The following is an 87,885-nucleotide window of genomic DNA, read 5'->3' on the forward strand; positions in this document are numbered from 1 at the left end:
TTGGCGATCAGGACGGTATCGAAGTTCAACGTGCCGTCCACTTCTCTTCTTCGGCCACCGACATCGCCAGGATTGCCCGGCTGACTCTGTCGAATACGACGTCCAACGATGCCCCGATGTGAGCGCGCAGCAGGTCGCGCGCGTGCTCCAGTCGACCGGCTAGCACGGCCTCGAGGATCGCCAGATGCTCGCTGATGGTCACTTCGATGCGGTTATTGACCATGAAGTCATACATCCGCACATGGCGGATCCGGGCGTTCGCCGACAACAGTGCGTTCACCAGCTCGCGATTACCGGCTGCTTTCAACAGCGTGACGTGAAACTCCTCGTCGACGACCACGAATCCTGGCTCTTGAGCCGGTGGATCGGCGCGCAGCGATTCCCAAAACTGCTGCTGCTCCAGCAGCAAGTGCCGGTCGTGCACCACGTCTGGGTTGTCGATCGCGCGCTGAATGCCCGCCATTTCCAAGGTGAGCCGTACTTCGTAGAGGTCCCGAATCCGAGCGATGTTCGGGCGTACCGGACTGAAGCCGTATTCCTCGCGCTGGATCAGGCCGTCCGCGCAGAGCCGGGCCAGGGCTTCGCGTATGGGCGTGCGTGAGCACCGGAACCTTGCCGCCAGCTTCGGCTCGGTCAGTCGTTCTCCGAACGCCACCTCGCCGTTCATTAGTTCCGGCCGCAGCGCGAGGTAGACGGCGTCAGCCCGGCTGGAGGCGATTCCGTCAGTTGTAGCCAGGGGTGTCGACATGCTGTATACGCTATTAACCAGGCATTTCAGTTAGGTGATCCGCAGTAACGCGTAGGTTAAATCGACCTCACAGCTCTCAGTCATCTGACAGCTCTTGCTAACCGACCCGGCAGGTCAAACGGCGGGGACTTCGCGTTGGGAATGCCAGCTGACCAGTGCGGTCGATGTCAGGTGATGCTGTTGGGGTAGGTCGACCGCTCAGGTGATTCGCAGCTTCAGGGACTTGAGCGCGAACGTCATCGCCGGAAACGCGATCTCTGGGGTATAGCCTGCGGCCAGTTCGAACTCAGGGATGCGTTGTAACCACTCGTCGATGACAACGGTGAGTTCCAATCGCGCCAGATGTGAGCCGAGACAGCGATGCGCTCCACCGCCAAAGCCCCAATGCCGATGCACCTTGCCGTCCATGACCAGATCGTCCGTCGACGTCGCGTCGCTTCCGTCCCGGTTCACGGCGGCCATGCACAACCGCACTGGCGTGCCGGCCGGAAGCGTCATCCCGCCAACGGTGACGACCTGCGTGGTGACCCTGGGCGCGACCGGTGCTGACGGCTCCAGTCGGACGATTTCTTCGACGAACGCCCTGATCTGTTGCGGATTGCCGCGCAGCTGGGCGCGCAACTGAGGCCGGCGAGCCAGTTCGAGCAGCGCGAAGCCGATTGCCGCAGTGACGGTGTCCAGACCGGCCAAGAGCAACAAGTGCGTCATTCCGAGCAGTTCGAGATCGCTGAAGTCTCCGTCGCCGGTGATGATGTCCGACAGCATGTCGGTGGCCGGGTTCTGCCGTCGCTCGCTGATGGCGGCGGCGAGGTAGCCGAACAACTCGCGGGCGGCGAGCAGATCAGGCTCGGAACGGTACGGCTTGTCGGCGGTGATCGCATTTTTCCAAGCGATGATCCGGTCGCGGTCCTCGAGCGGAAGACCATAGAGGTCAAGGAACACCTGAAACGGATACAGAGTCGCCAGCTCGGCCATCACTTCGCACTCTCCGCGGCCGGCGATGTCTTCGATCATGTCCACCGCGTGCCGCCGCAGGACGGGTAGCGATCTACCCAAGGCGTGGGGGCTGAACAATGGGGTGAGGATCTTGCGGTATCGGGTGTGCTCGGGTGGATCAAATGCCAGCGGCACCAAGGGCAGTGGGCTGTTGCGAGGTTGTAGAGCCAGGCGCGCCGAGTAGACCGTGGGACTGCGTAATGCCATGAGCACGTCTTCGCGGCGAGTCAGGTAGTAGGAGCCGTTCATGAAAACCACCGGTCCGGCGTCGCGCAGCGTCTTCCATCCGACAGCGCGGTCGGCGGCCATCGGCAGGCTCGCGTAGTCGAGCCGGGGCAGGTGGAATGTCGCGGTTCGATCCGCGTCGGAGGTGCCCATAGCCCGTTGTCCGCTCCCGTGTTTCGCATTCGCCTGGCGGTCGTCAACATCGTAGACGCCGCCAGCGCGGCAAACTGCCAGGCTGATACCAGTCAGCGTCTTCTAGGATTGTGATGCGTATTCGGCCAGGCGGCCGTGCGCTCACCGGTCCCAGGGGAAGAGGGCGGCCATGCGGATTCGTCTCGAACGAGCGAGGTGCGCGGGTCACGCGCAGTGCTATGCCGTTGACCCGGTGCTGTTTCCGATCGACGGGTCCGGCTACTCCGTCGTGGAAGAACACGCGGTGCGCTCCCAGGACGAAGAGGCGATCCGCGACGGTGTTGCTGCCTGTCCGGAGATGGCACTCATCCTTGAAGAGGATTGAGGGGCTATTCGGGTTGGGCGACCGTCGCCCGGGGGACATCCTGGAGTCGTTCTGCCGCGGCGCGTGCGGGGCGTCGTAGATATCGGCTCCAGGTCATCAGGGCGGCTAGCACGTAAAAGCCGATGAACATCCAGAATGCCGACGTCTCGGTGCCGGTGCTCAGATACGACTGACGCAGCGCCAGGTTGATCCCCACGCCGCCGAAGGCGCCGAAAGTCGCCACGAAACCGATCACGGCTCCGGCGATGGCCTGCGACCAGAGTCGCCGCTGGGCCTCATCGAGGTTCAGCGCGTGACTGCGTGCCTCGAAGATCGAGGGAATCATCTTGTACACCGACCCGTTGCCCAGTCCCGCCAGAATGAACAGCCCGATGAACGTGACGATGTAGGCGCCCATCAGTGCAGAGCTGTGACCACCTTGGCGCTCGGCGGCGAGGCTGATCGCGACCAGTGTGCCGGTGACGACGGACATCGCGACGAATACCGCCAGGGTGACTCGGCTGCCCCCGAGTCGATCCGCGAGTCTGCCGCCGTAGATGCGGGCCAGCGAGCCCAGCGCCGGGCCGATGAAGGCGAACTGGGCGGCATGCAACGACGCCTGGACCGGGCTCTGCCCGCCCGCGGTGAAGTTGGCCTGCAGGACGACGCCGAATGCGAAGGAGAACCCGATCCACGACCCGAAGCTGCCCAGGTACAGCAGGCCCAGCACCCAAGTGTCGGCCTTGGACAGCGCCTCGCGCAGGTGACTTGCCCTGGTGGCGTGGTCGAGGTTGTCCAGGTGGCGTGCGGCCCCCACCCCGACGATGACCAACAGCGCCAGATATAGCGCACAGACGATGTAGGCGGCGTCGTGGCCGGTGGTGGACAGCACCAGCAGGCCGACCAGCTGGATCATCGGCACCCCGAGGTTGCCGGCACCGGCGTTCAGGCCCAGCGCCGAGCCCTTGAGTCGCTGCGGATAGAACCGATTGGTGTTCGTCATAGAAGCGGAGTAGTTGGCCCCGCCGAACCCGGTCAGCCCGGCGCACAGCAGATACGGCCAGAGCGGAAGGCCAGGGTGCGACAACAACACCATCGCTGCCGCGGTGGGAACCACCAGTACTGCGATCGACGCCACCGTCCAGGTCCGGCCACCGAATGTGGCGATGCCCAACGAATAGGGGATCCGCAGCAATGCCGCCACCAGGGTGGCCGTGGCGCCGAGCAAGAACTTGTCGCTCGCGGAGAATCCATAGACCGATTGCGGCATGAACAGCGCGAGCACCGGCCACAGCGTCCACACGCCGAACGCTATGTGGTCGCAGGCGATGATCCAGAGCAGATTGCGTCGCGCGATGATGCGGTTACCGGCTTCCCAGGCCTGGGCGTCCTCTGGGTCCCAACCGGTCAGGTTGCGCCGGGTTCTCGACTCGTCACCCGTGGACACCACGGCTCACCGCCGCTCGGCGGTGACGAGCAGGTATTCCCACCCCATGACACCCTCGTAGAGGTAACGCTGAGCCAGTTCGACGAGCTCGGCGTCCAAGGCGGCCACCAGCGCCGGACGGCCGCCGATGGTCCGGTAGGCGTCGATCGTCGGACCGTAGTGGGCCTTGAAGTAGTCGTGCACCGTTTGGGCCTTGAGGAAGCGTTCCACTCGCAACACGCAGCGCTGGGCGTGGATGACCCTGGCCGCATCGCCGAACAGCAGAGACAGGTAGTCCTCGCGGCCCCACAGCGCTGCCGGCGGTACTCCGGGCACTTGGGTGGGCCGGTAGGGCCTGATTGCGCTGAGCATGCGGCCGAAGAAGCCTTCGGGAGTCCAGCTTGCCAGCGCGATGGTGCCCCCCGGGCGGCATACCCGAAGCAGCTCGGACGCGGCGCGCTGGTGGTCGGGTGCGAACATCACCCCGATCCCAGAGAGCACCGCATCGAACTCTCCGTCGTCGAACGGCAGCGCCTGCGCATCGGCCTCCTGCCATTGCATGGTCACGCCCTCTTCGAACGCGCGCAGCCGGGACCGCTGCAGCAGTTCCGGAGTGAGGTCGCTGGAAACCACGGTGGCGCCCGTCCTGGCAGCTGGAATGGAGATATTGCCGGATCCGGCCGCCACGTCGAGCACGCGATCGCCGGCGCCAATGCCACTGGCGGTGACTAGCGCCGCCCCGATCGGGGCCATCACCTCCTCGGCCATCAGGGCGTAGTTGCCCATCGCCCACATCGATCGGTGAATGGCCGCCAGGGTGTCTGCTGCGGTGGTGGCGGTGGTGCTGTCAACGGTCATCGGGGTCTCCTGCCAACGGGGCAAACTTGGGTTTTCGACGTCGCTGTCATGGGCGATTGGCCGCGTTTTCCCACGCGCCTCGCCTAATCTATTGGTACATGAAATAGTTGCTATACGTAATAGTGTAGTGCTGCTAGAGTGCTGTGTAGCCGCTGTCGGTGTCAGTCATGACCGCTTCAGGCGCGGCGTGCCGAAAAGCGGCGTCCGGGTTCAGTCGGACCCGACTCCCTAAACTGTCCCGGTGCGCATCGTCTTCGCCGGCACCCCGGACACCGCGTTGCCGTCGTTGCAACGACTGATCGATTCACCACGACACGAGGTGGTGGCGGTACTGACCCGACCTGACGCGGCGTCTGGCCGGCGGGGGAGCCCGCAACCGTCGCCGGTGGCCAGCCTGGCCCTTGACCACGGCATCCCGGTGCTGCGGCCGGCCCAGCCCAACGCCCCCGACTCGGTCGCCCAGCTGGCCGAACTGGCACCGGAGTGCTGCCCGGTGGTCGCCTACGGGGCGCTGCTGCGCGACGCGTTGTTGGCGGTGCCGACGCACGGCTGGGTCAACCTGCACTTTTCCCTGCTGCCGGCCTGGCGCGGTGCGGCCCCGGTGCAGGCGGCGATCGCCGCCGGAGACCAGGTGACGGGTGCGACGACGTTTCGCATCGAGCCGGAATTGGACTCCGGGCCGGTCTACGGGGTCGCGACCGAGAACATCCGGGCCGATGACACTGCCGGTGAACTGCTGGCCCGGCTGGCGGTCTCGGGTGCCGAACTGCTGGCGGCGACCCTCGACGGCATCGCTGACGGAGCGCTGCACGCGGTGCCGCAGCCACGCGACGGCATCAGCTACGCATCCAAGATCAGCGTCGACGACGCGCGGGTGCGCTGGGAGCTGCCGGCCGCGGTGATCGAGCGCCGGATCCGCGCCGTCACCCCGAATCCGGGTTCTTGGACCATGATCGGCGACCTGCGCGTCAGGGTCGGTCCCGTCAGCCTTGCCGATGATGGGCCAGAAGGACTGTCACCCGGGGAAATTCATGTCGACCGGCGACACGTGTGCGTCGGTACCGGCTCGGTTCCGGTGCGGCTGGGCCAGATCCAGCCACCGGGAAAGAAGCTCATGGATGCCGCCGACTGGGCGCGCGGCGCTCGGCTCGACTCCGAGATGCGGGCGTCATGACCGGACCCGGGCGCGGCCCGCGTCGGCCGCAGCGTCCCCAGGACGGCCCGCGCAAAACCCGCCGTAAGTCCCTGGACCCGGCTCGCCGCGCCGCATTCGATGTGCTGCAGGCGGTCTCCCAGCGCGATGCCTACGCCAACCTGGCCCTGCCGGCGCTGTTGGCCGAACGCGGAATCACCGGCCGCGACGCCGCTTTCGCCACGGAGCTGACCTATGGCACCTGCCGGGTGCGTGGACTGCTCGACGCCATCATCGGCGCGGCGGCGCAGCGCGAACCCAAGACGATCGACCCCGTCCTGCTGGATCTGCTGCGGCTGGGCAGCTATCAACTGCTGCGTACCCGAGTCGAGCCGCACGCCGCGGTATCGACCACGGTCGATCAGGCGGCCATCGAATTCGACTCCGCACGAGCGGGTTTCGTTAACGGCGTGCTGCGCACCATCAGTACCCGCGACGAGCAATCCTGGACCGCGGAACTGGCACCGAACGCCGACAGCGATCCGATCGGCCACGCCGCGTTCGTCCGTGCCCACCCGCGCTGGATCGCGCAGGCATTCGCCGACGCGCTGGGCGCTGCCGCCGGTGAACTGGATGCGGTGCTGGCCGGTGACGACGAGCGACCCCGGGTGCATCTCGCGGCCCGACCGGGCGCCCTGACCGCGGCCGAGTTGGCTGCCGCGGTGGATGGCGAAGTCGGTCGGTATTCGCCCTACGCCGTCTATCTGCCCGGCGGTGATCCCGGGAAACTCGATGCGGTGCGCGCCGGTCGGGCACTGGTCCAGGACGAGGGCAGCCAGCTGGTGGCCCGCGCCCTGGCCGTGGCTCAGGTCGACGGTGACACCGGCCGGTGGCTGGACCTGTGCGCCGGACCGGGCGGTAAGACCGCGCTGCTGGCCGCCCTCGGCGCCCAGACCGGGGCACGGGTGACCGCGGTCGAGCAGGCCCCACACCGGGCCGCGCTGGTCGCCGAGAACACCCGCGGCCTGGGCGTGGAGGTGCTGACGGCAGACGGCCGCGACTCAGCCTTGGAACCCGGCTTCGATCGGGTGCTGGTCGACGCGCCCTGTACTGGCCTGGGCGCCCTGCGGCGCAGGCCCGAAGCCCGTTGGCGTCGTCAGCCCGCCGACATCCCGGTGCTGGCGAAACTGCAGCGCGAGTTGCTGGCCGCGGCGATCGGACTGACCCGGCCGGGGGGAGTGGTGCTGTACGCGACGTGCTCGCCGCACCTGGCCGAAACGGTCGGAGTGGTGGCCGATGCGCTGCGCCGACATCCGGTGCGTGCGTTGGACACCCGGGAACTGTTCGCGCCGGTCGACGACCTCGGAGCCGGGCCGCACGTCCAGCTGTGGCCGCACCGGCACGGGACCGACGCCATGTTCGCTGCAGCGCTACAAGTAATCTGAGGCCATGTCACAAGCCATGATCGCGCCGTCGATCCTGTCGGCCGATTTTGCCCGCCTCGCCGATGAGGTCGCCGCGGTAAAGGGTGCGGACTGGCTGCACGTCGATGTGATGGACGCCCATTTCGTGCCGAACCTGACCCTGGGCCTGCCGGTGGTGCAGAGCCTGCTGGCGGCCACCGAGATCCCGATGGACTGCCATCTGATGATCGAGGACCCGGGTCGCTGGGCGCCGCCCTATGCCGAAGCCGGTGCATACAACGTCACGTTCCACGCCGAGGCCACCGACAATCCGGTTGCGGTGGCCCGCGACATCCGGGCGGCGGGCGCCAAAGCCGGACTCAGTATCAAGCCCGGCACGCCGCTGGAGCCCTACCTGGAGATCCTGCGGGACTTCGACACCCTGCTGGTGATGTCGGTGGAGCCCGGATTCGGCGGGCAGTCCTTCATCCCGGAGGTGTTGAGCAAGGTGCGCACCGTGCGCAAGCTGGTCGATGCCGGGGAGCTCAGCATCCTGGTGGAAATCGACGGCGGCATCAACGCCGACACCGTCGAACAGGCCGCCGCCGCTGGTGTCGACTGCTTCGTCGCCGGCTCGGCCGTCTACAGCGCCGCGGATCCGGGCGCCGCCGTTGAATCATTGCGCCGTCAGGCTCTGGCGGCGTCACCGCACCTGCGCGCATGAGTACCGAAGGCGACGGCGAGAGAGGGACGAACGAGCAAGGAGTCGAGGCATGAGCGCTGCGTCGGCCGCCGAGCACGCCGTCGACCATGACGCCGCGATGCTGCTGGCGATCGAACAGGCGCAGCGGGTCAAGGGCGACACCTACCCCAATCCGCCGGTGGGCGCGGTCATTCTGGATCGCGATGGCCGGGTGGTCGGCGTCGGCGGAACCCGTCCGGCCGGCGAGGCGCACGCCGAAGTGGTGGCCTTGCGCCGGGCCGGTGAGCTGAGCGCCGGAGGTACGGCAGTCGTCACGCTCGAGCCGTGCAATCACCACGGCAGAACCCCGCCGTGCGTGGATGCGCTGCTGGCCGCCGGAGTGGCGCAGGTGGTCTACGCCGTCGACGACCCCCACCCGGACGCGCAGGGCGGCGCGGCGAGACTGGCCGATGCGGGCGTTCAGGTGATCTCCGGGGTGCAGGCCACGGCCGTGAGCACCGGGCCGCTGCGGGAGTGGCTGCACAAGCAGCGCACCGGTCGGCCACACGTCACCTGGAAATACGCCACCAGCATCGACGGTCGCAGCGCGGCCGCCGACGGTTCCAGCCAGTGGATCACCAGCGAGGCGGCCCGAGCCGACCTGCACCGCCGTCGGGCAGCGGCCGACGCCATCGTGGTCGGCACCGGCACCGTGCTGGTCGACGACCCCACCCTGACCGCCCGGCTGCCCGACGGCACCCTGGCCGACCGGCAGCCACTGCGGGTGGTGGTGGGCCAGCGTGAGATCTCCGCGGACGCGCACGTGCTCAACGACGACTCGCGCACCATGGTGATCCGCACCCACGACCCGGCCGAGGTACTGCGGGCGCTCGCCGACCGCACCGACGTGCTGCTCGAGGGCGGCCCCACGTTGGCCGGGGCATTCCTGCGAGCTGGCGCGATCGATCGCATCCTGGCCTACGTGGCGCCGATCCTGCTGGGCGGACCGGTCACCGCCGTCGACGACGTCGGTGTGCCCAACATTGCCCGGGCATTGCGCTGGCGGTTCGACACCATGGAGCAGATCGGGCCCGATCTGCTGCTGAGCCTGGTGCCGCACTAAAGCGGCCGGCACCGCTCACCGCGAAATGGCGGGCTCCGGCTCGGACACTTCCGGATCTTCGGCGTGCACGTCGTTGCTGCCGATGAACAATCCGAGCACCGCGCCCACCACACAGATGAGGGCGGTGATCGCGAAGATCTCGCCGTACATCATCGCGAAGGCCAGTTTGGAGTTGGCCGCGGTCGAGGCCATCTTCTCGGCCAGGCTGGCGCCGGGCATCTTCGGCAGGCCGGCCAGGATCTGGTTGAACCGGTACAGGCCCCACGCCGACAGGGCGGCCATCCCGATCAGCATGCCGGTCATCCGGGCCACCACCACGCCCGCCGCGGCGATGCCGTGCTCGCGCGGCGGCACCACACGCATGACCGCCGAGGTCAGCGGGCCGATCACCAGGCCCAAACCGAAACCGGCCAGCATCTGGTCGGTGTGTGCCGCCGGAAGGCTCAGGCCGAGTACCTCGTGGTGGTAGGCCATCAGATCGACTGGCCACTTCGAGATCAGCCAGTAGCCCCCGGCGGCGATGAGCAGCCCGACGAACGTCACCAGCCTGTCCCCGGCCATGGTGGCTATCGCGCCGCCCACCACGGCCCCGAACGGCAGTGCGGCCAGGAACCACAGCAGCAGCATCGCCGCCTCATTCTGGGTCTTTCCGAGCACGCCCTGGCCGAACAGTTCGACGTCAACCAGGGTCACCATCAGCGCGGCGCCGGCGCAGAGCGAGGAGCCCAACGCGGCCAGAAACGGGCCAATCCGGGCGCCGGCCGGGTCCAGCAGCTTCGTCGGTGATTTGATCTCCCAGATCACGAACGCCACCAGCGCGATCGCCGCAAACAACAGGTACGCCGCTCCGTGGTTGGGAAGCGCCTGCTTGGCGCTGGGGTCGGGGTTGTACAGGCCGATCGTCAGCAGCCCCAGGATCACCGCCAGCAGCAGCCCGCCGACCACATCGACACGCTCCCGGGGGCCGTCGGTGGACTGCGGCGGGAGACTGAAGTGGATCAAGACCATGGCCAGCACGGTCAGCGGCACGTTGATCCAGAACACGTCTCGCCAGCTGGTCAGTGCCCAGACGATGAAGATGCCGTACAGCGGACCGAGCACACTGCCCAGTTCCTGGGCGCCGGCGATCCAGCCCAACACCGCCGACCGACGGCGCTGTGCCCACAGGTCAGCACCGAGGGCGAACGTCACCGGCAACAGTGCCCCGGCCGCGACGCCCTGGATGGTGCGGCCGACTACCAGCGTCGACAGGTCGGTGGACAGCGCCGTCACCACCGATCCGACGGCGAAGGTGGCCAGGCTGACCTGTAGCAGCAGCTTGCGGCCGAACCGGTCGGACGCCCGGCCCAGCAGTGGCATCGCAGCGATGTAGCCGAGCAGGTAGCAGGTGATGATCGGGGTCAGCTGCTGGATCTTGTTGATCGGGATGCCGACACCCGCCGGTTGCGGAGCCATGATGTCGCGCATGATCGTGACCACGACATAGGTGTCGAGGGCGCCGAGCAGGACGGCGAGGCTACCCGCGCTGATCGCGAGTTTGCGGTTGACCCGCATTACGCTCCCGCCGGCTTCTCAATCGTGACCGGCGCGTTCCAGTTCGACAGGGTCATCTGGATGGCGTTGCCCGCGCTGGGGTTGAGCTGGGCCTGCACCAGCTGATGGTCACCGTCCTCCTGAATCCAGACCGTGGCCGGCGTCGGAGCGGTCGCCTTCAGCTGCGGCGCCAGGGCGTTCACGGCGTCCGCGGGCGCGTTGCCGGTGACCCGGACGGCCTTCTGGCCGTTGATGGTGTCGCGACCGGCGGCCTTCGCGTCGGTCAGGTTGGACAGCATGTTGGCCAAGCCCTTCTCCGGGCTCAGAATCGCGGCAACGTCGTAGATCTTGTCGGCGGCGCCGTAGTTGTCGTAGTCATCACCGGTGATCGCCGCGTAGAGGTCGCCATCGATCACGATGAACTTGGCGTCGACATCCGAGCCCAGCATCATGATGGTCGCGCTGCCCTTGGCCGCGGTGGTCGGCTGGGTGGTCAGGTCACCCTCGAGGGTTTTGACCGGGAGGTTCTTGATCTGGCCGGTCACCGAGAGCGCCAGGTGCGCGCTCTTGAGGTTGGCCGTGGTGGTGGCCGATTCCTTGACCAGCGTCGTCGCGTCCGGCAACGGTCCGCCGGCATCCTTGGAAGAACAGCCGGCGAACAGCGCGGCGGCAGTGGTCGCGGTGGCCAGGGCGATAAGAAGTCTGCGCATGGGGGACATCGTATAGAGGCCGCCGGGCAGCCGCGGTCTAGCCTGGTGCGATGTTCACCGGAATCGTCGAGGAGCTGGGCGAGCTGGTCGGCCGCGAGGACCTGACCGACGCTGCGCGCCTGGTCATCGCGGGCCCCACCGTCACCTCCGACGCCCGCCACGGCGACTCGATCGCCGTCAACGGCGTGTGTCTGACCGTGGTCGATGTGCAGCCTGGCGGCCGCTTCAGCGCCGACGTGATGCGCGAGACGCTGGAGCGCTCCAGCCTGGGATCGCTGCAGGTCGGAAGCCCGGTGAACCTGGAACGTGCGGCCGCGCTGAACAGCCGGCTGGGCGGCCACATCGTGCAGGGCCACGTCGACGGGACGGGGCAGGTCCTGTCCCGCACGCCCGGGCAGCACTGGGAAGTGGTGCGGATCGGGCTGCCGGCGTCGCTGGCGCGCTACGTGGTGGAGAAGGGCTCGATCACCGTGGATGGCACCTCGCTGACGGTTTCCGGACTGGGTGCCGATCCGGACGACTTTTTTGAAGTCTCGTTGATTCCGACCACGCTGGAGCTGACCACCCTGGGCCGGGCGCCGGTGGGCGCGGTGGTCAATCTGGAGGTGGACGTGATTGCCAAGTACGTCGAGCGACTGGTGACCAAGCCCACGGAATGAGTCCACGGGGCGAACCGTGGGTCCGGGGTGGTTCATACTGGACGGGCGGGTTGCGCCGACGGGGCGCTTTCCGACGGCGAAACCAAGGTGGCACAGATGACGAAGTTGGACACCGTCGAGCGGGCGGTTGCCGACATCGCGGCAGGCAAGGCCGTCGTCGTCATCGACGACGAGGACCGCGAGAACGAAGGCGACCTGATCTTCGCCGCCGAGAAGGCCACCCCCGAACTGGTGGCGTTCATGGTCCGCTACACCTCCGGCTATCTGTGTGTGCCGCTGGACGGTGCCATCTGTGACCGGCTGGGCCTGCTGCCGATGTACGCGGTGAACCAGGACAAGCATGGCACCGCCTACACCGTCACCGTTGATGCCAAAAACGATGTCGGAACCGGGATTTCGGCCTCGGACCGGGCCACCACGATGCGTCTGCTGGCCGACCCGACCAGCGCCGCCGACGACTTCACCCGCCCGGGCCACGTGGTGCCGCTGCGCGCCAAGGACGGCGGGGTACTGCGCCGGCCGGGCCACACCGAGGCCGCCGTCGACCTGGCCCGGATGGCGGGCTTGCAGCCCGCCGGCGCGATCTGCGAGATCGGCAGCCAAAAGGACGAGGGCGCCATGGCCCAGACCGAGGAGCTGCGGGTCTTCGCCGATGAGCACGGCCTGGCCCTGATCTCCATCGCCGACATGATCGAATGGCGCCGCAAGCACGAAAAGCACATCGAACGGGTCGCCGAGGCCCGCATCCCGACCCGCCACGGCGAGTTCCGGGCGGTCGGCTACACCAGCATCTACGAGGACGTCGAGCATGTGGCGCTGGTTCGCGGCGAGATCGCCGGGCCGCACAACGACGGCGACGACGTGCTGGTCCGGGTGCACTCGGAGTGCCTGACCGGCGATGTGTTCGGTTCACGGCGCTGCGACTGTGGCCCGCAGCTGGACGCTGCACTGGCGATGGTCGCCCAAGAGGGCCGCGGGGTGGTGCTCTACATGCGTGGGCACGAGGGGCGCGGCATCGGGCTGTTGCACAAACTGCAGGCCTACCAGCTGCAGGACGCCGGCGACGACACCGTCGACGCCAACCTCAAACTGGGCCTGCCGGCCGACGCGCGCGACTACGGAATCGGGGCGCAGATCCTCTCGGACCTCGGAGTTCGTTCGATGCGGCTGCTCACCAACAACCCGGCCAAGCGCGTCGGGCTGGACGGCTACGGCCTGCACATCCTTGAGCGGGTGCCGCTGCCGGTACGGGCCAACTCCGAGAACATCCGCTACCTGCTGACCAAGCGCGACCGGATGGGCCACGAACTGACCGGCTTGGAGGACTTCGACGAGTCCTCGCAACTGCCGGACGAGTTCGGCGGGGCGCTGTAGATGAGTCCAGCCGTAGGAGTGCCGGACATGCCGGCACTCGACGCCTCTGATCTGCGTCTGGCGATCGTGGCCAGCACCTGGCACACCCGTATCTGTGACGCCCTGCTGGCCGGGGCCCGCAAGGTAGCGGCCGACGCAGGCATCACCGAACCGACGGTGGTGCGGGTGCTTGGCGCGATCGAGATCCCGGTGGTGGCACAGGAAGTGGCCCGCAACCATGACGCCGTCGTTGCGCTGGGGGTTGTGATCCGCGGCGCCACACCGCATTTCGACTATGTGTGTGACGCAGTGACCCAGGGCCTGACCCGGGTGTCGCTGGACGCGGCGACCCCGGTGGCCAACGGTGTGCTCACCGTCAACGACGAGGCACAGGCGCTGGACCGCGCCGGATTGCCCGATTCGACCGAGGACAAAGGTGCTCAGGCAGCTGCCGCGGCCCTCAGTACGGCGCTGACGCTGCGCGAGCTTCGCGCCGTACAGTGACGCCCCCGGACCGATCCCCGCGCTGGGATCTTCAAGTACGTCCGCACATGATGCGCTACGGAGTATGGATCGTCGCAATTCTGATCGTGACCATCCATGTGGTGGTGAGCCTGCTGCTGACAATCCGCGCCAGCGGCGTGATCTTTCGGACCTATGACCGAGTGGCGGTTGTGGTGCTGGGTCTTATCGTGGCCGGCGCGCTGCTGCTGTTGACGCGGGCCCGCGTGCGGGTGGGCGAATCCGGGGTGTCGGTCCGCAATGCGCTCGGCGACCGGCTGATTCCGTGGTCTCAGGTCGTCGGTGTGTCGTTCCCGCCGGGCAAGCGCTGGGCCCGGCTGGAGTTGCCCGACGACGAATACATTCCGCTGGTGGCCATCCAGTCCGCCGACAAAGAGCACGCCGTGCAGGCCATGCGGGAGCTGCGCGCCCTGGTCTCGCGCTACCGGCCTGCCCCACCGCCTTCCGGTTAGCCTGGTTACGTGCCAGACCCCGCGACCTATCGTCCGGCGCCCGGGTCCATTCCGGTCGCGCCCGGCGTCTACCGGTTCGTCGACCCGCACGGCCGGGTCATCTACGTGGGCAAGGCGAAAAGCCTGCGGTCACGACTGACGTCGTACTTCGCCGACATCGCCGGCCTGCACCCGCGGACCCGTCAGATGGTGACCACCGCCGCCAAGGTCGAGTGGACGGTCGTCAACACCGAGGTCGAGGCTCTCCAGCTGGAATACAACTGGATCAAGGAGTTCGACCCGCGGTTCAACGTCCGCTACCGCGACGACAAGACCTATCCCGTGCTGGCGGTCACCAGAGGCGAGGAGTATCCGCGGCTGATGGTCTACCGCGGGCCGCGCCGTAAGGGCGTGCGCTACTTCGGGCCCTACTCACACGCCTGGGCGATTCGCGAGACCTTAGATCTGCTGCTGCGGGTCTTTCCGGCTCGCACCTGCTCGGCGGGTGTGTTCAAGCGTCACCAGCAGATCGGCCGGCCCTGCCTGCTCGGCTACATCGGCAAGTGCTCCGCACCGTGCGTCGGTCGGGTCAGCGCGCAGGAACACCGGCGGATCGTGGACGACTTCTGCGACTTCCTGGCCGGTAAGACCGACCGGCTGGTCCGCAGCCTGGAGCAGCAGATGCTGGCCGCCTCCGATGAACTCGACTTCGAACGCGCCGCACGTTTGCGCGACGACGTCGCCGCCCTCAAACGCGCCCTGGAGAAGCAGGCCGTGGTGCTCGGCGACGGGACCGACGCCGACGTGGTGGCCTTCGCCGAGGACGAGCTGGAGGCGGCGGTTCAGGTGTTTCACGTGCGTGGCGGACGGGTGCGCGGGCAGCGCGGGTGGATCGTCGAGAAGCCCGGCGATCCCGGCGATGCCGACAGCTCTCTGGAACAGCTGGTGGAGCAGTTCGTCACCCAGTTCTACGGCGACCAGGCCGAATTGGAAGGCGCGGCCGACGAGCCGATCAACCCGGTGCCGCGCGAGGTGCTGGTGCCCTGCCTGCCGGCCAACTCCGACGAGCTGACCAGCTGGCTCTCTGAGCTGCGGGGTTCGCGGGTCTCGCTGCGGGTTCCCCTGCGCGGCGACAAGCGGACGCTGGCCGAGACGGTCGAGCGCAATGCCAAAGATGCACTGCAGCAACACAAGATGAAACGGGCGGGGGATTTCACGGCCAGATCCGCTGCCCTGCAGAATATTCAGGAGTCGCTGGGTCTGCCCGATGCTCCACTGCGCATCGAGTGCGTTGACATCAGTCACGTCCAGGGCACCGATGTTGTCGGATCGCTGGTGGTGTTCGAGGATGGCTTGCCCCGCAAATCGGACTACCGTCATTTCGCGATTCGGGAGGCCGCCGGCGAGGGGCGCTCCGACGATGTGGCCTCGATCGCCGAAGTGACGCGTCGCCGGTTCCGCCGGCACCTGGACGCCGAAGTTCTTGCCCCTGAAGGAAAATCGCGTAAGTTCGCCTATCCGCCCAACCTCTACGTGGTGGACGGCGGTGCGCCCCAGGTCAATGCCGCGGCCGCGGTGCTGGCCGAGCTGGGGATCACCGACGTCGCGACCATCGGCCTGGCCAAACGACTGGAGGAGGTGTGGGTGCCGTCTGAGCCGGACCCCATCATCCTGCCCCGGCAGAGCGAAGGCCTCTACCTTCTGCAGCGGATTCGGGACGAGGCGCACCGGTTCGCCATCACCTACCACCGAAGTAAACGGTCCAAGCGGATGACGGAGTCGGTGCTCGACGCGGTGCCCGGGCTCGGTGAGCATCGGCGCAAGGTGCTGATCTCCCATTTCGGTTCGGTGGCGCGACTGAAAGGGGCTACCGTCGAAGAGCTCACCTCGATCCCGGGGATCGGCGCGGCGACCGCCGCCGCCGTCCTTGAGGCGCTGGGAGCCGACGGCGCGGCGGGCGCCGCGCAGCAGCAACGGATGTCGGGATGACCACGGAATCACCGAAAGGCGTGCGGGAACGCGATGTCGCCGGCCCCGGCGACGGCGCCGGTATCGACGTGGTCCTGGTGACCGGACTGTCCGGCGCGGGGCGCGGCACCGCGGCGAAGGTCCTGGAGGACCTGGGCTGGTACGTCGCCGACAACCTGCCGCCAGACCTGATCACCCGGATGGTGGATCTGGGGCTGGCAGCGGGCTCCCGGATCACCCAGCTGGCGGTCGTGATGGATGTGCGCTCGGCCGGTTTCACCGGCGACCTGGACTCGGTGCGCACCGAACTGGCCACCCGCGGTATCAACCCACGCGTGCTGTTCATGGAGGCCAGCGACGACGTACTGATCCGGCGCTACGAGCACAACCGCCGCAGTCACCCCCTGCAGGGCCAGCAGACCCTCACCGAGGGGATCGCGGCCGAACGGATCATGCTGGCGCCGGTGCGCGCGGTGGCCGACCTCGTCATCGACACCTCGGTGCTCAGCGTGCGCGAACTGCGGGAGAGCATCGAGGAGATGTTCGGCGGTGACGCCGTCGTCGCCCCCACGTCCATCACGGTCGAGTCCTTCGGCTTCAAGTACGGCCTGCCGATGGACGCCGACATGGTGATGGACGTGCGCTTCCTGCCCAACCCGCATTGGGTCGACGAACTACGCCCGCACACCGGGCAGCATCCGGCGGTGCGCGACTACGTACTGAGCCAACCGGGCGCCGACGAATTCCTGGCCGGCTACCACCGGCTTTTGGCCTTGGTGGTCGGCGGCTATCGGCGCGAGGGAAAGCGGTACATGACGCTGGCCATCGGGTGCACCGGCGGCAAACATCGCAGTGTGGCTATCGCCGAGGCGTTGGCGCGGCTGTTGGATGCCCGCAATGCCGAAGCCGACAACGACGAGCTGTCGGTGCGGGTGCTGCACCGGGATCTGGGCCGCGAATGAGTTGCGCCGGCGACGATGCAGTGGGGGCGCCCCCAGCCGCGCAGCGGCGAGGGGGACGGAGCTTGCGGAGCGATGAGGAGGAGCGGCGCCAGTGAGCGTTGAGCCCGCGAATGGCAACCCGAGCATCGTCGCGCTCGGTGGTGGGCACGGCCTGTACGCGACACTGTCGGCTGCCCGCCGGCTGACCCCGCACGTCACCGCGGTGGTGACCGTTGCCGACGACGGCGGTTCGTCGGGTCGGCTGCGCGGTGAGCTGGACGTGGTACCGCCCGGGGACCTGCGGATGGCACTGGCGGCGCTGGCCTCGGACACCCCGACGGGCCAGCTGTGGGCGACCATCCTGCAGCACCGCTTCGGTGGCAGTGGCGCGCTAGCTGGGCATCCGATCGGCAACCTGCTGCTGGCCGGCCTCAACGAAGTGCTGGCCGACCCGGTCGCCGCACTCGACGAGCTCGGCCGGATGCTGGGCGTCAAGGGGCGGGTCCTGCCGATGTGCCCGATCGCGCTGCAGATCGAAGCCGATGTGTCCGGGCTGGAAGCCGATCCGCGACTGTTCCGGCTGATCCGGGGGCAGGTGGCCATCGCGACCACTCCGGGAAAGGTACGCCGGGTTCGGCTGCTGCCGGGCAACCCGCCGGCCACCCGCCAAGCGGTGGACGCCATCATGTCCGCGGATCTGGTGGTGCTCGGCCCGGGCTCGTGGTTCACCAGTGTGATCCCGCACCTGCTGGTACCGGGTCTGGCCTCGGCGCTGCAGAACACCACCGCCCGCCGTGCGCTGGTGCTCAACCTGGTGGCCGAGCCGGGGGAGACCGCGGGATTCTCCGTGGAGCGTCACCTGCACGTCTTGGCTCAACATGCGCCCGATTTCACCGTGGACCACATCATCATCGACGCCGGCCGGGTGCCCAGCGAACGCGAGCGCGAGCAGCTGCGGCGGGCCGCCACGGTGTTCGCTGCCGAGGTTCGGTTCGTAGACGTGGCCCGACCTGGTACACCTTTACATGACCCAGGAAAGTTGGCGGCAGCGCTGGACGGGGTTCGGAGCATCGACGCATCGACGTTGACCGTTCCGACACCCATCGCGACGCATGCCGAGGGCGGGGGCCGGCAATCCGGCGTGAGTGGACCGAGTGGACTCGGGCCGGGAGGTGACAAGTCGTGGCGATGACGGCCGAAGTGAAGGACGAGCTGAGCCGTCTCGTGGTCAGTTCGGTGAGTGCGCGCCGCGCCGAGGTCGCGGCGCTGCTGCGCTTCGCCGGCGGACTGCACATCGTGGCCGGGCGGGTCGTGGTCGAAGCCGAGGTGGACCTGGGGGTCATCGCGCGGCGGCTGCGCAAGGACATCTTCGACCTGTACGGCTACAACGCGATTGTGCACGTGCTGACCGCCAGCGGGATGCGCAAGACCACCCGTTACGTGTTGCGTGTGACCAAGGACGGTGAAGCGCTGGCTCGTCAGACCGGGCTGTTGGACCTGCGCGGGCGCCCGGTGCGCGGCCTGCCCGCTCAGGTCGTCGGTGGCAGTGTCGGTGACGCCGAAGCTGCTTGGCGGGGAGCGTTTTTGGCGCATGGTTCCCTCACCGAGCCGGGGCGCTCGTCGGCCCTGGAGGTCGGCTGCCCGGGTCCGGAGGCCGCTCTGGCGCTAGTGGGTGCGGCGCGCCGGCTCGGGGTCAGTGCCAAGGCCCGCGAGGTGCGTGGCGCGGACCGGGTGGTGGTGCGCGACGGCGAGGCGATCGGGGCGCTGCTGACCCGAATGGGTGCCCAGGACACCCGGCTGGTCTGGGAGGAGCGCCGGATCCGCCGTGAGGTGCGGGCGACCGCCAACCGCCTGGCCAACTTCGACGACGCCAACCTGCGTCGCTCCGCGCGGGCGGCGGTGGCGGCGGCGGCCCGGGTGGAACGTGCGCTGGCGATCCTCGGCGACACCGTGCCCGACCATCTGGCCTCGGCCGGCAAGCTGCGGGTCGAGCATCGGCAGGCTTCCCTGGAGGAACTGGGCCGGCTGGCTGACCCACCGATGACCAAAGACGCGGTGGCAGGACGTATCCGGCGGCTGCTGTCGATGGCCGACCGCAAGGCCAAGCAGGACGGTATTCCCGACACCGAATCCGCGGTCACCCCGGAGTTGCTCGAAGACGCCTAGCGGAGCCGAAACCACTTCCCGCACCTGCGCTGACCGCTATAACAGAACGGGCACACGGCAGGGAGTGAGGACAGTATGGGGTTCATCAAACCGTCAGTTCCCGACGTCGACCCCGAAGCGTGGCGCGCCACCCCGTGGGCGACGCGGATCCAGGTCTGCAGCAGGCACTGGGCCGAGGAGGGTTTCGGCACCCCGTCGGGGGTCTACTTGATCTACCTGCTCAAGATCGCGGCCTACGCCGTGGGCGCGGCGGCGGTCATCGCACTGACCCCGGGACTGGGGGAGCTCGGCCCTATCGCCGAGTGGTGGACCCAGCCGATCGTTTATCAGAAGCTCGTCGTATTCAGCCTGCTGTTCGAGATCCTGGGCTTGGGCTGCGGTTCTGGCCCGCTGACCGCCCGGTTCTGGCCGCCCATCGGTGGTGTTCTTTACTGGTTGCGGCCCAACACAATCCGACTTCCGCCGTGGCCCGCCAAGGTCCCGTTCACCCGCGGCGATACCCGCACCGTGGTTGACATCGCGCTGTATGCCGCCGTGTTGGGCTCCGGCGTCTGGGCATTGCTGTCACCTGGTCAGGGCGATCCTGAACCGGTGGGTCTGCTTGACCCGATGGTGGTGGCGCCGATGGCCGTCGCACTGGTTCTGCTGGGCCTGCGGGACAAAACCATCTTCCTGGCCGGCCGCGCCGAGCATTACGGCCTGACGCTGCTCGTCTTCTTCTTTCCCTACGTCGACCAGATGGCCGCGTTCAAGCTGATCATCCTCGGGCTGTGGTGGGGTGCGGCAACATCGAAGCTCAACCACCATTTTCCCTATGTGGTAGCGGTGATGACGAGCAACAATGCGCTGCTGCGCTCGAAGATCTTCACCGGCCTCAAGCACCTGATGTATCGCGACCACGTCAACGACCTTCGCCCCACCCGGATACCGCAGCTGATGGCACACGTCGGTGGCACCACAGCCGAATTCGTCGTGCCGGCGCTGCTGGTGCTCGTCGCCGGCGATCACCCGTGGCGGTGGTTCTTGATCGCCTTCATGGTGATCTTTCACCTCAACATCCTGTCCAACCTCCCGATGGGAGTCCCGTTGGAATGGAATGTCTTCTTTCTCTTCTCGCTGTTCTTCCTGTTCGGGCAACACCCCGAAGTCAGCGTCTACGACCTGCGGTCCCCGCTGCTGATGGCAATCCTGTTCGCCGGGCTCATCGTGATCCCGGTCGCCGGCAACATGTTTCCGCAGCAGATCTCGTTCCTGCCGGCTATGCGTTATTACGCCGGCAACTGGGCGGCCAGCTTCTGGTGCTTCCGCGACGGCACCGAGGACATCGTGGAGGCCAACGTGGTCAAGAGCTCGGCACTGGTCATCAATCAGTTGGCGAAGTTCTATGACCAGGCCACCGCCGATCTCGTGGCCGACAAAGTCCCGGGGGCGTTCCGAGCCATGCACCTGCAAGGGCGGGCGCTGAACGGCTTGCTGCCCCGGGCTTTAAATGGGGCGGCCAACGTGGCCGACTACAACATCCGCGACGGCGAGATCATCGCCGGCCCGCTGATCGGATGGAACTTCGGCGAAGGCCACCTGCACAACGAGCAGCTGCTCGCGGCCGTGCAGCGCCGCTGCCACTTCGCCGACGGCGACCTGCGGGTGATCGTGCTCGAAGGCCAACCCATCCACCGGAAAGAGCAGGCCTACCGGATCGTCGACGCCAAATCCGGGCTGATCGAAGCGGGTTACGTAGCGGTGGCCGACCTGCTCAGCCGCCAGCCGTGGCCGCAGCCCGGCGACGAGCTGCCCGTCCGCCGTACCGAGGGTCCTGTGGGCTCGGTCACGCACTAGCGTTGATGGCCGGGACCTGCTTCACCCGGCTTCGCCGCGTTCGCAATCCCGGCTAGGCTGACGGCCGAATACACCAGCAATCTAAGAACACAAGGAGAGACCAGTGACGGTCCGGGTAGGCGTGAACGGCTTCGGCCGTATCGGGCGGAACTTCTTCAGGGCATTGGACGCGCAGAAGGCCCTGGGTAACAACACCGACATCGAGATCGTCGCGGTCAACGACCTGACCGACAACGCCAGCCTGGCGCACCTACTGAAGTTCGACTCGATCCTGGGCCGGCTGCCGCACGACGTCAGCCTCGAAGGCGACGACACCATCGTCGTCGGCAACACCAAGATCAAGGCCCTCGAGGTCAAGGAAGGCCCGGCGGCCCTGCCCTGGGGTGACCTGGGTGTCGACGTCGTCGTCGAATCCACCGGCATCTTCACCAACGCCGCCAAGGCCAAGGGCCACCTGGACGCCGGTGCCAAGAAGGTCATCATCTCCGCGCCGGCCACCGATGAGGACATCACCATCGTGCTGGGCGTCAACGACGACAAGTACGACGGCAGCCAGAACATCATCTCCAACGCCTCGTGCACCACGAACTGCCTCGGCCCGCTGGCGAAGGTGCTCAACGACGAGTTCGGCATCGTCAAGGGCCTGATGACCACCATCCACGCCTACACCCAGGACCAGAACCTGCAGGACGGCCCGCACAGCGACCTGCGTCGCGCCCGCGCCGCGGCGATCAACATCGTGCCCACCGGTACCGGCGCCGCCAAGGCGATCGGCCTGGTGCTGCCCGAGCTGAAGGGCAAGCTGGACGGTTACGCGCTGCGGGTGCCGATCCCCACCGGCTCGGTCACCGACCTGACCGCCGAGTTGAGCAAGTCGGCGTCGGTTGAAGACATCAACGCCGCCATGAAGGCCGCCGCCGAGGGGCCGATGAAGGGCATCCTGAAGTACTACGACGCCCCGATCGTGTCGAGCGACATCGTCACCGACCCGCACTCGTCGCTGTACGACTCCGGGCTGACCAAGGTCATCGACAACCAGGCCAAGGTGGTCTCCTGGTACGACAACGAGTGGGGCTACTCCAACCGCCTGGTCGACCTGATCGCCCTCGTCGGCAAGTCGCTGTAACGCGATCGTGGCCGTCAAGTCAGTCCAAGACCTGATCGCCGAGGGTGTTTCGGGTCGGGGTGTGCTGGTGCGCTCCGACCTGAACGTCCCGCTCGACGATGGAAAGATCACCGACCTGGGCCGGATCACCGCCTCGGTGCCCACCCTGCGCGCGCTCATCGACGCCGGCGCCAAGGTCGTGGTGACCGCCCACCTGGGCCGTCCCAAGGACGGGCCGGACCCCAAGCTGTCGCTGGCGCCGGTCGCGGCCGCGCTCGGCGAGCAGTTGGGCCGGCACGTCCAGCTGGCCGGTGATGTGGTCGGCACCGACGCCCTGGCCCGCGCCGAAGGACTGACCGACGGCGACGTGCTGCTGCTGGAGAACATCCGCTTCGACCCGCGAGAGACCAGCAAGGACGACAACCAGCGGCTGGCCCTGGCCCGGGCGCTGGCCGAGCTGGTCGCCGCGCCGGACGGTTCGCCGGGGGCCTTCGTCTCCGACGGATTCGGTGTGGTGCACCGCAAACAGGCCTCCGTCTACGACATCGCCACGCTGCTCCCGTCGTACGCCGGAACGCTGGTCGCCGCGGAAATCAAGGTGTTGCAGCAGCTGACCGAGTCCACCGAGCGGCCCTACGCCGTAGTGCTGGGCGGGTCGAAGGTCTCGGACAAGCTGGGCGTGATCAAGTCGCTGGCGACCAAGGCCGACAGCATCGTGATCGGCGGCGGCATGTGCTTCACCTTCCTGGCCGCCCAAGGCCTGCAGGTCGGGACCTCGCTGCTGGAAGCCGACATGGTGGACACCTGCCGGCAACTGCTGGATGACTACGCCGATGTGCTGCGGCTGCCGGTGGACATCGTGGTCGCCGACAAGTTCGACGCCGCCGCCACCGGCGAGACCGTCGACGCCGACGCCATTCCGGACGCCAAGATGGGCCTGGACGTCGGCCCGGGTTCGGTGGAGCGGTTCGCCGCCCTGCTGTCCAACGCCAAGACCATCTTCTGGAACGGGCCGATGGGCGTGTTCGAGTTCCCGGCCTTCGAGGCCGGCACCAGGGGAGTGGCCGAAGCGATCGCCGCCGCCACGGCCAAGGGCGCCTTCAGTGTCGTCGGCGGGGGCGACTCCGCTGCCGCGGTACGGGCGCTGGGCCTTCCGGAGGACGGCTTCTCGCACATTTCCACCGGCGGCGGGGCATCGCTGGAATACCTTGAGGGCAAACCACTGCCAGGCCTGCAGGTACTGGAAACCGGAGGAGCGTCATGAGTCGCAAGCCGCTGATCGCCGGCAACTGGAAGATGAACCTCAACCACTTCGAGGCGATCGCACTGGTGCAGAAGGTGGCATTCGCGCTGCCGGACAAGTACTTTGACAAGGTCGATGTCACGGTGCTGCCGCCGTTCACCGACCTGCGCAGCGTGCAGACCCTGGTCGACGGGGACAAGCTTCGGCTGACCTTCGGCGCCCAGGACGTCTCGCAGCACGACGCGGGCGCCTACACCGGCGAGGTCAGCGGTGCGTTCCTGGCCAAGCTGGGTTGCACCTTCGTCGTCGTCGGGCACTCCGAGCGTCGCAGTTACCACGGTGAGGACGACGCACTGGTCGCCGCGAAGGCCGCCGCTGCCCTCAAGCACGGCCTGACCCCGATCATCTGCATCGGCGAAAACCTGGAGATCCGGGAGGCCGGCAGCCACGTCGAGCACTGCCTGGCGCAGTTGCGCGGCTCACTGGCCGGGTTGAGCGCCGAGCAGATCGGTGCGAGCGTCATTGCCTACGAACCGGTGTGGGCCATCGGCACCGGCCGGGTGGCCGGTGCGGCCGACGCGCAGGAGGTCTGCGCGGCCGTGCGCGGCGAGCTGGGCAAGCTTGCCTCGCCCAAGATCGCCGACACCGTCCGGGTGCTCTACGGCGGTTCGGTCAACGCCAAGAACGTCGGCGAACTCATCGGCCAGCCCGATGTGGACGGCGGCCTGGTCGGCGGAGCCTCGCTCGACGGTGAGCAGTTCGCGATGCTGGCGGCGCTGGCCGCCGGCGGGCCCCTTGTCTAGGGGAGCCGTGACGCCTTCGAGCGGCAAGGTAGGGTAACGGCATGATCTTGACGCTGCAGATTCTCTTGGTGATCACCAGCCTGCTGGTGATTTTGCTGGTGCTGCTGCACCGCGCCAAGGGTGGCGGCCTGTCGACCCTGTTCGGTGGCGGTGTGCAGTCCAGCCTGTCCGGATCGACTGTGGTCGAGAAGAACCTGGACCGGTTGACCTACTTCGTCATCGCCATCTGGCTGACCTCCATCATCGCGGTCGGCCTGCTCATCAAGTACTCCTGACGGCGCACTCGGGTCGCGAAATCCTGCTGACGCAGGTCGCCTCCCGCACTTCCTCTGCGTGAATCCGATTTCGCGATCGGCCACGCGTCAGCGCACCACCCGATTCCGCATGGCATTGAACATGCCGCGCACCGCGTTCTCCGTTGCGGCCAGCGGCGACATAGCCGTCTCGCCGACTTCGACCAAGTAGTCGATCCGGTTGACGATGGCCTCCACCGGTTCGATCAGCGTCACCAGGCGCCTGGCCAGGTCATCGAGACTGCCCATGGTCTCCTCGAGATGGTCCAGGCCGGTCCCCAGCCGTTCGACGGTGGCGTTGAGGCCGGCCAGTGAATGGTTGAGCTCGTTCATCGTGTTACCCAGACCCCCGAGGACATCCTCAAGCTGCCCGACCGTCACGTCGGCGTTCAGTGCCGCCTGAGCCAAGGTCTTGAGCCGCTTACGTTCCGTGCCGGTGCCCGAGCTTCTTTCTGCCATAGCGCTCATTATGACGTGGCGGGCAACCGCGAGGCGGCCGCATCGTCCAGCAGCCACACCGTCTGCTCGCGTCCCGTCGCTCCGGCGGCGGGCACCGCGACCGGGTCGGCGCCCCCGACCGCGGCGGCGACCGCTTCGGCCTTGGACTCACCGGCCACCACCAGCCACACTTCGCGGGAACGCTGGATCGCGGGCAGTGTCAGGGTGATTCGGCGCGGGGGAGGCTTGGGCGAGTCGTAGACCGGCAACACCAGCCGGGCGGATTCGGCTACCGCCGGGGTGTCTGGGAACAATGAGTTGACGTGGCCTTCACCACCCATGCCCAGCAGGTGCACATCGAAGTCCGGGGTGCGCTCACCGGGCTCGGCATGATCGGCCAACACCTGCTCGTAGGCCAGCGCGGCGACATCCAGATCATCGCCGAACGCGCCGTCGCTGGCCGCCATCGCATGAATATTGTCGGCCGGGATCCCGACGTGGTCCAGCAGAGCCTCGCGGGCCTGCTTGTCGTTGCGTTCGTCGTCGTCGCTCGGCACGAACCGGTCATCGCCGAAATACACCTGCACGCATCCCCAGTCGATCCGCGCGGCATGCTCGCGGAGCCGGCGCAGCATCCCGATACCGGTACCTCCCCCGGTCAGCACGATCAGTGCCCGCCCCCGGGCGGCGATGGCCGACTCGACGGCGTCGGCCAACCGGTCACCGGCCGCGGCGACCAGCGCATCCGCATCGGGGTAGGTCACAACGGTCACGGGTACTCCACTTCTTCGAGACCGGCCAGCGCCTCGGCGTAGATGGCGTCGGGGTCCAGCCGGCGCAGGTCTTCGGCCAAGCACTCCGCGGTCACCCGGCGGGGCAGCGGCACCAACGCCGGGGGCTTGCCGGTGCGGCTCAAGGTGGCGGTGACCCCGTCCTGGGGGCGGCTGAGCGCCACGGTCTCGCTGTCGCGGGTCAATTCGATCTTCAGTTCGCCGACCGCGCGCCGCACCGGACCGTCGATGCGACTGGCCAGCCAGCCGGCCAGAATGTCCAGGGCAGGCTCGGTCGCCAGCCCGGAGACCACCGCAGCGCGGATCGGCTCAAACGGCGGCTGATCCAGCGCGGAGGCCAGCAACGCCCGCCAGTAGGTGATGCGACTCCACGACAGGTCGGTGTCGCCAGGGGTGTAGCCGCTTCGACGGCTCTTGATGGCGGCCAGCGGATCCGGGCTGTTGGTGGCGTCGGTGATTCGCCGCAGGGCCAGCGTGCCCAGCGGGTCGCGGGCCGGTGCCTCCGGCGCGACGTCGGGCCACCAGGCCACCACCGGGATATCGGGCAGCAGGAACGGCGTCACGGCCGAGTCGGCATGTCCGGCCAGTGGGCCGAACAGGCGCAACACCACCACTTCGCCGGCGCCGGCGTCGCCGAACAGCCGCAGCTGGGCATCCAGACGGGCTTCGGGTGCGTCGCTGTCCTCGGTTACCACCACGATCACCCGGCTCGGATGCTCCTGGCTGGCGATGTTGGCCGCCTCGATGGACTCGTCGAGCAGCACGTCGTTGTCGAGGGCGATGATCAGACTCAGCACCCGGCCGGTTGTTCCGGCACCGACCTGCTCGCGCAGCTCGTTGAGTTTCTTGTTGATTGCGGTGGTGGTGGTGTTCGGCAGCTCGATAATCATGGCCGCCGCCATTCCCGCCCGGTTCGCGCCAGCATCTCGAACGACGACTGCGGCCCCCAGCTGCCGGCCTCATAGGGCTCGGGCTTGCCATGTTCTGCCCAGTTTTCCAACACCGGATCAAGTATCTCCCAAGACAATTCGACCTCGGCGTTGACCGGGAACAGGGACGGCTCGCCCAGCAGCACATCCAGGATCAGGCGTTCGTAGGCCTCCGGCGAATCCTCGGAGAACGCCGATCCGTAGGAGAAGTCCATGTTGACGTCGCGGACCTCCATCAGGTGGCCGGGAACCTTGGACCCGAACCGCAAGGTGATCCCCTCGTCGGGCTGCACTCGGATCACCAGTGCGTTCTTGCCCAATTCGTCGGTCATGGTGGCGTCGAACGGCAGGTGCGGGGCCCGTTTGAACACCAGGGCGATCTCGGTGACCCGCCGCCCCAGCCGCTTACCGGTGCGCAGATAGAACGGCACGCCGGCCCAGCGCCGGGTGTCCACCTCCAGGGTGATCGCCGCGAAGGTCTCGGTGCGCGAATCGTGGGCGAAGCCCTCCTCGTCGAGCAGGCCGACGACGTGTTCACCGCCCTGCCACCCGGCGGCGTACTGGCCGCGGGAGGTGGTCTCATCCAACGGCTCTGCCAGCCGGGTGGCCGAGAGCACCTTGATCTTCTCGGCTTGCAGTTCGGCGGGGGAGAAGTTCACCGGCTCTTCCATCGCGGTGAGGGCGAGCAACTGCAGCAGGTGGTTCTGGATCACGTCCCGGGCTGCGCCGATGCCGTCGTAGTAGCCGGCTCGCCCGCCCAAGCCGATGTCTTCGGCCATGGTGATCTGCACGTGGTCGACGTAGTGGGCGTTCCAGATCGGGTCGAACAGCTGGTTGGCGAAGCGCAGCGCCAGGATGTTCTGGACCGTCTCCTTGCCCAGATAGTGGTCGATCCGGAATACCGACTCCTCGGGAAACACGCTGTTGACCACGCTGTTGAGTTCGACCGCGCTGGCTAGATCGTGACCGAACGGCTTCTCGATCACCACCCGGCTCCACCGGCCATCTCGCGGCCGGGCCAGCCCGGTTGAGTGCAGCTTCTCGCAGACCACCGGGAACGCGCCGGGCGGGATCGACAGGTAGAAGGCGTGATTGCCGCCGGTGCCGCGTTCGGCGTCGAGCTGCTCAAGGGTCTGTGCCAGCCGGGCAAAGGCCTCGTCGTCATCGAACGTGCCTGTCACGAAACGGAATCCGGATGCGAGCCGGTCCCACACCACCTGACGGAACGGGGTTCGGGCGTGCTGCTTGACGGCCTGGTAGACCACGTCGGCGAAATCCTCGTCGGCCCAGTCCCGGCGGGCGAACCCGACCAGCGCGAAGGTGGGCGGCAGCAGCCCGCGGTTGGCCAGGTCGTAGATGGCCGGCATCAGCTTCTTGCGAGCCAGGTCTCCGGTGACTCCGAAGATCACCACACCGCAGGGGCCGGCGATGCGCGGCAGGCGCTTATCCCGTTTGTCCCGCAGCGGATTTCGCCACCCCGCTGAAGTTTTACGCGCTGTCTGGGCGCCGGCCATCAGATCACTTAGCCTCTTCGAGCTGCGTTGCCGTGGCGTCCAGCAGTTCACCCCAGGACGCCTCGAACTTCTCGACGCCCTCATTCTCCAGCACTAAGAACACGTCGGTCAGGTCGATGCCCACCGCGGCGAGGTGGTCGAAGACCTGCTGGGATGCCGACGCGGTTCCGGTGATGGTGTCACCGGTGATGTCACCGTGGTCGGCGACTGCGTCCAGCGTCGGTTCGGGCATGGTGTTGACGGTATGGGCCGCGACCAGCTCGGTGACATACAGGGTGTCCGGGTAGTCCGGGTTCTTGACGCCGGTCGACGCCCACAACGGGCGCTGCACCCGCGCACCGTGGGCCGCCAGCGCGGCGAAGCGCTCGCTGGCGAAAACTTCCTCGTAGGCGGCGTAGGCCAATCGCGCGTTGGCGAGACCGGCCTTGCCGCGCAGCGCCAGGGCCTCGGCCGAGCCGATCTTCTCCAGCCGGGCGTCGATCTCGGTGTCCACCCGGGACACGAAGAACGACGCCACCGAGTGGATCTTGGCCAGGTCGTGTCCGGCGGCCTTGGCGGCTTCCAGGCCGGCCAGGTAGGCGTCCATCACCTCGCGGTGCCGTTCGACGGAGAAGATCAGCGTGACGTTGACCGAAATCCCTTCGGCCAGTACCGCGGTGATGGCCGGCAGACCCGCCTTGGTGGCCGGAATCTTGATGAACAGGTTCGGCCGGTCGACGATCTTCCATAGTTCGACGGCCTGGGCCACCGTCTTGTCGGTGTCATGGGCCAGGCGGGGGTCGACCTCGATCGACACCCGGCCGTCCACGCCATCGGAGGCCTCCCACGCGGCAGCGAGTACATCGCAGGCGTTGCGCACGTCGTCGGTGGTGACGGTGCGGATCACCGCGTCCACGTCGGCGCCGCGAGCGGCCAGCTCGGCCAGCTGCTTGTCGTAGGCGTGCCCCTTCTCCAGCGCCTTCTGGAAGATGGTCGGGTTGGTGGTCACCCCGACCACGCTGCGAGTGGCGACGAGCTCGGCCAGGTTGCCCGACGTGAGCCGGTCGCGAGACAGATCATCGAGCCACACCGACACGCCGGCGGCGCTGAGAGCGGCAAGCTTGGGGTTCTGAGTCATGTTGCGCTCCTTCTCAATCGGTTTCGATTGACGTCAGTTGTCCAGGGTTCTCATCGCCGCGGCGACGACGGCGTCGGCGGTCAGACCGAACTCACGGAACAGCGTTTGGTAGTCGGCGGATTCGCCGTAGTGCTCGATGGACACGATCTCGCCGGTATCGCCGACGATCTTGTGCCAGCACTGCGCGATGCCGGCCTCAACGGCCACCCGAGCCGAGACCGCGGGCGGCAGCACCGCGTCGCGGTAGTCCGCCGGCTGTGATTCGAACCATTCCAGACAGGTCATCGACACCACGCGGGCATTGATGTCCTTGGCCGCCAAGATCTTCTGCGCCTCGACGGCGAGCTGCACCTCGGACCCGGTGGCGATCAGCACCACGTCGGGGTTGCCGGTGGCGGCGGCGTCCAGACCACCCAGCACGTAGCCGCCGCGTGCGACGCCTAGCGCGTCGGTGCCCTCCAGGATCGGCACATTCTGCCGGGTCAGGATCAGCCCGACCGGCCCGCTGCTCGCGCCGCGGGCCAGGACGGTGCGCCAGGCGTAGGCCGTCTCGTTGGCGTCCGCCGGTCGCACCACCGACAGTCGGGGGATGGCACGCAGCGCCGCCAGATGCTCGATCGGCTGGTGCGTCGGGCCGTCTTCGCCGAGCCCGATCGAGTCGTGCGTCCACACGTAGATCGGGTCGATGTCCATCAACGCCGCCAGCCGCACCGCGGGCCGCATGTAGTCGGAGAACTGTAGAAACGTGCCGCCGTAGGCGCGGGTGGGTCCGTGCAGCACGATGCCGGACAGGATCGAGCCCATCGCGTGCTCGCGGATGCCGAAGTGCAAAGTGCGGCCATACGGGTCGGCGGTGTATTCGCCGGTGGAGATCGACGCCGGCCCGAACGACTTGACGCCGTCCATGGTGGTGTTGTTGCTGCCCGCCAGATCGGCTGAACCGCCCCACAATTCGGGAAGCTTCGCACCCACGGCGTTGAGGACTTTGCCGGAAGCAGCGCGAGTGGCAACGGCCTTGGAGCCGGGCTCCCAGTACGGCAGCTCGGCGTCCCAGCCATCGGGCAGTTCGCCGGCGAGCAACCGGTCCAGCAGCGCCTTGCGCTCCGGCTCGCGGGCAGCCCACGACTCGAACTGCGCCTGCCAGTCGGCGTGGGCCGCCTTGCCGCGTGCCACCAGCCCCCGGGTGTGGGTGATCACGTCTTCGCGGACGTCGAACGCCTTGTCCGGGTCGAATCCGAGTGCGGACTTGGTGGCGGCCACCTCGTCGCCGCCGAGCGCCGAACCGTGGATAGCGCCGGTGTTCATCTTGCCCGGGGAGGGGTAGCCGATGATCGTGCGCAGCGAGATGAACGACGGCTTGTCGGTGACGGCCTTCGCCGCCGCGATCGCCTCTTCGATGCCGGTCACGTTCTCGCCGCCCTCGACCTCCTGGACGTGCCAGCCGTAGGCCCGGTAGCGGGCCGCGGTGTCCTCGCAGAGTGCGATCGCGGTGTCGTCCTCGATGGAGATCTTGTTGTGGTCGTAGAACACGATGAGGTTGCCCAGCTGCTGGACGCCGGCCAGCGAGGACGCCTCACTGGTGACGCCCTCCTCGATGTCGCCGTCCGAGGCGATCACGTAGACGAAGTGGTCGAACGGGCTCTCGCCGGGCGCGGTGTCCGGGTCGAACAGGCCGCGCTCGTAGCGGGCGGCCATCGCCATGCCGACCGCCGAGGCCAGGCCCTGGCCGAGTGGTCCGGTGGTGATCTCCACACCCTTGGTGTGGCGGAACTCCGGGTGGCCCGGGGTCTTGGAACCCCAGGTGCGCAGCGCTTCGATATCGGCCAGTTCCAGCCCGAAACCGCCGAGGTAGAGCTGGATGTACAGGGTCAGGCTGGAGTGCCCGCAGGACAGCACGAACCGGTCGCGGCCCAACCAGTGAGTGTCGGACGGGTCGTGGCGCATCACCCGCTGGAACAGCGTGTAGGCCAGTGGGGCCAGGCTCATCGCGGTGCCCGGATGGCCGTTGCCGACCTTCTGCACCGCGTCAGCGGCCAGCACCCGGGCGGTGTCGACTGCGACGGAGTCGATCTCGGCCCAGTCTGCGGGGTGGTGCGGGCGGGTAAGAGCGGAGATCTCTGCAGCAGTGGTCACGAACTTCGGGTCCTCATCTTCGAGATAGGTCTTCACAACAAGCCTGGTTGATTCTCACCCTAATGCGGGCACGCGCAGTGTTGCAGGTCCGGTCGCCGTGTGGATTCGCCGTGAATTGACCCTGCGATTCGGACGACCTGGCCAAGCGGTCTACCATCGTCCGTAGTAGAAGCTGGCGTCGCAGCTGCCATCCTAGGAGTCATCACGTGAGTATTCGCGAGCGCGCTCAGCCGCGCCGAATACGCGCCGTGCGCAACACGTTGTTGGCGTATCTGTCGCTGACCAAGCCCCGGATCATCGAGTTGTTGCTGGTCACGACCATTCCGGCGATGCTGCTGGCCGACCGCGGCACGGTGAATCCGCTGCTGATTTTCAACACGCTGATCGGCGGGATGCTCGCTGCCGCCAGCGCCAACGCGCTGAACTGCGTCGTCGACGCCGACATCGACAAGGTGATGAAGCGCACGGCGCGCCGTCCGCTGGCTCGCGACGCAGTGCCGACCCGCAACGCCCTGGTGTTCAGCCTGGCGCTCGGTGCCGGCTCGTTCATGTGGCTGTGGCGTACCACGAACCTGATGTCGGGCTTGCTGGCCACGGCCACCATCGCGTTTTATGTGCTGGTCTACTCGATGATGCTCAAGCGGCGTACCTCCCAGAACGTGGTGTGGGGCGGGGCGGCCGGCTGCATGCCGGTGGTGATCGGCTGGTCGGCGGTCACCGGCACCATCGGCTGGCCGGCGGTGGTGATGTTTCTGGTGATCTTCTTCTGGACGCCGCCGCACACCTGGGCGCTGGCGATGCGCTACAAGGAGGACTACGCGGCGGCAGGGGTGCCCATGCTGCCGGTGGTCGCCAGTGAGCGCGTCGTCACCCACCGGATCGTCCTCTATACCTGGGCGACGGTGCTGGCGACGTTGGCGCTGGTGCCCGCCGCCGGCTGGCTGTACGCGGCGGTGGCGGTCCTGGCCGGGGCATGGTTCTTGACCATGGCCCACCAGCTCTACGCCGGAGTGCGTCGCGGTGAGCCGGTCAAGCCCCTGCGGCTGTTCCTGCAGTCGAATAATTACCTCGCACTGCTCTTCTGCGCGCTGGCGGTGGACTCGGCCCTCGGCCTGCCCACCCTGTTCTAATACCTACCGCGCCACTCGAAACGGGTGTGCGGGTCCGCTGCGAACGCCGCGCTGATCCGAACCCGCATCCGCTCCGGCATGTCGGGCAGCGCTGTGCGCGGGTACCAGCGCGCGTCGGTGCTCTCGTCGTCGGCAGGGTAGGGCTCGCCCGCCACCCATCGCATCACGAAGACGTGATCGAGGTACTGCGCCCGGTCGCCGTTGACATGGGTGACGGGCGGGGTGACGTGCACCCAGGCCAGCCGCTCGGGCACCGCGGTGACACCGGTCTCCTCGGCGACCTCGCGCACTGCGGCGTCGGCCGGCTCTTCGCCAGGGTCGACGATCCCGGTCACCGGCGCCCAGATGCCGTTGTCGGCGCGCTCGACGAGCAGCACCTCCTCGCCGCGTACCACGACCGCCGTCACGCCGATCAGCCACAGCGGGTCGTGGCCGATATGGGCGCGGAGGTCGACGATGAACTGCGGAGTCGGCATGGAACTATCGTGCCAGTCGGCCACTTATGTTAATGGTTGTGTCATTAGGCCTGCATAAATCACAACATGAGCGCAGGTAACACGAGGGCGGAGCGTCTTGTGCGGGCGCCCCCGCCGGTATTCAATTTGCTGATAATGAAAATCATGTTCAATATGCGTCTGGGGGATCGGCCGTGACCGCTGCGGCGCCGATCTGGCTGGCCTCCCCACCGGAAGTGCATTCAGCGCTGTTGAGTGCCGGAGCGGGGCCAGGCCCACTGCTGGCCTCCGCCGCCGCGTGGTCGGCGCTGAGTACCGAGTACACCGAGGCCGCCGACGAACTCATCGCGGTACTGGGAACCGTCCAGGCCGGGGCGTGGCAAGGGCCCAGCGGCGAGTCCTATGTGGCGGCACACGCCCCGTACCTGGCGTGGCTCAACCAGGCGAGCGCCGACAGTGCGACAACGGCGGTCCAGTGCGAGATGGCCGCCGTGGCCCACGTCAGCGCGCTGGCGGCGATGCCGTCATTGCCGGAACTGGCCGCCAACCACGCCACCCACGGGGTGCTGGTGGCGACCAACTTCTTCGGGATCAACACCATCCCGATCACGCTCAACGAGGCCGACTACGTCCGGATGTGGGTGCAGGCCGCGACGACGATGTCGACCTATCAGGCCGCCAGCGACGCGGCGGTGGCTTCAGTGCCGCAGACGCCGCCGGCACCGCAGATCGTGAAATCAGAGACCGCGCAACCGGCCGACGACGATGACGACGGCGGCGATAACCCGCTGGGTCTGCCGCAGTGGCTGGTCGATGCGCTGGAGAAGCTGGGCATCGGCAATAGTCAGCTGGCCCACGACCCTACCGTCAACACCGCTCTCGACCAGGCTATCGCGCACCTGCTGCAGAACTTCGGCTACAACTGGGACCCGGCCGGCGGCACCCTCAACGGATTCGATTACGACTATTACACGCAGCCGGCCCAATTGAGCTTCTGGGTCGCCCGGGCGCTGGAGTTGTTGGAGGATTTCCAGTACTTCGGCCAGCTGCTGACCCAGAACCCGGTACAGGCCATCCAGTGGTTCATCAGTTGGCAATTGTTCGACTTCCCGACGCACATCCTCGAGGTGGCCCAATTCCTGGCGCAGAGCCCGGCCCTGGTTGCCGCGCTGGCTGTCCCGGCCGTCGCGCCGCTGGGCGCGGTCGGCGGCCTGGCGGGTTTGGCGGGTCTGGCCGCGCTGCCCCAACCGGTCGCCGCGCCGGTGCCGATCGTCCCGGCGCCCGATCTCGTTGCCGCATTCGGCGCCTCAACAACACCGGCTGTCCCGCCGGCGGCGGCGGGCATACCGGAACCCGTTCCGATACCGGGCGGGCCGAGTAGGTACGGCGGGAAGAACGGGGTGGCGACCGCGCTGACCCGCGACAGCGCGCCTGCCGCGGGGCTGACGGTGACGTCCGGCGGTGCATTCGACGACGCGCCGCGGATGCCCTTGCTGCCGGGCAGCTGGCCGGACGAAAAAGGGTAGGAGTTCGGTAACCCGAAACTATAGATTCGCTAGAGTGAAGTCTTATGTTCGGGCCTATGTGGATGGCGTCTCCGCCTGAGGTGCATGCGACGCTGCTCAGTTCCGGCCCCGGTCCCGGCCCACTGCTCGCTGCCGCGGGCGCGTGGTCGTCGCTGAGCGGGGCATATGCCGCAGCGGCACAGGATCTGACCGCACTGCTGGCATCGGTGGCGACCGGACTGTGGCGCGGTGTTGCCGCTGAGCAGTACCAGGCCGCGCATCTGCCACATCTGTCGTGGCTGTATCGGGCCGGCGTTGACAGCGCCCGGATTGCGGCCGCGCACGAACAGACGGCGGCGGCCTATACCGCCGCGCTGGCGGCGATGCCGACGGTGCCGGAGCTGGCCGCCAACCACGCCAGCCATGGGGTGTTGGTGGCGACGAATTTCTTTGGCATCAACACCATTCCCATTGCGCTCAACGAGGCCGACTACTTTCGGATGTGGGTGCAGGCCGCCACCACGATGGCGACCTATGCGGCGGTCTGCGAAACGTCGGCGGCAGCGACCCCCGGTGTCACCGCGACGGTCCCGATCCAGAATTCGGCAGCGGCCTCATCACCGCCGCAATCGTCGGGAAATCCGTTGCAGGGACTGCTCGATTTCCTCGATCCGATCCTGAAAAGCCTGGGCATCCAAGACGGTGTGACCGCGCACGACCCGATGATCTCCAACGCCCTGACCACCGCCGTCTCGCACTTTCTGCAGAACTTCGGGATCAACTGGAATCCCGCCGCCGGCACCCTTAACGGCCAGGTCTACGACTACTACTCCAATGCCGCGCAACCCATCTGGTACCTCGCGCGTTCCCTCGAGCTTTTCGAGGACTTCCTCCATATCACCCAGGATCCGAGCCAGATCATCCCGGCGCTGCAATACCTTGCGGCGCTGGCGCTCTTCGACTGGCCGACCCACATCGCCCAGTTGGCGACGACGATCAGTCAGTCCCCGGCGCTGTTCGTCGCCGTGGCGGGTGCCGTGGTGGCTCCCGCCGGCACTCTGGGCGGCCTCGCCGGTCTGGCCGGACTGGGTCTGCCGCCGCCAGGGGTGGCCGCGGCCCCGGCGCCACCGGTGTTCGTCGCCGACGTGCCGGGCGCCGCGGTCGGTGCGCCGGCGATGGCACCACCGACCAGCCCGCCCGCCGGACCGCCGGCTTCCGCCCCGGCCGGTGCGAGCCCGCCGGCCCCGGCACCCGCGCCACCGGCGGCCGGTCCCAGCGACTCCGCAGACGCGCGGCCAGGCCCGGCCACGATGACGCGGTGATGGATCTGACCGTCGGAGTCTGCCCGGACTGGGGATCGGCACCGGCATCGGAGCACGGCGCCGGGCAGCTGGGACGCGTCGGCGCCGCACGCGTCGACCACTCCCGGCCGCCGGGGCTGACCCGGTTGGCGGCAGCCGAGTTCGCCGACGGTCCGCGGCAGCCGCTGCTGCCGGAGACCTGGGGCGCCCGCTAGGCGTCGAGCACGATCGAGCCCACCGTCTGGCGGCCCTGCAGATCGCGATGGGCTTGGGCCGCGTCGGCCAGCGGATAGTGCCGACTCACCGTCACCGTGATCGTGCCGCTGCCGATCGCCTCGAACAGTTCGCCCGCGCGCCAGGTGAATTCCGGTGCAGTACGGGTGAAGTGAGCCAGGTTGGGACGTGTCAGGTAGACCGAGCCCGCGGCATTGAGCCGCTGCGGATCGACCGGCGGCACCGGACCGCTGGCCGCGCCGAACAGCGCCAAGGTACCCCGAACAGCGAGGCTGGACAGGCTGGCGTCGAACGTCGCCGCTCCCACCCCGTCGTACACCGCGGCCACCCCGCCGTCGGTCAACTCCCGGACCCGGGCGCCGAACGCCGCGGCGTCCTCGGTGGCCGAACCGGGATAGTCGAGCACCTCCACGGCGCCGGCGTGCCGCGACAACTCGGCCTTGGCCGGATTCGACACGGTGGTGATCACCCGGGCGCCCAGCGCGGTGGCCCATTGGGTCAGGATCAGTCCCACCCCGCCGGCGCCGGCGTGCAACAACACGGTGTCGCCGGGCTGCACGGGATACACCGAATTGATCAGGTAATGCGCGGTCAGGCCCTTGAGCAGCGCGGCTGCGGCCACCCCGGCTTCGATGCCGTCGGGGATGGGGGCCGTCAAAGAGGCCGGCGCGGTGCAGTATTGGGCGTAGGCGCCGGTCGCAGCCGCCGTCACCACGCGATCACCCACAGCCAGTGCGGTCACTCCCGCGCCGACCTCGGCAACCGTGCCCGCCGCCTCACTGCCCACCACGAACGGCAGCTCGGCGGGATAGATCCCGGACCGGAAATAGGTGTCGATGTAGTTGACCCCGACGGCCTCGACCCGGATCAGCACCTCACCGGAGGTAGGGGAGGGCTGTGGTCTGTCGACAAGGTTCAAAACTTCGGGGCCGCCGGTCGCGGCCACTTCCACGGCGTACATGGTGACTATCATCTCCGAATGTGAGGTCTGCATGAAGCTGGCCCGGCCCGACATCTTCCATCCGCGCATCGTGCTGGCGGTTGATTCGCGGCGCGGTCACCACGAGGGAGTCGAGGCGGCCGCCCCGACGACGACGCCGGCCTGGTCGCGGCCCTGCGCCACCGAGGGCTACACGCCCGCCGATTGCCCTGGGACGACCCGGAGACGCTGGAAGCGGACCTGGTGATCCTGCGTACCGCCGGCGGCGACCCAGCCCGGCACGCCGAATTCACGAAGTGGACGATGCGGGTGGCCCATCTGCTGAACCCGCCGGAAGCGGTGGCCTGGAACGCCGACCGTCGCTACCTGGCGGACCTGCAGTGCGATGGGGTGCAGACGTTGGCGGGGCGGCCGCCGGCAGAGCTGAGCGCACTGGTGTTTTTCGGCGCCGGCCGATCGCACGCATTCGGCGCCGCAGGCTCCGACCCGGATTTCGAACTGTGGGATGTCGGACGTGCTGCCCTCCGTTCGGCCGCCGAACGCCTGAGCATCCGGATCGAAGAGCTGCTCTACGCGCGCGTCGAGGTAGCCGGAACCGCCGCGGATGCGCGCCTGGTCGGCTTGGATTTGATTGCGCCGCAACTGGGCTTCAGCGAGCTGGACGCCGACGAACGAGACCGGGCGCAGCGCCGCTTCGCCGTCGAGGTCGGGGCCGCGCTAGAGCGACTCGGGCTGGGTCCGCTGGCGCAACGACGCCCATAGCGCCGCAGTCGCGCCGGTGACCAGCACCGCACCCGCCACGTGCAGGGTGACCAGCACAGCCGGCACGCCGGTGAAGTACTGGACCACGCCGATCAGCCCCTGAGCGAAGGTCAGTACGGTCACCACCGCCAGCCGGCGGATCACCGGCTTGGCCGCTTGCACTGCGGCCAGCCCGAAGGCCAGTCCCACCAGCAGGCCGAGGAATCCGATCAGCAGCGACTCGTGCAGGTGGGCGAGCGTGGCGACCTCCACCTTGAGGCGGGCCACCGTGCGGGCCGCGCTCTTGTCGCCGGCGTGCGGGCCGGCGCCGGTCACCAGGGTGCCGGTCACCAGCACCGCGGCCAGCGTGGCGGCACACAGGGCGGTCAACCCGCGCAACGGCCCCGGGACCCGGTAGGTCACCACCGCCGATTCGTCGTCGGTCTGGCCGACTTTCGCGTAGAACTGCACCGCCAGCCACACCATCAGCATGGAGACCAGCAGGTGCACGGCCACGGTCCACCACGCCAGCCCGGTGCGTACCGTGATCCCACCGATCACCGCCTGCAGCACCGTGGAGCCGGGCATCAGCCAGGCGTAGACCAGTACCTCGGTGCGTCGCCGGGCCCGGATGACGGCCAGTACGGCCAGCGCCGCGGTGATCACGACCGCGAAGGTGACCATCCGGTTGCCGAACTCGATGGCCTGATGAATCCGCGGAACTTCCGAGACGGCCACCGGGACGTAGCTGCCCGGGAAGCACTGCGGCCACGTCGGGCAGCCCAATCCGGATGCGGTGACCCGCACGATGGCGCCGGTGACCGAGATGAATCCCTGAGTGAAGACGACCGCGGCGGCCAGCCATCGCTGCGTACGCAGGCCCGGTTCGGGCAGCAGGTCCACCAGGCGCATCAGGAACCGTCCCACGGGCCTGATCGTAGAGGATCGGTAACTACATCCCGTAGTAGGTCAGCTGAACCGGAACCACCGCACCGCACCGACCGCGGCCAACAGGCCCCACACCGTCACCACCGCGAGACCGAACCAGTCGACCGAGACGCTCAGCGCTTGTGCCAGCGCCTCGGTGAGCGCCCCCGACGGGGTCAGCCGGGCGAGCCAGCGGAGTGCGCCGGGCACCAGGTCGGTCTCCACCGTCAGCGCGGAGAACCCGCCGAACACGAACCACATCAGGTTGGCGCCGGCCAGCACGATCTCGGCGCGCAGGCTGCCGCCGAGCAGCAGCCCCAACGCCGCGAAACAGGCGGTACCGAGCGCAATGACCACCGCACCCAGGCCGAGGCCGGTCAGTGTCGGCCGCCAGCCCAGCACCGCGCCGATCGCCCCCAGCAGCACGGACTGCAGCAGAACGACCGTGGCCACCGACAGGGATTTGCCGGCGATGACGCCCCAGACCGGCAGCGCCGTGGCGCCCAGTCGTTTCAGTGCCCCGTAGCGCCGGTCGAACGCCACGGCGATCGCCTGCCCGGTGAACGCGGTGGCGATCACCGCCAGCGACATGATCACCGGCAGCACGGTGGTGGCGCGTTCAGCCTGGCCCTCGCCGAACGGCCCCAGCGGCAGCACCGTCAGCCCAATCAGCAGGGTGATCGGAATGAACATCGTCAACAGCAGCTGCTCGCCGTTGCGCAGCAGCAGGGTCAGCTCCAACCGGTACTGCGCGGCCAGCATCGCCGGCACGCTGGCCGGACGAGGGTCGGGGGTGAAGGTGCCGGGCGCGAAGACCCGCTCGGTAGCGCTCATGCGCGTAGCTCCCGTCCGGTCAGCTCCAAGAACACGTCTTCGAGGCTGCGCTGCTCGACCCGCAGCTGGGTGGCCAGCACATCCAGGCGGGCGCACCACGCGGTCACGGTTGCCAGCACCTGGGGGTCGACCGTTCCTTCGACGAGGTATTCACCGGGCAGCACCTCGCTGGCCCGATAGCCCTCCGGCAACGCCATGATCAGCAACGACAGATCCAGTCGCGGGGGTGCGGTGAACCGCAGCTGCCCCTGAGCGCCGCTGCGGGTCAACTCCGCCGGCGTCCCGGCAGCGACCACCGCGCCGTGGTCGATGATCAGCAATCGGTCGGCCAGCTCTTCGGCCTCACGCAGGTGATGGGTGGTGAGCACCACGGTCACGCCGTCACGGCGCAACGCATCGATCAGCTCCCACACCAGCAGTCGGGCGTGCGCGTCCATGCCGGCGGTCGGCTCGTCGAGGAAGACCAGCTCCGGCCTGCCGACCAGGGCGCAGGCCAACGCGAGCCGCTGCTGCTGCCCGCCGGAGAGCCGGCGGTAGGTGGTGCGCGCCGCATCGGTCAGGCCCAGGGTGTCCAGCAACCACTGCGGATCCAGCGGGTTGGCCGAATAGGACGCCACCAGCTTGAGCATCTCCCCGGCGCGTGCGGCCGGGTAGCCGCCGCCGCCCTGCAGCATCACCCCGATGCGCTCCCGAAGCCGGTCATTGTCGGCGACCGGGTCCAAGCCGAGCACTTCGATGGTTCCGGCGTCCGGGCGGACGAAGCCCTCGCACATCTCGACCGTGGTCGTCTTCCCGGCGCCGTTGGGGCCGAGTAGCGCGAAAACTTCGGCGGTGTGGACGTCGAAATCGAGGCCGGCGACCGCTTCGATCGCAGCAGGACCGGTCCCGTAACGCTTGCGCACCCCGCGCAAGCGCACCGCGACAGCTGAGTTCACGGAGAATCAGCGTAAGCGTCGGTGGCAGCGGCCGGCCGCGGGGTCGGTTCCTCGCTCGGTGCACCGCCCGTCGGGTGGTCTGATTCGGCCGGCAACTCACGCCACGGCAGCCGCCGGTAGGTCAGCAGGAACAACCCCAGCACCACGACGGCGCTGGCCAGGGTGGCGTCCACGATCTGGAACAGGGCGAAACGGTCGCCGTTGGCGGTCGGGCCGAAGATGCCCACCACCAGCGTCACCGCGATCACCGCGATCCGGAAGTTCGGGCGGGTCGCCCAGGCGGCCAGCGGGATGATCGCCCACAGCAGGTACCACGGCTGGACCACCGGAAACAGCAGGACCGTGATGCCCAGCGCCACGCCGAGCCCACCGACCGGATGCAACCGGCCGTTGAACACCACCAGCAGCAGCCACACCACCAGCACCGCGATGATCAGGACACCGATGGCACGGGTCAGCGAGAGCACCGCGGTGGTGTGATCACCCAGACCCAGCAGGATCCCGACCTGGCCGGTGCCCAGGGCGATCAGGGTCGGAGGCGACATCCAGCTGCGCACCACGTTGGCCGTGCCCAGGGTGAAGACCCACCCGAAGCCCAGCCCGCTGGCCCAGCCGATCAAGCCCGTCACCGCTGCCGCCAGCGCGGCCATGCCCGTGCCGGCCAGCAGAAATGCCCGCAGATCGCCGCCCCACCGCCAGCCCAGCGCCATCGCGACAAAACCGAGCGCCAGCAGCGATGGCAGCTTGACCTGCGATGACAGCGTGATCAGCACGGCTCCGGTGAGCAGCTCGGACAGCGGCGCCCAGTCGTGCCGGTTGGGGCGCCGGCTCAGATCAGGCCACAGGGGTTTGGCCGCGGTGATCCCGCGCAACGCAAACTCCGTGCCGGTCAGCATGAGTCCGAGCATCAACGCCTCGTTGTGGATGCCGGCGACCAGATGCATCAGCAGCAGCGGATTGGCGGCGCCGAGCCACAGGGCGCTGACCTCGGCGACCCCGCAGCGCGCCGCCAGGCGCGGCACCGCCCACATGATCAATCCGACCCCGAGCAGCACCACCACCCGGTGACACAGCACCGCGGTGACGATGTTCTCGCCGGTCAACGCCGAGATTCCGCGGCCGATCCACAAGAACAGCGGCCCGTAGGGCGCCGGCGTCTCCCGCCAGAGGCTGGGCACGGACAGGGTGAAAACGTGGTCCAGGCCCAGGGCCGACGCCGGGCCCACCCGATAGGGGTCCAGGCCCAGTCGGGAGATCTGGCTCTGCGCCAGGTAGGAGTAGACGTCCTTGCTGTACATCGGTGGGGCGACCAGCAGCGGCAGCATCCACAGCAGCAGGGTGCGGTCGAGCTGGCTGCGCGACATCCGGCGGTTTCCCACCGGCGACGACGACAGGGCGAACCGCCCCAGCATCAGCCAGGCCAGCGCCATCATCACCGCGCCGGTGGTGGTCATGGTCAGGGCCACCGTGGCCAGCCGTGACGGCAGGTTCAGCAGCCGGACCCCGAAGGTCGGGTCCTGCACGACCGGCCGCGCACCCGCCCCGAGCGCACCGATGGCCATCAGCATGGTGCCGGTGGCGCCGAAGAGGCGAGTGCGCCGCAATGCGACCAGCTCAGCGGCGTTGAGCGGGGAGCCGACGGTGCGCTCGTCGCCGTGCAAGTGCGCGATCGACGTGCTCAGCGAGTGCCGGCGGAGGGCCATCCCCGCAGCCTAACGGCCGCTCTTCGATGCCTGGGGACGCCCGGCGCCGCGCGGGATGTGATCAGCGCAACGGCCGATCTGGGCTGAACTGAGGTAACCCTTTCTAGACCGCGCCCTGGAATTGCGTCACACTGGTGTTGTGAAAATCGAGGCCTCCGAAATGGGGGAGGTGCACGCCGCAACCGAAGTCGCCGGGCAGGGCCCCGGCGGTGCGGTTATGGTGGGCACCCCGCTGGCGGCCGATGTCGCCAGCGGCCACGACACGCGTCACGCGGTGGTACGCCTGCTGATGGAATCCGGATCGATCACCGCCGGGGAGATCGGCGCCCGCTTGGGCTTGTCGGCCGCCGGGGTGCGTCGCCACCTGGATGCCCTGATCGAGATGGGTGACGCCGAGGCGCATGCGGCGGCGTCCTGGCAGCAGGTGGGGCGCGGGCGTCCGGCGAAGCGGTTCCAGCTCACCGAGGCCGGCCGCGGCAAGCTCGGTCACCGCTATGACGACCTCGCGGTGGCCGCTATGCGCCAACTGCGCAAGATCGGCGGAGAAGACGCGGTGGTGGACTTCGCGCGCCAGCGCATCGACGCCATCCTGGCCAAGGTGGCGGCCGTCGCAGCCGGCAGCGGCAGCGACGACGACGGCGACCTGGAGGTCACCGCGCAACGCATCGCCGGCGCGCTGACCGAGGCCGGTTACGCCGCCACCACCGCGCGAGTGGAGGGTGGCGTACCGGGGGTGCAGATCCTGCAGCACCACTGCCCGGTGGCCAACGTCGCCAAGGAGTTCCCGGAGCTGTGCCAGGCCGAACGGCAGGCGATGGCCGAGGTGCTGGGCACCCACGTGCAGCGGTTGGCCACCATCGCCGACGGCGGCTACGTCTGCACCACCCATGTGCCACTGACCAACCGGAGCGCTAAGGCCGTCAAGGCCGGCAAATCCATCGCAGCCGGGACCGTCAAAAAACAGCATTAGCAGCATCGACCGACCTTCGGCGCACACCCTGCGCCGAAGCCATCACGAACACCGAAGGAGCGTCACCATGACACTCACGCCGGAGGCCACCGAAGCAACCGCGGAGCCGACCCAGGAAGAGACGATCGCGTCGCTGGGCCGGTACGAATTCGGGTGGTCCGACAGCGACGCCGCCGGTGCGGCCGCCCAGCGGGGTATCTCCGAGGACGTGGTGCGCGACATCTCGGCGAAGAAGAACGAGCCGGAGTGGATGCTCGAGGCACGCCTGCGGGCCTACCGGACGTTCCTGAAGAAGCCGATGCCCAACTGGGGCTCGGACCTGTCCGGTATCGACTTCGACAACATCAAGTACTTCGTCCGGTCCACCGAGAAGCAGGCCCAGACCTGGGACGACCTGCCCGACGACATCCGCAACACCTACGACCGGCTGGGCATCCCGGAGGCCGAGAAGCAGCGCTACATCGGTGGCGTGGCGGCCCAGTACGAGTCCGAGGTCGTCTACCACAAGATCCGCGAAGACCTTGAGGCGCAAGGGGTTATCTTCCTCGACACCGACACCGCGCTCAAGGAGCACGAGGATCTGTTCCGGGAGCACTTCGCCACGGTGATCCCGGCCGGGGACAACAAGTTCTCCGCGCTCAACACCGCTGTGTGGAGCGGGGGATCGTTCATCTACGTGCCCAAGGGCGTGCAGGTCGACATCCCGCTGCAGGCCTACTTCCGGATCAACACCGAGAATATGGGCCAGTTCGAGCGCACCCTGATCATCGTCGACGAAGACGCCTACGTGCACTACATCGAGGGCTGCACCGCGCCGGTCTACTCGTCGGACTCGCTGCACTCGGCGGTGGTGGAGATCGTCGTCAGGCCGGGTGGTCGCTGCCGCTACACCACCATCCAGAACTGGTCGGTCAACGTCTACAACCTGGTCACCAAGCGGGCCCGGGCCGAGGCCGGCGCCACCATGGAGTGGGTCGACGGCAACATCGGCTCGAAGGTCACCATGAAGTACCCGGCGGTGTGGATGACCGGCGAGCACGCCAAGGGCGAGGTGCTCTCGGTGGCATTCGCCGGCGAAGACCAGCATCAGGACACCGGCGCCAAGATGCTGCACCTGGCGCCCCACACGTCGAGCAACATCGTCTCCAAGTCGGTGGCGCGCGGCGGCGGTCGGTCCTCCTACCGGGGGCTGGTGGAGATCCACAAGGGTGCGCACGGCGCGAAGTCGAGCGTGAAATGCGATGCGCTGCTGGTCGACAGCGTCAGCCGCAGCGACACCTACCCCTACGTCGACATCCGTGAGGACGACGTCACCGTCGGCCACGAGGCCACCGTGTCGAAGGTCAGCGAAAACCAGCTGTTCTACCTGATGAGCCGCGGGCTGACCGAGGACGAGGCAATGGCGATGGTGGTGCGCGGCTTCGTCGAGCCGATCGCCAAGGAACTGCCGATGGAATATGCGCTGGAACTGAACAAGCTGATCCAGCTGCAGATGGAAGGCTCGGTGGGCTAGGTGACTTCGACTGGTGTGACGTCCGCCCCGGCGGCCAACCTGACCGCAGCGGTCGAAGGTGCCACCAAGGGCACCGCATTCACCTCGTTCGACGTCGAGGCATTCGAGGTGCCGCACGGTCGCGATGAGGTGTGGCGGTTCACCCCGCTGCGCCGGCTGCGCGGCCTGCACGACGGCTCCGCGGTCGCCGATGCCTCCGCCGACATCGAAGTCCTCGGCCCGGACGCCGTGCGGACCGAGACGGTGGCGCGCGGCGACGACCGGCTGGGTGCCGCAGGTGCACCCGCGGACCGCATTGCCGCCCAGGCCTTCTCGGCGTTCCGTGAGGCGACGGTGGTCACCGTGCCCAAGGAAGCGATCGTCGAGGAGCCCATCGAGATCACGGTCACCGGCCCAGGTTCCGGAGCGACGGCCTACGGCCACCTTCAGCTGCGCGCTGAGGAACTGTCGCGGGCAACCGTCGTGATCGACGTGCGGGGCAGCGGAACCTACGCCGACAACGTCGAATTCGTGGTCGGCGACGGCGCACACCTGACCGTGGTCTGGATCGCCGACGCCGCCGCGGACTTGGTCCACGTCACCATGCACCACGCGGCGCTGGGCAAGGACGCGGTGCTGCGCCACAGCGCCGTGCAGCTGGGTGGCGAATTGGTACGCCTGACCGGGCGGGTCCGGTTCGACGGCCCGGGTGGCGACGCCGAAATGCTCGGCCTGTACTTCGCCGACGACGGCCAGCACCTGGAATCGCGACTGCTGGTCGACCACGCCCAGCCCAACTGCCGCTCGAACGTGCTCTACAAGGGTGCGCTGCAGGGCGACCCGGATTCGGCGCTGCCGGACGCCCACACCGTCTGGGTCGGCGACGTCCTGATCCGCGCGACCGGTGTCGGCACCGACACCTTCGAGGTGAACCGCAACCTGGTACTTGCCGACGGCGCCCGGGCCGACTCGATTCCCAACCTCGAGATCGAGACCGGGGAGATCGTGCAGGCCGGACATGCCAGCGCGACTGGGCGATTCGACGATCTCCAGTTGTTCTACCTACAGGCGCGCGGCATCCCGGAAGATCAGGCCCGACGCCTGATCGTGCGCGGCTTCTTCGGCGAGATCATCGCCAAGATCCCCGTTCCGGCGGTGCAGGAACGCCTCACCGAGGCCGTCGAGCGTGAACTCGCGGTCACCGAGAACCAATAAACCCGAACGCATCAGCTAAGGACACGAATCAGCAATGAGCACACTGGAAATCAAGGGCCTGCATGTGAGTGTGTCGCCCGGCGGCGCCGGCGACGACAGCACGGCCGACATCCCGATTCTGCACGGGGTCGACCTGACGGTGAACTCCGGTGAGACGCATGCCCTGATGGGCCCGAACGGGTCGGGCAAGTCCACCCTGTCCTACGCGATCGCCGGGCACCCCAAATACATCGTGACGTCCGGCTCGATCACCCTCGACGGCGAAGACGTGCTGGCGATGAGCGTCGACGAGCGTGCGCGCGCGGGCCTGTTTTTGGCCATGCAATACCCCGTCGAGGTGCCGGGTGTGTCGATGTCGAACTTCCTGCGCACCGCGGCGACCGCCGTGCGCGGTGAGGCGCCGAAGCTGCGGGCCTGGATCAAGGAGCAGCGCGCGGCGTTCGCCGACTTGGGTATCGACTCCGCTTTCGCCGAACGCAACGTCAACGAGGGCTTCTCCGGCGGTGAGAAGAAGCGCCACGAGATCCTGCAGCTGAGCCTGCTCAAGCCGAAGATCGCCATCCTCGACGAGACCGACTCCGGCCTGGACGTCGACGCGCTGCGAGTGGTCAGCGAAGGGGTGAATCGCTACCAGCAGGCGGAGAACGGTGGCGTGCTGGTGATCACGCACTACACCCGTATCTTGCGCTACATCCAGCCGCAGTTCGTGCACGTCTTCGCCGGCGGGCGGATCGTCGAGTCGGGCGGGCCGGAGCTCGCCGACGAGCTGGAGGCGAACGGCTACGAGCGCTTCGCTGAGGCAGCGGCCGAGGCGGCGGCGGAGGCGTGACATGACGGTGTCGGTCAGTCGTCCGGCGGTGCCGGACCTCGCCGCGATTCGGGCGGACTTTCCGATCCTGAACCGGGTCATGCGAGGCGGAAGCCGGCTGGCCTACCTGGACTCCGGAGCCACCTCGCAGCGTCCGCTGCCGGTGCTCGAGGCGGAGCGTGAGTTCCTGCTGAACTCCAACGGCGCGGTGCACCGCGGGGCGCACCAGTTGATGGAGGAGGCCACCGACGCCTACGAGGACGGCCGGTCTGCGATCGCGCGCTTCGTCGGCGCGGATCCGGACGAGCTGGTGTTCACCAAGAACGCCACCGAATCGTTGAACCTGGTGTCCTATGTGCTCGGCGACGACCGCTTCGAGGCGGCTGTCGGCCCGGGCGACGTCATCGTCACCACCGAACTGGAACACCACGCCAACCTGATTCCCTGGCAGGAGCTGGCGCGGCGCACCGGTGCGACCCTGCAGTGGTACGAGGTGACGCCCGACGGGCGTATCGACCTGGACTCGCTGGAACTCGGCGAGCGGGTCAAAGTCGTTGCGTTCACTCATCACTCGAACGTGACTGGCGCGTTGGCCCCGGTCGACGAGCTGGTGTCGAGGGCCCGCGCGGTGGGTGCACTCACCGTGCTGGACGCCTGCCAGTCCGTTCCGCACCAGCCGGTCGACTTCCACGCCTTGGGTGTGGATTTCGCGGCGTTCTCCGGGCACAAGATGCTGGGGCCCAACGGGATCGGGGTGCTTTACGGTCGGCGGGAGCTGTTGGCGGCGCTGCCCCCCTTCCTCACCGGTGGGTCGATGATCGAGACGGTCACGATGGCGTCGAGCACCTACGCGCCGGCCCCGCAACGTTTCGAGGCAGGCACGCCGATGACCTCGCAGGTCGTTGGGCTGGCCGCGGCGGCTCGCTATCTCGAGGCGATCGGGATGGACGTGGTGGCCGCTCACGAACGTGAGCTGGTGGCCGCCGCACTGGAGGGGCTCGCCGGCATTCCCGGGGTGCACATCGTTGGGCCGACGACGACGATCGACCGCGGCTCGCCGGTGTCGTTCGTGATCGACGGGGTGCACGCGCACGATGTCGGTCAGGTGCTCGACGACGACGGTGTCGCGGTCCGGGTGGGCCACCACTGCGCAATGCCGTTGCACCGCAAGTTCAATGTGGCTGCCACCGCCCGGGCGTCGTTCGCGGTGTACAACACTCACGAGGAGGTGGAGCGCCTGTTGGCGGGCGTTCGCCGGGCCGTGGAATTCTTCGGGGGAGTGTGAGACGTTGCGTCTTGAGCAGTTCTATCAAGAGGTGATCCTCGATCACTACAAGCATCCGCAGCATCGCGGTCTGCGGGAGCCTTACGGCGCGCAGGTGTACCACGTCAACCCCACCTGCGGTGACGAACTGACTCTGCGGGTGGCGCTGTCGCCCGACGGTACGCAGATCGCCGATGTCTCCTACGACGGGCAGGGTTGCTCGATCTCGCAGGCGGCGACCTCGGTGCTGGCCACCCAGGTGATCGGTTTGACGGTGCAGCAGGCCTTGACGACATTCGATGCATTCCACGAGATGGTGTCCTCGCGGGGCGCCGTGGAAGGCGACGAGGAGGTGCTCGGCGACGGCATCGCCTTCGCCGGGGTAGCCAAGTACCCGGCCCGAGTCAAGTGCGCGCTGCTTGGCTGGATGGCGTTCAAAGATGCGTTAGCGCAAACACTTTCGAAGACAGAAGAACAGACGTTGGCATCCGTCAGTGTCTCAACCCAGGAGATGAACCGATGAGCGAATTGGGGCCGGACGAGCTGCTCGCCGAACTCGAGGAATCGATGCACGACGTCATCGACCCCGAGATCGGCATCAACGTCGTGGACCTGGGCCTGATGTACGACCTGTCCATCCGGCAGGACGAAGACGGCCAGGTCGCGGTCGTCACCATGACGCTCACCTCACCGGCCTGCCCGCTGCAGGACATGATCGTCGAGCAGATCCAGAACGCCACGGTGGGTACCGGTCTGGTCAAGAAGGCCGACGTCAACTGGGTTTGGGAACCCGCCTGGGGACCGGACAAGATCACCGACGAGGGCCGCGAAATGATGCGGGCAGTCGGCTTCACGGTCTGACCGTGCCGGCATCCGAGTTCTGGCTCTGCCGGACCTGCGGTGTCGAACACGAGGCCACGCCGCAGGTGTGTGCGATCTGCGCGGACGACCGGCAATGGGTGCCGTCGGACGGCCAACACTGGGCCACCTTGGACACATTGGTGGTCGAAGGCATGCAGTCCTACTCCTTTGAACTGGAACCCGGGCTGATCGGGATCGGCAGCAATCCGCCGCTCGGTATCGGTCAACTGGGCAAGCTGGTGTGCACCCCCAGCGGCAACATGCTGTGGGATCCCTCGGGATTCGTCGATGACGCCGGGGTGGCCGCGGCGCTCGAACAGGGCCCGGTGCTCGGTGTCGTCGCCAGCCACCCGCACATGTTCGGCGCCCAAGTGGAATGGGGCCGACGACTCGGCGGCGTGCCGGTGTACGTCAACGCCGCCGACATGCAGTGGGTGAAGCGCCCGGACCCGGCGATCCGATACTGGTCCGGCCGACTGGAGCTCGCAGCCGGGTTGACCGTGACTCAAGTCGGTGGCCACTTTCCGGGCAGCTCCGTCGCATGCTGGGACGCCGGTGCCGAGGGCCGGGGTGTGCTGCTGGTGGGCGACACGGTCTTCCCGAACCCCGACCGGCGCACGGTGGCCTTCTTGCGCAGCTATCCGAACCGGATTCCGCTGTCGGCGGCCGTCGCCCAGCGGATGGCCGGCACCTTGGAGCAATTGCGGTTCGACCGCATCTACGGGTTGCACACCAACACCATCGACACCGATGCGGTGGCCGCGATCCGGTTCTCGGCGGACCGTCACGCCGCGTGGGCGCGCGGCGACCACGACGACCTCACCTAGCGCGGGACCGGTCAGGGTTGTCAGGTGTCCCGGCTGGCGGCCCGGGGGACGGGCGCTGCAATACTCGTCGCGTGACTGTGACGGAAAACGAGCGGACACGGTGACGACAAGCAGGCGACGGTTCATGGCCGGGATGGCGGCCGCGGCGGCGGGCACCGCGGTCGGCGGGCTCGCTGCATGTGGATCGCGGGGGCCGGGAGCCGACACCATTTTCCTCGGCGGACCGGTGGTGACGGTGGCTCCCGGCGCCCCGGAGGCCGAAGCACTCGCCGTCACCGGCGGACGGATCAGCCAGGTCGGCACTGCGGACGAGGTACTGCGACTGCGCGGGTCGGGAACCACCGTCGTCGACCTGCGCGGCCGCGCGCTGCTGCCGGCGTTCGTGGAGCCGCACGGTCATCCCTTTGAGATGGGCTCCACCCTGGCGCCGCCGGCCATCGACGTGCGTCCTTTCACGGTGCCGACTGCGAGCGGGGTGTTCGCGAAGCTGGCCGAGGCCGTGGCGGACACGCCCAAGGGCCAGCCGATCTTGCTCAACGGGGTGGATCCGCTGCTGCAGACCGGGCTGCGGCCCTTCACTCGTAGCGAGCTATCCCGGCTCTCCCCGAACAACCCCGTGGTGATCATTTCCGACAGCGGCCACGCCGCCTACGGCAATACCGCCGCGTTCACCGCGGCCGGTATCACCAAGACCACCCCCAACCCGGCCGGGGCGCAATACATCCACGGACCCGACGGACAGTTGACCGGCGAGGTGCGCGAAGCGGCGGCGGTGATGGCGCTGGTGGCGCCGTTCTCCGGCGCGATCATGGCCAACGCCGGGGACAATCTGCGCTGGGCCTACGCCCAACTCGCTCGCGCGGGAATCGCCACCGCCACCGAGCATTCCTATGACGCGCGTGCGCAATCCGAGGTATTCGGCAAGCTCGCCCAGCAGGCCGACTGCGCGGTGCGGGTCCGTGCCTACGAGATCGGCACCCCCGACCTGGCGGCGGATCCGAAGAATGTTCGTGGCCGGCGGGCCCGCGCCGACGTGCTGTTCGACAAGATCGGGATGAAGATGTGGGCGGACGGTTCGCCCTGGCAGGGCAACATCTTCACCACATTCCCGTATCTGACCAACGCCACCACCGCGAGCATGGGCCTGGGACCCGACCACCGCGGCCGGATGAACTACCCGCCCGAGCAGATCCAGGAACTGACCAAGGCCTTCGTCGATCAACACTGGCAGCTTTCCTGCCATGTCCAGGGTGATGCCGCGATCGACGTGGTGCTGGATGCTTTCGAACAGGCGCGCACACCCCCGGCGTTACGGCCCCGGATCGAACACGTCGGCGCCATGCGTCCCGATCAGTTCGCGCGGGCCGCGCAGCTGGGAATCACCCCGAGCCTGTTCATCGAGCACATCTATTTCTGGGGAGATGCGTTGGTGGACAAGCTGTTCGGTCTGGAACACGGTTCGCACTGGATGTCGGCGCGGTCGGCCTTGGATGCAGGTCTGCGCCTGTCGTTCCACAATGACGGCACCGTCACCCCGCCCAACCCGATCGGCAACATCGCCACCGCGGTCAACCGGATCGCCAAGGGCAGCGGCCGGGTGCTGGCCCCCGAGCAGCGCATCGGCGTCGACGCGGCGATCAAGGCGCAGACGCTCAACGCGGCCTGGCAGCTGCGGTTGGACACCGAGATCGGCAGCCTGGAACCCGGCAAGTACGCCGATCTGGTGGTGCTGTCGCACAACCCGCGTCGTGTTCCGCCGGCCGAACTGCGTGACGTGGCGGTGGAGGCCACCTATCTGATGGGGCGGCAGACCTACGGGAAGGTGCTGGGGTAGCTGCGGGTATCGAAACCCAGTCGTTCCGGCATCATCCGAACGCCCAGCGCCATGCCCGATTGACCGGGGGTGAGCACACCCCATGACGAGTTGTCATCGGATCGACCCGGACGGTCGAGCTCAGGGGTGTCTTTGAGGGAAACCGCCACTCAGAGGATGCGGTAGCCGATGGTTGCTGCCGATGCCTGCGCTATCGACCACACCAGCGGATGCGCCAAATTCCGGGAGAACGACGGAGAGTCGGGCAGCGACTCGGCGATCCATAGCACGACGTTCGGGCGGTTGGTCATCGTCGAGGGCACGGCGAGGCCGTCAAGGTGCGGCCACGCGGTATGAATTGCGCATGCCCAGTGCCGACAGGTTGAGCGGGATGCGGTAATTAGCGCCGCGGATGCGCCGTTGCGGATCAGCCAGGTCCCGGACAGGTCGAGTAACCGCAGCGGCCGAATTGGCTCCCACGCGGTGAGTCGCGGCGCCCCGGCGCGGGTGTCGATCACCCGCGTTGCCTGGAATACCTCGGCGAGGGCGGTCGCAACGTCGGTGCACGCGTAGAGCACACCCTCGACATGCGGGCCGGGTCGCGAGCCGGGATGCGGATCCCACCGCATCGACGGCAGCGGGCCACAGGTGCGCAACGCATTCCACGGCAGTACATGCGCACCGGTGGTGCGGTGGACTCGCCACAAGATGCCGGTGTAGTCGATGACATCGGTGGGTTCGCAGACCAGGGGCCGGGGTGGCCTCTGCGGAGCCTTCGGTTTCGGTCGCGGGATCACCAGCGCGCGAGATCGGCGAGGAAACCCGCGACCACGGTGGGGTCGCCACCGGCCGCGAGATAGTCGATCGGGGTCCGGCCGTCGAAGTCCGGTTGCGCGGTGTGCATGAACGCGCCCAACACCGCCGGGGTGGTTCCGGGCGGTACTGCCGGAACCACAGTGTCCAGACCGGGGAGCAGGCTGTCGTCGAGGAACTGCCAGCGCGGAATGCGTCGAGTCCCCCGAAGATCGAACGCCCACAGAGTGTTTCCGGTGATACGCCGTGACACCCGCGAGCGATCCACGCTCAGGATGGTGGCTGCTTCCTTGATGGTGACCGATTCGGAGAGTGCCTGGGCGAGTTCGCGTACTGCGTTGCGGGAGCGGGTCTGACGCTCCTGAGTCGCGGACCAGCCGTCGATCGCCGCGGCCGCACCGCCGTCCCGGCGGAGAAACTCCACCTCCGCCGCGGACAGCGGTGCGGCGTCGGCACCGGGGACCGCGGTGAATGCGGAGTCCAGTTCAGCGAGGACCTCGTCGCTGGTGAGGTCGAGGTGGTGCTTGGCCAGCAGTGCGTCCAAGGCCGTGCTCATATCGCATAGCCTAGCATCAGCGTGCGCTAGTGTGCGATTTGGTCGTATGCGTCACCGGGCACTGCCACGGGTCACCTACAGGCGGCCTGGGCAGCGTCGGCGTCACCGGCGCTACGCGGGCGGCTCGGGGCAGGTGCCGTCGCCGGCCCACACAGTGACCCGGGCCGCCTGCAGCACGCCGTCGCCGTCGTTGGTCCCGCCGGCGGCGACACACTTTCCAGCGCTGATCGACGGTGCGCTGACGGTGACCATCCGGCGGAAGTGGGTGCCGTCGTTGAGCGTGACCGTGGTCGGCCCGGACGGGCCAGCGACGGTGAGGGTGTCACCGGAGATGGACTCGACCACACCGCGGACGCCGTGGTGCGGCGTCGGGGCCGCCGGGGCGTCGGCCGCCGCTGCGGGCCGCTGCGGGCACTTGCCGTCGACCGTGGTGCTGATCGCCACGAACTTCGCGGTGATGGCGCCGTTGTCGGCCGGGGCGCTGTCGGGCGAGCCACCGGCTCTGATGCAGGTGCCGGCGGTGATCTCGCCGCGCTGTGCGGGCACCGACTCGAAGATCCGGGTGCTGTCGGTCAACGACACGGTGGTGGTGCCAGACGAGCGCGCCACCTCGAAGGTGTTGCCGGACACCGAGGAGACCGAACCCGTCACGTGGTCGCCCTGCGCGTGGGCGAGTGCGGGGAAAATCAGTGCGGTGGTTCCGGTTACCGCGAAAACCGCGAGAGTGGTGCGACAACGGACAGACATCAACATGCTCCAATCGTGGACTTCGCCGGTGCGCTTGTCCTGGTATTAGGTCATATCACCGTCGGCGGTGCAGCTGTCCGCCACCTTGCTCTGAGCTATGCGTGAGCTGTGGAAAGTTCCCCGGGTAGGGACGCGGCACCGTGACGGTTCCCCGGAATTGGTTTGCCGCCAACGGAAAGTGGGCATACCCCCAGTGAGCACGACCCACGAGTCAGACCATTGCCACCAGGCCGAGGCTGACATGGGCGCCTCCAGAAAGTCGGGTAACTGTCATGATCACCCTCGGAGTCATCCTGATCGTCCTCGGGCTCGTCCTGCCCGCCCTTGTCCCTGCCTTCGCCTACGCGAACGTTTGCTTTGCCATCGGAGTCGTCCTGTTGGTTGTCGGCCTGATCCTGATGTTCGCCAGCAGAGCAGGCCACGCGGTCGGTGGTCGTCGCCACTACTACTAGCGGCGGCTGGCTGCAGTTGCAGCTGACCATTATGTGAAAGGGCAACGTCCCACGGGAATCGTCGACAAGGCCAAAAACGCCGCGCAGCACGTGAGCGGGAGTCGCCGCCGAGCCACGGCGGCGCCTTCCGTTGGCGGCCACACCAGCGCGGGTGCCCAGCCGGGAACACCGCGGGATACCTGAGCGTTGGGCCAGTCATGGCAACTCAAGACCTCACCGCGGCGAAATTCGAAGAAACCATTGCCGACAACGACATCGTGCTCGTCGATTTCTGGGCATCCTGGTGCGGGCCGTGTCGATCGTTCGCTCCGACGTTCGCGGCGGTCTCCGAGAAGCACCCCGATGTGGTGTTCGCCAAGGTCGACACCGAAGCCGAACAGCAGCTGGCCGCTGCCGCCCAGATCCGCTCCATTCCCACCCTGATGGCGTTCAAGAAGGGCACGCTGGTGTTCAACCAGGCCGGCGCGCTGCCCGCCGCGGCGTTGGAGCACCTGGTCCAGCAGGTCAAAGACCTCGATGTCGAAGCGGCGCTGGCTGAGCAGGCCGCTGCGGGCAAGCCCGAGCAGGTCTGAGGCCCAGCACGCGATAGCGTGCATCCGTGTCTTCCGAATCCGAGTTCGGCTACCAGTTCGTCAAAGTCGAACGTCCGCGTCCACACGTCGCCCTGATCACGCTGAACCGCCCGGAGCGAATGAACTCCATGGCGTTCGACGTGATGGTTCCGCTGCGCGACGCGCTGGCGGAAGTCAGCTACGACAACTCGGTGCGGGTGGTGGTGCTGACCGGGGCCGGCCGGGGGTTCTCCTCGGGCGCCGACCACAAGTCTGCGGGTTCGGTGCCGCACGTGGCCGGGCTCACCCGGCCCACCTTCGGGTTGCGGTCGATGGAACTGCTCGACGACATCATCCTGGCGCTGCGGCGCCTGCACCAACCGGTGATCGCTGCCGTCAACGGAGCAGCCATCGGTGGTGGACTGTGCTTGGCGCTGGCGGCCGACATCCGGGTCGCGGCGTCGGATGCCTATTTTCGGGCGGCCGGCATCAACAACGGGCTGACCGCCAGTGAGTTGGGCCTGAGCTACCTGCTGCCCCGGGCGATCGGCGCGTCGCGGGCGTTCGAGATCATGCTCACCGGCCGTGACGTCGACGCCGCCGAGGCCGAGCGAATCGGCCTGGTCTCCCGAGTGGTGGAGCTACCGGAGTTGCTGGACACCTGCTACGACATGGCCGAGCGGATCGCCGGTTTCTCCCGGCCGGGGACCGAATTGACCAAGCGGACGCTCTGGAGCGGACTCGACGCCGGTAGTCTGGAGGGGCACATGCAGGCCGAGGGGCTCGGACAGCTCTACGTGCGCCTGCTGACCAGCAACTTCGAGGAAGCCGTCGCTGCGCGCGCCGAGAAGCGCCCACCGGCCTTTACCGACGATAAGTAGCACCACCACGACAGGAGTACGCGCGCGTGATCACCGCAACGGACCTTGAGGTCCGCGCCGGAGCGCGCACCCTGCTCGCCGCCGAGGGCCCGGCGCTGCGCATCCAGCCCGGCGACCGGATCGGGCTGGTCGGCCGCAATGGCGCCGGCAAGACCACCACCATGCGCATCCTGGCCGGGGAAGGCGAACCGTACGCCGGCAGCGTCACCCGCACGGGGGAGGTCGGCTACCTGCCCCAGGACCCGCGGGAAGGCAACCTCGACGTGCTGGCCCGCGACCGGGTGCTCTCCGCGCGCGGCCTGGACTCGATCCTGGTCGACCTGGAGAAGCAGCAGGTGCTGATGGCCGAGGTCGTCGACGACGGCGCCCGCGACAAGGCGATCCGCCGCTACGGCCAGCTCGAGGAGCGATTCGCCGCACTGGGCGGCTACGCCGCCGAGAGTGAGGCCGGCCGGATCTGCACCAGTCTGGGACTGCCCGAACGGGTGCTGACCCAGCCGCTGCGCACCCTGTCCGGCGGGCAGCGCCGCCGGGTGGAGCTGGCGCGCATCCTGTTCGCTGCCGCCGAGGGCGGAGCGGGCGGTTCGAGTGGCACCACCTTGCTGCTCGACGAACCGACCAACCACCTCGATGCCGATTCGATCGGCTGGCTGCGCGACTTCCTGAAGAACCACAGTGGGGGGCTGGTGCTGATCAGCCACGACGTGGGCCTGCTGGCCGACGTGGTCAACCGGGTGTGGTTCCTGGATGCGGTACGCGGCGAAGCCGACGTGTACAACATGGGCTGGCAGAAATACCTCGACGCCCGAGCGACCGATGAGCAGCGTCGCCGCCGGGAGCGGGCCAACGCCGAACGCAAGGCCACTGCGTTGCGCACCCAAGCCGCCAAGATGGGCGCCAAAGCCACCAAAGCCGTTGCCGCGCAGAATATGCTGCGCCGCGCTGAACGGATGATGGCGGAGCTGGACGACGAGCGGGTGGCCGACAAGGTGGCCCGGATCAAATTCCCGACCCCGGCCGCGTGCGGAAAAACGCCGCTGATGGCCAGCGGACTGACCAAGATGTACGGCTCGCTGGAGATCTTCAGCGGTGTCGACCTGGCCATCGACCGCGGTTCGCGGGTGGTGGTGCTGGGTCTCAACGGCGCCGGCAAGACCACGCTGCTGCGGTTGCTCGCCGGAGTGGAAACCCCCGACGCCGGCCAGCTCGAACCTGGCCACGGTTGCAAGATCGGCTACTTCGCCCAGGAACACGACACCATCGACAATGCCGCGACGGTGTGGGAGAACATCGTTCACGCGGCCCCCGACACCTCGGAGCAGGATCTGCGGGGACTGTTGGGCGCGTTCATGTTTACCGGGCCGCAGCTGGAACAACCGGCCGGCACACTGTCCGGCGGTGAGAAGACCCGACTGGCGCTGGCCGGACTGGTGGCATCCACCGCGAACGTACTGCTGCTCGACGAACCGACCAACAACCTCGATCCGGCGTCGCGTGAACAGGTCCTGGACGCGCTGCGCAGCTATGCCGGCGCGGTGGTGCTGGTCACCCACGACCCGGGCGCGGCCGAGGCGCTCGACCCACAGCGCGTGGTGTTGCTGCCCGACGGCACCGAGGATCATTGGTCGGCGGACTACCGCGATCTGATCGAGCTGGCCTGACAGGATTTCAGCCAAACCCGCCCGATCGCCTCGCCACCTTCCTACGCTGAACCCGTTGGGCCGGCGAGGGGATGGTGAGGGGACGTGGCAACGACGACGAAACCGAACAAGCAACGCGATCTTCAGCTAGTCGAGTTGCGCAGCGCCTATGAGCGCGGGGCGAGTATCCGGACCTTGGCGGCGTCGACCGGCCGATCGTACGGATCTGTGCACAGCATGCTGCGGGAGTCGGGCGCGGCGATGCGCAGCCGCGGTGGACCCAACCACCGCACCCGATCGCGCTAGCTACTAGGCAGCGAAATCAGCTCTGCCGCACCGAATCCTCGACCAGGTCGAGGACCGCGGATAGCCGCTGCGGATCTTCGCCCGACGCCAGTCGCGCGACCAGGCCGTCGAGCACCAGATCCAGATAGCAGTGCAATACGTCGGCGGGGACGTCGTCGCGCAGCCGGCCGGCCTGCTTCTGGCGATGCAGCCGATCTGTTGTCGCAGCAGCCAATTCGGCTGACCGCTCCGCCCAGCCGCGGCTGAACTCCGGGTCGTGGCGCAGTTTTCGGGCGATCTCCAGCCGGGTGGCCAGCCAGTCGAACTGCTCCGGCGCCGCCAACATGTCCCGCATCACGCCGATCAGGCCCTCACGCGAGGCCACATCAGCCATCCGCTGCGCATCCTCGCGGGCCAACTCGAAGAACAGCGTGTCCTTGTCGCGGAAGTGATGGAAGATCGCCCCGCGCGACAACCCAACCGTCTGCTCCAGTCGCCGCACCGTGGCCTGGTCGTACCCGTACGCGGCGAAACACCGCCGCGCGCCATCGAGGATCTGGCGGCGCCGGGCCGCCAGGTGATCCTCGCTGACCCTGGGCATCAGGTGATCGCCGTCTACGCGGTCGTGGTCGACTTCAACATGCTGCGCAGCACGTACTGCAGGATGCCGCCGTTGCGGTAGTAGTCGGCCTCACCGGGGGTGTCGATACGGACGACCGCGTCGAATTCGACCTTGTCACCATTTTCCTTGGTGGCGGTGACCTTGACCGTCTTCGGCGTCTTACCGGCGTTGAGTTCTTCGATACCGACGATGTCGAACGTCTCGGTGCCGTCCAGGCCCAGCGTCTTGGCGCTCTCGCCGGCCGGGAACTGCAGCGGGATCACACCCATACCGATCAGGTTCGACCGGTGGATGCGCTCGAAGGACTCGGTGATGACGGCCTTGACGCCCAGCAGCGTGGTGCCCTTGGCGGCCCAGTCCCGCGACGAGCCGGAGCCGTATTCCTTGCCGCCCAGCACGACCAGCGGGATGCCGGCCTTCTGGTAGTTCATGCAGGCGTTGTAGATGAACTCCTTCGGGCCGCCCTCCTGGGTGAAGTCCCGGGTGTAGCCACCCTGGGTGCCCTCCAAACCGATGGTGTCCAGCACCCGGTTCTGCAGGCGGATGTTGGCGAAGGTGCCGCGGACCATGACCTCGTGGTTGCCGCGCCGGCTGCCCAGGGAGTTGTAGTCCTTGCGTGCCACACCGTGGGCGTCCAGGTAGTCCGCTGCCGGGGTGCCGGGCTTGATCGGGCCGGCCGGGCTGATGTGGTCGGTGGTGACGGAGTCGCCCAGCAGTGCCATCACCCGAGCGCCCTTGATGTCGGAGACCGGCTCGGGCTCCATCCCCATGCCGTCGAAGTAGGGCGCCTTGCGCACGTAGGTCGACGCCTCGTCCCAGGCGAAGGTGTCGCCGTCCGGGGTCGGCAGGTTGCGCCAGTTCTCGTCGCCCTTGAACACGTCGGCGTAGGACTTGCGGAACATGTCCTGGTTGATCGCGGACTTGATGGTGTCGTCGATCTCCTGGGCCGACGGCCAGATGTCGCGCAGGAAGACGTCGTTGCCGTCTTGGTCCTTGCCGAGGGAGTCGGTCTCGAAGTCGAAGTCCATGGTGCCGGCCAGGGCGTAGGCGATGACCAGCGGCGGGGAGGCCAGGTAGTTCATCTTGACGTCGGGGGAGATGCGGCCCTCGAAGTTGCGGTTACCCGACAGCACCGCGGTGACGGTCAGGTCTTCCTCGTTGACCGCCTTGGAGATCTCCTCGGGCAGCGGGCCGGTGTTACCGATACAGGTGGTGCAGCCGTAACCGCCCAGGTAGAAGCCGAGCTTCTCCAGGTAGGGCCACAGGCCGGCCTTCTCGTAGTAGTCGGTGACGACCTGGCTGCCCGGGGCCATGTTGGTCTTCACCCACGGCTTGGACGACAGGCCCTTCTCGACGGCGTTGCGGGCCAGTAGGGCCGCGCCGATCATCACCGACGGGTTGGAAGTGTTGGTGCAGGAGGTGATACCCGCGACCGCGACGGCACCGTGGTCGAGGATGAACTCGCCGCGCTCGCCCTTGACCCGGATCGGCTTACTCGGCCGGCCGTCCGAGCCGTTGGCGGCCGACTGCACGTCCACCGCACCGTCGTCGGCGAAGCTGAGCTTGACCGGGTCGGAGGCCGGGAAGGACTCCTCGATGGCCTCGTCGAGCTGGGTGTGCGGCGTCGGCTGCTGCTCTTCGACGTAGTTGTGGATGTCCTTGCGGAAGGCGATCTTGCTCTCCGACAACAGGATTCGGTCCTGCGGACGCTTCGGGCCGGCGATCGACGGGACCACCGTGGACAGGTCCAGCTCCAGGTATTCGGAGAAGGCCGGCTCGTGCTCGGGGTTGTGCCACATGCCCTGGGTCTTGGCGTAGGCCTCGACGAGCGCGAGCTGCTCGTCGGTGCGGCCGGTCAGGCGCAGGTAGTTGATGGTCTCTTCGTCGATCGGGAAGATCGCGCAGGTCGAGCCGAATTCGGGGCTCATGTTGCCCAGGGTGGCCCGGTTGGCCAGCGGCACCTCGGCCACGCCCTTGCCGTAGAACTCGACGAATTTGCCGACCACGCCGTGCTTGCGCAGCATGTCGGTCACGGTCAGCACCACGTCGGTGGCGGTGACGCCCGGCTGGATCTCACCGGTCAGCTTGAAGCCGACAACCCGGGGGATCAGCATCGACACCGGTTGGCCCAGCATGGCGGCCTCGGCCTCGATACCGCCGACGCCCCAGCCCAGCACACCCAGGCCGTTCTGCATGGTGGTGTGGCTGTCGGTGCCGACGCAGGTGTCGGGGTAGGCCTGGCTGACGGTCTGCCCGCCGGCCACCCGGTCACGCACCATCACGGTGCGGGCCAAGTACTCGATGTTGACCTGGTGCACGATGCCGGTGCCCGGCGGGACAACCTTGAAGTCGTCGAATGCGCCTTGGCCCCAACGCAGGAACTGGTAGCGCTCGCCGTTGCGCTGGTACTCCAGCTCGACGTTGCGCTCGAAGGCGTCGGCGGTGCCGAAGACATCGAGGATGACGGAGTGGTCGATGACCATCTCGGCGGGCGAGAGCGGGTTGACCTTGTTGGGGTCGCCGCCCAGGGCGGTGACGGCCTCACGCATGGTGGCCAGGTCGACGACGCAGGGCACACCGGTGAAGTCCTGCATGATCACCCGGGCCGGGGTGAACTGGATCTCGATGCTCGGCTCGGCGGCCGGGTCCCAGTTGGCGATCGCGTTGATGTGGTCCTTGGTGATGTTCGCGCCGTCTTCGGTGCGCAGCAGGTTCTCGGCCAGCACCTTGAGGCTGTAGGGGAGTTTCTCGGTGCCGGGGACGGCGTCGAGGCGGAAGATCTCATAGTCCGTGTCGCCCACGGTCAGGGTGGCGCGGGCTCCGAACGAATTCACCGAATCTTTGCTGGTCACTTCAACTCCCCGAGATCGAGTTCTCCTCCATCGACGGGTCCGCGCCGACGGGTGTCATAACCCTAACAGTACGATTGTCCTGTATAAAGTAAGGTTCACCTCACCTAGCCGGGGTTGATACCGTCATCAACCGTGACGATCCAGCACCCGCCGGCCTACATCCCCGGCGAGCTCTGCCTCACCGTCGGCCTCGACCCGGCTACCCCGCCCGACGACTGCATGGCGTTGGTCAAGGTTGCTGTCGCCGCGGACGGGGTGAGTGCACCGGCGGCCGATGTGCCGGCCCTGCGCGAAGTGGTGGCCGAGGCGGGCCGCGACGGCATCGACCTCAAGATCGTCGAGGTCGCCCGCAATCCCGGAATGGACACCGCGCTGCGCGACGTCGCCACGGTGGTCGGCTACGACTATCCCGATTCCACTGTCCTGGTCGTCAGTACGAACTATGTGGGCAGCTACAGCGGCCAGTTTCACCGGTCCAAGCTGGAGGCCGCCGAAGACCACGCCAAAACCGGCAATCCGGTGGTCTCCGCGCAGAATTTCCTGCACGAATTGACCACCCCGGATCTGCCCTGGACCGGCATGACGGTGGTGCTGCTGGTGGGGGTGGCGGCGGCGGCCGTCGGCACCCGCTTTCTGCAGCGACGCAGCAAACAGGCTACTGAGCGCTCCGACGTCGCCAACTAGCGGCCTTACCTCCGAAAACCCGGAAACTGGGCGATTAATTGTCGCCCAGTTGTGGGCTGTCGCAAATAATTAGGTCACCGAATGGTCACAACGCGCTTAATTACATTAACGTAGTTTGTTACGAATGTTTCTCCAGTGACTGATGTGACGTATGGTCTCAAAAGGCGCAGCTGTTGTATCTGATGTTTCTGTGCTTTTGCCACCGGCCGAAGCGCGGCGCCGCCTGCTGAGAGTCCGAGGAGATCGAAGCCGAATGAGACGCATCCGCTGTGGCTCCGATGGCTCTGTTTTCCGACGGGCGACCCGGTTCGCCCACCCCGCGACGGTGTCGGTCCTCAGTGCCGCGATGCTGCTGGGCACCCCGGGGCTGGCCGCAGCCCAACCCGGAGGGGACCCCGACGGTATCGCCGCGCTGATCGCCGACGTCGCCGACGCCAACCAGCAGCTGCAGAACCTGGGCGCACAGATCGCCGAGGAGAAGGAAGGGGTCAACAAGGCCCTGGTGGATCTGCAGACCGCCCGGGATGACGCAGCCGAAGCCCAACACGAAGTGGAGTCCGGCCGGCAGGCGATCGCCGACGCCGACGCCGCGATCGCCGCCGCGCAGCGACGGTTCAACACCTTCGCCGCGTCGACGTACGTCAACGGGCCCTCGGACAGCTACCTGACCGCGGCCAACCCCTCGGACCTGATCGCCACGGCGGCGGCCGGCCAGACCCTGGCGCTCTCCTCCCAGCAGGCGCTGGACCATCTCAAACAGGCCCGCACCGAGCAGTTGAACAAGGAGTCGGCCGCCCGGCTGGCGAAGCAGAAGGCCGATCAGGCCGTCGCCGACGCGCAGTCCAGCCAGGACGCCGCGGTGGCTGCGCTCACCGACACCCAGCGCAAGTTCGGCGAACAGCAGGGCGAGATCGACCGGCTGGCCGCACGACGCAACGAGGCGCAGGCCAAACTCGCCGCGGCCCGCGGCCACGAGCAGCCTCTCGCGGGGCCCGCGCCGGCCGGTGCCACAAGCGGTGATCGGTGGGGAAATCCCGCCGGTCCGGTCGCCGGCCCCACGGTCGGCAAGCCCGCGCAATGGGACGGTGCCTGGGACCCGACCCTGCCGATGGTGCCCAGTGCCGACGTTCCCGGCGACCCGGTCGCGGTTATCAACCAAGTGCTGGGGATCTCGCAGACCTCGGCGCAGGTGACGGCAAACCTGGGCCAGAAATTCCTGCAGTCGCTGGGCCTGGCCAAGCCCGACGACACCGGTATCAACAACGGCAAAATCCCGCGGGTGTACGGCCGGCAGGCCTCCGAATACGTGATCCGCCGTGGCCTGTCGCAGCGCGGTGTGCCCTACTCCTGGGGTGGCGGCACCGCCGCGGGGCCTGGCCGCGGTATCGGCTCCGGTTCGGGCACGGTCGGTTTCGACTGTTCCGGGCTGATCCTCTACGCCTTCGCCGGGGTGGGCATCAAGCTGCCGCACTACTCGGGTTCGCAGTACAAGATGGGCCGCCAGATCCCCTCGGCGCTGGCGCGTCGCGGCGACGTCATCTTCTACGGCCCCGGTGGTAGTCAGCACGTGACGCTCTACCTCGGCAACGGCCTGATGCTGGAGGCCCCCGACGTGGGGCAGACGGTGAAGGTGTCGCCGGTCCGCAAGAGCGGCATGACGCCTTACGTAGTCCGATACATCGAGTACTGACGGCGGTGCCATGCAACTGAGTTCATTACGTCTCTCGCGCCTCATCGGGTCGCTGCTGGTTGCGATCCCGGTGATGATGAGCCTGGCCGGACCGGCCGAGGCAGACCCTGGGTGGGACCCCACCCTGCCGGCGACGATCAGCGCCGGTGCGCCCGGTGACCCGTTGGCGGTCGCCAACGCGTCGCTGCAGGCCACCGCCAACGCCACCCAGACCACGATGGAGCTGGGCCGCAAGTTCCTCTCTGGCCTCGGGTTCAACGTAGGCGATGAAGCCGCCGGCAATGTGTCACCCGGCCAGCGGGTGCACGGCAAGCAGGCCATCGAGTACGTGATTCGCCGCGGCGGCGCGCAGATGGGCGTGCCCTACTCCTGGGGCGGCGGTTCGCTGACCGGTCCCAGCAAGGGCATCGACTCCGGTGCGGGCACGGTCGGTTTCGACTGCTCGGGCCTGATGCGTTACGCGTTCGCCGGTGTCGGCGTGCTGATCCCGCGGTTCTCCGGTGACCAGTACAACGCCGGGCGGCACATTCCGCCGAGTCAGGCCCGGCGCGGAGACCTGATGTTCTACGGCCCCGGTGGCGGCCAGCACGTCACCATGTACCTGGGTGGTGGGAAGATGCTGGAGGCTTCGGGCAGCGCCGGCAAGGTAGTCGTCAGCCCGGTGCGGACATCGGGGATGACGCCGTATCTGACCCGGATCATCGAGTACTAACGCATTCGGGACGGCCCTTACGTCGACGGATGCTGCTAACCCTGGAATAGTGAAACGAGGGCACAACGCTGCCCCTCGGCCGTGCGCCGTGCAAGCAGTTGTGTCTGACCGACCTTTGTGGAGGATTTGTCGATGACGTCATCGGATGGGACGCCCGCGGGCGCCAGCGGTTTCCCCGGCTCGGCCGGTGCCGAGACAGGCACAGTCGGCGGTAGCGGGCTCGCCGCCGACGTACACGCGCTGGAGCGGGCCATCTTCGAGGTCAAGCGCGTCATCGTCGGCCAGGACCAGCTCGTCGAGCGCATCCTGGTCGGCCTGCTCGCCAAGGGCCACGTGCTGCTCGAAGGCGTGCCCGGTGTCGCCAAGACCCTGGCCGTGGAGACCTTCGCCAAGGTGGTCGGCGGATCGTTCGCGCGCATTCAGTTCACCCCGGACCTGGTGCCCACCGACATCATCGGTACCCGCATCTACCGGCAGGGCCGCGAGGAGTTCGACACCGAGCTCGGCCCGGTGATGACCAACTTCCTGCTGGCCGACGAGATCAACCGCGCACCGGCCAAGGTGCAGTCGGCGCTGCTGGAGGTCATGCAGGAGCGCAAGGTCTCGATCGGCGGCAAGAGCTTCGCGCTGCCCAACCCGTTCCTGGTGATGGCCACCCAGAACCCGATCGAACACGAGGGTGTCTACCCGCTGCCCGAGGCGCAGCGCGACCGCTTCCTGTTCAAGATCAACGTCAGCTACCCCTCGCCCGAAGAAGAGCGCGAGATCATCTACCGGATGGGCGTCACCCCGCCGGAGCCCAAGCAGATCCTCGGCACCGGCGACCTGGTGCGGCTGCAGACGCTGGCGGCCAACAACTTCGTGCACCACGCTCTGGTGGACTACGTCGTGCGGGTGATCACCGCAACGCGCCAGCCCGAGCAGTTCGGCATGCCGGACGTGAAGAACTGGCTGTCGTTCGGTGCGTCGCCGCGTGCCTCGTTGGGCATCATCTCCGCGTCCCGGGCGCTAGCCCTGGTCCGTGGCCGCGACTACGTGATCCCGCAGGACGTCATCGAGGTCATCCCGGACGTGCTGCGGCACCGCCTGGTGCTGTCCTACGACGCACTGGCCGATGAGATCACCCCGGAGATCGTGATCAACCGGGTGCTGCAGACGGTGCCGCTGGCTCAGGTGAACGCTGTTCCGCAGCAACAGCATTCGTCGGCACCGGGTGCCCCGACACCGGCGGCAGTGGCCGGCGGTCGGTGAGCGACCCCGACACCGGGCAAGGAATCGGGGAATCCCGGCGCCCGGACACCAGCACCGCACCGCCATCGATGCTGCGCGGAGGAATCCGCGACCCCAAGCTGGCGGCGGCACTGCGCACCCTGGAGCTGACGGTCAAACGCAAGCTCGACGGGGTGCTGCACGGGGATCACCTCGGCCTGATTCCCGGCCCGGGCTCCGAGCCCGGTGAGTCCCGGCTCTACCAGCCGGGCGATGACGTGCGCCGGATGGACTGGTCGGTCACGGCCCGCACCACCCATCCGCACGTGCGGCAGATGATCGCCGACCGCGAGCTGGAGACCTGGCTGGTGGTCGACATGTCGGCCAGCATGGATTTCGGCACCGCCACCTGCGAGAAACGTGACCTGGCGGTGGCAGCGGCGGCGGCGATCGTCTACCTCAACAGCGGCGGAGGGAACCGGCTGGGCGCACTGGTGGCCAACGGTGAGCGAGTCTTGCGAGTCCCGGCCCGCTCGGGTCGCAACCACGAGCAGACCCTGCTGCGCACCATCGCCACCATTCCACGGGCCCCCGCTGGGGTGCGGGGCGACCTGGCGGCGGCCATCGACGCACTGCGCAGGCCCGAACGCCGGCGCGGGATGGCGGTCATCATCAGCGACTTCCTCGGACCGATCAACTGGATGCGCCCGCTACGGGCGATTGCCGCCCGCCACGAGGTGCTGGGCATCGAGATCCTCGACCCGCGTGATGTCGAGTTGCCCGATGTCGGCGACGTGGTGCTGCAGGACACCGAATCCGGGATCACCCGTGAGTTCACCATCGACGCCAAGCTGCGTGACGATTTCGCCCGGGCCGCGGTGGCCCACCGCGCCGATGTCGCGCGTGCGTTGCGCAGCTGCGGAGCGCCGTTGCTGGGGTTGCGGACCGACCGGGACTGGATCGCCGACATCGTCCGATTCGTCGAGTCACGCCGGCGCGGCGCGCTGGCGGGGATGCCGTGAACTCGACCCGTAAACAGACAGGTCTGCTATGACATTGCCGCTACTCGGGCCGATGACGCTGACGGGCTTCGCGCACCCGTGGTTCTTTCTGTTCCTGTTCGTGATCCTGGCTCTGGTCGCGCTCTACATCCTCATGCAGGTGGCGCGGCATCGGCGGATCCTGCGGTTCGCCAACATGGAGCTGCTGGAGAGCGTGGCGCCCAAATCGCCGACGCGCTGGCGGCACCTGTCGGCGATCCTGCTGATCAGCTCATTGCTGCTGTTCACCGTCGCGATGGCCGGCCCCACCCACGACGTCCGGATCCCGCGCAACCGCGCGGTGGTGATGCTGGTGATCGACGTATCCCAATCGATGCGGGCCACCGACGTCGCTCCCAGCCGGCTGGCGGCCGCGCAGGAAGCCGGCAAGCAGTTCGCCGACGAATTGACCGCCGGCATCAACCTGGGCCTGATCGCCTACGCCGGCACCGCGACCGTGCTGACCTCGCCGACCACCAACCGCGAAGCCACCAAGGCCGCGATCGACAAACTGCAACTGGCCGACCGCACCGCCACCGGGGAGGGCATCTTCACCGCGCTGCAGGCGATCGCCACGGTGGGCGCGGTCATCGGCGGCGGCGACACCCCGCCGCCGGCCCGCATTGTGCTGCTCTCCGACGGTAAGGAGACCGTGCCGTCCAACCCCGACAATCCCAAGGGCGCGTTCACCGCGGCGCGTACCGCGAAGGACCAGGGGGTGCCGGTCTCGACGATCTCGTTCGGCACGGCGTACGGCTACGTCGAGATCAACGAGCAGCGTCAACCGGTGCCGGTCGACGACGACTCGCTGAAGAAGATCGCCGATCTCTCCGGTGGTAACGCCTATACCGCCTCCAGCCTGGCCCAGCTCAAAGAGGTGTACACCACGCTGCAGGACCAGATCGGCTTCGAGACCATTCGCGGTGACGCGAGCACCGGCTGGCTGCGCCTCGGCGCATTCATCCTGGCGTTGGCCGCGCTGGCGGCGCTGCTGCTGAACCGGCGCCTGCCCGCCTAGATCTGCCGTCCTCGTTGACTCAGCGGCTACCAGGGCAAAGTGCGAGTGGGCTGTTTGGTGAGCGCAGAGTCAACCTGGGGCACTGATAAGTTATGCCGGTGACAGACAGCGAAGCCCCCGCAGGAAAGCCCGCATTTGTGTCCCGTTCGGTCCTCGTCACCGGGGGAAACCGGGGCATCGGACTGGCGATCGCGCAGCGACTGGCCGCCGACGGCCACAAGGTGGCCGTGACGCACCGCGGTTCCGGCGCACCCGAGGGACTGTTCGGCGTGGTGTGCGATGTCACCGACAACGACGCCGTCGACCGAGCCTTCACCGAGGTCGAAGAACACCAGGGCCCAGTCGAGGTGCTGGTGGCCAACGCCGGCATCTCCAAAGACGCGTTTTTGATGCGAATGACCGAAGAGCGCTTCGAAGAGGTCATCAACGCCAACCTCACCGGCGCTTTCCGCGTCACCCAGCGGGCGTCGCGCAGCATGCAGCGCAAGCGTTTTGGCCGGATCATCTACATCGGATCGGTCTCCGGCATGTGGGGGATCGGCAACCAGGCCAACTATGCGGCGGCCAAGGCGGGTCTGATCGGCATGGCCCGCTCGATCTCTCGCGAGCTGTCCAAGGCCGGCGTCACCGCGAACGTCGTTGCGCCCGGCTACATCGACACCGAGATGACCCGTGCCCTCGACGAGCGGATCCAGGCCGGCGCACTGGACTTCATCCCGGCCAAGCGGGTGGGTACCGCCGAGGAGGTCGCCGGTGCGGTCAGCTTCCTGGCATCTGAGGACGCAAGCTATATCGCCGGCGCGGTCATCCCCGTCGACGGCGGCATGGGCATGGGCCACTAGCGACTCGTTCAGTTCAAGATAGGGGACTTTTCATGGCAGGCATTCTCGAAGGCAAGCGGATCCTGGTCACCGGGATCATCACCGACTCCTCGATCGCATTCCATATCGCCAAGGTGGCGCAGGAGGCCGGCGCGCAGCTGGTGTGTACCGGCTTCGACCGGCTGCGGCTGATCCAGCGCATCATCGACCGGCTGCCGGAACCGGCGCCGCTGCTCGAACTCGATGTGCAGAATGAGGAGCACCTGGGCTCGTTGGCCGAGCGTGTCACCGAGGTGATCGGCGAGGGCAACAAGCTCGACGGCGTGGTGCACTCCATCGGCTTCATGCCGCAGACCGGCATGGGCATCAACCCGTTCTTCGACGCGCCCTACGAGGACGTCGCCAAGGGCATCCACATCTCGGCCTACTCCTACGCCTCGCTGGCCAAGGCGGTGTTGCCGATCATGAACCCCGGCGGCGGCATTGTCGGCATGGACTTCGACCCGACCCGGGCGATGCCGGCCTACAACTGGATGACGGTGGCCAAGAGTGCCCTGGAGTCGGTGAACCGTTTCGTGGCACGCGAGGCCGGCAAGGTCGGTGTGCGGTCGAATCTGGTTGCGGCCGGCCCGATCCGGACGCTGGCGATGAGCGCCATCGTGGGCGGTGCCCTCGGTGAGGGCGCCGGCGAGCAGATCCGGCTGCTGGAAGAGGGCTGGGACCAGCGGGCCCCGATCGGCTGGGACATGAAGGACCCGACGCCGGTGGCCAAAACCGTCTGCGCGCTGATGTCCGACTGGCTGCCGTCCACCACCGGAACGGTCGTCTACGCCGACGGTGGCGCTCACACCCAGTTGCTCTAGATGGACCTAGACGCCGTCCTGCTGCTGTCCTTCGGAGGTCCTGAAGGCCCGGAGCAGGTTCGGCCGTTCCTGGAGAACGTCACCCGGGGACGTGGGGTGCCGTCGGCCCGGCTCGACGCGGTCGCCGAGCACTACCTGCACTTCGGTGGCGTGTCGCCGATCAACGGGATCAACCGTGCGTTGGCCGATGCACTGCGTACCGAAATGCCCGGCCTGCCGGTGTATTTCGGGAACCGCAACTGGGAGCCCTACGCGCAGGACGTCGTCGCGGCGATGGCGGCAGACGGCGTGCGACGTGCCGCGGTATTCCCGACCTCGGCCTGGGGCGGATATTCGGGTTGCGACCAGTACGCCGAGGACATCGCCCGAGCGCGACAGGCGGTCGGGGAGCAGGCACCGGAATTGGTGAAACTGCGCCAATACTTTGACCACCCGCTGTTCGTGGCGATGTTCGCCCAGGCGATCACCACAGCCGCCGACAGCCTGCCGGCCGGCCTGCGGGACAGCGCCCGGCTGGTTTTCACCGCGCATTCCATCCCGGTGAGCGCCGACACACGCTACGGCCCACAGCTGTACAGCCGCCAGGTCGCCTACGCGACGACTCTGGTCGCGGCCGCCGCGGGCTACCGCGACTATGACCAGGTGTGGCAATCGCGCTCGGGGCCGCCGCAGGTGCCCTGGCTGGAGCCCGACGTCGAAACGCACCTGGCGGCCTTGGCAGCGGCCGGCGTGCGCGCGGTGATCGTGTGCCCGATCGGCTTTCTCAGCGACAACATCGAGGTGGTCTGGGATCTCGACAACGAAGTCCGCTCTGCCGCGCAGTCGGCGGGAATCGCCTACGCGCGGGCGGCCACGCCGAATGCCGACCGACGGCTGGCCCGGCTAGCCCGCGGCCTGGTCGAGGAACTGCGCGACGGCACCCCACCCGAACGCGTCGCCGGTTCGGCGGAACTGGGTTGCGGCTTCGGCGTGAACGGGGCACCGTGCGGGTCATCGCACTGCATCGCGGTCGTGGCACCGCCGTCTCGCTAGTTGCGCCAGGCCGAGTGCAGAATCTCGGTCACCGCTGCGCTGCGTGCTGAGCGCACCACCGTGGTCAGCGGTGCAACCGCATCCACGGCGCGCTGCACCGCAGCCGACGAATGAGCACTGGCGGTCAGCAGGTCGGCACTGACGGTGATGATCGCCTCGACGTGCGCGGCGCTGTGCAGAACGCGCACTGCACGGCTCGGAGCGTGATCCGGAATCCGGTGCAAGAGCACGGCTTCCATCATCTGCTCCACCCGCAGCCGCGGATCCTCCACACCGTAGTCGGCCCAGCGCGAACCGGTGGAGCCCAATGCGGCGGCCGCCGTTCGGACCGCCGACCGCAACGAGTACTCGGCGTCACCGAGATCATGCTGCTCGGCGGCCGGCACCCCCGGCAGGGCGTACACGATCCAGGACAGTGCCTCGGATTCGTCGTACTCGGGGACCAGCCCGATCGCGTCGCCGCGAGGACCGGAGACCAGTATCGCTTCGCCTGCCCCCACTGCATCCTGCGCGAATTGGGTTCCGGCCGGCAGACCGCGCACGTCGCCGGGGACCGGCAGCACCACGTTGATGGCCGGTTCGGTGCGCCCACCGGCCGCGGTGCGCAGCGTCTGCAGCAATGACGTCGTCCCGGCCTCGGTGACATCGGGCCAGGGCAGTCCCGAGCTGCCGGCGGCCACGGAGTCATAGGCATACACCGATTGCGCTGGCGCCCAGGCGGATAGCGCGTCAAGAACATCGTCGGGCGCCGCCTGGCCCGCAAGCCAGGCGTTGGCCCATACCGACAGGGAAACACTGGGGCACCACATGATGGACGCAGTGTATGTGGTCCAGCGGCTATCCTGACCGCATGCCGACTGCCCTGATCTGGTTGGTCTTCGCACTCGGGCTCGCAGGAGCCGAGGCCCTCACCGGCGACATGTTCCTGCTGATGCTCTCCGGTGGTGCGTTGTCGGCCGCGGCGACCAGCGCGCTGACGAACTGGCCGCTGTGGACCGACGGCGCGGTGTTCCTGGTGGTGTCAGTGCTGTTGCTGGCACTGGTGCGTCCCGCACTGCGCCGCCGGCTGTGGGCCGGAACCGGCGGCGAAACGGGGGTGCTGGCGCTGCAGGGCAAGACCGCCCTGGTGCTCGACCGCGTCGAACAGCACGGCGGCCGGGTGAAGCTGAACGGCGAGGTGTGGACCGCCCGCCCGCTCACCGACGGCGACGTTTTCGAACCGGGGGAGCAGGTCACCGTGATGCACATCGATGGAGCCACCGCGGTGGTCAGCAAGGTCCTGTAACGAAAGGAATCGTCATGGAAGGCGTCACAACCGGGCTGCTATTGCTGGCCGTGTTGGTGGTGTTCGCGATAATCGTGGTCGCCAAGTCGGTCGCGTTGATCCCGCAGGCCGAGGCGGCGGTCATCGAACGCCTGGGTCGCTACAGTCGCACCGTCAGCGGTCAGCTGACCCTGCTGGTCCCTTTCATCGACCGGGTGCGGGCCCGCATCGACCTGCGCGAGCGGGTGGTGTCGTTCCCGCCGCAGCCGGTGATCACCGAGGACAACTTGACGCTCAACATCGACACCGTGGTCTACTTCCAGGTCACCAACCCCAAGGCCGCGGTGTACGAGATCAGCAACTACATCGTCGGCGTGGAGCAGCTGACCACCACCACGCTGCGCAACGTGGTCGGCGGGATGACGCTGGAGCAGACCTTGACCTCCCGTGAGGTGATCAACAGCCAGCTGCGCGGGGTACTCGACGAGGCGACCGGCCGCTGGGGCCTGCGGGTGGCCCGGGTGGAGCTGCGCAGCATCGATCCGCCGCCGTCGATCCAGGCGTCGATGGAGAAGCAGATGAAGGCCGACCGCGAGAAGCGGGCCATGATCCTGACCGCCGAAGGCCAGCGCGAGGCCGCCATCAAACAGGCCGAGGGCCAGAAGCAGTCCGAGATCCTGACCGCTGAGGGCGCCAAACAGGCGGCGATCCTGGCCGCCGAAGGTGAACGGCAGTCCCGGATGCTGCGGGCCCAAGGTGAGCGGGCCGCCGCCTACCTGCAGGCCCAGGGCCAGGCCAAAGCGATCGAGAAGACGTTCGCGGCGATCAAGGCCGGCCGGCCCACCCCGGAACTGTTGGCCTACCAGTACCTGCAGGTGCTGCCGGAGATGGCGCGCGGTGGAGCAAACAAGGTGTGGGTGGTGCCCAGTGATTTCGGCACCGCCCTGCAGGGCTTCACCAAACTGCTCGGCGCGCCCGGCGAGGACGGCGTCTTCCGCTACCAGCCGTCACCCGTCGACGATCATCCGAACCGGCACGAGGACGACACCGACGAAGTCGCCGACTGGTTCACCACCAAGACCGATCCGGCGATCGCCCAGGCGGTCGCCAAGGCCGAGGCGGACGCGCGCAAGCCGGTCGAGGGCGGGTTGCCGGCTCAGCTCGATCCCGGTCCGGCGTGAGCGCGCTGACGGCGCGGCCAACCTACGCGGCGCTGGCCGCATTCCTGGCGGGTGACGCGGTGGCGTCGGCGATCCCGGTGCCCTATGTCGCCAAGAACATGGATGCCATGCGGATTCCCGAGGAGGTCCGCTGGGCGGTCCCGGTGGCCAAAGCCGCCACCGCGCTGGGACTGGCATCGGTGTTCCGCTTCCCGGGCGTCGCCCGGCTCACCACTGCGTTGTTGACGTTGTATTTCGCCGGTGCGCTGGGCATCCACCTGCGCGTGCGCAACCGGATCGCCAACATTGTGCCCGCGGTGCTGCTGTTGATGGTGTTCGCCACGATGACGGTCCAGGGCCCGCACACCGCCGGGAGCGGGGTACGGGCCCTGGAGTCGTAGCGGCTCGGGTTTCTAGCCTTTGCGGGCGGCTGCGGTGTGCTCGTCGAGGGGGGTCGCCTTGTAGGCGTAGGCGGCCACGACCGCGCCGAGCACCTGGGCGATCAGATAGACCCAGAGGAACTTCCAGGCGAAGATCCCTGACAGCATCAGGCCGAAGGTGATGGCCGGGTTGAACGCGGCGCCGGAGATGGCGCCGACCGCCACCACGCCGACGGTCACCACGAATCCGATCGCCAGACCGTAGAAGCTGTTGCCGGCACTGTCTTTGCTGGTTGCGGTGTGCAAGACGACATAACACAGCGCGAAGGTGAACACCAATTCGGCCAAGAATGCGGGCCAGACGGCGCCGGTCAGGTCAAGTGTGCCGGAGGCGTACTTGTCGTGCCACAGCCCGAATCCCACCCCGAAGGCGGCGAGTGCGCCGACCAATTGGGCGACGATGTAGGGCCCCAGTTCGCCCAATGGCAGCGCACCCCGCAAATACGCGGCGATCGAAACCGCCGGGTTCAGGTGGCCGCCCGAGATGTGCCCACTGGCGTAGACCATCACCATCAGCACCGAGCCGATGCCCAGCGCGGTGGCGGCGACGCATTCGGTGCCGGACAAGACGATGCCGAGCACAGCGAACATGAAAACGAACGTGCCGATCATTTCGGCCAAATATTTGCGCACCGAGGCGTTCCGATCAGCCATTGATCCGGTCCCTTCACTCCGTCGAGCCCTTGTCCAATTTGTGTTGTGCTAGCACATGGCACTAAAGAAGACTGTAACGGCGAAGAGGCTTCACCTCGCTATTTGCACACCGTTATTCACCGAATTGTTGCTGGATTAATGAGGGCTTCGTGTTGTTTGCCGGTGCGCTACCGGTCCAGGCGCAATTCGACCAGCGGCAGTGCCGTATTGGGTGGGGTCACCGGTTCGCCCAGCGTCTGCTCGAGCACAGCGCTGAACTTCGCCCAGGCGCGGGGGTGGCGTTCGATGTAGTGGTCCAGTACCCGGTCGGCTTCGGCCTGGCCCAACACTCGGGCGGTGGCCGGTGCCGAGGCCCTGCTCCCGGCGTAAACCCGGACCCGAGGGTTGGCGTTGATATTACGAAACCATTGGGCTCGGTCACCGAAACCCGATGCCACCACATAGCGGTCGCCGGCGGCGTGGTCGATGACTTCCAGGACGACGCGGCGGCAGGCGCCCGTCTTGCGCCCGATGTGCTCGAGCATCAGCAGGCGTTGGCCGAGGAGGCCGCCAAGTCGCGCGCGGTACAGCCAGATCGGGGCGCGCATCAGCCGTCGGGATCGCAACAGGCGGCTGACTGTGTCGGCCAAGGACGGCATCTTCAGCAGGTTACCCGCGGCGCTGCCGGCGCGCCGGACCATGCGCCGCGCGGACGAACAAGGTCAGCAGCGACTTGCCGACAGACCCGGCGGCCGACGGACTGTCCACCGAAACCGTGACCTGCTCGCCGAACCGGCGGCGAAGTTCGCGCTGCAATCGGTCGTAGAGCGTTGATTCCGAGGCGGGGCAGCCGTGGCAGGCGCCCGACATCCGCACCCGCACCTGGTCACCGGTCACCTCGACCAGCTCGATCGCGCCACCATGCGAGGCGGCGACGTCGCCGATCGGCCCGTCAAGCAGGTCCTGGACCGCGCGCGTCAGGTCGCCGGCGCACTCGGCGGGGGTCACCTGCCAGCGGGCCGGCTCCCGCAGCGCCTCGTCGAGCGCGATACGGATCTCCTCACCGAGAGCCCGCCAGCTCTGCTGGACGCTGAGTCTGATCGCGATCTCCGACCCGGTCACCGTCAGCTCATCGATGACGCCGTCGTCCTGCAGCTCACCCAGCCGGCCGGGAGCCTGCAGGACCCGCCCGGCAGCGGGCAGCTGGTCGTGGTCGAGCACCCACCGCACTCGTTGCGGGTCATCGGTCGCCACCGCATGCATGGGGATCATGCGCCCAGCCCCGACGCGATCGACCGCGCGGCGAATGCCATCACCCACGCCAAGACGAACATATAGCCGAAAGCGAAGGCAGGCCATCGCCAGGAATTGGTCTCCCGGCGCATCACCGCGACGGTGGACATGCACTGCAACGCGAACATGAAATACACCATCAGCGCGATGACCGTCGGTGCGGTGAACACCTGCCGGCCGTTGTCGTCGGTCATCGACACCAGCGCCTGGCGTGGGGCGGCGGGGTTGGTCGCTGCCGATACCTGACCGAGCGTGGACACGAACACCTCCCGCGCCGACAGCGACCCGACCAGCGCAATGTTGGTGCGCCAGTCGAAGCCCAGGGGTGCGAAAACCGGCTCGATTGCCCTGCCGATGCCGGCGGCGTAGCTGTGGTCCAGCACATAGGCGGCGGCGTCCGGTTGTGGCAGCGCGGCCGTCTCGGAGCCACGGGTGGGCAGATTCATCAACACCCACAGCACCAGCGATGTGGCCAAGATGACGGTTCCGGCCTTGCGCAAGAAGATCTTCGCCGCATTCCACATCGCGATGAGAACGGCGCTGGGCGACGGAAACCGATACGGCGGCAGTTCCATGGTGAACGGCAGCAGGTCGCTGCGCAGAATCGTCGACTTGAACACCGCTGCGGCCAGCAGCGCGCAGGTGCCACCGCCCAGATACAGCAAAAACATCGTGACGCCCTGGGCGCTCAAGCCCCACCAACGCGTCTGCGGTTCCACCAGGAGCCCGACGAGCAGGGTGTAGACCGGCAGCCGCGCTGAGCACGTCATCAATGGGGCACTGATGATCGTGGCGATCCGATCACGCGAGGACGGCAGTGTGCGCGTCGCCATGATCCCGGGGATCGCGCAGGCGAACGAGGACAGCATCGCCACGAACGCGCGCCCTTCCAGTCCGGTTCTGGCCATGACGCGATCCATCAGGAACGCGGCACGGGACATGTAACCGACGTTCTCCAGCAGTGCGATCAGCATGAACAGCAACACGATCTGCGGAATGAACTGCAACACGGTGCCGACCCCGCCGATCACCCCATCGCCGAGCACGCCGCCAAGAATGGTTCCGCCGAGGTGACTGTTGACCTGCGATCCCAGCCAGTCGAGTCCCGCGGCGATCCGATCTTGCAGTGGGGCAGCGAGGGTGAAGATGACCTGGAAGAACGCGAACATGACCGCGAAGAAGATGACGATGCCCCACAGCGGATGCAGGACCAATCCGTCGATCCGGGCGGTCCGCTGATCCCGGTGCGGGGCAACATAGTCCGCGGCGCTCAGCACCGAGGTGCCCCAGGCGTCGAGCGCCTCGGCCTCCGGCGGCGGCAGTACCGCCGGCCGCGACCAGCTGTCACGAGAACCCAACAGTGCGCGCAGGCCCTCGATGCCCGCGCCGCGGTTGGCAATCACGGCGACGACCGGCACGCCGATCGCGGTCGTGAGGGCTTCTATGTCGACTCCGCCGTGGCGCGAACGCAATTCGTCGGTCATGGTGAGCACCAGCAGGGTGGGAAGGTCCAGGCGCAGCACTTGGCCCACCAAGGTGATCGAGCGGCGCAGCGTGGTGGCGTCGGCGACCAACACGATCGCGTCGGGGCGCCCGATCCCGTCGATTCCGCCGGCCAACACGTCGGCAACAACCTGTTCGTCCGGACTGATCGGGTCCAGGCTGTAGGTGCCGGGCAGGTCTTCGACCGCCACGTCGACACCACCGGCGGTCATCACTCCGACGCTGCGCCCTACCGTGACGCCCGGATAGTTGCCGGTCTTGGCGCGCAGCCCGGTCAGATGATTGAACAGACTGGTTTTGCCGGCGTTCGGGCTTCCGACCAGCGCGATCCGCTGGGCCGGCGTCACATCGACGGCAGCGGCAAGGTCATCGTGGCAGTGCGTCATGGCCGACCATCACAGACGCCGTCGATCTCGATCAGCTGGGCTTCCCGGCGGCGCAGACACAGTTCGGTGTCTTGCACGCGATAGATGGTGGGATCGCCCAGCGGTGCCCGGCGGACCACGTCGACGCGGGTGGACGGACGGAATCCGAGCTGGCGCAGTCGGTTTGCCACCGCCTGCGGGGCGTGCGGTGCGGCACCGGTGATGGTGGCCCGCTGGCCCGGCACCAAGTCGGCGAGCACGGCCGCCGATTCGGTTTCCTGCGACGATCGCCGGCGCCACCTGCGCATCAGATGCCCTAACGTTAGATCAGCTTACTGCCTGAAAGGTACGCCTGATTCACCGATCACGCGTGCGGCCCCGTCGCCGCGATCAGCCGATGGCCACCGGTTCAGCCGGGTCGCGCTCGTGGGTTTCCGGGCCGGCCCCGGGCTGGTGCGCGCGGTGGGAGCGCACCTCGTAGACCAGCAGTGCCACCCCGACCGCGGCGGTGCATGCCGAGACCGCGAACAGCAGCGGGCTCACCTCACCGGTCAGGGCGTCGCCGAGCACCACCACCGCGGCCGTGCCCGGCAGCAGACCGACCAGGGTGGCCACCGTGTAGGGCACCAGCCGCACTGCCGAGGCGCCGGCGGCGTAGTTGATCACCGAGAACGGGATCGCCGGAATCAACCGCAGTGAGATCACCGCCGGCCACCCACGCTGACGAAGGCGGGCGTCGAGCGAGTCGAGCCGCGGATGACGCACCACCCGGCTCACCTGCCAACCGAACACCCGCATCAGGACCAGCACACCCACGGCGCTCAGCGCACTGGCCACCACCGCCAGCAGAACGCCCAGCCACGGGCCGAACAGCAGACCGGCGGCCAGCGTGAACGCGGTCCGCGGGAAGGGGAACACCGTGACGACGGTGTGCGCCACCAGAAACGCCACCGGAAACCACGGGCCCAACGTCTGCGCCCAGTCCCGCAGCTGCACGGCCGAGGGAACGGGGACCAGCAGGGCCAGCGCGACCACGCTCAGGATGACCGCCGTGGTCAACGCCAGCCGCCGGAGCGCCACCTGGCGCGCGGTGGCGATGAATGCCGGCCAGGCAGCACGTAGTACTTGCCGGATTCGGCTGGCGGCGGGCATCACGGCACTCAAGAGTACGGGCCGGGGATGAACACTTCGCGTCACGCAGACGGAGTTTCTTCGCTCGGCACACCTCACCCGTGTCGGCCGATCGGCATCATTTAGCCTGGTTGACACATATCGGGTAGCGCTTCAACAGCTACTCGCGAGTAACCACAGGAGTCGCCGGTGTCCATCGACGTGTCCGCCGAACCCGCCGGCATGGAGCAGGCCCGAGCCCGCTGGCGTGCCGCCGTGGCCGGGGTGCTGGCCAAGAGCGCGCGCCGCGAGCCGGCCGATATCGACGCCGAGACCGGCGGTGAGCCCGAGCGGCTGCTGGACACCCCCGTCGAGGGGTTGGCGGGGCAGGGCGGGTTCGCTATCCGGCCGCTCTACACCGCGTTGGACGCGCTGCCGGAGCCTCCGTTGCCGGGCCAGTGGCCCTACGTGCGCGGTGCCGACGCCCGGCGTGATGTCAACACCGGCTGGAAGGTCGCTGAGGTCTTTCCCATCGGCGGGCAGGGATCGGCCGCCGACGCCAATGGCGCCGTACTGAGTGCCCTGACCGACGGAGTCAGTGCGCTGACCCTGCGGGTCGGAGACGCGGGCGTGCCGGCCGCGGAGCTGAGGCAAGTCTTCGACGACGTGTACCTGGACCTGGTTCCGGTGCTGCTCGACGGCGCGGGTGCCGGCGACTACACCACCGCCGCCGAGACCATGCTGGCGTTGGTCGACGCGCTCGACTCGGAAAACCGCGCCAACCTGTCGGTCGATCTGGGCGCCGACCCGCTGACCGCGCCGCTGGCGGACCGTCCGGCACCGTCGCTCGACGAGGTGATCGCGGTGGCGTCGCGGGCCGTCGGCCATCAGGGAGTGCGGGCCATCGCCGTCAACGGTCCGGCCCTGCACAACCTGGGCGCCGGTGCGTCAGGGGAGCTGGCGGCCGGACTCGCCGCGGCCGTGGCCTACCTGCGCCTGCTCACCGAGTCCGGCCTGTCGGTGGCCGACGCCGCCCGCCAGATCAGTTTCCGGATCGCCGCCGACGACGACCAATTCATCACGATCGCCAAGATCCGGGCAGCGCGCCAACTCTGGGCGCGGGTCACCGAGGTGGCCGGGGCACCAGCAGCCGGCGCCGCCGTCGTCCATGCCGAGACGTCCCTGGCGATGATGACGCAGCGTGACCCGTGGGTGAACATGCTGCGTACCACGCTGGCCGCCTTCGGCGCCGGTGTCGGTGGGGCGGACACCGTGCTGGTGTGGCCGTTCGACACGGTGATTCCGGGCGGGCAGCCCGGCACCTCGACAACGTTCTCGCGGCGGATCGCCCGCAACACCCAACTGCTGCTGCTGGAGGAGTCGCACCTGGGCCAGGTGCTGGACCCGGCCGGCGGCTCCTGGTTCGTCGAAGACCTCACCGAACAGTTGGCGCGGCAGGCCTGGCGCCAGTTCCAGGAGATCGAAGCACTCGGAGGATTCGAGGCCGCCCGCGAACACATCGGCGAGCGGATCGCCGAGGTTGCCGCCGCCCGGGCCGAGGACATCGCACATCGGCGCAGCGCGATCACCGGGGTCAACGAGTACCCGAACCTCGATGAGCCGCCGTTGCCGCCGTCCGCGACGCAGAATGCCCCGGCCGGAGTGCGGCGCTACGCGGCGCAGTTCGAGACGTTGCGTGACCGCTCCGACGCGTACCTGGCGCGCACCGGTGCCCGGCCGCAGGTGTTGCTGCTGCCGCTGGGGCCGATCGCTGAACACAACATTCGGACCACCTTCGCCGCCAACCTGCTGGCCTCCGGCGGCATCGCGGTCATCAATCCCGGCACACTGGACGCCGAGCAGGTGGCCGCCGCGGTCGCAGCGGCAGGCTCACCCGATGCGGTGGTGCTGTGCGGCGGCGATGCCCGCTACGGCGCCGAAGCGGCCGCGGTCATCGGGGCGGCTCGTACCGCCGGAGTCGACCGGGTCTACCTGGCGGGTCCGGCGAAGGCCTTGGCAGGCAACACGGACACCGATCCGAAGCCGGACGACTACCTGACCATGAAAATCGATGCGGTGCAGGCGCTGTCGGACTTACTGACCCGATTGGGGGCCTGAAAGCCATGACCACGAGCACCTCACACGGCACGGTCGGCAGCTTCGCCGACGTCGCGCTGCACGGTGAGCGCAGCGCTGAACCGGTAACCGAGAGCGCCGTCGCCGAGCACATCGCGGCCGCCGCGGCCGCGCACGGCTACACCCCCGAACAGCTCGAATGGCACACCCCGGAGGGAATCGCGGTCAAGCCGGTGTACACCGCCGCCGACCGTGCCGCCGCGGTGGCCGAGGGCTATCCGCTGGACAGCTTCCCCGGCGAGGCCCCATTCGTGCGTGGACCCTATCCGACGATGTACGTCAACCAGCCGTGGACGATTCGCCAGTACGCCGGTTTCTCGACCGCGGCGGACTCCAACGCGTTCTACCGCCGCAACCTCGCGGCCGGTCAGAAGGGTCTGTCGGTCGCGTTCGACCTGGCCACCCACCGCGGCTACGACTCCGACCACCCCCGGGTGCAGGGCGACGTCGGAATGGCCGGGGTGGCCATCGATTCCATTCTGGACATGCGGCAACTGTTCGACGGGATCGACCTGAGCGCGGTCAGTGTCTCGATGACCATGAACGGCGCTGTGCTGCCGATCCTGGCGCTGTACGTGGTGGCCGCCGAGGAGCAGGGGGTGCCGCCGGAGAAACTGGCCGGCACCATCCAGAACGACATCCTCAAAGAGTTCATGGTGCGCAACACCTACATCTATCCGCCGAAGCCGTCGATGCGGATCATCTCCGACATCTTCGGCTACACCAGCGCGAAGATGCCGAAGTTCAATTCGATCTCGATTTCGGGCTACCACATTCAAGAGGCCGGTGCCACAGCCGATCTGGAGTTGGCCTACACGCTGGCCGACGGGGTGGACTACATCAAGGCCGGCCTGGACGCCGGTCTGGACATCGATAAGTTCGCGCCCCGGCTGTCGTTCTTCTGGGGCATCGGGATGAACTTCTTCATGGAGGTCGCCAAGCTGCGCGCGGGCCGGCTGTTGTGGAGTGAGCTGGTCGCACGGTTCGACCCCAAGAGCGCGAAATCGCTGTCGTTGCGCACGCATTCGCAGACCTCGGGATGGTCGCTGACCGCCCAGGATGTCTTTAACAACGTCGCGCGCACCTGCGTGGAGGCGATGGCCGCCACCCAGGGCCACACCCAGTCGCTGCACACCAACGCCCTCGACGAGGCGCTGGCGCTGCCCACCGACTTCTCCGCCCGCATCGCCCGCAACACCCAGTTGCTGCTGCAGCAGGAGTCGGGCACCACCCGGCCGATCGACCCGTGGGGCGGCTCCTACTACGTGGAGTGGCTGACCCATCAGTTGGCGCAGCGGGCCCGGGCGCACATCGAGGAGGTCGAGGCGCACGGCGGCATGGCCCAGGCCATCAGCGAGGGCATCCCGAAACTGCGCATTGAGGAGGCCGCCGCTCGCACCCAGGCCCGCATCGACTCCGGGCGTCAGCCGCTGATCGGCGTCAACAAGTACCAGGTCGCCGAAGACCAGGAGATCGAGGTCCTCAAGGTCGAGAACAGCCGGGTGCGCGCCGAACAGCTGGCCAAGCTCGACCAGTTGCGCGCCGAGCGCGACGAGGCGGCCTGCCAGGCCGCGCTGGCCGAGCTGACCCGGGCGGCCGGCGCCAATGGACCGGCTGGGGAGGACGGGCTCGGTAACAACCTGATGGCGCTGGCCATCGACGCCGCCCGGGCCAAGGCCACCCTCGGGGAGATCTCCGACGCGCTGGAGAAGGTCTACGGTCGCCATCAGGCCGAGATCCGTACCATCTCCGGCGTCTACCGTGACGAAGTCGGGAAAGGCAGCAATATCGCTCGCGCAACCGCTCTGGTGGAGAAGTTCGCCGAGGCCGACGGCCGCCGGCCCCGCATCCTGGTCGCCAAGATGGGCCAGGACGGGCACGACCGCGGCCAGAAGGTGATCGCCACCGCGTTCGCCGACATCGGCTTCGACGTCGACGTCGGCGCCCTGTTCTCCACCCCCGACGAGGTGGCGCGTCAGGCTGCCGACAACGATGTGCACGTGGTCGGGGTGTCCTCGCTGGCCGCCGGCCACCTGACGTTGGTGCCGGCACTGCGTGACGCGCTGGCGCAGGTGGGTCGGCCCGACATCACGATCGTGGTCGGGGGAGTCATCCCGCCTGGCGACTTCGACGAGCTCTATGCCGCCGGGGCGACCGCGATCTTCCCGCCTGGCACGGTGATCGCCGATGCTGCGGTGGACCTGCTGAAGACCCTCGCGTCTCAGCGGGGCTACCAGCTCGCTGACCAAGAAGAACCGGCGGCAGACCAGAAATAGATGGCCGACAACCTGTCTGACACCGTTGCCGAGTTGGCGGCGGCGGTGCGCTCCGGCGACCGCTCGGTGCTGCCCCGGGCCATCACCCTGGTCGAGTCCACCCGCGCCGACCATCGTCAGCAGGCGCAGGAACTGCTGTTGGCGCTGTTGCCGGACGCCGGCGGGGCTCGGCGGGTGGGCATCACCGGCGTTCCCGGTGTGGGCAAGTCGACCACCATCGAGGCCCTCGGAATGCACCTCATCGAGCAAGGCCATCGGGTCGCAGTGCTGGCGGTCGACCCGTCCTCGACGCGCACCGGTGGTTCGATCCTGGGGGACAAGACCCGGATGCAGCGGTTGGGGACGCACGAACGCGCCTACATCCGGCCCTCGCCCACGTCGGGCACCCTGGGCGGGGTCGCCAAGGCCACCCGCGAGACAGTGGTACTGCTGGAGGCCGCCGGCTTCGATGTGATCCTGATCGAGACCGTCGGCGTCGGCCAGTCCGAGGTCACGGTCGCAGGCATGGTCGACACCTTCGTCTTCTTGACACTGGCGCGCACCGGCGACCAGTTGCAGGGCATCAAGAAGGGTGTGCTGGAACTGGCCGACATCGTGGTGGTCAACAAGGCCGACGGCCACCACCTCGCCGAGGCGCGCCTGGCCGCGCGGGAATTGTCGACCGCGATCCGACTCATCTACCCCCGCGAAACACTCTGGCGACCACCGGTTTTGACGATGAGTGCCATCGAGGGCACCGGGCTGTCGGAATTCTGGGACACCGTGGAGCGGCATCGGCAGACGCTGATCGATGCCGGCGAGTTCGATGCCCGGCGACGGGCACAACAGGTGGACTGGACCCGCCAGCTGGTGCGCGACGCCGTGCTCGAACGCGCCCTGTCGGACCCGGCGGTGCGGGAAGTGCGCACCGAGGTGGAACAGCAGGTACTGCGCGGGGAACTGACTCCTGCGCTGGCCGCCCAGCGAATCCTTGGGGCCATCTGGAATTAGTGGCACGCGCGTGCGGTAATCCGACTTATGTCTGCCGGTCGGCGCGGTAGATTCCCAAGCATGACGCAGCATCTCAACGTTCGCCGGTCAGGGCTTCCGGCGAACGTGCACGGCGCGGCCGACCCCAACTTCGCCTGTGCTGTGCGCGCCTTCGCCGCGATGTTCCCGGGCCGCCGCTACGGCGGCGGGGCGCTGGCGATCTACCTCGATGGTGAGCCCGTGGTGGACGTGTGGACCGGGTGGTCGGACCGGGCAGGACGGGTGCCGTGGTCGGCCGACACCGGAGCCATGGTTTTCTCGGCGACCAAAGGAGCGGCCTCGACGGTCATCCATCGGCTCGTCGACCGGGGCCTGCTCGACTACGACGTGCCGGTGGCGCAGTACTGGCCGGAATTCGGAGCGAACGGCAAAGCCGCGATCACCGTCCGCGAGCTGTTGGGACACCGGGCAGGGCTGACCCACCTCAACGGCGCCAGCAGGTCCGACCTGCTGGACCACATGACGATGGAAGCCCGGATGGCCGCCGCGGCGCCGGGACCCGAGCGCGGCAAACCCGCCTATCACGCGCTGACCTACGGCTGGCTGGTGTCCGGGCTGGCCCGGGCCGTCACCGGCGTCGGCATGCGTGCGCTGTTCCGCACGGAGCTGGCCGAGCCGTTGGGTGTCGACGGACTGCACTTGGGCCGGCCTCCCGCCGACGCTCCCACCGTCGCCGCGGAGATCATCATGCCCCAGCGCAGCCGGCGGAACGCGGTAGTGGACCTGCTGGCGCCCAGGGCTGCCGCGGCGCTGCGGTACGGCGGACTCGGTGCCTTCTACTTCCCGGGGGTGATGGACACCGTCCGCGGCGGCATCCCGTTCCTGGACACCGAGGCCGCTGCTCTCAACGGGGTGGCCACCGCCCGTGGGCTGGCCCGCCTCTACGGCGCACTGGCCAACGGCGGACAGCTCAACGGCACCCAGCTTCTGTCGCGCCGGATCGTGGCGGGCCTGACCGGTCCGCACAGCATCGAGATGGACCGCACCATCGGGGTTCCGTTGGCCTTCCACCTGGGTTATCACGCAATCCCGTTCGGGCCGGTGCTGCCGGGATTTGGCCATGTCGGCCTGGGTGGTTCCCTGGGCTGGGCGGATCCGGCCTCCGGGCTGGCGATCGGCTTCGTGCACAACCGGCTGCTGACCCCATTCGTGGCGGTCGATCACGCCGGATTCGTCGGAACGGCCGCCCTGATCCGCCGGGGAGTGGCCCGAGGACGCCGGCGCGGCTACACCCCGATCCCGCAGCTGGGGGAGCCGTTCGCCGCGCTGGATGCCGCCACCGGCTAGTGATCTTCTGCTTCCCGCTGCGCCGCTGTGCTGATGGCGGCGACCCGCTTCACCCGGCTCCGCCGGGTTCGCGATCGCCGCTAAGGTTGCCGGGTGACTGACCGTACGCCGAAGCTCTACATCTTCCCGCATGCCGGCGGATCGCCGCAGTACTACGTTCCGTTCTCCAAGACCTTCACCACCGACGTCAAGCGCATCGGGGTCCAGTACCCGGGCAAGGGCGGAACCCACGACCTCGGCGCCTTCACCAGCATCGAAGAACTCGCCGACCAGGTCTGCAAGACAGTCGCGCCGCCGAGCCCGGCAGACGGGCCGGTCGCCTTCTTCGGTCACAGCATGGGTGCGCTGTTGGCCTTCGAGGTGGCACGCCGATTCGAGGCGGACGGACATCGGATTGCCGCACTATTCGTGTCGGCGGCAGGTGCGCCGGGTCGAGCCGGCTACGACAACATCCCCGAGTCCGATCGCGGCCTGCTGGACGCCGTCAGCACCATGACCGGAGTCAACCCCGAATTCCTGGAGAACGAGGAGTTCGCGGCCAAGATTCTGCCGACTCTTCGTGGCCTGAAGGCCATCGCGAACTATGACTGCCCGCCCGAGGCGCGTGTGTCGTGCCCCATATTTGCGTTCCATGGTGACGAAGATGACGTCGCCACCGATGAAAAGGTGGGGCCTTGGGCGGAGCGTACCACCGCCGAATTCAGCGCAAGGGTGTTCACCGCTCCCGGCCACCACTTCTACCTCACCGAACACCTCCCGGAACTGGTCGGCGATATCGAAAAGAAGATCGCGCAGTACTGCCAGAGATGACGTGCCCGGCCCGGTCCGGAATATGAATCGGCACTTGGTGCCGAAGTTACTCGTGATGCGCGCCAATGACTTCTCCGCTACTATGGCGGACCTGCTGCGTTTGCGCTGTACGCGGGCCATAAATTGCCTGTCAGCAGCGCGTCCGTGGTAGCCTCCGCGGGAGGGAAACACCTGGGATGTCGGGGTCCAAGGAGTTTTAGCGCAGGTTCCAAACATCCAGAAGGGGTACCCCGTGTCGTTGGTCGAATCATCCGCACCGGCCGTGTCGGCCGGGCGATCTCGGCGCTCGCAGCACCCCGCCCCCGTCTTTACCCGGCACGGCGAGCAACCGACGTGCGCTGAGGCTGACGTATTCAGCTGAGCAACTCAGCTAGGGATGCCCGCTAGACCTGATCGCGCGGGGTAACCCATCCCAAATGTCGCTAATCCAATTGCATACCTCCGCTGTGCAGGGACCTTGCGCAGCGAAGCCGTCAGCTCGGACAGCAATCGCAACGACTCTCGACGGAGCCGAAATACTCAGCAGGTGAGGTCCACGGACTTGACAGCACAAGGAGAAGACAACGCAATGTCGGTAACCGAAACGCACATCCCGACCCTGTTGGCGAACCTGGAACGGGACAAGCCGGACGCGCCTGCGTACACGTTCATCGACTACGACGTCGACCCCGCCGGCTACCGCGAGACCGTGACCTGGTCGCAACTGCGCAACCGCGTGCGGGTCGTGGCGGCAGAACTGGCAACCTGCGCCTCTCCGGGGGATCGAGTGGCGATCCTGGCCCCGCAGAGCCTGGAGTACGTCGTCGGGTTCTACGGTGCGCTGGAGGCGGGCCTGATCGCCGTTCCGCTGCCGGTGCCGATGTTCGGCGTGCACGACGAGCGCGTGTCGGCGGCGCTGCGCGACAGCGCTCCGGCCGCGATCCTGACGACGACGTCGGCGGTCGGTGACATCGCCAGCTCGATCAAGGGGCTGGGCGGCAAGTCGCCGGTGGTCATCGAGGTCGATGCCCTGGATCTGGACTCCGAGCCGGTGACGACACCCGGCGCGACCGCGCAGACCAAGATCGCCTTCCTGCAGTACACGTCCGGCTCGACCCGGACCCCGGCCGGCGTCATGGTCACGCACACCAACGCCGTCTCGAACATGTGGCAGATGGCCTCGGACACGTTCGCGCTGACCGGTGGGGTGCCACCGTCAGAGCTCAACATCGTGTCGTGGATGCCCTTCTACCACGACCTGGGCCTGCTCGGCACCGTCATCTACCCCATGGTCCTGGGTGTGCACACCGTGCACATGAGCCCGATGGCGTTTCTGGCGAAGCCTTCCCGATGGATGCAAGAACTCGCCAAAGCTCCCATCGGCTTCACCGGTGGGCCGAACTTCGCCTACGAGCTGGCCGTGCGGCGCACCTCCGATGAGGACATGGCCGGGCTCACCCTGGGCAACGTGCACACCTACTGCTTCGGTGCGGAGCGCATCCATGCCGCGACACTGCGACGTTTCGTCGACCGATTCGCCAAGTTCGACCTGAACCCGGCCGCCCTACGGCCCGGCTACGGGCTCGCCGAGGCCAGCGTCTACTTGACGTCGAATGTCCCCGGCAACCCGCCGCCGACCGCGCGGTTCGACTACACCAAGCTGGCCGCCGGTACGGCCGAGCCCAGTGGTGCCGAGGGTGGCGTCGAGCTGGTTAGCTGCGGTGTCCCACGGGCCTGCACGCTGCGTATCGTGGACCCGGAAACCCAGACCGAAAACCCGGAAGGCAAAGTCGGGGAGATCTGGACGCACGGCCCCAACGTCGCGGCGGGCTACTGGCACAACCAGCAGGCCACCGAGTCCACCTTCGGCGGCAAGCTGGTCGACCCGACGCCGGGGACGCCGCAGGGGCCCTGGCTCATGACCGGCGACCTCGGTGTGATCTCCGGCGGAGAGCTCTACATCGTCGGCCGGATCAAGGATCTGCTGATCGTCGACGGGCGTAACCACTACCCGGACGACATCGAGGCAACCGTTCAGGAAATCACCGGTGGGCGTGTCGCTGCGGTCTCGATCCCCAATAGTCAGTCTGAGCAGCTTGTTACGATTGTGGAGTTCAAGAACAAGGGGGGTTCCGATGCGGAGATCCTGGACAGGCTGACCGAGGTGCGTCGCAAAGTGACGGCCGCGCTGTCCAAGGCACACGGACTGGTGAGCGGTGACTTGGTCCTCGTGTCGCCGGGTGCTATCCCGATCACGACCAGTGGCAAGATTCGCCGTTCCAGCTGTGTGGAGATCTACCAGCGTGATGGGTTCGACCGACTGGATGCTACCGCTCGGTCTGTGTGACTGATGACGAGCTGCTCGCGCGGCTCTCGGGGAGGTTGAGTTGAGCGAGAAGAGTGCTGCGCCGGTCGGGGGGCCGGATCGTCGGGCGATTGTTGCTGAGGCGCTGCGCAAGATTGATGATTTGACGGCGCGGTTGGCGGTTGCTGAGGCGGGTGATACTGAGCCGATTGCGGTGGTGGGTGTGGGGTGTCGTCTGCCTGGTGGGGTGGATGGTCCGGCTGCGTTGTGGCGGTTGTTGTGTGATGAGGGTTCGGGG

The 87,885-nt window shown here is 67.8% G+C and carries 86 protein-coding genes and 1 pseudogene (1 of these 87 running past the window's edge); 56 read left to right on the forward strand and 31 right to left on the reverse strand.

The genetic code is table 11. The features are described from left to right. From uca to BN4346_RS36555, 3 genes are all read right to left on the reverse strand, one after another. Nucleotides 1–41, reverse strand: partial view of an urea carboxylase gene (gene uca / locus BN4346_RS36545; RefSeq protein WP_067972996.1) — the beginning only. Its footprint begins 3,586 nt before the window's first position; the window shows 41 of its 3,627 coding nt (coding positions 1–41); it begins with the start codon at nt 39–41; the stop codon falls past the left edge of the window. Further along, nucleotides 26–748 (reverse strand): GntR family transcriptional regulator, encoded by a 723-nt coding sequence (locus BN4346_RS36550; RefSeq protein WP_067973000.1) that lies wholly within the window; start codon nt 746–748, stop codon nt 26–28. Before BN4346_RS36550 ends, uca begins: the two co-directional genes overlap by 16 nt. A gap of 198 nt (nt 749–946) precedes the next feature. Continuing rightward, nucleotides 947–2,122, reverse strand: a complete 1,176-nt coding sequence (locus BN4346_RS36555; protein WP_067973003.1) for a cytochrome P450 — start codon at nt 2,120–2,122, stop codon at nt 947–949. 169 nt (nt 2,123–2,291) lie between these two features. Between BN4346_RS36555 and BN4346_RS36560 the strand changes: the two genes are divergently transcribed. Next, nucleotides 2,292–2,486, forward strand: coding sequence for a ferredoxin (locus BN4346_RS36560; protein ID WP_067973006.1), 195 nt, complete (start codon nt 2,292–2,294; stop codon nt 2,484–2,486). A gap of 4 nt (nt 2,487–2,490) precedes the next feature. Here BN4346_RS36560 and BN4346_RS36565 read toward each other — a convergent pair whose 3' ends face one another. Continuing rightward, entirely contained in the window at nt 2,491–3,915 is a 1,425-nt protein-coding gene (locus tag BN4346_RS36565) for a nitrate/nitrite transporter (protein WP_067973007.1), read from the reverse strand. A gap of 3 nt (nt 3,916–3,918) precedes the next feature. After that, nucleotides 3,919–4,749, reverse strand: coding sequence for a class I SAM-dependent methyltransferase (locus BN4346_RS36570; RefSeq protein WP_067973010.1), 831 nt, complete (start codon nt 4,747–4,749; stop codon nt 3,919–3,921). A gap of 241 nt (nt 4,750–4,990) precedes the next feature. Here BN4346_RS36570 and fmt point away from each other — a divergent pair, with 241 nt between their 5' ends. Genes fmt through ribD form a run of 4 tightly spaced genes read left to right on the forward strand, consistent with a single transcriptional unit; the run spans nt 4,991 to nt 9,089 of the window. Continuing rightward, nucleotides 4,991–5,923 carry a methionyl-tRNA formyltransferase gene (gene fmt, locus BN4346_RS36575; protein WP_067973012.1) on the forward strand — a complete coding sequence of 311 codons (933 nt, stop codon included), beginning with the start codon at nt 4,991–4,993 and terminating at the stop codon, nt 5,921–5,923. Further along, on the forward strand, nt 5,920–7,326 hold the full coding sequence (locus BN4346_RS36580; protein WP_067973018.1) for an RsmB/NOP family class I SAM-dependent RNA methyltransferase: 1,407 nt from the start codon (nt 5,920–5,922) through the stop codon (nt 7,324–7,326). Before fmt ends, BN4346_RS36580 begins: the two co-directional genes overlap by 4 nt. Before the next feature lie 4 nt (nt 7,327–7,330). Beyond that, nucleotides 7,331–8,008 carry a ribulose-phosphate 3-epimerase gene (gene rpe / locus BN4346_RS36585; protein ID WP_208863243.1) on the forward strand — a complete coding sequence of 226 codons (678 nt, stop codon included), beginning with the start codon at nt 7,331–7,333 and terminating at the stop codon, nt 8,006–8,008. 49 nt (nt 8,009–8,057) lie between these two features. Beyond that, entirely contained in the window at nt 8,058–9,089 is a 1,032-nt protein-coding gene (ribD, locus tag BN4346_RS36590; protein WP_067973020.1) for a bifunctional diaminohydroxyphosphoribosylaminopyrimidine deaminase/5-amino-6-(5-phosphoribosylamino)uracil reductase RibD, read from the forward strand. Nucleotides 9,090–9,104: 15 nt separating this feature from the next. On the opposite strand, the gene BN4346_RS36595 is transcribed toward ribD, so the two are convergent. Both BN4346_RS36595 and BN4346_RS36600 read right to left on the reverse strand, forming a co-directional pair. Continuing rightward, the gene (locus BN4346_RS36595) at nt 9,105–10,643 is read right to left on the reverse strand and encodes an MFS transporter (RefSeq protein WP_067973023.1); all 1,539 of its coding nucleotides are present in this window, start codon (nt 10,641–10,643) and stop codon (nt 9,105–9,107) included. After that, nucleotides 10,643–11,341, reverse strand: coding sequence for an LppX_LprAFG lipoprotein (locus BN4346_RS36600; RefSeq protein WP_067973025.1), 699 nt, complete (start codon nt 11,339–11,341; stop codon nt 10,643–10,645). The genes BN4346_RS36595 and BN4346_RS36600 overlap by 1 nt, the downstream gene beginning before the upstream one ends. Nucleotides 11,342–11,382: 41 nt before the next feature. Between BN4346_RS36600 and BN4346_RS36605 the strand changes: the two genes are divergently transcribed. From BN4346_RS36605 to secG, 13 genes are all read left to right on the forward strand, one after another. Then, entirely contained in the window at nt 11,383–11,991 is a 609-nt protein-coding gene (locus BN4346_RS36605) for a riboflavin synthase (protein WP_067973030.1), read from the forward strand. Between the two features lie 96 nt (nt 11,992–12,087). Further along, nucleotides 12,088–13,365 (forward strand): bifunctional 3,4-dihydroxy-2-butanone-4-phosphate synthase/GTP cyclohydrolase II, encoded by a 1,278-nt coding sequence (locus tag BN4346_RS36610; protein WP_067973032.1) that lies wholly within the window; start codon nt 12,088–12,090, stop codon nt 13,363–13,365. Continuing rightward, nucleotides 13,366–13,848, forward strand: coding sequence for a 6,7-dimethyl-8-ribityllumazine synthase (gene ribH / locus BN4346_RS36615; protein WP_067973034.1), 483 nt, complete (start codon nt 13,366–13,368; stop codon nt 13,846–13,848). Beyond that, complete coding sequence (locus BN4346_RS36620; protein WP_067973037.1) at nt 13,845–14,318, forward strand: PH domain-containing protein; 474 nt, start codon at nt 13,845–13,847, stop codon at nt 14,316–14,318. Before ribH ends, BN4346_RS36620 begins: the two co-directional genes overlap by 4 nt. A gap of 9 nt (nt 14,319–14,327) precedes the next feature. After that, nucleotides 14,328–16,286, forward strand: a complete 1,959-nt coding sequence (uvrC, locus tag BN4346_RS36625) for an excinuclease ABC subunit UvrC (protein ID WP_067973041.1) — start codon at nt 14,328–14,330, stop codon at nt 16,284–16,286. Beyond that, nucleotides 16,283–17,227, forward strand: a complete 945-nt coding sequence (rapZ, locus tag BN4346_RS36630) for an RNase adapter RapZ (protein ID WP_067973044.1) — start codon at nt 16,283–16,285, stop codon at nt 17,225–17,227. The genes uvrC and rapZ overlap by 4 nt, the downstream gene beginning before the upstream one ends. Nucleotides 17,228–17,318: 91 nt before the next feature. Continuing rightward, nucleotides 17,319–18,398: a gluconeogenesis factor YvcK family protein gene (locus tag BN4346_RS36635; protein ID WP_067973047.1), complete on the forward strand. Its 1,080-nt coding sequence runs from the start codon at nt 17,319–17,321 to the stop codon at nt 18,396–18,398. Continuing rightward, nucleotides 18,395–19,372 carry a DNA-binding protein WhiA gene (gene whiA, locus BN4346_RS36640; RefSeq protein ID WP_096867704.1) on the forward strand — a complete coding sequence of 326 codons (978 nt, stop codon included), beginning with the start codon at nt 18,395–18,397 and terminating at the stop codon, nt 19,370–19,372. Before BN4346_RS36635 ends, whiA begins: the two co-directional genes overlap by 4 nt. Nucleotides 19,373–19,447: 75 nt before the next feature. Further along, a complete protein-coding gene (locus BN4346_RS36645) occupies nt 19,448–21,208 on the forward strand; it encodes a DUF3556 domain-containing protein (RefSeq protein WP_067973053.1) in 1,761 nt (586 codons plus the stop codon). 103 nt (nt 21,209–21,311) lie between these two features. Further along, the gene (gap, locus tag BN4346_RS36650) at nt 21,312–22,334 is read left to right on the forward strand and encodes a type I glyceraldehyde-3-phosphate dehydrogenase (RefSeq protein WP_024443530.1); all 1,023 of its coding nucleotides are present in this window, start codon (nt 21,312–21,314) and stop codon (nt 22,332–22,334) included. Nucleotides 22,335–22,341: 7 nt separating this feature from the next. Further along, nucleotides 22,342–23,577: a phosphoglycerate kinase gene (locus BN4346_RS36655; protein ID WP_067973056.1), complete on the forward strand. Its 1,236-nt coding sequence runs from the start codon at nt 22,342–22,344 to the stop codon at nt 23,575–23,577. Next, nucleotides 23,574–24,359, forward strand: a complete 786-nt coding sequence (gene tpiA, locus BN4346_RS36660) for a triose-phosphate isomerase (protein ID WP_067973059.1) — start codon at nt 23,574–23,576, stop codon at nt 24,357–24,359. Before BN4346_RS36655 ends, tpiA begins: the two co-directional genes overlap by 4 nt. A 41-nt stretch (nt 24,360–24,400) precedes the next feature. Beyond that, nucleotides 24,401–24,634 (forward strand): preprotein translocase subunit SecG, encoded by a 234-nt coding sequence (gene secG / locus BN4346_RS36665; protein ID WP_067973062.1) that lies wholly within the window; start codon nt 24,401–24,403, stop codon nt 24,632–24,634. Between the two features lie 87 nt (nt 24,635–24,721). Here the strand turns inward: secG and BN4346_RS36670 are convergent, their stop codons facing one another. The 6 genes from BN4346_RS36670 to tkt are packed head-to-tail and all read right to left on the reverse strand — an operon-like array spanning nt 24,722 to nt 31,574. Further along, a complete protein-coding gene (locus tag BN4346_RS36670; protein WP_067973066.1) occupies nt 24,722–25,120 on the reverse strand; it encodes an ATPase in 399 nt (132 codons plus the stop codon). Next, nucleotides 25,120–25,863, reverse strand: coding sequence for a 6-phosphogluconolactonase (pgl, locus tag BN4346_RS36675; RefSeq protein WP_067973069.1), 744 nt, complete (start codon nt 25,861–25,863; stop codon nt 25,120–25,122). Before pgl ends, BN4346_RS36670 begins: the two co-directional genes overlap by 1 nt. Continuing rightward, on the reverse strand, nt 25,860–26,771 hold the full coding sequence (gene opcA, locus BN4346_RS36680) for a glucose-6-phosphate dehydrogenase assembly protein OpcA (protein WP_067973198.1): 912 nt from the start codon (nt 26,769–26,771) through the stop codon (nt 25,860–25,862). Before opcA ends, pgl begins: the two co-directional genes overlap by 4 nt. Next, on the reverse strand, nt 26,768–28,324 hold the full coding sequence (zwf, locus tag BN4346_RS36685; RefSeq protein WP_067973072.1) for a glucose-6-phosphate dehydrogenase: 1,557 nt from the start codon (nt 28,322–28,324) through the stop codon (nt 26,768–26,770). The genes opcA and zwf overlap by 4 nt, the downstream gene beginning before the upstream one ends. A gap of 4 nt (nt 28,325–28,328) precedes the next feature. Further along, on the reverse strand, nt 28,329–29,441 hold the full coding sequence (gene tal / locus BN4346_RS36690; protein WP_067973074.1) for a transaldolase: 1,113 nt from the start codon (nt 29,439–29,441) through the stop codon (nt 28,329–28,331). 33 nt (nt 29,442–29,474) lie between these two features. Continuing rightward, nucleotides 29,475–31,574, reverse strand: coding sequence for a transketolase (gene tkt, locus BN4346_RS36695; RefSeq protein ID WP_067973200.1), 2,100 nt, complete (start codon nt 31,572–31,574; stop codon nt 29,475–29,477). Between the two features lie 206 nt (nt 31,575–31,780). On the opposite strand from tkt, the gene BN4346_RS36700 reads away from it, so the two are divergent. Next, nucleotides 31,781–32,704, forward strand: a complete 924-nt coding sequence (locus BN4346_RS36700; RefSeq protein WP_067973077.1) for a heme o synthase — start codon at nt 31,781–31,783, stop codon at nt 32,702–32,704. Here BN4346_RS36700 and BN4346_RS36705 read toward each other — a convergent pair. Next, complete coding sequence (locus BN4346_RS36705) at nt 32,701–33,180, reverse strand: NUDIX hydrolase (protein WP_067973203.1); 480 nt, start codon at nt 33,178–33,180, stop codon at nt 32,701–32,703. The two genes, BN4346_RS36700 and BN4346_RS36705, sit on opposite strands and share 4 nt — an antisense overlap. A 173-nt stretch (nt 33,181–33,353) precedes the next feature. Between BN4346_RS36705 and BN4346_RS36710 the strand changes: the two genes are divergently transcribed. From BN4346_RS36710 to BN4346_RS50055, 3 genes are read left to right on the forward strand one after another with little or no spacing between them, the layout of a single operon-like run. Beyond that, entirely contained in the window at nt 33,354–34,685 is a 1,332-nt protein-coding gene (locus BN4346_RS36710) for a PPE domain-containing protein (protein ID WP_067973081.1), read from the forward strand. Between the two features lie 44 nt (nt 34,686–34,729). Then, nucleotides 34,730–35,986 carry a PPE family protein gene (locus BN4346_RS36715; RefSeq protein WP_096867529.1) on the forward strand — a complete coding sequence of 419 codons (1,257 nt, stop codon included), beginning with the start codon at nt 34,730–34,732 and terminating at the stop codon, nt 35,984–35,986. Beyond that, nucleotides 35,986–36,180: a PPW family C-terminal domain-containing PPE protein gene (locus BN4346_RS50055; protein ID WP_096867531.1), complete on the forward strand. Its 195-nt coding sequence runs from the start codon at nt 35,986–35,988 to the stop codon at nt 36,178–36,180. Before BN4346_RS36715 ends, BN4346_RS50055 begins: the two co-directional genes overlap by 1 nt. On the opposite strand, the gene BN4346_RS36725 is transcribed toward BN4346_RS50055, so the two are convergent. Continuing rightward, a complete protein-coding gene (locus BN4346_RS36725) occupies nt 36,177–37,160 on the reverse strand; it encodes a quinone oxidoreductase family protein (RefSeq protein ID WP_067973210.1) in 984 nt (327 codons plus the stop codon). The two genes, BN4346_RS50055 and BN4346_RS36725, sit on opposite strands and share 4 nt — an antisense overlap. A 31-nt stretch (nt 37,161–37,191) precedes the next feature. Here BN4346_RS36725 and BN4346_RS36730 point away from each other — a divergent pair. Continuing rightward, nucleotides 37,192–37,901: pseudogene (locus BN4346_RS36730) on the forward strand (hypothetical protein). Here BN4346_RS36730 and BN4346_RS36735 read toward each other — a convergent pair. The 4 genes from BN4346_RS36735 to mptB are packed head-to-tail and all read right to left on the reverse strand — an operon-like array spanning nt 37,857 to nt 42,279. Further along, entirely contained in the window at nt 37,857–38,792 is a 936-nt protein-coding gene (locus BN4346_RS36735; RefSeq protein WP_067973207.1) for a COX15/CtaA family protein, read from the reverse strand. The pseudogene BN4346_RS36730 and the gene BN4346_RS36735 sit on opposite strands and share 45 nt — an antisense overlap. A gap of 57 nt (nt 38,793–38,849) precedes the next feature. Then, complete coding sequence (locus BN4346_RS36740) at nt 38,850–39,641, reverse strand: ABC transporter permease (RefSeq protein ID WP_067973084.1); 792 nt, start codon at nt 39,639–39,641, stop codon at nt 38,850–38,852. Further along, complete coding sequence (locus BN4346_RS36745) at nt 39,638–40,576, reverse strand: ABC transporter ATP-binding protein (protein ID WP_067973088.1); 939 nt, start codon at nt 40,574–40,576, stop codon at nt 39,638–39,640. The genes BN4346_RS36740 and BN4346_RS36745 overlap by 4 nt, the downstream gene beginning before the upstream one ends. Further along, the gene (gene mptB, locus BN4346_RS36750; RefSeq protein ID WP_067973092.1) at nt 40,573–42,279 is read right to left on the reverse strand and encodes a polyprenol phosphomannose-dependent alpha 1,6 mannosyltransferase MptB; all 1,707 of its coding nucleotides are present in this window, start codon (nt 42,277–42,279) and stop codon (nt 40,573–40,575) included. Before mptB ends, BN4346_RS36745 begins: the two co-directional genes overlap by 4 nt. Before the next feature lie 160 nt (nt 42,280–42,439). On the opposite strand from mptB, the gene BN4346_RS36755 reads away from it, so the two are divergent. The 9 genes from BN4346_RS36755 (at nt 42,440) to BN4346_RS36795 (ending at nt 51,550) form a co-directional block, all read left to right on the forward strand. Continuing rightward, entirely contained in the window at nt 42,440–43,249 is an 810-nt protein-coding gene (locus tag BN4346_RS36755; RefSeq protein WP_067973218.1) for a helix-turn-helix transcriptional regulator, read from the forward strand. 67 nt (nt 43,250–43,316) lie between these two features. Continuing rightward, nucleotides 43,317–44,762 carry a Fe-S cluster assembly protein SufB gene (sufB, locus tag BN4346_RS36760; RefSeq protein ID WP_067973096.1) on the forward strand — a complete coding sequence of 482 codons (1,446 nt, stop codon included), beginning with the start codon at nt 43,317–43,319 and terminating at the stop codon, nt 44,760–44,762. After that, nucleotides 44,763–45,956: a Fe-S cluster assembly protein SufD gene (gene sufD / locus BN4346_RS36765; protein ID WP_078058657.1), complete on the forward strand. Its 1,194-nt coding sequence runs from the start codon at nt 44,763–44,765 to the stop codon at nt 45,954–45,956. Nucleotides 45,957–45,990: 34 nt separating this feature from the next. Further along, a complete protein-coding gene (gene sufC / locus BN4346_RS36770; protein WP_067973103.1) occupies nt 45,991–46,785 on the forward strand; it encodes a Fe-S cluster assembly ATPase SufC in 795 nt (264 codons plus the stop codon). A 1-nt stretch (nt 46,786) separates the two neighbouring features. After that, on the forward strand, nt 46,787–48,049 hold the full coding sequence (locus BN4346_RS36775; protein ID WP_067973106.1) for a cysteine desulfurase: 1,263 nt from the start codon (nt 46,787–46,789) through the stop codon (nt 48,047–48,049). 4 nt (nt 48,050–48,053) lie between these two features. Continuing rightward, a complete protein-coding gene (gene sufU / locus BN4346_RS36780; RefSeq protein WP_067973110.1) occupies nt 48,054–48,551 on the forward strand; it encodes a Fe-S cluster assembly sulfur transfer protein SufU in 498 nt (165 codons plus the stop codon). Continuing rightward, nucleotides 48,548–48,889 (forward strand): metal-sulfur cluster assembly factor, encoded by a 342-nt coding sequence (locus BN4346_RS36785; protein WP_067973112.1) that lies wholly within the window; start codon nt 48,548–48,550, stop codon nt 48,887–48,889. The genes sufU and BN4346_RS36785 overlap by 4 nt, the downstream gene beginning before the upstream one ends. Nucleotides 48,890–48,891: 2 nt before the next feature. Beyond that, the gene (locus BN4346_RS36790; RefSeq protein WP_067973114.1) at nt 48,892–49,716 is read left to right on the forward strand and encodes an MBL fold metallo-hydrolase; all 825 of its coding nucleotides are present in this window, start codon (nt 48,892–48,894) and stop codon (nt 49,714–49,716) included. 100 nt (nt 49,717–49,816) lie between these two features. Then, nucleotides 49,817–51,550, forward strand: a complete 1,734-nt coding sequence (locus tag BN4346_RS36795) for an amidohydrolase (protein WP_067973117.1) — start codon at nt 49,817–49,819, stop codon at nt 51,548–51,550. 149 nt (nt 51,551–51,699) lie between these two features. Here BN4346_RS36795 and BN4346_RS36800 read toward each other — a convergent pair whose 3' ends face one another. The 3 genes from BN4346_RS36800 to BN4346_RS36810 form a co-directional block, all read right to left on the reverse strand. Next, nucleotides 51,700–52,326, reverse strand: coding sequence for an RES family NAD+ phosphorylase (locus tag BN4346_RS36800; protein WP_067973120.1), 627 nt, complete (start codon nt 52,324–52,326; stop codon nt 51,700–51,702). After that, nucleotides 52,323–52,898 (reverse strand): helix-turn-helix domain-containing protein, encoded by a 576-nt coding sequence (locus BN4346_RS36805; protein WP_067973123.1) that lies wholly within the window; start codon nt 52,896–52,898, stop codon nt 52,323–52,325. Before BN4346_RS36805 ends, BN4346_RS36800 begins: the two co-directional genes overlap by 4 nt. A 111-nt stretch (nt 52,899–53,009) precedes the next feature. After that, nucleotides 53,010–53,645: a DUF5666 domain-containing protein gene (locus BN4346_RS36810; protein WP_078058662.1), complete on the reverse strand. Its 636-nt coding sequence runs from the start codon at nt 53,643–53,645 to the stop codon at nt 53,010–53,012. Between the two features lie 272 nt (nt 53,646–53,917). Here BN4346_RS36810 and BN4346_RS36815 point away from each other — a divergent pair, with 272 nt between their 5' ends. The 5 genes from BN4346_RS36815 (at nt 53,918) to BN4346_RS48630 (ending at nt 57,475) form a co-directional block, all read left to right on the forward strand. Beyond that, complete coding sequence (locus tag BN4346_RS36815; protein ID WP_067973128.1) at nt 53,918–54,097, forward strand: DUF6131 family protein; 180 nt, start codon at nt 53,918–53,920, stop codon at nt 54,095–54,097. A 197-nt stretch (nt 54,098–54,294) separates the two neighbouring features. Further along, nucleotides 54,295–54,669, forward strand: a complete 375-nt coding sequence (gene trxA, locus BN4346_RS36820; protein ID WP_067973130.1) for a thioredoxin — start codon at nt 54,295–54,297, stop codon at nt 54,667–54,669. A gap of 26 nt (nt 54,670–54,695) precedes the next feature. Continuing rightward, nucleotides 54,696–55,529, forward strand: a complete 834-nt coding sequence (locus BN4346_RS36825) for an enoyl-CoA hydratase (RefSeq protein WP_067973131.1) — start codon at nt 54,696–54,698, stop codon at nt 55,527–55,529. 26 nt (nt 55,530–55,555) lie between these two features. Continuing rightward, nucleotides 55,556–57,190 (forward strand): ABC-F family ATP-binding cassette domain-containing protein, encoded by a 1,635-nt coding sequence (locus BN4346_RS36830; protein WP_067973133.1) that lies wholly within the window; start codon nt 55,556–55,558, stop codon nt 57,188–57,190. Between the two features lie 84 nt (nt 57,191–57,274). Then, the gene (locus BN4346_RS48630) at nt 57,275–57,475 is read left to right on the forward strand and encodes a helix-turn-helix domain-containing protein (protein ID WP_078058659.1); all 201 of its coding nucleotides are present in this window, start codon (nt 57,275–57,277) and stop codon (nt 57,473–57,475) included. A 16-nt stretch (nt 57,476–57,491) separates the two neighbouring features. Here BN4346_RS48630 and BN4346_RS36840 read toward each other — a convergent pair whose 3' ends face one another. Next, nucleotides 57,492–58,055, reverse strand: coding sequence for a TetR/AcrR family transcriptional regulator (locus tag BN4346_RS36840; RefSeq protein WP_067973135.1), 564 nt, complete (start codon nt 58,053–58,055; stop codon nt 57,492–57,494). 14 nt (nt 58,056–58,069) lie between these two features. Continuing rightward, nucleotides 58,070–60,928, reverse strand: coding sequence for an aconitate hydratase AcnA (gene acnA, locus BN4346_RS36845; RefSeq protein WP_067973138.1), 2,859 nt, complete (start codon nt 60,926–60,928; stop codon nt 58,070–58,072). Between the two features lie 132 nt (nt 60,929–61,060). On the opposite strand from acnA, the gene BN4346_RS36850 reads away from it, so the two are divergent. From BN4346_RS36850 to BN4346_RS36890, 9 genes are all read left to right on the forward strand, one after another. Further along, on the forward strand, nt 61,061–61,612 hold the full coding sequence (locus tag BN4346_RS36850) for an Rv1476 family membrane protein (RefSeq protein WP_208863244.1): 552 nt from the start codon (nt 61,061–61,063) through the stop codon (nt 61,610–61,612). Between the two features lie 253 nt (nt 61,613–61,865). Beyond that, nucleotides 61,866–63,302 (forward strand): NlpC/P60 family peptidoglycan endopeptidase RipA, encoded by a 1,437-nt coding sequence (gene ripA / locus BN4346_RS36855; protein WP_078058660.1) that lies wholly within the window; start codon nt 61,866–61,868, stop codon nt 63,300–63,302. Between the two features lie 73 nt (nt 63,303–63,375). Continuing rightward, complete coding sequence (gene ripB / locus BN4346_RS36860) at nt 63,376–64,014, forward strand: NlpC/P60 family peptidoglycan endopeptidase RipB (protein WP_407695140.1); 639 nt, start codon at nt 63,376–63,378, stop codon at nt 64,012–64,014. A 132-nt stretch (nt 64,015–64,146) separates the two neighbouring features. Next, a complete protein-coding gene (moxR1, locus tag BN4346_RS36865; protein ID WP_067973230.1) occupies nt 64,147–65,265 on the forward strand; it encodes a chaperone MoxR1 in 1,119 nt (372 codons plus the stop codon). Nucleotides 65,266–65,333: 68 nt separating this feature from the next. Further along, a complete protein-coding gene (locus tag BN4346_RS36870) occupies nt 65,334–66,245 on the forward strand; it encodes a DUF58 domain-containing protein (protein ID WP_067973228.1) in 912 nt (303 codons plus the stop codon). A 28-nt stretch (nt 66,246–66,273) separates the two neighbouring features. Next, the gene (locus BN4346_RS36875; protein ID WP_067973141.1) at nt 66,274–67,281 is read left to right on the forward strand and encodes a VWA domain-containing protein; all 1,008 of its coding nucleotides are present in this window, start codon (nt 66,274–66,276) and stop codon (nt 67,279–67,281) included. A gap of 98 nt (nt 67,282–67,379) precedes the next feature. Then, nucleotides 67,380–68,123 carry a 3-oxoacyl-ACP reductase FabG1 gene (gene fabG1, locus BN4346_RS36880; protein ID WP_407695082.1) on the forward strand — a complete coding sequence of 248 codons (744 nt, stop codon included), beginning with the start codon at nt 67,380–67,382 and terminating at the stop codon, nt 68,121–68,123. A 32-nt stretch (nt 68,124–68,155) separates the two neighbouring features. Beyond that, complete coding sequence (inhA, locus tag BN4346_RS36885; protein WP_067973144.1) at nt 68,156–68,965, forward strand: NADH-dependent enoyl-ACP reductase InhA; 810 nt, start codon at nt 68,156–68,158, stop codon at nt 68,963–68,965. After that, nucleotides 68,966–69,997 carry a ferrochelatase gene (locus tag BN4346_RS36890; protein ID WP_067973145.1) on the forward strand — a complete coding sequence of 344 codons (1,032 nt, stop codon included), beginning with the start codon at nt 68,966–68,968 and terminating at the stop codon, nt 69,995–69,997. It begins immediately after the preceding gene. Here the strand turns inward: BN4346_RS36890 and BN4346_RS36895 are convergent. After that, nucleotides 69,994–70,806 carry a hypothetical protein gene (locus BN4346_RS36895; RefSeq protein WP_067973146.1) on the reverse strand — a complete coding sequence of 271 codons (813 nt, stop codon included), beginning with the start codon at nt 70,804–70,806 and terminating at the stop codon, nt 69,994–69,996. The two genes, BN4346_RS36890 and BN4346_RS36895, sit on opposite strands and share 4 nt — an antisense overlap. Before the next feature lie 41 nt (nt 70,807–70,847). Here BN4346_RS36895 and BN4346_RS36900 point away from each other — a divergent pair, with 41 nt between their 5' ends. Genes BN4346_RS36900 through BN4346_RS36910 form a run of 3 tightly spaced genes read left to right on the forward strand, consistent with a single transcriptional unit; the run spans nt 70,848 to nt 72,822 of the window. Further along, nucleotides 70,848–71,282 (forward strand): NfeD family protein, encoded by a 435-nt coding sequence (locus BN4346_RS36900; protein WP_067973150.1) that lies wholly within the window; start codon nt 70,848–70,850, stop codon nt 71,280–71,282. 14 nt (nt 71,283–71,296) lie between these two features. Next, a complete protein-coding gene (locus tag BN4346_RS36905) occupies nt 71,297–72,442 on the forward strand; it encodes an SPFH domain-containing protein (RefSeq protein WP_067973153.1) in 1,146 nt (381 codons plus the stop codon). After that, a complete protein-coding gene (locus tag BN4346_RS36910) occupies nt 72,439–72,822 on the forward strand; it encodes a DoxX family protein (RefSeq protein ID WP_067973156.1) in 384 nt (127 codons plus the stop codon). The genes BN4346_RS36905 and BN4346_RS36910 overlap by 4 nt, the downstream gene beginning before the upstream one ends. Before the next feature lie 12 nt (nt 72,823–72,834). Here BN4346_RS36910 and BN4346_RS36915 read toward each other — a convergent pair whose 3' ends face one another. The 6 genes from BN4346_RS36915 to BN4346_RS36940 form a co-directional block, all read right to left on the reverse strand. Next, on the reverse strand, nt 72,835–73,515 hold the full coding sequence (locus tag BN4346_RS36915) for an MIP/aquaporin family protein (RefSeq protein ID WP_067973159.1): 681 nt from the start codon (nt 73,513–73,515) through the stop codon (nt 72,835–72,837). Nucleotides 73,516–73,682: 167 nt separating this feature from the next. Next, on the reverse strand, nt 73,683–74,153 hold the full coding sequence (locus BN4346_RS36920; RefSeq protein ID WP_067973232.1) for a nitroreductase family deazaflavin-dependent oxidoreductase: 471 nt from the start codon (nt 74,151–74,153) through the stop codon (nt 73,683–73,685). A gap of 10 nt (nt 74,154–74,163) precedes the next feature. Next, nucleotides 74,164–74,766, reverse strand: coding sequence for a NifU family protein (locus BN4346_RS36925; RefSeq protein WP_067973160.1), 603 nt, complete (start codon nt 74,764–74,766; stop codon nt 74,164–74,166). Beyond that, entirely contained in the window at nt 74,763–76,676 is a 1,914-nt protein-coding gene (gene feoB, locus BN4346_RS36930; protein WP_067973161.1) for a ferrous iron transporter B, read from the reverse strand. The genes BN4346_RS36925 and feoB overlap by 4 nt, the downstream gene beginning before the upstream one ends. Further along, nucleotides 76,673–76,963 carry a FeoA family protein gene (locus tag BN4346_RS36935; RefSeq protein WP_067973164.1) on the reverse strand — a complete coding sequence of 97 codons (291 nt, stop codon included), beginning with the start codon at nt 76,961–76,963 and terminating at the stop codon, nt 76,673–76,675. Before BN4346_RS36935 ends, feoB begins: the two co-directional genes overlap by 4 nt. A gap of 82 nt (nt 76,964–77,045) precedes the next feature. Continuing rightward, nucleotides 77,046–77,807 carry a TVP38/TMEM64 family protein gene (locus tag BN4346_RS36940; protein ID WP_067973167.1) on the reverse strand — a complete coding sequence of 254 codons (762 nt, stop codon included), beginning with the start codon at nt 77,805–77,807 and terminating at the stop codon, nt 77,046–77,048. A gap of 168 nt (nt 77,808–77,975) precedes the next feature. On the opposite strand from BN4346_RS36940, the gene mutA reads away from it, so the two are divergent. The 7 genes from mutA to BN4346_RS47340 form a co-directional block, all read left to right on the forward strand. Further along, nucleotides 77,976–79,883: a methylmalonyl-CoA mutase small subunit gene (gene mutA / locus BN4346_RS36945; RefSeq protein ID WP_067973169.1), complete on the forward strand. Its 1,908-nt coding sequence runs from the start codon at nt 77,976–77,978 to the stop codon at nt 79,881–79,883. A gap of 5 nt (nt 79,884–79,888) precedes the next feature. Further along, nucleotides 79,889–82,177 (forward strand): methylmalonyl-CoA mutase, encoded by a 2,289-nt coding sequence (gene scpA / locus BN4346_RS36950; protein WP_067973171.1) that lies wholly within the window; start codon nt 79,889–79,891, stop codon nt 82,175–82,177. Further along, complete coding sequence (meaB, locus tag BN4346_RS36955; RefSeq protein WP_067973174.1) at nt 82,178–83,167, forward strand: methylmalonyl Co-A mutase-associated GTPase MeaB; 990 nt, start codon at nt 82,178–82,180, stop codon at nt 83,165–83,167. It abuts the gene before it with no gap. Nucleotides 83,168–83,227: 60 nt separating this feature from the next. Continuing rightward, nucleotides 83,228–84,493, forward strand: a complete 1,266-nt coding sequence (gene lipL / locus BN4346_RS36960; RefSeq protein WP_067973176.1) for an esterase/beta-lactamase LipL — start codon at nt 83,228–83,230, stop codon at nt 84,491–84,493. A gap of 93 nt (nt 84,494–84,586) precedes the next feature. Next, nucleotides 84,587–85,303: a thioesterase II family protein gene (locus BN4346_RS36965; protein WP_067973178.1), complete on the forward strand. Its 717-nt coding sequence runs from the start codon at nt 84,587–84,589 to the stop codon at nt 85,301–85,303. Between the two features lie 568 nt (nt 85,304–85,871). Then, nucleotides 85,872–87,629, forward strand: a complete 1,758-nt coding sequence (locus BN4346_RS36970; protein WP_067973181.1) for an AMP-binding protein — start codon at nt 85,872–85,874, stop codon at nt 87,627–87,629. Between the two features lie 40 nt (nt 87,630–87,669). Next, a partial coding sequence (locus tag BN4346_RS47340; protein WP_154677659.1) for a beta-ketoacyl synthase N-terminal-like domain-containing protein occupies nt 87,670–87,885 on the forward strand: 216 nt, incomplete at its 3' end.

The sequence above is a fragment of the Mycolicibacter icosiumassiliensis genome (genome assembly GCF_900078685.2).
Taxonomy (GTDB): Bacteria; Actinomycetota; Actinomycetes; order Mycobacteriales; family Mycobacteriaceae; genus Mycobacterium; species Mycobacterium icosiumassiliensis.

What these genes read in the sequence shown, in the direction of transcription:
- BN4346_RS36550 (WP_067973000.1), bottom strand. Translation starts at nt 748, where the DNA reads ATGTCGACACCCCTGGCTACAACTGACGGAATCGCCTCCAGCCGGGCT.
- BN4346_RS36555 (WP_067973003.1), bottom strand. Translation starts at nt 2,122, where the DNA reads ATGGGCACCTCCGACGCGGATCGAACCGCGACATTCCACCTGCCCCGG.
- BN4346_RS36560 (WP_067973006.1), top strand. Translation starts at nt 2,292, where the DNA reads ATGCGGATTCGTCTCGAACGAGCGAGGTGCGCGGGTCACGCGCAGTGC.
- BN4346_RS36570 (WP_067973010.1), bottom strand. Translation starts at nt 4,749, where the DNA reads ATGACCGTTGACAGCACCACCGCCACCACCGCAGCAGACACCCTGGCG.
- BN4346_RS36580 (WP_067973018.1), top strand. Translation starts at nt 5,920, where the DNA reads ATGACCGGACCCGGGCGCGGCCCGCGTCGGCCGCAGCGTCCCCAGGAC.
- rpe (WP_208863243.1), top strand. Translation starts at nt 7,331, where the DNA reads ATGTCACAAGCCATGATCGCGCCGTCGATCCTGTCGGCCGATTTTGCC.
- ribD (WP_067973020.1), top strand. Translation starts at nt 8,058, where the DNA reads ATGAGCGCTGCGTCGGCCGCCGAGCACGCCGTCGACCATGACGCCGCG.
- BN4346_RS36595 (WP_067973023.1), bottom strand. Translation starts at nt 10,643, where the DNA reads ATGCGGGTCAACCGCAAACTCGCGATCAGCGCGGGTAGCCTCGCCGTC.
- BN4346_RS36600 (WP_067973025.1), bottom strand. Translation starts at nt 11,341, where the DNA reads ATGTCCCCCATGCGCAGACTTCTTATCGCCCTGGCCACCGCGACCACT.
- BN4346_RS36605 (WP_067973030.1), top strand. Translation starts at nt 11,383, where the DNA reads ATGTTCACCGGAATCGTCGAGGAGCTGGGCGAGCTGGTCGGCCGCGAG.
- BN4346_RS36610 (WP_067973032.1), top strand. Translation starts at nt 12,088, where the DNA reads ATGACGAAGTTGGACACCGTCGAGCGGGCGGTTGCCGACATCGCGGCA.
- ribH (WP_067973034.1), top strand. Translation starts at nt 13,366, where the DNA reads ATGAGTCCAGCCGTAGGAGTGCCGGACATGCCGGCACTCGACGCCTCT.
- rapZ (WP_067973044.1), top strand. Translation starts at nt 16,283, where the DNA reads ATGACCACGGAATCACCGAAAGGCGTGCGGGAACGCGATGTCGCCGGC.
- whiA (WP_096867704.1), top strand. Translation starts at nt 18,395, where the DNA reads ATGACGGCCGAAGTGAAGGACGAGCTGAGCCGTCTCGTGGTCAGTTCG.
- BN4346_RS36645 (WP_067973053.1), top strand. Translation starts at nt 19,448, where the DNA reads ATGGGGTTCATCAAACCGTCAGTTCCCGACGTCGACCCCGAAGCGTGG.
- tpiA (WP_067973059.1), top strand. Translation starts at nt 23,574, where the DNA reads ATGAGTCGCAAGCCGCTGATCGCCGGCAACTGGAAGATGAACCTCAAC.
- secG (WP_067973062.1), top strand. Translation starts at nt 24,401, where the DNA reads ATGATCTTGACGCTGCAGATTCTCTTGGTGATCACCAGCCTGCTGGTG.
- BN4346_RS36670 (WP_067973066.1), bottom strand. Translation starts at nt 25,120, where the DNA reads ATGAGCGCTATGGCAGAAAGAAGCTCGGGCACCGGCACGGAACGTAAG.
- opcA (WP_067973198.1), bottom strand. Translation starts at nt 26,771, where the DNA reads ATGATTATCGAGCTGCCGAACACCACCACCACCGCAATCAACAAGAAA.
- zwf (WP_067973072.1), bottom strand. Translation starts at nt 28,324, where the DNA reads ATGGCCGGCGCCCAGACAGCGCGTAAAACTTCAGCGGGGTGGCGAAAT.
- tal (WP_067973074.1), bottom strand. Translation starts at nt 29,441, where the DNA reads ATGACTCAGAACCCCAAGCTTGCCGCTCTCAGCGCCGCCGGCGTGTCG.
- BN4346_RS36705 (WP_067973203.1), bottom strand. Translation starts at nt 33,180, where the DNA reads ATGCCGACTCCGCAGTTCATCGTCGACCTCCGCGCCCATATCGGCCAC.
- BN4346_RS36715 (WP_096867529.1), top strand. Translation starts at nt 34,730, where the DNA reads ATGTTCGGGCCTATGTGGATGGCGTCTCCGCCTGAGGTGCATGCGACG.
- BN4346_RS50055 (WP_096867531.1), top strand. Translation starts at nt 35,986, where the DNA reads ATGGATCTGACCGTCGGAGTCTGCCCGGACTGGGGATCGGCACCGGCA.
- BN4346_RS36725 (WP_067973210.1), bottom strand. Translation starts at nt 37,160, where the DNA reads ATGTACGCCGTGGAAGTGGCCGCGACCGGCGGCCCCGAAGTTTTGAAC.
- BN4346_RS36735 (WP_067973207.1), bottom strand. Translation starts at nt 38,792, where the DNA reads ATGCGCCTGGTGGACCTGCTGCCCGAACCGGGCCTGCGTACGCAGCGA.
- BN4346_RS36740 (WP_067973084.1), bottom strand. Translation starts at nt 39,641, where the DNA reads ATGAGCGCTACCGAGCGGGTCTTCGCGCCCGGCACCTTCACCCCCGAC.
- mptB (WP_067973092.1), bottom strand. Translation starts at nt 42,279, where the DNA reads ATGGCCCTCCGCCGGCACTCGCTGAGCACGTCGATCGCGCACTTGCAC.
- BN4346_RS36755 (WP_067973218.1), top strand. Translation starts at nt 42,440, where the DNA reads ATGGGGGAGGTGCACGCCGCAACCGAAGTCGCCGGGCAGGGCCCCGGC.
- sufB (WP_067973096.1), top strand. Translation starts at nt 43,317, where the DNA reads ATGACACTCACGCCGGAGGCCACCGAAGCAACCGCGGAGCCGACCCAG.
- sufC (WP_067973103.1), top strand. Translation starts at nt 45,991, where the DNA reads ATGAGCACACTGGAAATCAAGGGCCTGCATGTGAGTGTGTCGCCCGGC.
- BN4346_RS36775 (WP_067973106.1), top strand. Translation starts at nt 46,787, where the DNA reads ATGACGGTGTCGGTCAGTCGTCCGGCGGTGCCGGACCTCGCCGCGATT.
- BN4346_RS36785 (WP_067973112.1), top strand. Translation starts at nt 48,548, where the DNA reads ATGAGCGAATTGGGGCCGGACGAGCTGCTCGCCGAACTCGAGGAATCG.
- BN4346_RS36805 (WP_067973123.1), bottom strand. Translation starts at nt 52,898, where the DNA reads ATGAGCACGGCCTTGGACGCACTGCTGGCCAAGCACCACCTCGACCTC.
- BN4346_RS36810 (WP_078058662.1), bottom strand. Translation starts at nt 53,645, where the DNA reads ATGTCTGTCCGTTGTCGCACCACTCTCGCGGTTTTCGCGGTAACCGGA.
- BN4346_RS36815 (WP_067973128.1), top strand. Translation starts at nt 53,918, where the DNA reads ATGATCACCCTCGGAGTCATCCTGATCGTCCTCGGGCTCGTCCTGCCC.
- trxA (WP_067973130.1), top strand. Translation starts at nt 54,295, where the DNA reads ATGGCAACTCAAGACCTCACCGCGGCGAAATTCGAAGAAACCATTGCC.
- BN4346_RS36840 (WP_067973135.1), bottom strand. Translation starts at nt 58,055, where the DNA reads ATGCCCAGGGTCAGCGAGGATCACCTGGCGGCCCGGCGCCGCCAGATC.
- ripA (WP_078058660.1), top strand. Translation starts at nt 61,866, where the DNA reads ATGAGACGCATCCGCTGTGGCTCCGATGGCTCTGTTTTCCGACGGGCG.
- ripB (WP_407695140.1), top strand. Translation starts at nt 63,376, where the DNA reads ATGATGAGCCTGGCCGGACCGGCCGAGGCAGACCCTGGGTGGGACCCC.
- moxR1 (WP_067973230.1), top strand. Translation starts at nt 64,147, where the DNA reads ATGACGTCATCGGATGGGACGCCCGCGGGCGCCAGCGGTTTCCCCGGC.
- BN4346_RS36870 (WP_067973228.1), top strand. Translation starts at nt 65,334, where the DNA reads ATGCTGCGCGGAGGAATCCGCGACCCCAAGCTGGCGGCGGCACTGCGC.
- BN4346_RS36875 (WP_067973141.1), top strand. Translation starts at nt 66,274, where the DNA reads ATGACATTGCCGCTACTCGGGCCGATGACGCTGACGGGCTTCGCGCAC.
- inhA (WP_067973144.1), top strand. Translation starts at nt 68,156, where the DNA reads ATGGCAGGCATTCTCGAAGGCAAGCGGATCCTGGTCACCGGGATCATC.
- BN4346_RS36890 (WP_067973145.1), top strand. Translation starts at nt 68,966, where the DNA reads ATGGACCTAGACGCCGTCCTGCTGCTGTCCTTCGGAGGTCCTGAAGGC.
- BN4346_RS36895 (WP_067973146.1), bottom strand. Translation starts at nt 70,806, where the DNA reads ATGTGGTGCCCCAGTGTTTCCCTGTCGGTATGGGCCAACGCCTGGCTT.
- BN4346_RS36900 (WP_067973150.1), top strand. Translation starts at nt 70,848, where the DNA reads ATGCCGACTGCCCTGATCTGGTTGGTCTTCGCACTCGGGCTCGCAGGA.
- BN4346_RS36905 (WP_067973153.1), top strand. Translation starts at nt 71,297, where the DNA reads ATGGAAGGCGTCACAACCGGGCTGCTATTGCTGGCCGTGTTGGTGGTG.
- BN4346_RS36915 (WP_067973159.1), bottom strand. Translation starts at nt 73,515, where the DNA reads ATGGCTGATCGGAACGCCTCGGTGCGCAAATATTTGGCCGAAATGATC.
- BN4346_RS36920 (WP_067973232.1), bottom strand. Translation starts at nt 74,153, where the DNA reads ATGCCGTCCTTGGCCGACACAGTCAGCCGCCTGTTGCGATCCCGACGG.
- BN4346_RS36925 (WP_067973160.1), bottom strand. Translation starts at nt 74,766, where the DNA reads ATGATCCCCATGCATGCGGTGGCGACCGATGACCCGCAACGAGTGCGG.
- feoB (WP_067973161.1), bottom strand. Translation starts at nt 76,676, where the DNA reads ATGACGCACTGCCACGATGACCTTGCCGCTGCCGTCGATGTGACGCCG.
- BN4346_RS36935 (WP_067973164.1), bottom strand. Translation starts at nt 76,963, where the DNA reads ATGCGCAGGTGGCGCCGGCGATCGTCGCAGGAAACCGAATCGGCGGCC.
- BN4346_RS36940 (WP_067973167.1), bottom strand. Translation starts at nt 77,807, where the DNA reads ATGCCCGCCGCCAGCCGAATCCGGCAAGTACTACGTGCTGCCTGGCCG.
- scpA (WP_067973171.1), top strand. Translation starts at nt 79,889, where the DNA reads ATGACCACGAGCACCTCACACGGCACGGTCGGCAGCTTCGCCGACGTC.
- meaB (WP_067973174.1), top strand. Translation starts at nt 82,178, where the DNA reads ATGGCCGACAACCTGTCTGACACCGTTGCCGAGTTGGCGGCGGCGGTG.
- lipL (WP_067973176.1), top strand. Translation starts at nt 83,228, where the DNA reads ATGACGCAGCATCTCAACGTTCGCCGGTCAGGGCTTCCGGCGAACGTG.
- BN4346_RS36970 (WP_067973181.1), top strand. Translation starts at nt 85,872, where the DNA reads ATGTCGGTAACCGAAACGCACATCCCGACCCTGTTGGCGAACCTGGAA.